Raw genomic sequence first — 115,343 nt, forward strand, 5'->3', positions numbered from 1 at the left:
CGGGTCGGCGACATCATGCGTCGAGCGCCCGGGCGCTTGGCGAGTCGTGCTATGATGGCGGCTGATGCAACCGAGGGTTTGAAGGAGGTGAGGCGATATGTCCAAGAAGCGAAAGCGCACGGGGCGCTGTGCGGCCGAGCGGGCGCGCCGGGCGGCGACGCAGCAGGCTCGGGCCGCGGGGCGCGATGGCGTTCTGTGGCGCCAGACGGCCGAGGAGGCCACGCTGGCGGCGAAGCCGCGCTACAACGGCTACGCCTGCGGCCACGGCGCCCACGGCGACGTCAAGTACAGTCGCGCGAAGGCCAAGCGAGCCTGGCGCGCGCAGATCGGACACGAAGGAGCCTCTCGGGGCTCCTTCCTCTTTTTTGGCGTATTGTGGCAAGTTTGGGGCGGTTCCCAACATGAAGGCCGCGCGAGTGCGGACTACTTCATACACTGAGAGAGAAATCCCAGTTCAAAACTGATGACATTTTCAAAGGGGATGGTTGGATGCCCCGCTGCCGCCCTTCGACTGATGGGAAGCGCTTCAAACTTGTCACTGGCGGCGGCTCAGATTGCAAGGAACGGAAAAGATCGGCTTCGCGAACGCTATAATGATCGCAGAAAGTGATGAGGCGGAGCGGGAACGAGGTCTTATGGAAGCGACGCGCATTTACACCTACGACTCGACCCTGCGCGACGGGGAGCAGTGCGAGGGCATCACGCTCTCGCTCGCCGACAAGCTCGCCATCGTGCGGCGCCTCGACGAGTTCGGCATCGACTACATCGAGGGCGGCTTTCCGGCGTCGAACCCCAAGGACGTGGCGTTCTTTCGCGAGGTGGCCGCCATGGAGCTGCGTCACGCCCAGATCGCGGCCTTCGGATCCACGTGCAAGAAGGGCGCGCCCGCGGCCGACGATGCGGGCCTGGCCGACCTTCTGGCGTGCGGGGCGCCGGTGGTCACCATTGTGGGCAAGACCTGGGATGCCCAGGTGGAGCGCGCTTTGCAGACCACCCTTGAGGAGAACCTGCGCATGATCGCCGACTCGGTGGCCTATCTGAAGGCGGCCGGCCGGCGCGTGGTGTTCGATGCCGAGCACTACTTCGACGGCTACAAGGCCAACGCCGACTACGCGCTGGCCTGCGTGGGGGCCGCCGTGGAAGCGGGGGCTGACTCGGTGGACCTCTGCGAGACCAACGGCGGCGCGCTGCCCTTCGAGGTGGAGGCCGTCGTAGCCGCCACGGCGGGCGCCTTCCCGAACGCCGCCTTCGGCATCCACTGCCATAACGACTCGGGGTGCGCGGTGGCCAACACGCTGGCGGCCGTGCGCGCCGGCGCCACGAGCGTGCAGGGCACGGTGAACGGCATCGGGGAGCGGGTGGGCAACACCGACCTGCTCACGGTCATTGCCGACCTGGAGCTGAAGATGGGCGCCCGTTGCGTGGGGGAGCACAGCTTGGCGCAGCTTACGGGCGTGGCGCAGTACGTGGCGGAGCTCTGCAACGTGTCGAAGCCGGCCCACCACCCCTACACCGGCACGAGCGCCTTCGCCCACAAGGGCGGCCTGCACGCGAGCGCCATCGCGCGCTTTCCCGAGGCCTACGAGCACGTGAGCCCGGCGGCCGTGGGCAACGCGAGCCGCACGGTGGTGAGCGAGCTGGCGGGCAAGGCGTCGCTGCTGTCGAAGGCGGCCGCCCTCGGGTTCAACCTGGAGGAGGCCGGTGTGACCACCCAGGACGTGCTCGACGACATCAAGGACCGCGAGGCGGCGGGCTTCACCTACGAGGTGGCCGACGGCTCGCTGGGACTTCTGCTCATGCGCCATCTGGGGCTGTATGCGCCCGCGTTCACGCTGGAGAGTTTTCGCGTCATCGTGGACGATCGCGAGGACACCGGCGCGCTTGCCAAAGACGCGCTGTCCGAGGCCACGGTGAAGATCCACGTGGGGGACGCGCGCTTCGTGGCCACCGGCGAGAGCACCGGCCCGGTGGGCGCCCTCGACGCCGCTCTGCGCCGCGCCATCGTGGAGTCGTATCCGCAGGTGGCGGCCATGGAGCTCATCGACTACAAAGTGCGCCTGCTCGACGAGAGCCAGGGCACCGACGCCATCACCCGCGTGACCATCACCGCTACCGACGGGGTGGATACCTGGGGCACGGTGGGCGTGTCCGAGAACGTCATCGAGGCCTCGTGGAACGCCCTCGTGGATTCCCTCGAGTACGGTCTCTTCCTTGCCCGCGCCCGCGCCTAGAGCAGCCTGCAGCGGGAAAGCTGAAGTTTTCTCTTGCGGACATCCTGAAAAGTTGCATGACCCGTACTCTGCATTGCTCTTTTCGGTTGGTGCTCACGTGCACCGACTCTTGCGATAGTTTGTTCCGACGGCTATTCGGCTAGGCGGCCGGGGCCGTGCCCTGCTCTTGCCTCGCTTCGGCCAGAAGCAGGTCCACCATGCGGCCGTAGCTCTTGGTGCCGTCTTCCTGCTTGTTGGCCTTGAGGTAGACGTTGTTGGCGGCGTTGCTCGCCTCGGCCACCGGGCCCTCGAACTGCTTGAGGTATTCCGCGCGCGCCATGCGGTCGGCGCGCACCGCGTCGGACAGCGTGCCGTTCACGGCGACGGCTGCCTCGCGGTCGGTGCGGATGAGGGCCGACAGTGCGTAGTCGTAGGCGAGCGAGTATCCGCTGTAGCGCGTGAGGGGGTCGGCGGATTGCTTGCAGGAAAGGTAGCCAATGAAGTTCGCCTCGTCCTCGCGCATAAACCCGCACTGGTGGGCCAGCTCGTGTCCCATGGTGGCGGGAATGGTGAAGAACGGGCCGTCCACGTTGATGTTCGATTCCACGGTGAAGGGGAAGTACATGCCGGCGATGTCCAGGTAGGACAGCACCTCCGAGAACAGCACGGGCTTGGGAGGGGAGTACAGCGGACGGGAGAGCACCGGGTAGATCTCCGCCAGCGATCGCATGTCTTCCACGGCCTCGCGGGCGTAGGCCTCGAAACCGCCGCGGGCCGCGGCGTAGCTGTCGGGACTGTCGTCGATGGCCGCCCGGGCGTCGTTCATCTCGTCGGCCAGGTGCTCGCAGAGGGCCGCAAGCTCGGTCGTGCTCGACGGGGCCAGGTCGAATCCGGCGTCCTCGGCGAAGGTGAGCCGGTGGTAGTTGAGGCCGCACATGAGCGCGAAGAGGCAGTAACCCACGGACACCACCGCCAACATCGTGGCCGCCGCCCGCCACAGCACGAACCGCCGCCCTCCCGCGTCCCGCATCAAGGCCACCGCGTAGAAGACGAGCCATCCGATGCAGAACGCGAGAAACGCCACCACGACCCACTGCGCCACCGACCAGGGCGCAAGCGAGGGCAGAAAGCCCCAGGCCGAGGATAGCCATGGGTACACGCCCCGCGAGAACCACATCTCGGTGAGCCCCGGATTTGTCGAGGCCGCCCACGTCAGCAGCAGCGCCGCCGCCCCGGGCAGCAAAAGCCACAGCCGCTTCAGCCGATATGTCTGCGTCTTTTCCATGACTGCATTATGCCGAAATTAGGCAAGCAGAACCAAAGAAGATAAATAGAGTAAACATTTTGTAGAACAGGTTCGCCCAAGGAAGTCAGCGAGGATCCGACAGGTGCCTGGAATTGTGCTGAACCGCGGCCGAGCGGCCTTCGGGCCGTGAGGGAAAGCGGTGAAGTGCAAGGCCGGGTGCATGCCGGAACCGCAGCATCGGCCTCGTTCGTCGTTGCGTCAGCAACGACGAAGCAAAAATGGTCGGGATGACAGGATTCGAACCTGCGACATCCTGCTCCCAAAGCAGGCGCGCTACCAGACTGCGCCACATCCCGACGCATACACAGGCTTGCTGTCGGCCGAAAAGCCGCATAGCAGCTCGATGATTATAGCAAGAATTGCTTGCTGGCAATTGAACTATTTTGTTGATGGCGCAACCGCTCTGAACCCCTAGCAAACCGCTTATCAAAAATAAAGACCTTTCAGCTCAACTTTAATTGACAGTCTGGTGTCAGATTGCTTGCGCATTGTCAAACAAAGCCATGTTTCCACAGTGTTTCGGTGACGAAATGCGAAGGTGGTCTCAGTCAAACACAACAGACCTTCACCACGGCTTGGGGCGAGGCGCTCAAGGCGCGCAAGATCATGTGTGGCTGGCGAAGTTTCTATCCGTTTCCAAGATAGGAGAGCTTTATGCAAGGAGTAAACGTCAAGAGCGAGATCGGCAACCTCAAGAAGGTTATCTTGCACCGTCCCGGCGACGAGCTGCTCAACCTCACTCCGAACACCCTGGAAGAGTTGTTGTTCGACGACATCCCGTTTTTGCCAGTGGCCCAGGAAGAGCACGACGCGTTCGCGAAGATTCTGCGGGAAGAGGGTGTGGAAGTCGTCTACCTCGAGGACCTCATGGCCGAGGTACTCGATGCGAAGCCCGAGCTGCGCCGCCAGTTCCTCGACCAGTGGATTTACGAGGCGGGCATCCGCACCGAGATGTACCACGACATCATCACCGATTACATTGAGAGCAACTACGCCGACACCAAGGCCATGGTCATGAAGACCATGGCGGGCATCAACCTCCAGGAGCTGCCGCAGCGCGACACGCACCTGTTGGTCGACATGGTATCCGATCGCTGCAAGCTCGTGTGCGCCCCCATGCCGAACCTGTACTTCACTCGCGATCCGTTCGCGATGATCGGCAACGGCGTGTCCATCAACCGCATGTACAGCCAGACCCGCAACCGTGAGACCATCTACGGCGACTATATCTTCAAGAACCATCCCGACTTCGTGGGCACTCCCGAGTACTACAGCCGCAACGACACCTTCCACATCGAGGGCGGCGACATCCTGAACATCAACGAGCACGTGCTGGCCATCGGCATCTCCCAGCGCACCGAGCCCGACGCCATCGACCACATCGCCCACAACATCTTCAACGATGAGACGAGCCCCATCGACACCATCCTGGCCTTCAACATCCCGGTGTCCCGCGCCTTCATGCACCTGGACACCGTGTTCACCCAGATCGATCGCGACAAGTTCACCATCCACCCCGGCATCATGGGACCTTTGACCGTCTTCGAGATCACCCCCGACGGCAAGGGCGGCACCAAGATCCGCGAGCGCAACGAGGACTTGGAGAGCGTGCTGTCGGAGTACGTGGGCCAGAAGGTCACGCTCATCCCCTGCGGCGGCGGCGACCGCATCGCCGCGGAGCGCGAGCAGTGGAACGACGGCTCCAACACGCTGTGCGTCCGCCCCGGCACCGTGGTGGTGTACCAGCGCAACAACGTCACCAACGACGTGCTGTACAAGAACGGCATCAACTGCCTGGTCATGCCGTCCGCGGAGCTCTCCCGCGGCCGCGGCGGCCCGCGCTGCATGTCCATGCCGGCCTGGCGCGAGGCCCTGTAGGATCCACGCGCACCGGCGTGCAACCGCGCCGACGCCCGACAACGGCGCACTCCGCGCGGCATGATCGCCGCACCCCATTGAATCGTTAGTCGGGCGGCTGCCCTAAGCGGCCGCCCACTCCCGGCGGCACCGCTTGCGCGGCATCCGCCCTCTTGAAAGGAAACACTATGCCTGTGAATCTTTCCGGCCAGTCCTATCTGCGCCTCCTCGACTTCTCCACCGATCAGATCGACTACCTGCTGAAGCTCTCCAAGAACTTCAAGGACCTCAAGCGCACCGGCACCCCGCACCGCTACCTGGAGGGCAAGAACATCGTTCTCCTGTTCCAGAAGACCTCCACGCGCACCCGCTGCGCCTTCGAGGTGGGCGCCATGGACCTCGGCATGGGCGTGACCTACCTGGATCCCGGCTCCTCCCAGATGGGCAAGAAGGAGTCCATCGAGGACACCGCCCGCGTGCTCGGCCGCTTCTACGACGGCATCGAGTTCCGCGGCTTCGATCAGGCCGACGTGGAAGAGCTGGCCGCCAAGGCCGGCGTGCCCGTGTGGAACGGGCTTACCGACATGTGGCATCCCACCCAGATGCTCGCCGACGCGCTGACCGTCCAGGAGAACTTCAACTACGACATCAAGGGTCTGAAGTTCGTGTTCTTCGGCGATCTGAAGAACAACATGGGCCGCTCGCTCATGGTGATGTGCGCCAAGCTCGGCATGAACTTCGTCGGCTGCGGCCCGAAGGACTGCTGGATGGACGACGAGCTCATCAAGACCTGCGAGCAGATCGCCGCTGAGAACGGCTGCACCGTGAAGTGCACCGAGGACGTGAAGGAAGCCGCCACCGACGCCGACGTCATCTACACCGATGTGTGGGTGTCCATGGGCGAGCCCGACGAGGTGTGGGAGCAGCGCATCAAGCAGCTGTCGCCCTACCGCGTGACCACCGAGATCATGGCCATGGCCAAGCCGACCGCCATCTTCCTGCACTGCCTGCCGGCCTTCCACGACACCAACACCACCACCGGCGCCGACATCGCGAAGCGCTTCGGTGTGACCGAGATGGAAGTGGAGGACGCGGTGTTCGAGTCGAAGCAGTCGAAGGTCTTCGACGAGGCCGAGAACCGCATGCACACCATCAAGGCCGTCATGTACGCCACCCTGCAGTAAACCTGTAGCTCTGCTGCAGCTCTACTGCAGCTGGCACATATTCGATACCTCGGGGCCGTGCGGAATCGGGAGGGATAACCGCGCGGCCCCTGGTATTCCCATAGGCAATCGATTAAGGAGGGATAACCATGGCAACGGCTGAGAAAGGCAAGAAGAAGAGGGCGCCGCTGTCCTCGTTCACGATCCTGCTCATTATCTTGGTGGTGCTGGCTGTTATCACCGTCATCATGGCCGCCAGCGGCGTGGAGGGCGTCCAGGGGGCGACTCTGTCCCAGGTGCTCACCGCGCCCGTGTTCGGCTTCCAGGACGCTATCGGCGTGTGCCTGTTCGTCATGATCCTCGGCGGCTTTTTGGGCATCATCACCGAGACCGGGGCGCTCGACGCCGGCATCGCGGCGCTGGTGCACAAGCTCAAGGGCAACGAGCTCGTGCTCATTCCCATTCTGATGTTCATCTTCTCCATCGGCGGCACCACCTACGGCATGTGCGAGGAAACGGTGCCCTTCTACCTGCTCTTAGCCGCCACCATGGTGGCCGCGGGCTTCGACAGCCTCACCGGCGCGGCCGTCGTCTTGCTCGGCGCCGGCTGCGGCGTGCTGGGCTCCACGGTGAACCCGTTCGCCGTGGGCGTGGCCGTCGACGCGCTCTCCGGCATCGGCATCGCCGTGAACCAGGCCATCATCATCGTGCTCGGCCTCATCCTCTGGCTCGTGACCCTGGCCATCTCCATCGTCTTCGTCATGCGCTACGCCAAGAAGGTGAAGGAGGACAAGGGCTCCACGTTCCTGTCGCTGCAGGAGCAGGAGGCCATGATGAACGAGTGGGGTATGAAGGAGTCCGATGAAGAGGCTGTCGACGGCCAGGCCGCCGCGACCCCGAAGATGACCGGCCGCCAGAAGTGGTCGCTCATCGTGTTCGCGCTCACCTTCGTCATCATGATCGTGTCGTTCATTCCCTGGGCTGACCTCGGCGTCACTATCTTCGACGCCGGCGCCACCACCGAGGAGGTCACCACCACGATGACCGGCGACGAGATTACCGCCTTCATCGACGACGCCAACGACGGCGCCACGGTGACCACGCTCTCCGAGCCTGTTGAGGCCACCTCCGTCTCCGAGGAAGAGGTCACCCCGGCCTGGTCGAGCTTCCTCACGGGCGTGCCGCTGGGCGGCTGGTACTTCGACGAGGCGTCCACCTGGTTCCTCTTGATGGCCCTCGTCATCGGCGTCATCGGCGGCGTGTCCGAGAGCCGCTTCGTGAAGGCCTTCATCAACGGCGCCGCCGACATGATGTCGGTCGTGCTCATCATCGCCCTGGCCCGCTCCATCACTGTGCTCATGGCCAAGACGGGCCTGGACATGTGGATCCTCAACAACGCTGCCACCGCGCTCACGGGCATGTCGGCCGTGGTGTTCGCGCCCCTGTCGTTTTTGCTCTACATCGTGCTGTCGTTCCTCATCCCGTCCTCCTCGGGCATGGCCACCGTGTCCATCCCCATTCTCGGCGGCCTGGCCCACCAGCTGAACTTCTCGGTCGAGACCATGGTCATGATCTACTCCGCCGGCAACGGCCTCGTGAACCTGTTCACGCCCACCTCCGGCGCCATCATGGGCGGCCTGGCGTTGGCCAAGGTGGAGTACTCCACCTGGCTCAAGTTCGGCGCGAAGCTGTTCGTGGTCTTGGGCATCGTCTGCATGGTTATCCTGACCGTGGCCATGGTGATTCTGTCCTAGGGCTCGCCAACCAACATTTTTGTGCGGACGCGCAGTTTTGACGACGCTTCCGCTCGCAGAAGCACCCGGGCATCGCGCCCGGGTGCTTCTGTGTTTTCCTGCGCTTTCGTGGTATTATGGCAGCTTATAGACGCGGGCAGGTACGGCACAGCCTGTCGGCGAGAAGAAGGCTGACTCACAGAAGAGGAAGAAGATCAATGGAAATTCGCGAATCTCTCGAAGCGATCATCGACGCCGCCATCGAGGCGGCCCGTGCCGACGGCTCCCTGGAGCTGACGGAAGCCCCCGAAGCCGCCTTGGAGCGACCCCGCGACGAGGCCAACGGCGACTGGGCCTCTACCGTCGCCTTGCGCTGCGCCAAGCTCGCTCGCAAGAATCCCCGCGAGGTGGCGCAGGTCATCGCGGACCACATTCCCGCTAACGACATGATCGCCGCTGTGGAGATCGCCGGCCCCGGCTTCATCAACATCCGCCTGTCGGATGCGGTGCTGCAGGGCGTGGTGCGCGAGGTGCGCGATAAGGCCGAGAACTTCGGCCGCGGCACCATCCCCGAGGGCGAGCGCTATGTGAACTTGGAATACGTGTCGGCCAATCCCACGGGCCCCTTCCACGTGGGTCATGGCCGCTGGGCCTCGCTCGGCGACGCCATGGCGCGCGTCATGCGCCACGGCGGCTACGATGTGTACGAGGAGTACTACATCAACGACCACGGCAACCAGATGGACGTGTTCGGCAACTCCGTGAGCGTGCGCTACCAGCAGCTGCTCGGCCGCGATGTCGAGATGCCCGAGGCCTGCTACGGCGGCGCCTATGTGAAGGACATCGCCCAGGAGATCATCGACCGCGACGGCGACAAGTGGTTGAACGTATCCGACGAGGAGCGCGTGGAGGCCTTCCGCGAGATGGCCTATGAGCAGACTCTCGCCAACCAGAAGGCCGTGCTCGCCGGCTTCGGCACCACCTTCGACAAGTGGTTCTCCGAGCGTTCGCTCTACGTCGAGGACGAGAACGGCCAAAGCGCCGTGTCCCGCTCGCTGAACGCCATGCGCGAGAAGGGCTACCTGTACGAGAAGGACGGCGCCCTGTGGTTCCGCTCCACCGATTTGGGCGACGACAAGGACCGCGTGCTCATCAAGGGCGACGGCGAGGCCACCTACTTCATGAGTGACGTGGCCTACCACTACGACAAGATGATGCGCGGCTTCGATCACCTCATCGATTTGTGGGGCGCCGATCACCACGGCTATATCAAGCGCTGCGAGTGCATGCTGGAGGCCTGGGGCTGGCCCGGGGCGCTGGAGGTGCAGCTTGGGCAGCTCGTGAACTTGTTCCGCGACGGCAAGGCCGTGCGCATGTCAAAGCGCACCGGCGAGATGGTCACCTTCGAGGAGCTCATCGACGAGGTGGGCGTGGACGCCACGCGCTATCTCATGCTGTCCCGCTCGGCCGACCAGCCCATCGACTTCGATATCGAGGTGGCCAAGAAGAAGGACGCCTCCAACCCGGTGTACTACGTGCAGTACGCCCACGCCCGCATCTGCTCCATTCTGCGCAAGGCGGCCGATGAGGCCGACGTGGCGGCGGTGGAAGCCGGGCAGCTGACCATGGCCGAGCTGGCCGCGAAGGTGGCCCCCGAGGGCTGCGACCTCTCGTCGCTCACCCATCCCTCCGAGCTGGCCCTCATGCGCAAGATGGCCGACTTCGGCAACCTCATCGCCCTGGCGGCCCGCGACCGCGCCCCCTTCCGCCTGACCCATTACGCCCAGGATCTGGCGGCCCTGTTCCATCAGTTCTACACCAACTGCCACGTGCTCACCGAGGACGCGGCCGTGCAGACCGCGCGCTTGGCCCTGTGCGACGCCACCCGCATCGTGCTGGCCCTCACGCTCACGCTGCTGGGCGTTTCCGCTCCCCAGAAGATGTAGGTTTGGCGAGCGCGGGAGAGTTGCGTTAGAATAGCCAGCGCACATGGGCCTGTAGCTCAACGGTGGAGCAGGGGACTCATAATCCCTTGGTTCTCGGTTCGAATCCGGGCGGGCCTACCAGCCTATGAGAAGGCCCCCGTCAGCAATGGCGGGGGCCTTTTAGTGCTCGGGGGCGGGGGCGACGGTGCCGGTTGCCGGGCGCAGCCGGCGGCGGCCGAGTGGCGGTGCCGCGGCTGGCTGGGGCCGGCCCAGTCGGCTTAGTCGCACTGCGGCGGAAGCGGGACCCTGATGGTGTTGCCGGCGGCATTGCGCCCAGCGGCCGGGCCCGCGCCGTGCCTCTAGGGGTTGCAGCGCTTGCAGGGGTCGAAGCCGCGGCCGATGATGTTCTCGCGAGTGTCGGTCACATCCTGGCGGTTCTTGACGCTCATCTGATCCACCGAAGAGCAGCTGGGAACATGGAACTTCTTCGAGTTGGTGTTCAGCACGTACTCGGTCGCGCCCTTTTCGGTGGCAGTGCCGCTATCGGAGAGGGCTGTGCCACCGTCGGCGGAGCCCTTGGTTGCCCCGTCGCCAGAGACGTCGGGCAGGGGCGTGGCGTCCTCGGCGGCCATGTTCTCTCCGGTGCGGTAGTCGATGACCACGCCGGGCTGCACATTGTAGACAAAGACGTTGAAGGCCACGCCGTCGCCGCCATCCTCTACGGATTCGGCCATCATGTGCACGCCGCGGGCCACCAAGTCGTCGCCGTCGAAGACGGGGGTCGCGCGCATGAGCACATGGTTGCCCGTGGCGTGCACATAGTCGGCCACGGCGTTCTCGAAGGGCAGCATGCCCTCTACGTTCATATACCGGGTACCGGTGATGAGGTTGCTCACGTTGGCGTTTTCGCCGGTCAGCTGGAAGCCGAGCAGATGACAGCGGTTGTAGAGGTACTTTCCGTCCACGAAGTCGTACTTGCCCATCTTCCAGCCCGTGGGCCTCACCTCGCCGATGGAGCCCCGCTCCTCGGTGGGCATGGTCTCGGCGCCCACCACGGCGAAGGTGGCGGTGCAGCGCCCGAGGGCGTCCAGCTCGCCGTAGAGCTCGGTGCCCGCGGCCGCTGCGCGCTCCTCGTCGGTGAAGGCGGGCTCCCCGCCGTTCACGTAGACGTAGGGGTTGCCGTCGTAGGCGGGCAGGTCGCGGTAGGCGGGGGTGCCGGTCGGAACCGTGCCGCTCGCGACCTGGGAGGCGGCCGCGGCTTCGGGCTCGCCGGCCTCATCGGGTGCCGGTGCTTCCGTCTCGGTCGTCGCCTCCTCGGCTGGCTCTTCCTCCCCATCAACAGCGGCGGGGCCCTCTTCTCCAGCTTCGGGAAGCTTGTCCGCGGCAGCTGCCTTTGCAGCCGGGGTCTCCTCGGCGGCCGATGTGGCGGCCGCGCAACCGCCAAGGAGGCCGGCGAGGGCGATCGCGATTGCCAGGGAGCAGAGCCGGCGGCCCAGATGATTCGAATTAAGCACGGTGTTTCCTCTTTGCTCTCAAAATGCTGCGCTAAAATGGCCAAAAGCCCGAGTTCTGCACAATTTCAGAGGCCTAATATAAGGCTCTTCTGGCATCTCTGGCCCCGATAAGCGTCTTTTTCGCGTAAAAATGCGCAATGTTCTCAATTCGCTTGTGCGCAACGCGGGCTTTTGGCCAAAATGAAGACGATCTTTTGCAAAGGGCCCTGCGGGAGCGCCTCCTAAGCGCTGCGTTGCAGGTGCGGAACGGGGGAGGCCTCACGTGGACGATAAATTTGCACGCACGCGGTTGCTGCTCGGCGATGCGGGGCTGGCGCGGTTGGGGGCGGCCCGGGTGGCGGTGTTCGGTGTTGGCGGCGTCGGCGGCTATGCCGTGGAGGCCTTGGCCCGCAGCGGCGTGGGGGCGCTCGATCTGATCGACAGCGATGCGGTGGACGTCACGAACCTCAACCGCCAGATCATCGCCACTGAGGCCACGGTCGGCCTCCCGAAGGTCGAGGTGGCCGCCGAGCGCGTTGCTTCCATCAACCCCGCGTGCGAAGTGCGGGCGCACCGATGCTTCTTCCTGCCTGAGACGGCCGCCGACTTCGACTTCGCGACCTACGACTATATCATCGATGCCGTGGACACGGTCAGCGCGAAGCTGGCGCTCGTGGAAGCTGCGCGCGCGGCCGGCACTCCCATCGTGTCCAGCATGGGCGCGGGCAACAAGTTGGACCCGACGGCCTTCCGCGTGGCCGACATCTACGATACCTCGGTCGATCCGCTCGCACGGGTCATGCGTCGCGAGTTGCGCCGTCGCGGCATTCTCGCGCTTAAGGTGGTCTATTCCACCGAGCCGCCCCGCAAGTCGGTGTCGCATGGAGAGACGGTGAAGGAGGGCAGCCGCCCGGCTCCCGGATCAGTTGCCTTCGTGCCCGCTGTGGCGGGGCTCATTCTCGGGGGAGAGGTGGTACGAGATCTGGCGGGAGCGGTTGCTGGGGGAGCGGGAGCGGTTGTTGGAAAATAGTTCTTGCGCAGACGCCCAACGAGTCCTATAATTCATCCTTGCGCGAAATGGTGGGTGTGGCCTAGTTGGCTAAGGCGCCAGATTGTGGCTCTGGAGATCGTGGGTTCGAGTCCCATCATCCACCCCAGCGCGCTTGAAAAATTAGGGCTTGCGCAACGATGCGCGATGGTCTAGAATGTTCAAGCGCTTTTGCGCAGCACCGATGTGCTCCGTTAGCTTAGTTGGTAGAGCAGGGGACTCTTAATCCCAAGGTCGAAGGTTCGAGTCCTTCACGGAGCACCACGAAACATCAGGCCAGCGGCTTATCGTCGCTGGCCTTTTTGCATGCCAGGGAGTTCCTAGCGCATCCGGGCCGCCTTCTTTGCGAGCCGGTCGGCCTCATGACTCAGGGCGCGGGCCAAAAGCCCGCAGAGCTCTTCCTCGGCGGCGGTGCCCTCCATGAGCGTCAAGGCCTGCGATGCGGCGCGCATAGTGTCGGTCGCCTCGTCGACGGCTTCCTGCAGTTGCATGGTCCGATGATTCATGTTCCAGCCTTTCTCTTGGGATATACCAGCGAAAAGAAAATACTCTTTGCTCACAGCCGAGGCGGCCTCGAGGGGCGTTGCGTGGGATATGGTATATACTGGAGTCGCCGATGCGCCCGACCGCGGGGGCATATCGGCGCAATCGACAACGCGGGGCCTTCGGGCCGACAGCATCCCCTCAGCCCGCGCTCGTGCAACGGCGCGCGGTACCCAAGGAAACGTACATGGATCTGAAACCCCTTAGCGAAACCTCGGACAAGCGTTTCGCGCTGCTCATCGACGCCGACAACGTGTCGGCTCGCTATCTCAAGCCCATTTTGAACGAGCTGTCGAAGTACGGCACGGTCACCATCAAGCGCATCTACGGCGACTGGACGCTCACCCTGCACGCCAAGTGGAAGGACGCCCTGCTGGAGAACTCCATCACGCCCATCCAGCAGTTCGGCTACACCCAGGGCAAGAACGCCACCGACTCTGCCATGATCATCGATGCCATGGACATCCTCTACACCGACAACGTGGACGGCTTCTGCCTGGTGTCGAGCGACTCGGACTTCACGCGCCTGGCAAGCCGCCTGCGCGAGAGCGGGCGCACGGTCGTCGGCATGGGGGAGAAGAAGACCCCCGTGCCCTTCCGACGTGCATGCGACGTGTTCACCACCTTGGAGCTGCTCGTGCAGAACAAGCGCGAGCGCTCCGGTTCCAGCTCTGGCGGCACGAACAGCAGCGCCGTGCCGAAAGATGCGGTGGAGCAGGCTGTGGTGGACATTATCACCGACAACCAGAACAACGGGAAGGCCACCGGCCTCGGCGAGATCGGCAGCCGTCTGCAGAAGCGCTATCCGGATTTCGACGTGCGCAGCTACGGCACCAATTTGCTCTCGAAGCTGCTGGAGGAGTTCACCCGCGTGACCATCACCAAGGACCACAGTTCGGTGACGGTGGAGCTGGCCGATGGCGCCGAGGAGCGGACCGACAAGGCCGACAAGCCCGAGAAGAAGGTGCGTGGCGAGAGGGGGGTCAAGGCCGACAAGGCTGACCAGGCCGCCGGGAAGGCCGAGAAGGCCGCTTCCACCGAGCAGGGCGAGGAGCCGTCTTCGGCTGAGGATTCCGAAGCGGCTGGGAAGGCATCGCGTCGTGGCCGCAGCCACCGGGGGACCCGTCGGGTTACGCCGAAGGTGGCGGGGCATTTGCCCGAGGGCGACGGGCAGGCCCCGGCGGCCCTGCCCGAGTCGGCTCCCGAGCCGGCAGATGCTGTCGGAGCCGAGCCCGCCCCTGCGGCGTTGGAGGAGCCGTCGACCGATGCCGCTCACGATGTGAGGCCCGGCCGCAAGGCGCGGGCGGCTCGCAAGGCGCGGGTTGTCGAGACGGCTGCGGGGCAGCAGGAGGCTCCCGCGGCGATCGCCTCCGAGGAGGGCGGCTCCCCGGAGGCAGCCGAGCCTGCCAAGCCCAAGCGCACCCGCAAGAAGGCTGCCCCGGCCGAAGCCGCGGTTCCCGCGCCCGACAAGCCCCGCCGCACGCGCAAGAAGGCCGCTCCCGCCGCATCTGCTGCGGCCGACACGCCGCAGGCCTATATTCGCCAGATGGTGCAGGAGGCCGGTGCCGACGGCATCATGCTCTCCACCATCACCGATCGACTGCGGGCGCGCTTCAAGGATTTCAAGGTGCGTGATCTTGGCTACGCGCAGATGCGTCAGTACATGGCCTCCACGGGCACGTACGACTTGGAGAAGAGCGGGCGCAACTTCCGGGTGTACTTGGCGTAAAGTGCCCGTGTCCCGTTGATTTTCTGAAGACGGGCGACCGCGAAGGCGGCGGTCGCCCGCACTCCCGTACAATAAACCTCTTGCTCAATGGAATATCAGCCGGAGGTGCCGTATAGATGGAAGCTTTGACCCTCAGTTTGCTCTTGCTCGCTGCGGTGCTCGTGTCTTCCCTCATCGACCAGATCATTCCGCGGGTGTCGCTTCCCCTCATCCAGATCGCACTCGGGCTCGTTATCGCCGTCGTCGCGGGCGGCGAGGTTCGCGTGACGCTGGATCCGGAGCTGTTCCTCGTGCTGTTCATCGCGCCGCTGCTCTACGACGAGGCGAAGCGGGCCGACAAGGTGGCGCTGTGGCGAGAGCGCAAGCCGGTGCTGTCGCTGGCTATCGGGCTGGTGGTGGCCACGGCTCTGGTGATCGGGTTCGCGGTCAATGCCATCGTGCCGTCCATTCCGCTAGCCGCAGCCTTCGCTTTGGGCGCGGCGCTCGGGCCCACCGACGCCGTGGCCGTCTCGTCGCTGTCGAAGCAGGTGGATATCCCCTCGCGTCAGGCGTCGCTGCTGAAAGGCGAGCTTCTGCTGAACGACGCGTCCGGCATCGTGTCGTTCCAGTTCGCCTTGGGGGCTGTGGTGACCGGCACGTTCTCCCTTATGGGCGCCGGCACCGATTTCCTCATCGAGTTCATCGGCGGCCTTCTGTTCGGCGCTGTGCTCGGGCTGCTCGGCAACTGGGTCGTGAAGACGGCGCGCTCCATCGGCGTGGAGAACACGAACTTCCACGTGCTGTTCGAGGTGCTCATCCCCTTCCTCATCTACCTGGTGTCCGATGCCTGCCATGTGAGCGGGGTCATCGCCGTGGTGGTGGCCGGCCTTATCAACGTCACGTCGCCGCGCGGAGTCATCGGGCCTTCGGTGTCGCGCATGAACATCGTGTCCGGAAGCGTATGGCACGTGCTCACCTACGCCCTCAACGGCATCGTCTTCGTGCTGCTGGGCACCCAGCTTCCTCAGGCCATGCGCGAGACGTGGGACGATACCACCATCACGAACACCACGCTCATCGCGCTCGTGTTCGGGGTTACCTTCCTGCTTCTGGCTACGCGCTTTCTCTGGGTGCTCGTCATGGACTGGGCGCATGTGCGCCGCGCCGAGAAGCGGCGGTTCTCCGGCCGCGACGTGCGCAGCGCGCTTATCACCACGTTCGCGGGGGCAAAGGGCGCCATCACGCTGTCCATCATGTTCACCATCCCCGTGCACCTGGTGTATCCCGATCTGGCCTACAAGGTGCTGTTTCCCCAGCGCGACCTGTTGATCTTCCTCGCCTGCGGTGTGATCGTGTGCACGCTGCTTCTCGCCACGTTCGTGGTGCCGCTGCTCGCGCCCGCGCGCAATGAGGCGGAAGAGGAGCTGCGGCGCATCGACCGCGACACCGCGACGACGCTCGACATCATGCGCGATGTCATCGAGATGCTCGCGGCCCGGCAAACGCCGGACAACCGCGTGGAGACCCAGGCGGTCATCAGCTCGTACAACGATCGCCTCGCGCGCATCAAGGAGTCGAACGGCATCGAGGACGAGCCCAACGTCTCGCTGCGCCTGCGGGCCCTGCGGTGGGAATACGACCGGGCGGTGGAGCTGCTGGAGAACGAGGAGGTGTCCAGCGTGGTGGGCTACCAGTACCTCACGCGCCTCGAGCGCACCATGGACCTCCTCGAGCACGGCCGGGTCGCGGGCCGTGCCCGGCGCTTCGGCATCCGCGCCCGCGCGCTTCTGCACCGCGGCGTGAACGCCATCCTGCGCGAGCTGCCGGGAGACACGATGGCCAGCCGCACCGAGGAGATGCGCCAGCTCCAGGTGGCGACGCGCGCCTATGCCGTGGAGCACTTGGAAGAGGCCGTCGCCTCCAGCCAGGTGCCCACCGAGGACGCAGCCGAGCTGCTCATGGAATACCAGCGCGCCGCAGCCGCCCTGCGCAGCGGCCGGCCTACGGTGACGGCGGTCATCAGAGTGGGGGATCGTGCCGAGGAAGTGAAGCGGGCCGCCTATTACTACGAGCTGGAGCAGATTCAGGAAGCCTACGAGGCCGATCTGCTCTCACGTAGTGCTGCCAAGCGCCTGCGCGAAAACGTGCAGCTCATGCAGATGGATCTGGACGACACGGTGTAGGGCGCCCGGCTTCTCTCTTTCACGCAAAAAAGCCCGCGAGGCATCTCGCGGGCTTTCGTCGTGCAAGGGGCGGTGCGGCGGACTTTCGCGTCTTTGCGGCTAGTACACCATGCCCATGGCCTCGCGCACCTCGTCCAGGGTGGCATTCGCCATCTCGTTGGCGCGGCGGTTGCCCTCGTGCAGGATCTCGCGCACCAGCTCCGGCTTGCCCTCCAGCTCACGGCGGCGCTCGCGGATGGGGGCCAGGTAGCTGTTCACCGACTCGGTCACGTAGCGCTTGAGCGCCCCTGCGCCGTCGCCCGCGATCTCAGCGGCGATATCCTCCTCGGTACGGCCCGTGGTGAGCGCGGCAGTGGTAAGCAGGGCCGACACGCCGGGGCGGTTCTCCTTGTCGAAGGTGATCATGCGCTCGGAGTCGGTCTGGCTCTTCTTGATGAGCTTGGCCGTCTCCTCCTCGGTGGCCGACAGGGCGATGGCATTGCCGTAGCTCTTCGACATCTTGCGGCCGTCAAGGCCGGGAATCTCCACGGCCTCGGTCAGAAGACCGTGGGGCTCGGGGAAGATGCGGCCGTAGCGCTCGTTGAAGCGGCGGGCGATGAGGCGCGTCTGCTCGATGTGGGGCAGCTGGTCTTTGCCCACGGGCACGATGTTGCCCTTGCAGAACAGGATGTCGCAGGCCTGGTGCACCGGATAGCTGAGCAGAAGGCCGGTGAGCGCGTGGCCCGAGGCCTCCTGCTCGGCTTTCACCGTGGGGTTGCGCATCAGCTCGGCCTCGGTCACCAGCGACAGGAAGGGGAGCATGAGCTGGTTGAGGGCCGGCACGGCGGAATGGGTGAAGATGACGGTCTTCTCCGGATCCACTCCGCAGGCCAAATAGTCGATGACCATGTTGTGCACGTTGTCGGCGATGTTGGCCGTGGTATCGCGGTCGGTGATGACCTGGTAGTCGGCGATGATGATGTTCGTGCGAATGCCCATGTTCTGGTGGGCCACGCGCTCCTTGATAGTGCCGAAGTAGTGGCCCATGTGCAAGCGGCCCGTGGGACGGTCGCCCGACAGCATGGTGTACTTCTCGGGATGCAGGGGCAAATCGGCGTTGATCTCGTCGCTGATCTTCTTGGAAGCGAGGAAGGTCTCGCTGGTCATATCGCTCGCCATCGGTGCTTTCTTCTCCTTTGCGATGGAATTGTGAATATGTTGAGACAGTATACAAGATTACCTCTTGCGCATTGGCTGAAACCTGTGTATTATATTTAGCCGTCGCAAGTCACTCAGTGAGTTGCACATGATCCGGTCGCTTGGCTCAGCGGGAGAGCATCGCCTTCACACGGCGGGGGTCACAGGTTCAAATCCTGTAGCGACCACCATAACTGACAGGCCCCTCTGCGGAGGGGCCTTTTTCATGTCCGCGCGTCGAAGGAAGGGGCCGCCGCTATGACCGACCTTGCGCCCTGGGCCTTCGAGCTGGAGGCCTACATCCGCGAAGGCGAGCCCAACGCCTCATCGGCGGCGGTCCCAAAGTGCAATACTTGGGGGGCTGGTTGCACTTTAGATTGCACTTTGGACGAGCTGGCTGTATTGAGGCTGCTTGCGGCCGACGGCTCGCTCACGCAGAAAGCTCTGGCGTCCCAACTCGGCATTTCGGAGCGCACCGTGAAGACGCGCACCGTCCGGCTTCAAGAGAAGGGCCTGCTGAGGCGCGACGGCGGTAAGCGCAGCGGTTGTTGGATAGTGTCGGACGAGGTAGAGGCGGCCCTGCAAATCAAAGAAAAGGTATCGGTATCCAACGATATTTCCAAGAAAGATTCCCATCATGATTCTGCAAACTGAACATCTTTCCAAATCCTACGGCGGGCGCACGTTGTTCCACGACGTGACGTTTCGGCTGGAGGAATACGACCGGCTGGCGCTCGTGGGTCCCAACGGCGCGGGCAAGACCACGCTTTTGAACATAATCTCCGGCGAGGACGACCCGGATGAGGGCCGCGTGCTGTTCGCCAAGGGGGCCCGGGTGGGCTATCTGGAGCAGGAGGCCATCGAGATGGGCGATCTGCCCGTGTTCGAGGAGGTCATCTCGTCACAGACCGAGGTGCTTGCAGCCGAGCAGCGCTTGCATAAGCTGGAGGCCGAGCTGGGCGCGAATCCCACCGAGGCGCAGCTGGCGGCTGTGGGTCGGGCGCGCGATGCCTACGAGATGCTCGGCGGCTACTCCCTGGAATCGAAGGTGCGCAGCGTGCTGTTCGGCCTTGGCTTCACCGAGGGCGACATGGCCCGCTTTACCACCGAGTTCTCCGGCGGTTGGCAGATGCGCATCGCGCTGGCGAAGCTGCTCATCCGCAATCCCGAGGTGCTGCTGCTCGACGAGCCCACCAACCACCTGGATTTGGAGTCGGTGAAGTGGCTCGAGGGCTTTCTGCGCGGCTATGCGGGCACCGTCATCGTGGTGTCCCACGACCGCGCCTTCATGGACAACATGGTGGACCGCGTGGCCGAGATCGACAACGGCCAGGTGAACCTGTACAAGGGCAACTACTCGAAGTACCTCGTGGCCCGCGAGGAGCGCCTGGAGCGCTTGCGGGCCGAGCGCGCCAAGTCGTTGGAGGAGATCGCGCACCTCCAGGCCTTCGTCGACCGCTTCCGCTACAAGGCCACCAAGGCCAAGCAGGCCCAGGAGCGCGAGCGGCGCATCGAGAAGATCAAGGAGACGCTGCCCGTTATCCCCGAGGAGAAGAAGACCGTGCACTTCAACTTCGTGCAGCCGCCGCGCACCGGCGACGAGGTGGTGCGCGCCCGCGGCCTGGTGAAGCGCTATGGCGACCACACGGTCTACGACGGGGTGGACTTCACCATGTACCGCGGTGACAAGGTGGCGCTTGTGGGCCCCAACGGCGCGGGTAAGTCCACGCTGCTGAAGATGATCGCAGGGGTGGAGAAGCCCGACGGGGGCACCATCGACTACGGCGTGAATGTGGACTTGACCTACTACGCCCAGCACCAGCTGGAAGAGTTGCACGCGGGCAACACCGTCTTCGAGGAGCTCGACCACGCCGCACCGGGCTGGTCTATCTCCCAGGTGCGCAGCCTGCTCGGTGCCTTCCTGTTCACGGGCGATGCCGTGGAGAAGAAGGTGGGCGTGCTCTCGGGCGGCGAGAAGGGCCGGCTCGCCCTGGCGAAGATGCTCGTGGCGCCGAAGCCCTTGCTCTGCCTCGACGAGCCGACGAACCACCTGGACATCTCGTCAGCCGATATTCTGGAGCAGGCCCTGCGCCACTTCGAGGGCACCATTCTCTTCATCACCCACGACCGCCACCTCATCCGCGGGGTGGCCAACCGCATCGTGGAGGTGAAGGACGGCAAGATCACCAACTACGACGGCGACTACGACTACTACCTGTACAAGTCGGGCCAGCTGGAAGGCGACGCGAGCGCCGCGTCGGCGGCTGAGGAGGCGCTCGCCGACGGGGGCATCCACGGGAAGGGGAGCGCCGCGGCTCCCGAGAAGCGGAAGGCTGGGGCGGCCGCGCCCACGAAGATCACCGTGAACCGACGCCGTGACCGCGACGGGGGCAACGCGGATGCTGCGGCTGCTGCACCGACCCGTGGCGGGGCTGCGTCGGCTGCGGCCGCCGCGCAGGCCCGCGGCGGCGCTGCGGGAGCGGCGAGCTCGCCTGCGCCCGGCGGCGAGGTGCAGCTGACGGCACCCAAGGGCAGCGCCCCCAAAACCAAGGAGCAGAAGCGCCGCGAGGCCGAGGCACGCAACCGCGCCTACGCCGCGCTCAAGAACCACCGCAAGCGCATCGCCCAGCTCGACGAGCAGATGGAGCGCGACAACGCCCGCATGGAGGAGCTGCTGGCAATGATGGCCGACCCGGACTTCTACGTGAACGAGGACGCCTCATCCGACGCCATCGCCGAGCACGCCAAGCTGAAGCAGCGTCTGACTGCCGCCGAGGAGGAGTGGTTCACGCTCACCGAGGAGCTGGAGGCGGAAATGGCGCGTCAGCAGGAGCAAGCGTGATTTGCAGCTCCTCGAGGTCGGGCTACGGGGTAATGCTCAGTCGCTCAGACAGTCCTCGCTCGGCGAAACAGTCCACTGGACTGTTTCGTTCGCTGCGGAACTCGCTTGGTGAGCACCACCCCGTATCCCTCTGCACGTTGACTAGGTTGAGGTAGAGAGATGCTGAACATCGTGTTGGTTGAGCCGGAGATTCCCCAGAATGCGGGGAATATCGCTCGCACGTGCGCGTGCACGGGGAGCCGGCTGCACCTCATCGAGCCCATGGGGTTTCGCCCTACCGAGAAGAACCTGAAGCGGGCCGGGTGCAACTACTGGAACGATGTGGACATCGTGCGGTGGCCCTATCTCGGGGCGTTTCTGGAGGCCCACGGGGAAGACGAGCTGCACCTGTTCACCGGCGCCGCATCGCGCACCTATGCGGAGGTGGCCTATGGGCCCGATGCGTTTCTGCTGTTCGGACGCGAGAGCCGCGGGCTGGATGCCGACCTCATCGAGCGCTTCGCCGATGAGTGCGTGCGCATTCCCATGGGCGCCGGGCTCGACTCGCTCAACGTTTCGAACGCGGTGGCCATCGCCGCCTACGAGGCCCTGCGTCAGCAGGATTTCCCCGGCCTTTCCTGAGATGCCCCGCTCCCGAGCGACGAGGTGCGCTCGCAGAAGCGCCCCGGCGGCTTCCGGGCTTATTCGCTAAGGTATTCCGAAACTTTTCCGTCGCATAAGGAGCTGGTACGCGTTGCAGACCTTCGAGCTGATTTTGTTTCTGTTGGCGGCGGTCATCGCCTCCAGCATCCTGGACAAGTTCCTGCCGCGGGTGTCGCTGCCGCTCGTTCAAGTGGCCCTGGGCGCCGTTATCGCGGCGGCTGTGGCCACGCCGCTGGAGTGGGGGATCGATCCGGAGCTTCTGCTCATCCTGTTCATCGCACCGCTGCACTTCAACGAGACGCGCCATGTGGATTCCGGGGCGCTGTGGAAGAACCGCTGGGGTATCGCGTCGCTGTCGGTGGGGCTCGTCTTCGCCATCGTCGTCGCCTGCGGGGCGACGCTGCACGCCCTGGTGCCGGCGATTCCGCTTGCGGCAGCCTGCGCGCTCGGCGCGGCCATGGGCTCCACCGATGCCGTGGCGGTGACGGCGCTCACCCACGACCGCCGCTTCGGGAGCCGCCACGAGGCGTTGCTCAAGGGCGAGGCCCTGTTCAACGATGTGACCGGCACGGTGATCTTCCAGTGCTGCGTGACGCTTCTGGCCACCGGCGCGTTCTCGCTTGTGCATGCGGGCGAGGAATTCGCGCTTGATCTGTTCGGCGGGTTCGCCGGCGGCCTGGTCATGGGCGTGCTCGCCTGGGGGCTTCTGGAGCTCATCCGCCGCACCGGGCTCGATACCCCCACGCTTCACGTGATGCTGGAGCTGCTCCTGCCCTTCGTCATCTATCTGACGGCGAAATCGCTGCATATCGGAGCGGTCATCGCCGTGGTGGCCGCGGGGCTCGTCATGTCGCTTTTGCCGCAGCGCCACACCGTGGCCACCGCGCGCACGAAGCTTCAGGCCGCTGGCGTGTGGCAGACCTTGGAGTTCGTGCTCAACGGCATCATCTTCGTCATCCTCGGCATGCAGCTGCCGCGCCTGCTCGCGCCGGCGGCCGAGGGGAGCCTGGGCGATCCGGCGGCGCTGCTCGGTGCGGTGGCAGTGCTCACGGTAGTGCTGGAGGGCGTGCGCTTTCTGTGGCTGCTCGCCATGGACGCCCTGGCCGCGGCGAGGGCCGGGCGCGCTGCGGCGTCCTGCTTGACGCCGCAAGCCCTGCGCGGCACACTCGCTGTGGCCTTTGCGGGCGCCAAGGGCGGCATTACCCTCTCGCTCATGCTGACGCTTACGGCGGCCGGGGCGCTTTCCGCCGCCGACCGCTCGATGCTCGTCTCCGTGGCCTCGGGCATGATCGTGCTCACCCTCGTCCTGGCCGACTTCGCCGTACCCGCCCTCGTTCCCTCGAAGCGCTCGGCGGCTCGCTCGCGCGATCGGGTGGATGCCGAGGTCTCCCTGATCTTGGAAGTGATCGCCTCCATTCGGGCCGACGCTCCTTTCACGGGTGCCGTGCGCACGGGCGAAGAGGCTTCCGCGGGTGCGCCTGCGACCATCGACGAGCCGGCCACGGTCATCGTCATGCACCGCTACGCCGAGATATTGGAGGACCTCGTTCCCGCGGCATCGGCCGCCGCAGCCGCCCGCGCCCGCGCCGAGATCGCCCGGGTGGGGGATTTGTACGACCGTATGGACGCCCTCAGCCGGGCTGCCGCCCAGTGGGATGGCGAGACCGAGGACGACGAGGCAGGGGAGGGTCCGGTTGGAGCGGGGCCGTCCGACGCGGATGCCGATGCCGTTGGCGGCCTTACGGGCTACTTCCAGGCCCTGCGCGCTACCTACGAGGCCGTGGAGGACGTGCAGTCCCAGGCTCTTGCCCGCGAGCTGCAGCTCATCAAGCAGATGCGCGAGGCGGGTGTGATCGACGCGGCCCACGCCAAGGAGCTCCGCAACGACGTGTACATCCAGCAGCTGACGCTCGACTAGCGCTCCGCGAGGTTGCCCGCCCGGTATCGGGCTGTCCAGCTACGCTCGCTCGTCGGCGGTTTCTGTGGGTTCGCCATGGCAGCGGGGCGGCAGCGGACGCGGTGCGCTACACTGTCGGGCTATGGTTAACATCGCATACATCATCTGCTCGGTTCTGAGCTTCGTGCCCGCCCTCGTGCTGCACGAGGTGGCTCACGGTTTCGCCGCCTATAAGTTGGGCGACCCCACGGCCAAGGCTTCGGGCCGCCTGTCGCTGAACCCGCTCAAGCACATCGACCCCTTCGGCACGGTCATCCTGCCGGCCATGCTCATGTTCATGGGCTGGCCGGTGTTCGGTTACGCCAAGCCCGTGCCCTACAACCCGCGCTACTTCAAGGATCCGCGTCGCGACGACGTCATCGTGGGCCTTGCCGGGCCGGCGGCCAATCTGGCTATGGCGGCCATCGCGGCGGCGGTGGCCTGGGGCTGCTCGGGTCTTGTGGCCAACCCCGCCTTCGCCAACAGCGAGCTGTTCGCCTATTTCTACGTGATGTTCTTGCCCACGTTCGCGCTTATCAACCTGTACCTCATGTTCTTCAACCTGCTGCCCATCCCGCCGCTGGACGGCTCCTCCATCTTCGCCATCCTCCTGCCGGCGAAGTACCTGCCGAAGTACTACCAGATCCAGCAGTACGCCTTCCCGATCTTCATGATCGCGGTTGTGGTGCTTCCCTACGTGTTCCATTTCAACCCGTTCTCGTGGTATCTGGGCGTGACAGCCGGCAACCTGTTCGACCTCATGTTCCCGCCGTTCTTCTCCTGAGGGCTTCCCGTGTCCTACAAGGTTCGCATCGACAGTTTCGAGGGCCCCTTCGACCTGCTTTTGTACCTGGTCAGCCGCCAGAAGGTGGATATCGGGGCTATTTCCATCACCGAGATCGCCGACCAGTACCTCGAAGAGGTGTCCCGCATGGACAGCCTCGATCTGGACGTGGCGAGCGACTTTCTCCTGGTGGCCTCCACGCTGCTGGAGATCAAGGCCCAAAGCCTCATCCCCCGCGAGCGCACCGAGCTGGACGAGGAGTTCGCCGAGCTGGCTCCTTCCGAGGCTCGAGACATCCTGGTCGAGCGGCTCATGGAGTACAAGAAGTACAAGAACGCCGCCGCCGTGCTGCACAACCGCTTCATCGCCGAGGGCCGCATGCACACGCGCCCCTTCGGGCCCGACGCGTGCTTCCTGGGCCTCATGCCCGACTTTCTGGCCGGTGTCACCGTGGACGCGCTGGCCTACCAGGCGGCCGCGGCGCTGGCCCGGCGCGAGGTGTTCCTGCTGGAAAGCGAGCATATCGCCGCCAAGCCCATCCCCGTGGAGGTGCACGTGCGGGCCATTCACCAGCGCATCCGCAACCGCAAGAAGATGCGGTTCTCGGAGCTGGTGGGGCCCGAGACGCCCAAGGAGGTGCTGGTCGTCACGTTTCTGGCCATTCTCGAGTTGTACAAGCGGGTGATGGTGAACCTCGTGCAGGACGAGGCCTTCGGCGACATTGCCATCGACTACATCGAGGGCTCCGGCGAGCTGAACCTGGAGGGCGACGACGCGCTGACGTCGGTGGGAGAGCAAGAGTAGCCGCGCCTGCGTGCAGCGGCGCGAGCGCCCTGGCGGGGCCATGTGAGCTGTGGCGCGGGGTGCGATACGACGAAGGGATAGACGATGTTTCAGGGATTGCAGGAGCACCAGCTGGCGGGGGCTCTGGAGGCCATGCTGTTCGTGACCGACGAGCCGGTGGGCACCATCGCCCTGGCCGAGATGCTGGAATGCGAGCCGGGCCAGGTGGAGGCGGCCCTCGTGGCTCTGCGTGAGAAGCTGGAGCGAGACGGGTCGGGCATCCAGCTGCGGGAGGTGGCTGGCGGCTGGCGGCTGTTCACGCACCCGGCCTACCATGAGCTCATCGAGAAGTACGTGCTGTCGTGGGACACCCGCAAGCTGTCGGCGGCGGCCATGGAGACCTTGGCCATCGTGGCCTACACCCAGCCAGTGACCCGCGCCGGGGTGGCCAGCGTGCGCGGCGTGAACTCCGACAGCCCCATCAACTCCCTGGTGGAGAAGGGGCTCGTGCGCGAGGTGGGCACGGCCGACACCCCGGGCAACCCCACCCTGTACGGCACCACCTGCGGCTTCCTGGAGAAGTTCGGCCTGCGCAGCCCGGCCGATTTGCCCGATCTGGCTGATTTCGCCCCCGACGAGGAGACGCGCCGGCTCATCACCGAGCGTCTGAGCGCCACCCGCGAGGATGTGGCCGTAAGCGATGAGCAGGCCCGCGGCATGGCCCGGGCCCTCATGGGGGAGGACGCGGCCGAGGGCGACGGCGAGGCGCTGCTCTTCGATGAGGAGATGTACGCCGGCCTGGATGCCGCCGCCGCGTCGCTGACCGAGGCGCTGGATGTCGAGCGCGCCGGGACGGCCGAGCGCGCGGGGGCTGGCGAGGAGGGGCCTGAAGGCGAGAGCGCGTTCGGGGCGGCTGCGGATGTCGCGGGCGGCGAAGGCCTTGGGACGGTGGCCGCGACCATCGGAGGGGCCGCCGGCGAATTGCGAGCTGTCAGCGCCGGGGAAGCCGCTGGCGAATTGCGGGCTGTTCGCGCCGGGGAAGCCGCTGGCGAATTGCGGGCCGCCCGTCCCGGTGAGAAGTCCGCCGAGGCGATGTTCGCCGAAGCCATCGCCTCGACCCTCGGGGTGGTGGATAAGATCGATTTCGATTCCCTCACCTTCGAGACCGACGATGAGTAGCGAGTTTTGTTCCTCTTGCCCGCGAAATTGTGCAGCAAACTCCGCGAAGTAGATAGGGTGCAACGGTGTTGTCTCTGACAAGTAGCAAACGGCTAACCGCTATCTGGGGAAATGATCTTCCTCGGAGCTCTTTTTTGGGCTTCGTGGCGCGAGAAGATTGCGGCGGTGTCTATCTCGCGGAGTTTGCTGCGCAAAAAGGGCCGTTTCAGATACAGGAGCGGGGTGCTTCCCGCAAAAGGCGAATACTCCAGCAGATTTTGAATACGACCGGAAAACGAGAATCGGGGAGGCGTCAGAATGGCTGAGATGCGCCTGCAGAAGTTTCTGGCACGGGCTGGGGTGGCCTCGCGTCGTCATGCCGAGGCTCTGATCGCCGCGGGGCATGTGACGGTCAACGGTGCGGTGGTAACCGAGATGGGCACCACGGTGGATCCCTCCGCCGATGCGGTGGCCGTGGATGGCGTGCCGGTGGCGCTTCCCGAGGAAGGGGCCACCTTCATGCTGCACAAACCGGCCGGCTTCGTGACCACTATGAGCGATCCCCAGGGTCGGCCCACGGTGGCCGCGCTCATGGCCGACCCGCTGGCCGCGTACCCGGCGCTCTTTCCGGTGGGAAGGCTCGACGCCGACACCACGGGGCTGCTCCTGTTCACCACCGACGGCGAGCTGGGCCATGGGCTTCTGCATCCGCGCCGCCATGTGGACAAGACCTATCTGGCGCTTGTGGAGGGCCGTCTGACCGACTACGATTTGCGTCGTCTGCGCGAGGGCCTCATGCTGGACGACGGGCCCACGCTGCCGGCTGGGGCCCGTTCGCTCGTCGGCGACGAGGCGCGGCGGGCCGAGCGGCTCATCGGGTCGGATGCGGCCGCGAGCGGTCGGCGCCAACGCCATGGCGGCAAGCGCAGCCGCGCCGCTCTGGCGGGGAAGAGCTCTTATGTGGAGGTGCGCCTGCGCGAGGGCCGCAAACGCCAGGTGCGCCGTATGCTGGAGGCGGTGGGGCATCCGGTCATCGCGCTGCACCGCGAGGCGTTCGGCCCGCTCGAGTTGGGAGACGTGCCCCGAGGAGAGGCGCGCCAGCTGACCGATGCCGAGGTGGCGGCCTTGAAGGAGCTTGCTTCCTAGCAGACGTGCTTTCGCCGGATTGGCCCTCGATGCCGATTCAACTGGTCGTTTCCTGTTCGGGGCGCTCCGGGCCCGGCTGTCCGCGGCCGTCCGCCCGTGCCGCGGCGCTCGCCCACGCGCATCCATGCTGAGGAGGCCTCACTCCATAGGCGGCGTCCATGGCGGCATCGGCAAATCTGATCGAAACGCTCGTTATTTCCCCTTGTGCCGCCCTCTGCGGCGGCTATAATACGCGCCAGAGAAGGATACCGCTGCACTTGGGATAGGGCCCAAGGCGGCAGGATCGCAAAGGAGGCGCTCATGAGCGTTACAGTTTCCACATTCCAAACCATGAAGCAAAAAGGCGAGAAGATCTCGATGATCACCGCCTACGACTACACCACGGCGCGCCTGGTGGACGAGGCCGGCATCGACTCCATCCTCGTCGGCGATTCCCTCGGCAACGTGATGCTGGGCCTGGGCGACACGGTGTCGGTGACCATGGAGGACATGATCCACCACGGCGCGGCGGTGGCCCGCGGCACGAAGAGGGCGCTCGTCGTCGTGGACATGCCGTTCATGTCCTACCAGGCAAGCGTATACGACGCGGTGGTGAACGCCGGCCGCCTTATGAAGGAGGCCCGTGCCAACGCTGTGAAGCTGGAGGGCGGCGTGGAGGTGGCCGACCGCATCCGCGCCATCGTGGCCGCCCAGATTCCCGTCTGCGCCCACATCGGGCTCACGCCCCAGGGCGTGAACGCCTTCGGCGGCTTCAAGGTACAGGGCAAAACGGCCGATTCCGCCCGCAAGCTGCTCGAAGACGCCCATGCCGTGGAAGAGGCCGGCGCCTTCGCCGTGGTGCTGGAGGCCATTCCCGCCGAGCTGGCCGCGCGCGTGTCGGCCGAGCTGACCATCCCCACCATCGGCATCGGGGCCGGGGCCGGCTGCGACGGCCAGGTGCTCGTGAACCAGGACATGCTCGGCATGTTCCACGATTTCACGCCGAAGTTCGTGCGGCGCTTCGCCGAGGTGGGCGAGGTCATGAGGGGCGCCTACGCCGAGTACGACCGCTGCGTGAAGGACGGCTCCTTCCCGGCAGCCGAGCACTGCTACCAGGCGCCCGATGGCGTGCTCGAGAACCTGTAGGAGGCCGTCATGGAGATCATCGAAACCGTTGGGTCCATGAAGGCCCGAATCGCCGCTTGGAAGGCCGAGGGGCTCACCGTGGGGCTCGTTCCCACCATGGGGTCGCTCCACGCCGGCCACGAGAGCCTGATGGATGCGGCCCGCGCTGCCTGCGACCGCGTGGTGGTGTCGGTGTTCGTGAACCCGCTGCAGTTCGGGCCCGACGAGGACTTCGACGCCTATCCCCGCGACATCGATCGCGACGGCGCCATCTGCGATGCCCATGGGGTGGATGCGGTGTTCCATCCCACGGCCGAGGAGATGTATCTGCCGGCCCATAACACCTACGTGGTCATGGAAACGCTGACCGACGCCCTGTGCGGCGCCTCGCGCCCGGGGCACTTCCGGGGCGTGTGCACCGTGGTGACGAAGCTGTTCAACATCGTCCAGCCCGACCGGGCCTTCTTCGGTCAGAAGGACGCCCAGCAGCTGGCCATCATCAAGCGCATGGTGGCCGACCTGAACATGAACGTGGCCGTGGTGGGTTGCCCCATCGTGCGCGAAGAGGACGGTCTGGCCAAAAGCTCGCGCAACGCCTACCTGTCGCCCGAGGAGCGCCAGGCGGCCCTCGTGCTGTCCCGGGCCATCCGCGCCGGCGAGGCAGCCGTGGCCGCCGGCGAGCGCGACGGGGCGGCTCTGCGCGCCCTTATGGCGGCCATTGTGGAAGCCGAACCGCTCGCCCGCATCGACTACATCGAGGTGGTGGACGGCGCCACCATGCAGCCGACCGACCGCATCGGTGCCTCGGCCCTGATCGCCATGGCCGTCTATATCGGCTCCACGCGCCTCATCGATAATTTCCTGTACGAGGAAGAGGAGTAACCCGTGCTGCTGAATGTGCTGAAGGGCAAGATCCACCGCGCCACCGTCGTGCAGGCCGAGCTGGATTACGTGGGCTCCATCACCATCGATACGGCGCTCGCCGAGGCGGCCGGCATCATGGAGTACGAGCGTGTGCAGGTGGTGGACATCGACAACGGCAACCGCTTCGAGACCTATGTGATCGCCGGCGAGCCCGGCAGCGGCATGATCTGCGTGAACGGCGCCGCAGCCCACTGCGTGGAACCGGGCCATAAGGTGATCATCATGGCCTACGCGAGCATGACCCCCGAGGAGTTCGCCGACCCCGCCAACGCTCCGCGCGTGGTGTTCGTGGACGACGAGAACCGCGTCGCCCGCATCACCCGCTACGAGAGGCACGGGCGTTTGGAAGATATGTAGAAGACGGACGATCGGGCTTCCGGCCACCCGCGCTCGTCGTCCGCTTCGCGCTGATCCTGCTGCGAACGCAGCTCAAGGAAGCAGAGGAGATGACGCACGCTCATCGGCACCTTCCCGGTATCGCTGCTGCTGAAGTGGAATCTGCTTCTTTCGCCGCTGCGTTCTTCGCAGGGCGCTCAGAGGCCGACGAGCGCGGGCAACCGGAAGCCCGGCGCTTTGGTGAAGTTGCCATTCTTAAATAACGAGGAGGCTCTTATGAAGCCTATTGAAACAGTTGCCATTGTGGGGTTCGGGTCGCTCGGGGCGATGTATGCCGGGTGCTTCGGACGCGCCATGGGGGCCGACGGCGTGTTCGTCGTGGCCGATGAGGCGCGCACCGAGCGCTACCGGGCCGAGCCCACCGTGTTCAACGGCGAGCCCATCGCCGCCACCTACCTCACCTATGCCGAGGCGGCAGCGCGGGCGGCGACAACGCCCTTCGACGTGGTGCTCTACGCGGTGAAGTACGGCGCCCTGGCCGAGGCCATGGAACAGTCGGCGCCGCTCGTGGGGCCCGACACCGCCATCATCTCGGTTCTCAACGGGGTGACGAGCGAGGAGGTGCTCGCCGAGCGGTTCGGGTGGGACCGGGTGCTTCTGTGCGTGGCCCAGCAGATGGACTCCCGCAAGGTGGGACCGGTGGTCACCGCCGGCTGCGTGGGGGTGCTCGCCCTGGGCGTGCGCGACGGCGAAAGCCCGGTGCAGCAGGCGAACCTCGCGCGGGTCACCGCCTGGCTCTCCGCCATTGACCAGCCGTTCATCTGCCCTAAGGATATCCGCCACCAGCTGTGGGGCAAGCTCATCTGCAACGTGGGGGTGAACCAGGCCTGTGCGGTGTACGACTGCTGCTTTGACGGCATCCACGCCCCCGGCGAGGCCCGCGAGGCCATGATCGGGGCCATGGGGGAGGTGGCCGCGGTGGGCCGGGCCGAGGGCGTGGACCTCACCGATGCGGACGTGGCCTATTGGCTCGGCATCATCGACCACCTGAACCCTGCGGGCATGCCCTCCCTGCGCCAGGATGTGCTGGCCCGCCGACCCACTGAGGTGGAGCTGTTCAGCGGCACCATCAACCGCCTCGGCGCCGCCCACGGCATCCCCACGCCGGTGAACGAGCGCTTCTACGCTGCCATCAAGGCGCTGGAAGCGAGCTGGTAGAGAAGCGCCCGCATCTTCTCAACGGGGCCGCTCCGCCGAGGGACGGCCCCGTTGCCTTCCTCTCTCACCTGGCCGTCCTTTGAGCCCGCGGCCGTTCAGTGTTACACTGTCGTTGGGAAAACGTCATCAGCCGGACAAGAGGATGCCCGTGAACCGAGGAAAGTACATCGCCATCGTGGCCGTAACGGTGCTGCTGATCACGGGGGCCGCCTGCGTGTATCTGGCGCAGCTGTCGGCCACGGTGAGCAACAACCTCATGACCTCGGTGGACGAGATTTCCCGCCATGACGTGGAGACCATCGAGGGTGCCTTGGATGACGCCTACGGGCGGTTGGACGCGGTGGTCAAGCGCATGGGGGTCTACGAGGTGCGCGACGTGCACGAGGCCCAGGAGCAGCTGAATTTGGAAGCCGCCTCGTCCAATTTGTTCAACGCCCTGTACCTCATCGACGACCAGGGCGTTCTCTACAGCAGCTCCTATCTCGTGCTGGATGCCGACGAGCACAGCTACGACGAGCTGTTCAGGGGAGAGCGCGGTCATTTCGCCACGCTGTACGACGACGAGATGGGGCGCTTGGAAACCACCAAGGAGTCGCTCATCTTCGGCGTCGATCTGGACAACCTGCGCATCGGCGAGCATACCTTCGTGGGACTGCTCGGCCGCAGCGACCTGTCGGCCATTTCCAACCAGCTCGTCATCGAGAGCTTCGGCGACCAGGGCGTTTCCAGCGTGGTGGACGCCGAGGGGTACTACATCGTCAGCGCCAGCCCCGCCACCGACCTGGCCGGCCGTGACAACTTCTATGCCATGCTGGAATCCGGCTCCATCGAGGGCGGCGTCACCATCGAGGACGTGCGCCGCAACATCGCCGAGGGGGCCAGCTTCGTCATCAACTGCACGACCGGGGAAGGGGAGCGGCTCGTCATGTCCTTCGCGCCGGTGGAGGGCACTGCCTGGTCGTTCATCATGGCCGTGCCCACCGAGGTGTTCGCCCAGCGCTTCGCCCCGTTCATGGCCCTTACGGTGGGCATGATCACGGCCACCCTCGTGGTGGTGGGCATCATGATGGCCCTCATCCTGCGCTTCGTGCGCCAATCGGCGCGCGCCCGGGCCGAAGTGGCCGCCCGCACCGAGTTCCTCTCCAACATGAGCCACGAGATCCGCACGCCCTTAAACGGCATCATCGGCCTGAACCACCTGATGGAACGCCATATCGACGACAGGGAGGCCATGGCCGGCTACGTGAGCCGGCTCGGCAAGGCGGCCCAGTACCTGCTCTCGCTCGTGAACGACATCTTGGACGTGTCGAAGCTGCAGGCGGGGAAGGTGACGCTCGTCCACGAGCCCTTCGACGCGATCGGGATGATCGAGAACGTGTGCGCCATGCAGCGCGAGCCCGTGGAGGTGCGAGGCATTCGCTTCGAGCGGAATTGCGACGGGGTGAGCCGCCCTCATCTGGTGGGCGACGAGGTGCGCATCAGCCAGGTGCTCATGAACATCCTGTCCAACGCCGTGAAGTTCACCCCCGAGGGCGGCACCATCACGCTGACGGCGAGCGAGTTCGTGGCCGCGTCGGGGCGCGAGGCCCAGCTGACCATTGCCGTTGCCGATACCGGCTGTGGCATGACGCCGGAATTCCAGCGGCAGATCTTCGACGTGTTCACCCAGGAGCGCAACAGTAACAGCGAGTCCCAGAAGGGCACCGGGCTCGGCATGTCCATCAGCTACCTGCTGGTGCAGCAGATGGGCGGCACCCTGACGGTGGAGAGCACGCTGGGCGAGGGATCCTGTTTCACGGTGAAGCTGCCCCTGCCCCTGGATCCGGCCCGCTGCGACGACACAGCGGCTGAGGGGGCTGCGGGGCAGGCGGCCGAGGAGCCTTCTGCGGAGGAAGCGGCCCGCGCGGAGGCGACGGGCGCGGCGGTCGCGGTTAGGAAAGCTACCGCTGGGGGAGCGGATGCCGATTCTGCGAACGTGGAGGCTGTCGCAGCCGAGGGTGCGGATGCAACGACAGGCGAGCTGGCGGCCGCCGAGGCGCCTGAGCCGGTCGCGAGCGCGCCGGTGGAGATTCTCGTGGCCGAGGACAACGAGCTGAACGCCGACATCATCGCGAGCATCCTCACCGAAGAGGGCTTCTCGGTCACGGTGGCCTGCAACGGCGCCGAGGCTGTGGCCGTCTTCGAGGCGTCGGCGGCGGGACACTTCGCCGCCATCTTCATGGATGCCCAGATGCCGGTTATGGACGGCTACGCGGCGGCCCGGGCCATCCGCGATCTGCCCCGCGACGATGCGGGCACGGTGCTCATCTTCGCCTGTACCGCCTCCACGTTCGAGGAGGACCGCCGCCGGGCCTTAGATGCGGGCATGGACGATTTCCTGCCCAAGCCCCTGAACGTGGGGCTCATGCTGCAGAAGTTGGAAGCCGTGCGAAAGGGGCTGTCATGAGCGAGACGGGCCGCCGAGTCTACTGGACGGATCGTCTCCTGACCCGGCGCGGTTTCGTGGCCGCAACGGCGCTGGGGGCCTGCGCCGCGGCGGGGCTGCATGCCTGCGCACCATCGAGGGAAGAGCCCGTGCACCTCGTGGTGAAGGTGCCGCGCACTGGTCACAGCGTGGTGTTCGACGAGAGCATCACCCAGGTTGAGACCGTCATCGAGGCCATGGCCGACGACTTCGCCGCCACCTACGAGGCCCGGCCCGTGGAGGTGGAAGTCATCGTATTCGAGCAGAACCAGTACGACGAGGCTGTGACCGACTCCTTCGATACCGACAAGGCGCCCGACGTGCTCTACGGCGACTACTTCAACACGTCCACCTATGTTCACACCGGGCGCGTGGTGCCGCTGGACGACATCATCGCGCCCGACCTGCGTGCCGATGTGTCCGATTACCTGTGGGACGCCAGCACCGTGGAGGGCCGCGTGTACCTGATGCCCTACCTGGCGCGGCAGAACGTGCTCGGCTACAGCAAGGAGCTGTTTCGCCGGGCGGGGCTGGACCGCTTCATCGCCGAGGGGAGCATTACCTCGTGGTCGCTGGACGAGTGGACCTCCATTCTGGACACGCTGGCCGCCGAGCTGCCCCGGGGCACCTTCCCGCTCATGATGTACGCGGCCTCGTCCCAGGGCGACACCCACATCATGACGCTGCTGCGCTCGGCCGGCTCGCCCTTCTACGACGAGACGGGGCACTTCGCCCTCTCGCGACCCGAGGGCGTGGCGGCGCTGCGCTGGATTCAGGAGGGGGTGGGCCGCGGGTGGTTCCCGCCCCACGCCGAGAACCTGGAGATAGAGGACTGCTCCAGCTTGTTCCGCGCCGGCCAGCTGGCCATCTACATGGTGAACAACGCCTCTATCACCCGCTACGGCGACACGGTGGGGCTCGTGAACTTTCCCGGCCCCGACGAGGACGGCTGCGCCACCACCTTCGTCTCGGGCTTCCAGGTGTTCGACAACGGCGACGAGGCGTCCGTGCAGGTGGCGAAGGACTTCATCTCCTTCGTCTACGGCAGCGATCACTGGCTCGACTTCGCCGCCGGTGCCATGCCGGCGTCGAGCCGCGTGGCCGAGCGCTACGGTGATGCCATTCCCGCCTACGACCTGTTCGTCGACAACATCGGCAACGTGGTGGACTTCACCGGCGAAACCCCCGACACCCTGGCGGTGCGCGAGGCCTTCCACCCCTGCATCCGCGACCTGCTCATGGGCAAGGTAACGCCCGAGGAGTGCGCCGCGACCCTGGACGAGCACTGCAACGCCGCCATCGACGAGGGCTGGGCCCAAAGCCGGTTGCACGAGTAGGGGAGCGGGGCGCGGCCCGGGCGCGGGCCCCGCTCGTCCTCCGTCGTTCGCGGGGATTGGGCGAATCGCGGGGTGGGGGTGGCCTCGTTCGTATACAATGGGAGGCGACTGGTACCTGATCGAGTAGGACTCTCATTTTCATGACTGATTCTGATGCATTGAACGACGCCGCACCCGAGGCGGCGTGCGCGGCCGATGCCCCTGCGGCCGCCGCGGCCCCCTTCGCCTCCGTGGCCGTTATCGGCCTGGGACTCATCGGGGCCTCGCTGGCGGCCACGTTGGCGGCCAAGATGCCGGGCGTGCGCGTCTTCGGCGTGGACACCGACGCGGCCACCTGCGCCACGGCGGTGGAGCGCGGCTGGTGCGCCGAGGCGGCCGGCCCCGATGACGCGGCCTTCCGCGCCTTCGTCGAAGGCCCCTGCGAGCTTGTGGTCATCGCCACGCCCGTGGCGGCGGTGGACGACTACCTCACCCGCCTGCGCGACTGGGGCTATACGGGGCTTGTCACCGACACCATCTCCACCAAGGGCCACATCCTGGCCGCTGCCGAAGAGCTTCTGCCCGCGCCTGCGCGCTACGTACCGGGACATCCCATGGCCGGCTCCGAGCAGAGCGGCATCGCCGGGGCCCGCGCCGATCTGTTCGAGGGCGCGAACTGGATCCTCTGCCCCGACGAGCGCACCGCCCCCGAGGACTTCCAGCACCTCCACGAGTTCGTGTGCGGTCTGGAGGCCCGCGTGGTGTCGCTGCGCCGCGAGGAGCACGACGCCGCCGTGGCCATCGTGAGCCACGTGCCCCACATGGTGGCCTCCTCGCTCATGCAGCTGGCCAGCGCGCATGCCGACGACACCGGTTCCATCATGCGCCTGGCCGCCGGCGGCTTCAAGGACACCACGCGCATCGCCGCCGGATCCCCGAAGCTGTGGTGCGGCATCGCCTTCGACAACGCCGAGGCGCTGCGCGACGGCCTGGCCGAGATGGCCGCCATCATCGGCTCGTTCGCCGACGCCCTGGCCGCGGGCGACCGCGACACCTTCACGCGCCTGCTCGCCGAGGCCGCCGACGCCCGCCGGGCGCTGCCGGCCGCCTGGGTGCCCTCCACCGAGAAGCTTCTGGAGGTGCGCATCCCCATGGTGAACCGCACCGGCGTGGTGGCCGAGGTGTGCACCATCGCCTCGTCGGTGGGCTGCAATATACAATCCATCGACATCGACCACATCAGCGAGGGCAACGCCGTGCTCTCCCTCATCCTTACCGACGAGGGCGACGTGGGCGCGCTGTCGCTGCAGCTGATCAACGCCGGTTTCTCCGTATCGTTCAGTCCGATTATGCCGAAGGAGTACGCCCATGTCGACTGAGAACCTGCCTCCCTACACCACCATCGAGCCTCTGGGCGGCGCGCTCTCGGGCGCCTGCCGAGTGCCCGGCGACAAGTCCATCTCGCACCGCGCGGTGCTCTTCGCCGCCATGGCCGAGGGCACCTCGCATCTTGAGGGCGTGCTCGATTCCGAGGACGTGCGCGCCTCCATCCGCGCCGTGGAGGCCTTGGGCGCCACGGTGGATCTGCGCGCCCAAGCCGACGGCACGCTGGCCGGCACGGTGACCGGCTGGGGCGCGGAAGGCCCGAGCCAGCCTGCGGCCCCCATCGACTGCGGCAACTCCGGTACCACCGCCCGCCTGCTCATGGGCATCGTGGCGCCGTGGGACATCGCCGTCACCATCACCGGCGACGCCAGCCTGCAGAAGCGCCCCATGCGCCGCATCGTGGCCCCGCTCGCGAAGATGGGCGCCACCTTCGAGCCGGAATCCCCCGAGCACCTGCCCATCACGGTGCACGGCACCCGCCGCCTGCGGGCCATCGAGTACGCGAGCCCCATGGCCTCGGCCCAGCTGAAGACCGCCGTGCTTCTGGCCGGCACCTTCGCCGAGGGCATCACCACGGTGACCGAGCCCGCGCCCTCGCGCAACCACACCGAGCTCATGCTGCCCGAGTTCAACGTGCCCACCACGGCCAGCACCCGCGTGGCCGGCGTGGAGGGCCCCGCCGAGATGCTCGCCTCCGACGTGGTGGTGCCGGGCGACCCCTCTTCGGCCGCCTTCATCGCCGCGGCGGCCCTGCTCACGCCCGGCAGCTCCGTCGCCATCGAGAACGTGTCGTTGAACCCGGCCCGCATCGGGTTCGTGCGCACGTTGGAGCGCATGGGCGCCTCCATCGAGGAGTCCTACCGCGGCGCCGAGGGCAAGGAGCCCCGCGGCACCCTGAGCGTGCAGTTCACGCCGGTTCTGCGCGGCTGCGAGGTACCCTCCCAGCACATCGCGTCGGTCATCGACGAGATTCCGGTGCTGGCGCTCGTGGCGGCCCATGCCCGCGGCATCACGGTGTTCCACGAGGTGGGCGAGCTGCGCGTGAAGGAGTCCGACCGCCTGGTCGCCATCATCGAGGGCCTGGCCCAGCTGGGGGTGGACGCCTGGGAGGAGGGCGACGACCTGTTCATCGAGGGCAACCCCGACCTTGCCGTACCCGAGGGCCTCGTGTTCAACTCCCATGGCGATCACCGCCTGGCCATGACCTGGGCGCTCGTGGGCGCCTGCGGGCGCGTGCCGGTGTCGGTGACCGACTTTACCTGCGTGGCCGTGAGCTACCCCGATTTCCTCGCCGACCTGAAGGAGCTGGTGCGTTAATGATCGTCGCCATCGATGGGCCCTCCGGGGCCGGCAAGTCCACCGTGGCCAAGGCCGTGGCCAAAGAGCTCGGCTTCTCCTGTCTGGACACGGGCGCGATGTACCGCGCCATCGCCTGGCAGGCGCTGCATAACGGCGTCTCCCTCGACGATGAGGCGGCTCTGGGCGAGATCGCCCGCACCTACGATATCGCTTTCGGCCACGTGGAGGGCGACCCGGTGCCCAAGCGCGTGTTCATTGGGGATGCGGAGGTGACCGATGCCATCCGCACGGCCGAGATCGATCGCGCCGTGAGCCCCACCTCGGCTGCCCCCTCGGTGCGCGCCGCCCTGCTCGAACAGCAGCGCAGAATCGGCAATGCCGGCAACTACGTGGTGGAGGGCCGCGACATCGGCACCGTGGTGTTCCCCGATGCGGCCGTGAAGGTGTTCCTCACCGCATCGGACGAGGAGCGGGCCCATCGCCGCGTGCGCCAGAACGTGGACCGCGGCATCGGCTCCATCGACTACGAGGAGGTGCTGGCCGACCTGCGCCGCCGTGATGCGGCCGACTCCTCCCGGGCTACCGCGCCCCTGCGCGCTGCTGAAGACGCTGTGCAGATCGACTCCACGAGCCACTACATCGAGGAGGTCATCGACCAGATCTGCGCCCTGGCACGGGAGAAGATGTAGGAGCGGCTCGACGAAGGAAGTGCGTAGAGGGATGCGGGGCTGTGCTCACCAAGCGAGTTCCGCAGCGACGAGAACAGGACTTAACGTCCTGTTCTCCAAAGCGAGGACTGTCTGAGCGACTGAGCATTGCCCCGCAGCCCGACTTTGGGGGAGTCGCTCTTTTGGAAACCGACGGAATGGAATCCTATGAGTCTCTTTCTGAAATACTCCGACATGTGGGACATGGACCTGGGCGGCCGCGACCGTTCCCGCGAGATTCCCCATTGGTTCGGCAACCTGGCCTGGATCGTCATCGGTGGGCTGTGCAAGCTGCTGTTCCGCTACCGCGTGGACAACCGCCAAAAGCTGCGGGCGTTCCAAGGGGCCGAAGGCGCGCTTGTCATCTGCAACCACACCTCGTTCTTCGATGTGGTGTTCATGTACCTGGCCGCCCGCCCGAAGCAGTGGGTGCGCCTCATGGGCCGCGATACGCTGTTCGGCAACGCCGGCGGTCTGCTCGGCCAGATTCTCTCGCGGGTGGGCGCCTTCCCCGTGAAGCGCGACACGGCTGACATGACTTCCATCAAGCGGGCCGTGCGCATGCTGAAGAACGACGAACTCGTGGGCATTCTGCCCGAGGGCACCCGTCGCGGCAAGACCGACCGGGTGGCCTCCATCCACGCCGGCGTCTCGGTCATCGCCCGCATGGCGAAGGTGCCCATCCTGCCCATGACCGTGCGCGGCGTGGAGAAGATCAAGAACAAGGGCGAGCGCGTGCGCTTCCCGAAGGTGACCGTGGACTACGGCGACCCCATCCTGGTGTCGGACTTCGACTTCCTGCCCAAGGAGGAGCGCGTGGAGGCCTGCACCTGGTACGCCATGCGCGAGAGCTTCGCCCTGTTCTACCGCGTGCCTGCCGAAGACGTGGACATGGTGGCCCTGTTCCCCGAGACCCGCGACTACGCGCCGGTGTTCGCCGAGCACCCCATCCCGCGCCACACAAGCGACGAGCTGGCCTGCGCCGCCCGCACCGTGCGGGCCGAGAAAGAGGCCAAGGCCGTGGGGGCCGCCGCTAAGGCCGAGGGTGCCGAGAAAGGCGAGGGGGAGTAGCCATGGAAGTGATTCGCGCGAAACGGGCTGGGGCCTGCTACGGCGTGCAGCGGGCCCTGGACATGGCCGCCGAGGTGATCGAGGCGGGCGGTCGCGCCTACACCTTGGGGCCGCTCATCCACAATCCTCAGGTGGTGGACGAGCTGGCGGCCCGGGGCGCTGCGGCCGTGGCGTCGGTGGAGGACATTCCCGCCGCGGCCAGAACCGACGCAGCGGCCGCTGACGGGGCACCGGCCGTGGTCATTCGCTCCCACGGGGTGACGCCCGAGGTGCTTGCGGCGGTGGAAGAGCGCGGCTTTTCCGTGGTGGACGCCACCTGCCCCCATGTGTCCCGCGCCCAGGCCGCCGCGGCCGAGCTGGCCCGGGAGGGCTGCCGCGTGGTGGTGCTCGGCGAGGCGGGGCACCCCGAGGTGGAGGGGCTCACCGCCTGGGCCCGTCAGGCCGGCGGCAAGGTGGATGTGGTGGCCGGCCCCGGCGAGATTCCCGCGGGGCTCTACGATCCGGTGGGCGTGGTGGCCCAGACCACCCAGCGCAAGGAGAACCTGGAAGCGGTGGTGGCCGCCCTGCGCGAGCAGGGGCTCGATCCCATCGTGAAGAACACCATCTGCTCGGCCACGCGCCAGCGCCAGGAGGCCGCCGCCGATCTGGCTGCGGCCGTGGACGCCATGGTGGTCATCGGCGGCCGCAACTCGTCGAATACCACGCGCCTGGCCGAGGTCTGCGCCCTTACCTGTCCGCGCACCTTCCATATCGAGTCGGTCGACGAGCTGAACGCGACGGCCTTCGCCGGCTGCCGCCGCATCGGCGTCACGGCCGGCGCCTCCACGCCCGAGAACCAGATCGCCTCCGTGGAGGCCTTCTTGAAGACTCTGTAGGCAGCCAATGGCCACCTATCCCGGCAAGGACATCGAGCGGGCGGCGCAGGCTGCTTGCGGCTCTGCCTCCGACGCAGGTGCCGGCGCCTCCGGTCCCAGCGCGCCCTGCGCCGGTTGCGGCGCTGCCGCCTTGACCCCTGCCCAGGCGGCGGCCGCAGCCTGGGACGGTCCCGTGGCGCCCATCGCCGCCGTGGAGCCGGAGAGCCCCGCCGACGACGCGGGCTTCACGGCCGGCTGCTACCTCACGACCGTGGACGGCCAGCCTGTGCGCGACATCATCGATTGGCGGTGGCTCGCGGCCGAGGATGCCATAGCGGTTGGCTACATCGACCAAGATGGCGAAGCGGGCGAAGTGGAACTGGAGCGCGAGCCGGGGGAGCGCTGGGGCTTCGAGTTCGACGGCGTGCTCTTCGATAAGGTGAAGCTCTGCCGCAACGCCTGCGTGTTCTGCTTCATGCGCCAGCTGCCCGAGGGCGTGCGCTCCTCGCTCGTGCTGCGCGACGACGACTTCCGCCTGAGCTTTTTGTCGGGCACCTTCGTCACGCTCACGAACCTGAGGCCCGAAGACGAGGCCCGCATCATCGAGCAGCACATCAGCCCCTTGCGGGTGAGCCTGCACGCGAGCAATCCCGACCTGCGCCGCTCCATGATCGGCCGGCACGCCCAGCATGGCCTGAATGCCCTCGATCGCCTGCTCGCCGCTGGCATCCAGACCCACGCGCAGATCGTGCTCATGCCGGGGGTGAACGATGGCGATGCCCTGCGCGAGACTTTGGAATGGGCCTGGGCGCGGCCGAACATCCAGAACGTGGGCATCGTGCCTTTGGGCTTCACCAAGCACCAGACCGCGCTGCACGAGAGCTTCACGACCCCCGAGGCGGCCCGCGGCGTTATCGAGGTGATCGCCCCCTTTCAGGAGCGCGCCCGCGCCGAGCGGGGAGGGCCGTGGGTATTCGCCGCCGACGAGTTCTACGTGAACGCCTACGGCGCGGACACTCCCGCCCATATCCCGCCGGCGAGCGATTACGGCGACTACGACATGTTCGAGGACGGCATCGGCATCGTGCGCTCCTATGTGGACGAGTTCGACGAGGCCGTAGCATCGGGCTTGGCCGCCCGCGCCGCCGACGCCTTGGCGAGTCGCAACCTCCAGGCCCGCTACATTATCGGCGAGGCCATGCAGCCCTTCCTCGACGCGATGATCGAGCGCAGCCCCCTCGCCGACCGTCTCGTTCCCCTCACCGTGGGAAACGACTATTTCGGCGGCAACGTGAACGTAACCGGCCTCCTCTGCGGCTGCGACATAGCCGCCGCAATCAAGACCGAGATAGGGATGGAAAAAGCCCCCAGCGAGGAAGAGGGCAGCTTACCCAAGGTTGAGCAGGGAGGCGACGGCGGGTGTTCCAACCGAGCGAGTTCCGCAGCGAACGGAAATGCCCAGTGGGCATTTCCGCAGAGCGAGGACTGTCTGAGCGAATTGGAATACCCGCCGTCGCCTTCCGGACAAGCCCCCGCAGGCGAGCTGTTCCTCATTCCGAGCGTCATCTTCAACGACGACGGCATCACGCTCGATGACATGACCGTGCAGGATATCGAAAACGCGGCCGGAGCGCCCGTGTCCGTGGTATCCTGTAACCCGCTCGACTACCTGCCCGAGATCATCGCGCTTATCGAGCCCGAGAACGTCGCATAGGCTCTCGCGAGCCCCGTACCGCGGCCGCCCCGCCGCGCGAATAGAAGAGGAACCTGCCATGGCATTGCCAATCGTCGCCATCGTCGGCCGCCCGAACGTGGGCAAGTCGACGCTGGTCAACCGCATCGCCCAAACGAGCGAGGCCATCGTCCACGAGATGCGCGGCGTCACGCGCGACCGCAGCTACCACAAGGCCGACTGGAACGGCGTGGAGTTCATGCTCATCGACACCGGCGGCATCGAGATGGGCGGCGACGACGCCTTCCAAGGCTCCATCCGCTCCCAGGCCTTCGAGGGCGCCCGCGAGGCCGATGTCATCATCTTCCTCGTGGACGGCAAGACCGGTATCAACACCGACGACGAGGAGGTGGCCCGCATCCTGCAGAAGGCCAAAAAGTCCGTGTTCCTCGCCGTGAACAAGATGGACAACCCCGCCCGCATGGACGAGGTGTGGGAGTTCTACGCGCTCGGCCTGGGCGACCCGTGGCCCGTGAGCGCCCAGCACGGCAACGGCACCGGCGACTTGCTCGACGAGGTGGTGGCCGAGCTGCGCAAATGCGACCTCACCCCCGAGGAAGAGGTGGAGGCCATCAACGTGGCCATCATCGGGCGCCCGAACGCGGGGAAGAGCTCGCTGACCAACAAGCTCACCAACAACGATCGCTCTATCGTGAGCGACGTGGCCGGCACCACCCGCGATGCCATCGACACGCTGGTGGAGCACGACGGCCAGATGTACCGCATCGTGGACACGGCGGGCCTGCGCCGCAAGAGCCAGATCGACGAGGACGTGGAGTACTACGGCTTCGTGCGGGCCATGCGCGCCATCGACCGGGCCGACGTGGCCCTGCTCGTCATCGACGGCACCCTGGGGCTTACCAACGAGGACCAACGCGTGGCGGGCTATGCCGCCGAGCGCGGCTGCGCCATGGTGATCGTGCTGAACAAGTGGGACATCGTAGAGGGCCCCGAGGCCAAGGAGAAGATTCGCGAGCGCATCGAGGACCGCATGACGTTCGTCGGCTACGCGCCCGTGGTGGCCATCTCGGCGCTCACGGGCAAGCGCGTCGACCGCATCTGGAGCGCCATCGACACCGTGTACGCGAACTTCAGCCGCATCATTCCGACAGCGCGCCTGAACACATGGCTTGCCGGCATCCGCGAGACGGGCCACACCGTGTCGAAGGGCAAGGCCGTGCTGCGCATGAAGTACCTCACCCAGACCGGCACCTGCCCGCCCTACTTCACGTTCTTCGTGAACCGCCCCGATGTGGTGGACGACAACTACGAGCGGTACCTGGAGAACCGCATGCGCGAGGCCTTCGACCTCACCGGCACCCCCATCCGCTTCAAGTTCAAGAAGAAGGACTAGGCCGTGGACACCGTTGTCACCTACTTGATTCTGTCGTTCATCGTCTCGTTCCTGCTGGGGTCTATCCCCTGGGGCGTCATCGTCTCGAAGCTGGCCTTCAAGAAGGACCTGCGCGACGAGGGAAGCGGCAACATCGGCACCACCAACGCCATGCGCACGCTGGGGAAAGCCGGGGGCGCTGCGGTGTTCGCGCTCGACTTCGGGAAGGGGCTCTTGTCGGGATGGCTGGCGGCTTACGTGTTCGCGCCGGCGGTGGCCGGGGTGCCCATGGATATTGCCGCCGCCGATGGGGAGCTGCTCCTGGGCATCTCCTCCAATCCGACTTTGAACCCCGTAGCTCTCTGCATGGCCCTCGCCTTTGCCGGCTGCGCGTTGGGCCACATCTTCAGCCCCTGGTTGAAGTTCCACGGCGGCAAGGGCATTGCCGTGGCCGCCGCGTGCCTGCTGTTCGTCTACGGGCCCGTGGGCTTCCTCATCGAGGTGGCCGTGTTCGCTGCGGGCGTGCTGGCCACGCGCTACGTGTCTGTCGGCTCCATCGCCGCCGCGGTGGTATGCCCGCTTCTGGGCCTCTACTTCTACTGGGGCAATTGGGTGGCGTGGGTCATTATCTTGGCCACGGCGTTGGTGGTCATCTGGGCTCACCGCGCTAACATCGGCCGCCTGCGCGCCGGCACCGAGAACCGCATCGGCAGCAAGAAGAAGGTCGCACAATAAAATTTTCAACCATGGTCGGCGTAGAGGGAACACAGGGTGTTCTGACCGAGCGAGTTCCGCAGCGACTGAAACAGGACTAAACGTCCTGTTTCACAAAGCGAGGACTGTTTGAGCGAATCAGAATACCGCGTGGTCCCGACGGGCGGGGATTTACGAGGAAGGAACTGATCATGAAAGTAGCCGTTATCGGAGCCGGCAGTTGGGGGACGGCACTGGCGTTGGTGCTGGCCGAGGCCGGGCACGACGTGATGCTCTGGGCCCGCACGGCCGAGGTGGCCCGGGCGATCAACGCCGAGCATCGCAACCCGCGCTATCTGTCCGACTACCGCCTGCCCGACGCCATCCGCGCCACCTCAGACTACGCCGAGGCGTGCGAGGGCGCCGAGGCCGTGGTCGTCGTGACCCCGTCGGCGGCCCTGCGCTCTGTGGCCCGCGATCTGGCTGCGCTGATCGCACCCGATACGCCTATCGTCATCTGCTCCAAGGGCGTGGAAGAGGCAACGGGTCTTCTGCCCATCGACACCTTCGCCGCCGAGCTGGGAGCGCCCGAGCGCCTGGCGGTGCTGTCGGGCCCCACCCATGCCGAGGAGGTCATCTGCCGCAAGCCCTCGGCCGCCGTGGTGGCCAGCGTTTCGGAGGCGACGGCGCTGTTCTTCCGCGATCTGTTCGCCACCCGTTTCTTCCGCACCTACACCTCCGACGATCCCGTGGGCGTGGAGCTGTGCGCCGCCTTCAAGAACGTCATCGCCATCGCCGTGGGCATCAGCTACGGCATGGGATTTGGCGACAACACGGCGGCCCTGCTCATCACCCGCGGTCTGGCCGAGATGAGCCGCATGGTAGTGGCTGCCGGCGGCGAGGCCCTCACCTGCATGGGTTTGGGGGGTGCCGGCGACATGGTGGTCACCTGCATGTCCCAGCACTCGCGCAACCGCCGCTTCGGCGAGCAGTACGTGGCCCGGGGCCTTACCCTGGACGACTTCACGGCCCAGACCCACATGGTGGTGGAAGGGGCCATCGCCTGCAAGACCCTGCGCACCTTGGAGGAGCGCTACGGGGTGGAGCTGCCCCTGACCGACACGGTACGCAGCGTGGTGTGGGAGGCCGTGAGCCCCCGCGAGGCCGCCGCCGCCCTCATCGACCGGCCCCTCAAGTCCGAGTTCTACTAGGCTGATTGCGGGTCGTCCGGCGCGAGATGCGGGGTGGGGGCGCCGTGCTCAAACAGTCCTCGCTCGGCGGAAATGCCCACTGGGCATTTCCGTTCGCTGCGGAACTGCGCGCGGACCCCCGCCCCGCATCTCGCGCCTGCTTCTCCAATACTGAATTGTTCACCTGCATTATCAGGTTTCGCCTGGTAAACGATGCGCATACGTCGGCGCAACCGACGGGCCTTCTCGCTATTGGGGAAGCGAGAAGGCCTTATTGTTGTCATCAGCCGAGCGGGGAGGGCGCGAAAGCGAATCCGATCCGCGCGGATCTTGACAACATACCCAGAGCTTCCGTCGCACCGTCTCCTGCGTGAACCCTCCTCTCTCCTCTCTCTCAAAACCCTCGCGGCGGAAACCAAGTCCATGCGCACGTTTCCCCTTCTCCTCCGTGCGTACTGCGTTGCGGCCCTCCGGTTCCCCTGCCGGAGGGTCGCTTTTTTTATGGGAGAAATTGCCTGTCACCAGGGGAGCGGCGGTTTTGCTCTTGCAGTTTTCCCTCTGATACCGTACCGTTATCAAATGCTCGAATGAGGAGGAGGCTGTGGTGGAAAGCGAAGCGAAGAACGGCCATAAGAGGGCCTTTGGCCGTTGGGTCATCGTCGTCCTTGCGATCTTCGTCGCCATGGGCGCCTCCATTTACGGGGTGGCGCGGCAGACTTACGACGATATGTCCGAAGCCGCTATTCAGAACCTCAACGAGAATCTGAACCTCATCGAGAACACCGTCGAGGCCATTATGCGCAGCGAGGCGGAGTTCCAGGAGCTCATCGCCGAGGAGATCGCCGCGGCACCCGATCCCGAGGCCTACATCCTCAACCTGCGCAACAACGATACCACGGCCAAGCTGTCGGTGGTGCCCGCAGGCGCGAGCGAGGGGATCTCCAACGACGGCGAGCCGTTCAGTCCCGCCGATCTCGATTTCTCCGCCGGCGGCACGGTTATGGGGCTGCCTATCTCCCAGTCCTATGTCAACCATCTGGGCACCTGGGCCTACACCATCGCCTGCCCCATCGAGCGCGATGGCGAGACGGTGGGCACTCTGTACGCCGAGTACGTCTACGACGCCATCGAGCGATCCTTGCCCGAGGGCTTCTACGACAAGCAGGCGGTTCTGTACCTGATGGATGCCACGAGCGAGCGTTTCGTGCTGAAGCCTGCGGGCATGGGGGAGCGCGATGCGGGGCATTTGAACTTGGAGGACTTCTACCGGGCCAACAACGTGCTGGACGAGGAGACGCTGGCCCTCGTGGAGGGCGGCATCGCCGACAAGTCCTCCGTCATGTTCGCCCACCAGGTGAAGGACCGCGATTCGCTGTGCTACCTGTGGTCCATCAACGGGGGCACCACCTATCTGGTAGGCTACGTGCCCATGACTGCCATTCAGAAGGAAGCCGACGCGGTCAACACCGCCATCGCCCTCGTCATCGCCATTGCAGTGGCGGCCTTCGTGCTGTGCGTCGTCATCTACGCCTACAATCGCCGCCGGCAGCTCCAGCTGCAGAAGGCCCAGGAGGCGGAGCGGGCCCTTCACAACGAGCAGCTGACTCGGGCCCTCCAGGCGGCCGAGGTGGCCAACGAGTCGAAGTCGGCCTTCCTCGCCAATATGTCCCACGACATCCGCACGCCTATGAACGCGGTGCTCGGCTTCACCACCATCATCGCCAAGGAGGCCGATGACCCGGCTAAGGTACGGGACTGCGCCAGCAAGATCATGGCCTCGGGGCGCCACCTGCTCGACCTCATCAACGATGTGCTCGACATCTCCAAGATCGAGAGCGGCAAGGCCACCATGACCCTGACCGAGTTCAACTTGGGCGACTCCCTCGTGGCCGTGGAGTCCATCATCGGTCCCATGGCCCGCGACAAGCACCAGACCTTCCGCACCGAGATCGCGGGCGTGAACCACGAGCGCGTGATCGGGGATGAGACCCACCTGAACCAGATCCTCATCAACCTCTTGTCCAATGCCGTGAAGTACACCCCGGAAGGGGGGCATATCTGCCTGCGCTTCATCGGCCTGGCGCAGCACTCCAGCCAGTTCGAGCGCATCCGCATCGAGGTGGAGGACGACGGCTACGGCATGACCCCGGAGTTTCTGGCCACTATCTTCGATTCCTTCACGCGGGCCGAGAACAGCACCACCAACAAGGTGCAGGGCACGGGTCTGGGCATGTCCATCACCAAGAGTCTCGTGGAGCTCATGGGCGGCACCATCGAGGCCGAGAGCACCGAAGGGGTCGGCTCGCTGTTCCGAGTCGATCTGGAGCTGCGCATTCCCGACGAGCAGGCCCAGGGCTTCTTCTGGCGTTCGCAGGACATCGACGCCATGCTCGTGGTGGATCCCACGGCCGCCGGCCGCGAGACCGCGCAGCGCCAGATGGAGGGCACCGGCGTGCGGGTGGATGCGGTGCCGTCGGTGGAGGAGGCCCTCGCCCGAGCCGAGGCGGCCGCGCCGACGGGCGGCTACCAGATCGTCCTCATCTGCTGCGACGTGCTCGGCTCCGCTTGCCTGGAGGCGGCCGGTGCCCTGCGCTCGGCGGCAGGGGCGGCCGACGATCGGTCGGTGCCCCTCGTGTTCGTGCTGGATCACAACTTCGATGTGGAGGAGGGCCTGACCCTGCCGCCGTGGGCCGGCGTGCTCACGCGCCCCTTCTTCCTCTCCACCTTAAGGCGCAAGGTGGAGGACATCATCGGAGCGGGGCAAGCCGACGCGGCCGCGGCCTACGACGCAGTCCTTCAGGGTAAGCACTTCCTGGCCGCCGAGGACAACTTCCTGAATGCCGGCATCCTGAGCGAGCTGCTGGAGCTGGAGGGCGCCACGGTGGAAATCGTGGAGAACGGCCGGCTCGCCGTGGAGCGCTTCGAGACCTGCGAGCCCGGGGAGTTCGACGCCATCCTCATGGACGTGCAGATGCCCGTGATGAACGGCCACGCCGCGACCCGCGCCATACGCGCTCTGGAGCGCCCCGATGCCCGCACCATCCCCATCATTGCCATGACGGCCGATGCCTTCGTCGAGGACGAGAAGGCGGCCCTTGCCGCCGGCATGAGCGCCCATGTGGCGAAGCCTTTGGAGATCGGCGACTTGAAGCGGGTCGTCGATCTCCTTGTCGAGAAAGGACGGTCATGATCCAGCAGCGTGGGAGCCTGCGCCGCCGCATCGTCAGCGGTGCCGTGGCGGTCTTCGCGGCCCTGACCCTGGTTGCCTGTGGGAGCGGCGAGGGGACGCGGAATCTGGCCGTGCACGATGAGGGCGACGACGGCCCGGTGGTGAACTTCTTCAGCCCTATGGAGAAGGTCAGCCCCGATGCCGAGAACACAGCCCGCACCGCCAGCGACCAGACCATCGCCATGGCCGAGCAGGCCCTGGGCCTGACCGTGGCCTACCGCACCTACACCGCCGAGGACTACCAGGATAAGACCTATGATGAAGTGTGCCTCGATCGGGTGCGCAGCGCCAGGGACGATCTGTACCTGCTGAACTCCGACGTCATTGTGGCCCTGGGCTCCGAGGGCAAGCTTGCCGACTTGTCGGGGCTCTCCTCTGCCCAGAACCTGCGCGAGGAGGTGCGCGTGTCCAACACCGTGGACGGCAAGCTGGTGGCCATACCCCAGGAGGTGGTGGCCTACGGCCTGTTCGTGAACAAGGACATCTTCAAGGAATGCGGGCTTGCCCTGCCGAGCACCCCGGATGAGTTTCTCGCGGCCTGCCGCGTTCTGAAGGAGAAGGGCTATGACGTGCCCTTAGGGGCCAACCGCTGGTGGCTTGAGACCTTCGTCTTCGCCCAGGCCTACGCCGATTTGTACAACGGCGGCGACATCGAGGCCGAGGTGGCCGCCTTGAACGCTGGCGAGGCCCGCTACAGCGACTACATGCGCCCGGGCTTCGAGTTTCTGAAGAAGCTGGTGGATGCCGGCTACATCGATGCGGGCAACGCACTTAGGAGCGAGGCCTTCGAGGGGGCCGGCGAGGGAGCTGACTTCATGGCGGGGAAGAGCCCCATGGTGGTGGCCTACTGGGGCGCGGCGAATACCGATACCGCCTACGGCAACCCCTCTTTCGCTATGGAGGTGATCGGCTTCCCGAGCGAGCGCGGTCCCATGCCCGTGCTGTCCATGACCGGCTACGGGGTGGCCTCCGATGCCGAGCACGGCGAGGAGGCCCTGGCGGCTATGGATGTGATGCTCTCCGACGAGGCCCTGCGGCTGTACGCCGAGACGAACCGCGTTATCTCGCCCTCCAAGAACGTGGTCGTGGATTGCGCAGAGCCGCTACGGCCCCTGAACGATCTGGTGCAGGCCGATACCTACGTGCTGGCTTCCAACGCCGCCATGGACGTGGAGCAATGGGGCAACGTGTGCCTTATCGTGCGCGACCTTTTGGCCGGCGCATCGGTGGACGAGTGTATGGCGAAGCTGGACGCGCTGCAGGACGCGGCGCTCGCGGCATAGGCTGTAGGTCGGCACCGTCGATTCTGGTGCAAAAGTTCGGTTCTGGTGCAGAACGCCGTGCCAGCAGCCCGCTTCTCGCCGTTTATGATGCGAAAATGATGCATATCGACGGAAAAAAATCGGATAGGTGCTGCTTCGTGCACCGAAAACGAACTTTCGTGCCAAAAAAGAGAGGCGCTATCCGCTACCGAGCGTTTTGCCGTTCGAGGTTCAGAAGGGCGGTTGCTACGGGGCTGACGGGTTTGCCGGCTGCCGTGACGATGCGGTGCGTGGGGATGATCAGCGCCAGGGGGCTCTTCCTCACGGCCGCGCCCACGGTGCGGAAGGACTCGGGCGCGCCGAGGGCACCGGCCAGCTCGCGGGTGGTGCGCACCTGACCGTAGGGGATGCGCGCCACGGCTTCCCACGCCTCTTTCTGGAAGGGGGTGCCCGCGGCTGCCCACGGCACGGTGAAGGCCGTCCGCTTGCCGGAAAGGTATTCCATGATCTCGGTGGCGCATCGATTGGACACCGCGCTCGGGCGGCGCTTGCCGGGAAGGGCCGCCTCGCCGAGGACGATGGCGGTGACCGACGTCCCGTCGGCGCCGATGGTCACCGGGCCGAAGGCGGTGGGGTAGGTGAAGAAGGTGCGTGCGTCGCAGGCCACGGGCGCTCCTCGCTCTTGGGATGCAGGTTTGCCGCTGTCGCCCATTATACGCCGCCGCTTGCGACTGGTGCGCTAGAATAGCGTCACTGGAACTTCGCGAGATGAGGATGCGCCATGTACCAACCAGTGAGAATCGCCCCCTCTATTCTGTCCGCCGACTTCATGAACCTCGGGGCCGACATTGCCATGATCGAGGCCGCGGGGGCCGGCTTCGTGCACATCGACGTGATGGATGGCCACTTCGTGCCGAACCTCACCATGGGCGTGCCGCTTTTGAAGCAGCTGAAAGCCGCCACCTCGCTCGTCTGCGATGTGCACCTCATGATCGACAACCCCCTCACCGAGATCCCCTGGTTCATCGACGCCGGGGCCGATTTGGTGAACGTGCATGCGGAGGCGCTCACCGCCGACGAGCTCGTCTGCGCCGTGGCGATGATCCACGAGGCGGGGTGCAAGGCCGCCGCGGCCCTGAAGCCCAAGACCCCCGTATCTGCCTTGGATCCGGTCATCGACCGGCTGGACATGGCGCTCGTCATGTCGGTGGAGCCGGGCTTCTCGGGTCAAAGCTACATCGCCGGCAGCGATCGGAGGGTGGCCGAGGTGGCGGCCCGTGCCCGGGCGGCGGGCAACGAGTCCATGCTCATCCAGGTGGACGGCGGTATCGGCGAGGTTACCGCCCCGCTTGTGGCCGCGGCCGGCGCCGACGTGCTCGTGTGCGGCAACGCCGTGTTCAAGGCCGCCGACCCGGCGCTCGCCTTGCAGACGGTGCAGGCGGTAGCCGACGTGGCGCGCCTGACCGCCCTGGCCGGCGGGGAGGCGTAGGCCCTATGGATGCGCAGCTTCCCGTCTACCTGGATTACGCCGCCACCGCTCCTTTGTGCGAGGAGGCGGCCCGAGCCATGGAGCCCTTCCAGGTGCCCGGCCCGGAGAACTTGGCCGTGAACGCCAACGCCAACGGGCTTTACGGTCTGGGCCGGGCGGCCTTCGACCTGCTCGAGGATGCCCGACGCCGCGTGGCCCGCGCCCTGGGGGCCCGCCGTCCCGACGAGATCGTGTTCACCTCCGGGGCCACCGAGGCCGACGACGCGGCCATCGCGGGGCTCGTGGCTGCCGCCCGCGACCAGCGGCGCCTGGCCGGTCGGGGCAATCGTCCCGTTCATGTGATCACCTCGGCCATCGAGCACGACGCGGTGCTCGCCCCCTGCCGCCGCCTGGAGGCCGAGGGCGTGCGCGTCACCTACCTGCGCCCCGACCGCCAGGGCTTCATCGAGGCCCGCGTCCTGGAAGAGGCCCTCACCCCCGACACGGTGCTCGTGTCGGTGCAGGCCGCCAACTCGGAGGTGGGCTCCATCCAGCCCATCGCCGAGCTGGCGGCTCTGGCCCACAGGACCGGGGCGCTCTTCCACACCGATGCCGTGCAGGCCCTGGGGAAGATGCCCCTGAACATGGAGGCGCTCGGTGTGGACGCCGCCTCCTTCTCGGCCCACAAGATCGGCGGCCCGAAGGGGGTGGGCGCCCTGTACCTCAAGGCCCGCACTCCCTTTGCCCCGTTCCTGCTCGGCGGGGGCCAGGAGGGCGGTCGGCGCAGCGGCACCCAGAACGTGGTCGGCATCGTCGGTTTCGCCGCGGCCTGCGAGGCGGCTGCGGCCCGCGAGGAGGACGAATCGGCGCGCCTGCGGGCTCTGCGCGACAAGCTGTACGGGGCCCTCGGGGGCTTGGACGGCTTCCAGGCCACGGTGGAGGTGGATCCGGGCAGCCGCGACTTCCTCCCCAACATCGTGCACGTGCTGGCCGACGAGTGGGAGAGCGAGACTATGGTGCTGCGCTTCGATCAGCTCGGCTTCTGCGTGGCCGGGGGCAGTGCCTGCTCGTCCCATTCCCTGGAACCGAGCCATGTGCTCAAGGCCATGGGCATCAGCGGGGATATCGCCTTCAACGCCCTGCGCATCTCCATGGGCCGCTATACCACCGAGGCGGACATCGACGCCTTGGCGAGGGCCGCCCGAAAAGTTCTGAACTGGTAAGGAGAGCTATGGAACTCGTCAACACCCACTGCCACTGCGTGTACTCCGGCCACGGCGTCGGCTCTGTGGCGGAATATGCCGACGCCGCAGCTGCCGCCGGCCTGACCACGCTTGCCTTCACCGAGCACTTCCCGCTGTCGGCAGCCTTCGACCCGGATCGCTATCTCTCCATGACCGAGGAGAACCTGCCGCGCTACTTGGCCGAGATCGAGCAGGCTCGCGCCGCCCATCCCTCGGTGGAGTTCATCGTGGGCACCGAGATGGACTATCTGGGCGACTTGGAGGACCGCGCCTTGGACGAGGCTGCTCTGGCCCCCTTCGCCTTCAAGCTCGGCAGCGTGCACTTCATCGACGGCTGGGCCTTCGACGACCCGGCCCAGCGCGGCCGCTGGGAGGAACCCGGCGCCCCCGATGCCATCTGGCGGCGCTACGGCGAGCTGTGGTGCGAGGCCGCAGCGAATCGAACGAACCCCTATGACGCCATGAGCCATCCCGATCTGGCGAAGAAGTTCGGCTTCTACCCGACCTTCGATCTGGGGCCCTTTTACGAGGCCATGGCCGAGGCGGCTCGGGCCGGCGAGCGCATGGTGGAGGTGAACACGTCGGGGGCCTACTACGCCTGCGCCGAGATGTTCCCGGCCCCGGCCCTGCTGGCGGCGTTTCGCCGAGCCGGCGTGCCCTGCACCGTGGGCTGTGACTCCCACGATCCGGCCAACGTGGCCCGCGACATCCGCCGTGCCTACGACCTCATGTACGAGGCGGGCTATAGAAGCGTTACCGTCCCGACAGCCACGGGGGACCGCCGAAGTATTACCATCGAGTGAGGTGCGCGTCGCCCGCTCTGCCTCCGAGCAGTTCGGCAATGCGCCTGTGAAACGAAAGTCGAGGGCCGGTGCATGCGCATGGGCCTGAGCGTCGAAGGAAGCTGATCGCTATGGGTCTGTTCAGTAAAGGGGGGCGCGGCGGCGCTCCGACGAAGAAGGATGCGCTTTCGAAGCGCGGCACGAGCGAGCTGGCGAGAAAGTCGTTTTCCATGACCGTGGGCGCGCTCGAGGCTGCCTTGCTCAAGGAGTTTCCCGCCGAGGATGCAGAAGGCTGGGATCGCACGGGGCTTCTGGTGGGGGAGCGGTCGCTGCCGGTGACCCGCGTGGCCGTGGCCCTCGATCCCACGGTAGCCGCTATCGCCGAGGCCGCCGCTGCCGGCGCCAACGTGCTGCTCACCCACCATCCCGCCTACTTGGCCGCACCCGACGCCTTCGCCCCTGAGGCGAGTACGGCGGTCTGCGCTGGAGCCGGGGTGTGGGCGGCTATCCGCCATCAGGTGGCCCTCATGGATTTCCATACGGCACTTGATGTGAGTCCTGCGGCCGCCCGGGTGTTGCCCGGCATGCTCGGTCTGAAGTTCACGGGCAAGCTCGCCGAGCCGCTCTCCTCGTCGCGTCGCAAGGGCTACGGCCAGGTGTGCGAGGTGCCCGCCAACGGCGATGCGCCCGAGACCCTCGGACGTTTGGCCGCACGCTGCACGGCGGTGTTCGGCCGTGCCCCGCGGGTGTGGGGAGATCCGGAGGCGGCGGTGCGCCGAGCGGTCACCTGCACCGGTTCGGCGGGCGATACCGGCGCGGCGGCCCTGGCGGCCGGCGCCGACGTCATCGTGTGCGGCGAGATGAAGTACCACAGCGCGCTTGAGCTCTCCCAGGCAGGGCTGGCGGTCATCGAGCTCGGTCACGATGCGAGCGAGCTGCCGCTGACCGCCGTGCTGGCCGAGGCGCTCGACCGCGTCGGTGTGCCGCCCGAGGCCATCGTGCTCGTCGACCAGAGCGACAACTGGTGGTATCCCGAGGCCGTTCGCGTGTAGCGCGAAATAGATTTTTTCGGTCTCGTCCCTCAACGACGGTGTTTTCGCCTATCATTGTCGGGTATTCATCCGATCTGAAGGAGAGACGCCCATGGAAGCGACGCGCGAGGACATCGAAGGCCTGTTTGAGCTGCAGCGCATCGATCTGGAGGTCAAGCGCCTGACCAAGGAGCTCGACGACTTGCCCCAGCGTTCCATTATCGTGGCGGCCCGCGAGAAGACGACGGAGATCGAGGCGAAGGCCGAGAAGGTGGCCGAGCTGAAGCGCGTCACGGCGAGGAAGATCACGCGCATTGACGACGAGGATGCCTCCCTGGCCAAGAAGGAGGCCGGCGTGCAGGCGGCCATCGACGCCGCCCATGGCGATTTCCGCAACGTGGAGGCCCGTACCAAAGAGCTCGCCGGCATCGTGCGCCGCCGCGGCACCATCGCCGAGGAGCGCATCGGCGTGCAGGCCGAGCTTGATAAGATCACAGCCATGGAGGCTCAGATCGTGCTCGCGCTGGAGGAGCTGGCGGCCAAGGAGCAGCAGGCCATCGACTCCTTTCAGAAGCAGGGCGGCGATTTGAAGCTGGCCATCGCCAAGCTGGAGGCCGGCCGCGGCCAGGTGGAGGCGAAGGTTGATGCCGAGCTTGTGCGCAGCTACGACCGCATCGCGGCCCGCTCGGGCGGCGTGTCCGTCGGCGTGCTCGACGGCTCCCGCTGCGGCGTGTGCCGCATGCCCATCGAAGGCGGCCGGCTCATCGACCTGCGCGGCCAGGCCCCCCTGGGCATTTGTCCGTCCTGCAAACGTCTCTTAGTGATCGCGTAAAATTTTTCTTGTAACAGCCTGTGGGGCTGTGGTATATTAACAAGGCTGTGTCTTAAACAAGTAATTTGGTTTAACGGAGTTGATAGCAATGTCGAAGGTTTGCGAAGTTTGCGGTAAGCACCCCGTCGCTGGTCGTAGCATCAGCCACTCCCATCGTGTGAGCAACCGCATGTTCCGTCCGAACATCCAGAAGATCACCATTCGCGATGCGAAGGGCCATGTCCGTCGCGCGAACGTGTGCACCTCCTGCATGAAGGCCGGAAAGGTGGAGCGCGCCTAGCAGCTCGCTTCCCTGAAGTGCTCGAACCCCGAAAGCCCGCCCTTGCGGGCTTTTCGTGTTTGTGCAATGGTCGCCTATGGAAAGGGAAGCGTCCCGCCCGAGCGTTTTCCAGAGCGACGGGAAGCGTCCGGCGGCTGCGCCCGCCCTGCGAAGGGCGTGCAGGCGAAGTGCGGCAAGCCGCCCCTTAGGGCCTGCGGGAGTCGCGGGTGATTGTGGAATATGCCCGACGGTCAACCGCGGGTAACCGCGCCGCTATCTTCCTTGCGCTATACTCTTTGCACGAACGTATGTGAAAACTCAGAGGAAAGGATACCTCCCATGAGTTCTGCGATTTCCGGCAACTTGCACGTCGCCAACGACGTGCTGGCCGATTTGGTCGGCAATGCCGCCATGGAGTGCTACGGCGTGGTGGGCGTGTGCGCGCCGAACGCCGCCGACGGCATCGCGAAGATTCTCCCCGCCAGCCGCCTGCGCCGCGGCGTGGTGGTCAACAGCCTCGACGAGGGCGTGCACGTGGATCTCTATATTATCGTGGAGTACGGCACCAACATCGCCACGGTGTCGCGCAATCTTATCGATCAGGTCAGCTTTGCGTTGAAGGAATACGCGCGCGTGCCGCTGGCCGGTGTCGACGTGCACGTGATGGACGTCAAGGTGCGTCGCTAGCCCCCACTTGAGCCGGGTGCCGGCGGGGCCGCGAGGAGGCGGCTCGCATCGCGTCGCCCTTGAAGGAGCATCAAACGCTTATGTCTACTTACACTTCCAACAATATCCTGAATGCCGTGGCCGCCGCCGCCAAGACACTCGACGAGCGCAAGGAGGAGGTCAACCGCCTGAACGTGTTCCCCGTGCCCGACGGCGACACGGGCACGAACATGTCGCTGACCATCCAGAGCGTGGTGGGCAACGTGGCCAACCTCGCCATCGGCGCCAGCGCGCACGAGGTGCGCAAAGCCATTACCACCGGCGCGCTCATGGGCGCTCGCGGCAACTCCGGCGTCATCACCTCCCAGATCCTGCGCGGCCTGTGCGAGGGCAGCCAAGGCTACGACGTCTTCGACACCGCATCGGTTTCCGCCGCCTTCGCCAAGGCCGTGGAAGTGGCCTTCCAGGCCGTGCGCAAGCCCGTGGAGGGCACTATCCTCACGGTGCTGCGCGATGCGGCCGCAGCGGCGAGGAACGCCGAGGAGGAGGGGCTTTCCACCGAGGAGGCCCTCGATGCCATCGTGGCCGAGGCGTACGCATCGGTGCAGCGCACCCCCGATCTGCTGCCCGTGCTCAAGGAGCACGGCGTGGTGGACGCCGGCGGCTTCGGTCTCGCCATCATCTTCGATGCCTTCACCGCAGCGCTTTTGGGTCGGGCGGGCACCATGGTCGATGAGCTGTCCTTTGGCCGCGCGTCGCATCCGAAGGTGGAGATCGAGCAGGTGAACGACTGGGAGGGCTCGCAGTACCGTTACTGCAACGAGTTCCTCGTCGATTCCGACACGCTCGACCGCGAGGAGGCGCTGAATTTCCTGTCCACCATGGGCGATTGCGAGTTGTGCGTGGGCGACGTGCCGAAGTTCAAGGTGCACGTGCACTCCGATCATCCCGATCAGGTGCTGGCCTACTTCCTCGAGCGCGGCCAGGTGTCCGAGGTGTTCATCCACAATATGCAGATGCAGTCGGTCGAGCGCACCGAGAAGCTCGCCGCCGAAGAGGAGGCGCAGCGCAAGCCCCTCGGATTCGTGGCCGTGGCCGCCGGCGAGGGCAACGCCGCCATCTTGAAGAGCCTCGGAGTCGATGTGGTCGTCTCGGGCGGCCAGACCATGAATCCCTCCACGAAGGACTTGCTCGATGCCATTGGCTCGGTGAACGCCGATGCCGTCATCGTCCTGCCGAACAACTCGAACATCATCATGGCGGCCAACTCCGCCGCCGAGCTCGCCGAGGTTTCCTGCGCTGTGGTGCCCACCAAGTCGGTGCCCCAGGCCTTCTCGGCTCTGTTCTCGGTGGATCAGGACGCTTCCTTGGAGACCAATGTGGAGGAGATGGCCGAGGCCGCTGCCGCGGTGAAGACCGGCGAGGTCACTTGGGCCACCCGCGACTCGAAGGACGCCGAGGGCAATCCCATCGTTGAAGGCGACGTCATCGGCATTGCCGACGGCTCTATCGAGGCGGTGGACGATTCCATCGACGGCGCGGTGCTCAAGCTGCTCGCGAAGATGGATGCCGAAGGCGCCGACACGTGCACGCTTTTGGCTGGCGAGGGCTACGGCGATGAGGATCTGGAGGCGCTCGTGACCGAGATCGAGGCGGTTTACGAAGACTTGGAAGTTGACGCCCAGCGCGGCGAGCAGCCTCTGTACCCCATTGTTTTCTCAGTTGAGTAACATGCTCGAAATCCCTCGGGGGCGCAGAACGGGCGGCATACCCAGTCGCTCGGACAGTCCTCGCTCGGCGGGACAGTCCACTGGACTGTCCCGTTCGCTGCGGAACTCGCTTGGTGGGCACACCGCCCGTTCCGCTTTCGACATTACCATAGCTGGGATAGGGGACATTCGTGCCCATTGATCGGGAAAAAGCTACGTTGGCATTGGACGGGCCCGTCAATCGGGTCCGTTTGGTCAGTCCTGCGCGAGCGAAGGCCCTAGAGAAGCTGGGCATCCGCACGCTGCGCGAACTGCTGACGCACTTCCCCCGCTCGTACGTGGATCTTTCCTCGGTGGAAACCTGCGCCTCGGCGCGCATCGGGGAGACGTGCACCGTGCGAGGCACTGTGCACGAGATCAAGCTGAAGAAGCCCCGCTACAACCTGAAGCTCGTGGAAATCGCCGTTACCGACGGCACGGGCATTCTCGTTGTGACGGCCTTCCGCCAACCCTGGCTCATGGATCAGATAAAGGCGGGGGATGCGGTGGCCGTGGCCGGGAAGGTGATCTTCGACTACGGCTACAAGCGCATGACCAACCCCTTCATCGAGGTGATCGGAGAGGGCGAGGGCATCACCGGGGCGGTCGTTCCTGTGCACCCGGCCACCGAGAAGCTCTCGGCCGCCTGGGTGCGTCGCATTGTGGCCAACGGATTGGAAGAGGCCGAGGGCGCTTTCGATCCGCTGCCCCTGGGTCTGCGCCTGCGCTACCGGCTCATGAGCCGCGCTGCTGCGCTGCGCGCCATCCACTTCCCGCAGAGCATGGCCGAGGTGGCCGAGGCGCGACGGCGGCTCGTCTATGAGGAAGTGCTCTATTTGGAGCTCTTCCTCATGCAGGAGGGCGCCGAGCGCTCCCGCGACGCGCACCCCACCGCCCATACGGTGAATGGACCGTGCGTGGCCGCCTTCGCCGCGCAGCTGCCCTTCGCGCTCACCGGCGAGCAGGAGCGCGCCCGCGACGAGATACTGGAGGGCATGGCCGCCCCCTCGGCGATGAACCACATGCTTTTGGGCGATGTGGGCACCGGCAAGACCGTCGTGGCCGGATTCGCCCTGGCCGCAGCCGCCGACACGGGTGGCCAGGCCATGCTGCTCGCACCTACCGAGGTGCTCGCCCGCCAGCATGCGGAGGGCTTGGGCGGGCTGCTCGCCCAAGCGGGCGTCACCTGCGCGCTGCTCACCGGCTCCACGCCGGTCGCCGAGCGCGCCTCCATCACCGAGCGCTTCGCCGCGGGCGACGTGGACGTGCTCATCGGCACCCACGCCCTCCTCTCCGACGACGTGGCGCCGGCGCGCCTCACCCTCGCCGTTATCGACGAGCAGCAGCGTTTCGGCGTGGATCAGCGCACGCGCCTGCTGGCCAAGGGGGAGGCGCCCGATGCGCTCTATCTCACGGCTACGCCCATCCCGCGCACCCTCGCCCTCGCGCTCTACGGCAACCTCACCTTGTCCTATATCAAGCACCGCCCTCACGACGCCGTCTCGCGCACCACGCGCGTGCTGCGCCGCGAGCAGGCCGGCGAGGCTTTCGACGCTGCGAGCGCGGCTCTGTCCCGCGGCGAGCAGGTGTACGTGGTGTGCCCGCTGGTGGGCAAGGGTGCCGAGGAGCGCGACGAGAAGGCGGCCGGCAAGCAGTCCGATGCCGATGCGGCGGGGGAGGAGTACCACCCGGCCGTGGCCATCGAGGACGCGGACGACTTCGACGATGATGTGACCGCGGCTACCCGCGAGGCCGAGATGCTGCAGAGAAACACCTTCCCCGATTACGTGGTTGAGCTGCTCCACGGCGGCATGGGCACCGAGGCGAAACGCGAGGTGATGGAGCGCTTCCGTGCTGGCGAGGTGCAGGTGCTCGTGGCCACTACCGTCATCGAGGTGGGCGTGGACGTGCCCAACGCCACGGTGATGATCGTCGAGGACGCCGACCGATTCGGCCTGGCCCAGCTCCACCAGCTGCGCGGGCGTGTGGGCCGCGGCACCAAGGCCGCCGAGGTGTACCTGCTATCCGCCTCCACCCGGGAGGAATCCCTCGCGCGCCTGGCGGCCATGGAGACCACCGATGACGGCTTCGAGCTGGCCGCCTTCGACTTGTCCCTGCGGCGGGAAGGCGATATCCTCGGCAACCGCCAGCATGGGGCCAGCGGGCTGAAGCTCGTGAACATCATGCGGGACGGGGCGGTCATCGAGGCGGCCCACGCCGACGCCGCCGCCCTTCTGGATGTGGACCCCGACCTGGAAGAGCCCGACCACCGCGCCATGGCCCGGGAAGTGCGCCTGGCCTTCGTCGGCGAGGCCGTGGGCGGGTAGACTCGAGGGGCTCATCGCCCGTCGGAGACGCGGGATACTCCAATTCGCTCGGACAGTCCTCGCTCGGCGGAACAGTCCACTGGACTGTTCCGAACGCTTGCGGAACTCGCTCGGCTGGAGCATCCCGCGCCTCCTCTACGCACTGCCACGATTGAGATGAGAGTGAAAGGAGCGCGGCTATGCGCATCATTGCCGGAGAGTTCCGCGGACGGAGGCTCGACGCCCCGAAGGGCGACGGCACCCGCCCCACCACCGATCGGGTGCGGGAGTCGCTCATGAGCGCCATCCATTCGGCGCGCGGAGGTTTCGCCGGCGCCCGGGTGCTCGACGCCTTCGCGGGCTCGGGGACGCTTGGCATGGAGGCGCTCTCGCGCGGGGCCGTCTCGGCGGTGTTCTGCGAGCGAGACCGCGGTGCCGCGGACGTTATCGAGCGGAATATGCGCACGTTGGGCCTCAACCGCGACACAGCCCGGCTTATGCGGGGCGACGTGCTCAAGCGGTTGCCGGCGCCGATGGCAGGGGCCCCCTTCGATCTGGTGTTCCTCGACCCGCCCTACGCCCTTGGGGCCGCCGAGGTGTTCGGCCTTCTCGGGCGGCTCGATGCAGCGGGCTCGCTTGCGGGGGACGTGCTGGCAAGCTACGAGCACGACGGCGCCCATGACGCGGCCGTGGAGGCGCTGGCCGTCGAGTGGGGCTGGGATATCGTCTCGCACCGCCGTTTCGGCGACACGGCCGTCGACTTTCTGGAGCGCAGCGTCCAAGATGACGGCTAGGTTTCACCTCATGGAGCGTTTGTGCACGGTGTAGCCGTTGTATTACATAGCTTTTCCATCATGATAGAATAGAAAAACTCATCATGGATAGATTGCGTGCTGAGGCCCGCGGCCGGAAGGGCCCGGGCGGCGCGGTGCGATAGTCAGGAAGGAACAGCAATGGACGAAACCGGAGTGTTGGGGCTGCTCGAGGAGCTCTCGATTCTTCTCGAGGACTCGAAGCCCGTCTTCGGCAAGAGTAACCTGCGCCAGGTGGACATCGCCGCTGCGTTCGACATCATGGACGAGATTCGCGACCTGTTCCCCGCCGAGTTCTCTCAGGCTCGCCAAATTGTGCGCGAGCGCCAGAGCCTTCTGGACGATGCCGAGGTGGAGGCCAATCGTATGATCGAGGACGCCCGTAGCCAGGCCATCACGATCGCCAGCGAGCAGGAGATCGTGCGCATCTCCCAGCAGCAGGCCGATACCATCCTGGCCGACGCCCGCGAGTTGGAGCGCCAGACGCGTGCCGGCGCCGAGGACTACGCCGACGAGGTGTTCGGGCACATCGAGCAGAGTCTCGACACGCTGCTGAACAACACGCGCCGCTGCCGCGACCGCCTGAACGCCACCTCGCTGAACGCGCGATAGGGCGAATCGGCACGAAGCTTCCGGGCGCGCCTTCGCAGGTGCGCCCTTTTTGTTGGAATCGCCGGCATTCCTTAGATCCTGCGTGCCGGCGGACGATTTCCGAGACCGCCGGAAAGAGAAAGAAGGTGCCGTCATGACGAGAGAGAATATGACGACCGTAGCCGTTCCCGAGGAGCTGCTCGAGACCGCCGAGAGTCGGCATTTCGAGGGCGAGGCCGCCCTCGACGAGCTTGCGGCCGGCGCCGATGCCTACCGCTTCGCCGGGCCGGTGACCTGGTCGGTGGATGTGACGAATACCGGAGGCGCCCTGTTGGTGATGGGCGACGCGAGGGCGGCCGCTCTTACGGCCTGCGCCCGCTGTCTGGAGGACGTGACCTACGAGCTGGAGGGCGATATCGAGGGCTACTTCATCATCGGCGGCGAGGAGGGGACGGCTCCGGACGATCTGGAGGGCGACGAGTTCGAGTACCTGCCCGAGAACCGCGTCATCGATATGACGCCCCTCATCGAGCAGGCGCTGCTGCTGGAGTTGCCCCTCGTGCCCCTGTGCGCCGACGACTGCAGAGGCATCTGCCCGCGCTGCGGAGCGAATCTGAACGAGGGCCCCTGCTCCTGCGCCGAGGCGGCTCCTGCCGAGGACGGGCCCTTTGCCGCCCTGCGGAATTTGAAGCTGGAAGATTAGGCCGCGCTGCAGCTGGGGCAACGGATCGGTAACGAAGGTCGGCGGGGCGGAAACGCTTCACCGGCCTTTTTCGTGAGCGGGCCTTCCTTGCCCTACAGTGGATACGAGGAAGCGACGCGGAGCGGAGGTGAGCGATGGGCGTGTTGAACGGGCGGCAGGTGCTGCGCCACGGGATCTTCGCCGTGGCTATGGGCGCGGTGGGCGCTGCGGCGTCTATCGTGCTGTGCCTGGTCGCAGATGCTGCGTTCGGTCTGACCGAGCGCGCTCCCTGGCTGCTGTTCTGCTTGCCTTTGCTCGCTGCGGCAAGCCTCGCCCTGTACCGATGGCACGGCGTCGCCTTGAACACCACCACGCGCCTGGTGGCCCGATGCATTCGCAGCGACGAGCACCTCTCTGCTTGGCTCGCCCCCGATATCCTCGCCGGCACTGCGCTGTCCCTGCTCGGCGGCGCCTCGGTGGGCAAGGAGGCGGGCGCGCTGCAGATGGGGGCCTCCTTGGGGCAGCTTGTGGGGCGTCCCTTCCGTCTGCGCTCGGTGTATCGTGCCGACGATGAGCGCGGGCGGGGGAGCGTCGGCATGAACGCCTACGCCGCGTCCATGGGCATGGCCTGCGCTTTCTCGGCGCTGTTCTTCGCGCCTTTGGGCTCGGCGGCCTTCGTGGTGGAGCTGACGGGGTATCGTCGAGAGGTGGTGCGGCACCTGCCGACGATCCTTTTGGGATGTGCCGTGGCCTGGGCGGTCGCGAGTGCGGTGGGCATCGGGGATGTGATTCCCCCCGTGGCGCTTCCCGGTCTTAGTTGGCCCGTCGTGGGCGACTGCGTGCTGGTGGGGGCGGTGGCCGGCCTGGCCGGCGGTCTCTTCGGCGGCGCGATCGACCACGTGCAGCGCGTTACCGAGCACTTCCGCCGCAACTACTATTTATGGGCTATCCTCGGTGCGGCCCTGTTTGTCGGGCTTGTGGTCCTTTGCGGCTGGCAGGCCTTCGAGGGCGCGGGGGGATCTCTACTCGCCGCCGCCCTGGATGGGAGGGCCGGTTCGTGGGACTTCGCCGTGAAGGCGCTGCTCACCGTCATCTGCCTGGGCTTCTGGCTGCGCGGTGGCGAGATCATGCCCACGTTCACCATAGGGGCGCTTCTCGGGGCGAGCTGCACGGTCATGACAGGTGGAGATGCGGCCCTCTCGGCGGCGGCGGGGCTGGCGGCCTTCTTCTGTACTATGAGCCGCTGCCCGCTGGCCGCCTTCCTCATGGCCTGCGAGATCTTCGGGTTCGCCGGCGCGCCCCTGTTCGCCTTGGCCGTGGGGACGGCCTACCTCGTCGGCCGCGGCGAGGGCTACTACGCCCTGGGGGCCACTTCCTTCGTGCGCGATCTGGCCCACCGGCACCGTGGCTCGCGTTCGGGGCATCCCGGCTCCGCCGCGCCCGTCGCCGTTACGTCCGACCGCGGGTCGCAGCCGACGGGGGAGGGCTGTGCCCGCGACATCGTCGACAAGATCGTGGACGCGAGCCGCTCCGATGCGGCCGCGGTGGAGGACGAATTGGAAATGCGGAGCGATAAGGCGGCGAAGTAAGGGTACAATGACTCCGTCATTTCTCGCTGAATAGGAGGCCCCATGGAGCAGTTCTTCGAGCGCACCTTCAAGCTGAGGGAGCACGGCACCACGGTGAGAACGGAAGTGATGGCCGGCACCATCACCTTCCTGGCCATGGTGTACATCCTCGCCGTCAACCCCTCCATTCTGGCTGCATCGGGCATGGAGCCCGGGGCAGTGTTCACGGCCACGGCCATCTCGGCGGCCTTCGGCACGCTGTTCATGGCCTTCTACGCCAACTACCCCATCGCCCTTGCCAGCGGCATGGGCCTGAATGCCTACTTTGCCTACTCGGTGTGCGTGCCCATGGCCGAGCAGGGCATCCAGGATCCCTGGACCATCGCGCTTACCGCCGTGCTCGTCGAGGGCGTCATCTTCATCCTGCTCACCCTGTGCAAGTTCCGCGAGGCGCTCGTGAACGACGTGCCGAAGAACCTGAAGACGGGCATTGCCGTGGGCATCGGCCTGTTCATTGCGCTGGTGGGCTTGGAGAACGCCGGTGTCGTGGTGGGCAATCCCTCCACGCTGATCGACCTGGGCTCGTTCGCCACCCCGCAGGTGGCGCTTTCCGTCATCGGCCTGGTGGGCGTGGCCGTCATGTACCACTACCGCGTGCCCGGCTATATCCTGTGGGGCATCCTGGGCACCTGGGTGCTCGGCATCCTGGCGCAGCTGGCCGGATGGTACACGGTGGATGCCGCCGCCGGCGCCACCTCGCTCATTCCCGATTTCGCCAACGGCATCAATTTGCAGGCCCCCTATCTGTTCGCCTTCAACTTCGACTTCGCCTTGAGCCATCTGGTCGACTTCGCCGTCATCGTGTTCGCTTTCCTGTTCGTCGATTTGTTCGATACGGCCGGCACGCTCATCGGCGTGGCGAGCAAGGGCGGCCTGCTCGATAAGGAGGGCCGTCTGCCCCGGGCCAAGGAGGCGCTTATGGCCGACGCCGTAGGCACCGTGGTAGGCGCCTGCATGGGCACCTCCACCACCACGAGCTACGTGGAGAGCAGCGCCGGCGTGGCGGCGGGCGGCCGCACGGGCCTCACGGCCCTCGTGACCGGCATGCTGTTCATCGTGGCCCTCGTGTTCTCGCCGATCTTTTTGGCCATCCCGAGCTTTGCCACCATGCCCGCGCTCGTGTGGGTGGGCCTGCTCATGATGTCCTCGGTCACCGAGATGGACTTCACGAAGGACGCGGCCGGCGCCGTCGGCGGCTTTTTGGCCATCATCATGATGCCGTTCACCTACTCTATCGCCAACGGCATCATGTTCGGCATCTTGGCCTTCGTCATCGTGCGCATCGCCCAGGGTCGTGCCAAGGACGTCCACTGGGTCATGTGGGTGGCCGCCGCCCTGTTCCTGTTGCGCATCGTGACGCTGGTGATTTAGGGAATTTGGAAAACCCGTGCCGTTGGCGAAATCGGGATAGTTTCCCCCTTGCGACGGCGCTACGGGTTTGGTAGCATATCAGATCGTGCGTTTACACAAGAAGTTGTTGGCTGGCCTCTCTGTCGGCCAACTCTAGAAGGAGTAACGAGATGGCAGTACCTAAGCGCAAAATGGGCCGTGCCCGCACCCATGCCCGTCGCAGCACCAACGACAAGATTTCGGCGCCCGCCCGTTCCGTGTGCCCGCAGTGCGGCGAAGTGAAGCTTCCCCACCGTGTATGCGGCAACTGCGGCTTCTATCGCGACCGCGAGGTCATCGAAGTCGATTAGTTCCAGCTGTTGACGGTCACGGAAGGCGCGCTCAACTCCTTCCGTGATGTCGGCAAAGCCTCCTCGCATGCCAAGCTTCGCAAGCCTGGTTTGCCAGGGGGCTTTTTGGCTATAGGCAGCGTGTCTCCGACCGTGTCCGCGTATGGCGCGGATAGGGCCGGAAACACCTTCTCACGGGCAAGGAGTAGTTTTCGTGGCTGAACCAGTAACTATCGCCGTCGACGCCATGGGCGGGGACTTCGGCCCCGATGTGGTGCTCGCCGGCGCGGCGCGGGCCCTTGCGGCCGATCCCGATCTGCATCTGGTGGTCGTAGGGCCGTCTGCGGTGGTGGAGCCCTTCGCCGCCGGCCATGACCGCGCGCGGGCCCAGGCGGCCAGCGAGGTCATCGAGATGGGCGAGCATCCGGCGGCGGCGGTGCGTGCTAAGAAGGACTCGTCCATCGTGGTGGGCTGCCGCCTCGTGAAGGAGGGCGCGGCCGATGGCTTCTTCTCGGCCGGTTCCACCGGCGCCTGCCTGGCCGCCGCCACGCTCGTAGTGGGTCGGGTGAAGGGCGTGAAGCGTCCGGCCTTGGGCCAGGTGCTCCCGGCCTACGCGCGCCCCTGCCTGCTCATCGATGTGGGGGCCAACGCCGACTGCAAGCCTGAGTATCTGGTGCAGTTCGCGCAGATGGGCATCGTGTACATGGAGGCCATCATGGGGGTGGAAAACCCGCGGGTGGGACTTTTGAACATCGGCGCGGAAGACACCAAGGGCGACGAGTTCGCCCAGAAGGCCCACGGGCTTCTGGCAGCCTCGGTGCCGCAGTTTTCGGGCAACTGCGAGGGCGGCAACCTCATGGCGGGCGATTTCGACGTGGTGGTCTGCGACGGGTTCACCGGCAACGTGTGCCTGAAGACCATCGAGGGTACCGCCAAGACCCTGTTCAAGTACGTGAAGGACGCGCTCATGTCCTCGCTGCCCTCGAAGCTGGGGGCCCTGCTCGTGAAGGGCGATCTGGCGCGCCTGAAGGGGAAGCTCTCGCCGGAGGCCTACGGCGGCACCCCGCTCCTGGGCGTGAAGGGCGCGGTTATCGTGGGCCACGGCTCCTCGAGTGAGACGGCCGTCGCCAACGGCATTGCCGTGGCGGCCACCACCGTACGGGCGAATGTGGCCGGCGTCATCGCCGATACCGTGGCACGCACGGCCAAGACGACCGGCGCCGCGCAGGCCCGGGAAGGGGAGGCCGCGGCCTCGGATGCCCGATGAGCCTGACCGATGAACAGCGCGTGAAGCTCGACCGCGCTCAGGAGATTTTGGACTGGCGCTTCGAGAATACCCAGTACCTGCTTTCCGCCATCACGCATCCTTCGGCTACCGAGGGTCGTGCCGTGAAGTTTTCCTATGAGCGCCTCGAGTTCCTCGGAGACTCCATTTTGGGGGCGCTTGTGGCCAACGAGGCCTTCCACCGCTTCCCCGATTTGGACGAGGGCGGTCTCACGCGCATCAAGGTGGCCCTCGTGTCGGGCGCCAGCTTGTCGGAGGTAGCCGAGAAGCTCGGGTTCGCCGACATCATCGTGTTCGGATCCTCCGAGACCGGCACCGGTCGACGTGGGCTGCATTCGGCGCTCGAGAACGTTTACGAGGCCGTGGTGGCCGCCCTGTACCTGGATGGCGGCGTGGAGGTGGCCGCCTCCTTCGTGGAGCGCACCCTCATCCCGAAGATGTCGCTGTCGCTGGCCCGCGAGCCCGAGAATCCCAAGAGCGCCTTGCAGGAGAAGCTGCAGGAGGGCGGCATCACGCCGACCTACAAGCTTGTAGAGACCCAGGGGCCGCCTCACGACCGCACCTTCGTCGCTCAGGTGTACGCCGGCGACAAGGGCCTTGCCCGCGGGGTGGGTCGCACGAAGAAGGAGGCCGAGAGCCAGGCGGCGAAGACCACCCTGGCGCGCCTGTCGGAGTTTTTCGGCATCGGCCTTTCCGACGAGCAGCAGGCCGAGAAGGCCGCAGAGAAGGCCGCTCGGGCCGAGGAGAAGGCGGCCACACGGGCCGCCAAGGCCGCCGAGCGCGAGGCTCAGGCCGCTGCCAAGGCCCAGGCTAAAGCCGAGCGTGCCGCCAAGAGGAAGCAGGACTAGGCGCCCATGTACCTGAAATCTCTCGTCCTGAAGGGCTTCAAGTCCTTCGCCGACCGCAGTGTGCTGTCCATGGAGCCGGGCATCACGGCCATCGTGGGCCCCAACGGCTCCGGCAAGTCGAACATCTCCGATGCCGTTCTGTGGGTGCTCGGCGAGCGCAACGCCAAGAACCTGCGCGGTCAGGCTATGGAAGACGTTATCTTCGCCGGCTCCTCGGGTCGCGGCGGGGCGGGGCTGGCCGAGGTTGACCTCGTGCTGGACAACTCCGACGGCACGCTGCCGGTGGACTACGACGAGGTGGCCATCACTCGGCGCATGTACCGCAACGGCGAGAGCGAGTACCTCATCAACGGCACCGTGGCCCGGCGCATGGACGTGCTGGACATCCTGCACGATTCGGGTCTGGGCACCGGCACCCACTCCATCATCTCCCAGGGGTCGCTCGATTCCATCCTCCAGAGCAAGCCGGAAGACCGCCGCGCGCTCATCGAGGAGGCCGCCGGCGTGCTCAAGCACAAGCAGCGCAAGGCCAAAAGCGAGCGCAAGCTGGCCAATATGGACCAGCACCTGCTGCGGGCCCGCGATGTGGTGGGGGAGGTGGCCCGTCAGCTGGGGCCTCTGGAGCGCAAGGCGAAGAAGGCCCGCACCTACCAGGAGCTGGCGGTGCAGCAGGCCGATCTGTCGCTGCGCATCGCCGTGGACGACCTGCGGCAGCTCCAGGGCCAGTGGGATGCCGCCCAGGCTCGCGAGGCGGAGCTGGCGGCGCAGATGGAAGAGCGCCGAGGAGCCATCGAGGCGGCTGAGGCCGAGGTGGAGGCGCTGCAGGAGCGCATGCGCCAGGAGACCTTGGACGCCGGGGATCTGTCGCGGCGCCACCGGGCGGCGGCTGCGGCTGTGGAGCGCTTCGATTCCACTACCATGATGCTGCGCGAACGGCGCCGCGCGGCGCTGGCCCGCGCCGCCGAGCTGGAGCTTTCCCAAGAGGCGAACCGCGTGAAGGCCGACGAGGCCGCCGCCGAGCTGGCCCGCGCCACGGCGCTGTTCGACGAGGCCGCCGGCGAGCGCGAGGCGGCCGAGAAGAAGGTGTCGGACCTGGACTGCGTCTACCGTGATCTGGGCAGCCGCCGCGGGACGCTCGAGCGGGAGCTGTCGGCCATCGCGAAGGACAACGAGAAGATGTCCGGGGCCATCGAGGTGGCCCGGCGTAAGCACGCCGAGAACACCGAGGCCCTCACCCACGGTTTGGCCCACGTGCAGGTGATCGAGAGCCACGCCGCCGAACTTTCCCTGGAGCTTTCCCGCGTGCAGGCCGAGGCTGAGGAGGCCGCCGCCGTCGCAACCGAGGCCGACGGGGCGCTCTCCGCGCTCGTGGCCGACGAATCGGCGGCTCGTCAGGCTGTCGGCGCCGCCGTGCAGTCGCGCGACGCGGCCCGGGCCGCCCTCGACGAGGCGCGGGACACCCACCGCGCGCTCACGGTGGAGATCTCCACGCTCGAGGAGGTGGAGCGCACGAGTGCCGCCTCGGCCGGCGAGGCTCGGGTGTGGCTTGTGGAGCACGGCCACGAGGTGGCGGGTATCGGCGAGCCGCTCTCCCACGTCGTCCAGGCAGCACCGGGCTTCGAGGGGCTTGTGGAGACGCTGCTCGGCGCCGATGTGACCACGCTGCTCGTTGAGGACGCGGCCGTGGTGGAGGCCGTGGCGGCCCGGTTGGCCGAGGCCGGCGCCGAGGGCGAGGTGGCCTTCCTGCTGCGCGACGATGCCCAGCGTCCGGGTGCCCGGGCCGAGGGCTGGCGCGCCCCGGCTGGCACCGAGGGCACCCCGCTTGTCACCAAGCTCTCCTTTCCCGAGGCAGACCGGGCGGCGGTGGAGGCGCTTCTGGGCGATGTGGTGGTGTGCCCGAGCCTGGATACGGCGCTTGCGGCCCACACCTCCGACACGCTGGCCCTGCGCTTCGTGACCGGCGACGGATCGGTGGTCTGGCCCTCCGGCAAGGTGTCGGTGGGCGGCTCGGTGGTGGACGAGGGCACGGGCGCTTTGGCCCGGCACCGCCGCCTGGAGAGCCTGCGCGTCCAGCTTAAGACCGCCGAGGAGGCCGTGGCCAAGGCCGAGGAAGCCCACCGTCTGGCTGAGGAGGCCCTGCGCCATGCCCAGGCTACCAGCTTGGAGCTCTCTCAGTCGCTCGCGGCTCTGCGCGGCCGTGCCGAGGCCGCCCGCGCCGCTGCCGATGCGGCGGCCGAGAAGCTGACGGCCTGCCGGCGCGAGCTGGAAGGCGTGGAGCGCCAGCGCGCCGAGGCCGAGGCGGTCATCTCCAAGGCCCGGCCCAACGTGGAATCCTTCGAGGCCCAGATTGCCGAGCTGGAGGGGAAGATGGCTGCGGCCAAGGAGCGCACAGCGGCGCTCCAGGAGGAGCTTGCGCCTCTGCGGCGCGAGGCCCACCGCACCTCCGACGCCCTTTCCGAGGCGAAGCTCGCCGCCGCCACGCTCGTGGAGCGGGTGACCTACGCCGAGCGCGTGCGCGACGCCCGCGCCCGCGACCTGGAATCTCTTGCCGCCGCCTCGGCCGAGGCGGCATCCCTTCTGCAGGTGAAGACGGTGTCCGCCGCGCGCCTGGAGCCGCTGCTCGCCTTGTTCGACGAGCTGGTGGCCGCCGCGCAGCGCTGGACGCGCACCCTGGAGGAGCAGACCGCCGCAGCCCAGGATTCCTCTACGGGCCTGCACGCGTCGGTGACCGAGGCGCGAGGGCGCGCCCACGAGGCCCACGCGGCCTTCGACGCCGTGACCGAGCGCTTGAGCGAGGCCCGGGTGCAGAAGGGCCGCTTGGAGCTGCAGGTGGAGGCGGCGGTGAACCACATCGCCCAGGACTGCAAGACGCCGCTGGAGACGGCGCTGGCGCTGCCGCCCTTGGAGGGGCGCACCGAGGTGGAGGACGAGCTGTTCAAGATCAACCGCCGCATCGCCAACTTGGGCACCATCAACCCGGACGCGGCTGAGGAGTACGATGCGCTGAAGGTGCGCTACGACTACCTGGCCGGCCAGCTGGACGACCTCGATCAGGCCCGCAAGTCCCTCGCGAAGATCAACCGCGTCATCGACCAGCGCATGAAGGACGACTTCATCCGCACCTACGAGACGGTGGACGCGAGCTTCCAGGAAATCTTCGCCACGCTGTTTCCCGGCGGCAAGGCGAACCTGTCGCTCGTGGACCCGGACGATCTGGAGAACACCGGCGTGGAGGTGAACGCCCAGCCCAAGGGCAAGCGCATCGCGAAGATGATGCTGCTCTCCGGCGGCGAGAAGTCGCTCACAGCGCTGGCGCTCCTGTTCGCGGTGTACCGCACGCGCTCCACTCCGTTCTACATCTTAGACGAGGTGGAGGCGGCCCTCGACGACACGAACCTGCGCCGCCTGGCCGCCTACATCAACAGCCTGCGCGAGGACACCCAGCTCATCATGATCACCCACCAGCGCCGCACCATGGAGATGGCCGACACCCTGTTCGGCGTGTCAATGCAGGGCGACGGCGTGACCAAGGTCATCAGCCAGAAGCTCGACCAGGCCTTGAAGCTCGCGGAATAGGGGAGGGGCCTGCGCCGGCCGATTCGGCGGCGTGTCTGCCCCCAACGTACAATCCGAGCGCCTCGGTTGTCCGGGGCGCTTTTTCGCGCACGATGGCTCCCTAGCCGGCCAGATCCGGTACGATCTCCTCGAAGAGAGCCACAGCCTCGGGGCACTCGTACACCTTGTTGCGGCGCCCCCGGCTCATCTGTCGCACGATGTCGCAGGCCTCCAGAACGCCGATGATCTTGGTGGCGGTGGTGAAGGTGGTGCCGATGGCCTCGGCGGCGGAGGAGGCCGAGAACACCGGGGAGCCGACGACGGTCACGAGGAGCCGCTCCATGGTGTCGGTGAGGCGCGTGCCTCGCGCCGCGACGATGCTGCGCCACCGATCGAGGGTCTGGTGGGCGATCGTGTAGCCGTACTGGGCCACCTCGAAGGCGTTCTGGGACGCGCAGGCGGTGTGGTACACCCAGTTGTCGATCATCTGCATTTCGGAAAGGCCCGGGGCGAACTGGTAGGGGCGCAGCACCTCGTCGTGGTTGCGCCGGGCCAGAGCCGGGGTGATAGCTATGGGCGGCATCAGGTACTTGATGAGCCCCGTATTGCGCCAAATGCCCACGAGCAGGGCGCGGGCCAACTGGTCGGTGTCTGACGAGAACATCTTGGTGGCCTCTAGTTGGTAGTGCATGAGGGCCACCTTGGCCGAGGGCCCGAGCGGGGACTCGTTCAGGAACGTGACGAGATCCTGGAGAAATTCGGGCAGCTCCAAGGGGGAGGGAGGGCGATAGGCGTCGGCGTCCGGCTCGTCGCTTTCTCCGGGGAGATCCCACGTGCGAAGGCCGGATGAGACCTTAGGGTGGAACGTGCGCCCGATGGCTTGCTGGAGCGCCAGCACATGGCCGGGCGTGATGAGGGCCGGGGCAGCCCCGCACAGGGAGTTGAGCTCGATGGTCTCCATTTGATGGGCGCACTTCGAGGCGCTCAAGACGGAAGCGGGGGTGAGGTCGAGGCCCAGGGCCGAAAGCCTCGCCTCGTCGGAGCCTCCCTTGGCGGTACCCGATTCCTTGAAGAAGTCGAGGCAGCAGCAGAGGCGGTAATCGGCGCGCCGTCCGTTGAGCTGTGCGACGAACATGCCGTCCATGCGGGCCATAATGCGGGCGAGCGCCGTCCCGAGAGGCGAGGTGCCGATGAGGGTATCGCAGCGGGAGGCGAGCATCTCGAATTGGGAAATGGCGCCGAGGGTCTCGTCGCTGAGAATGATCTTTCGATCCATGAGCCGGAACGGCTCGTAGGTGTCTCCGGCGGCCTGGCCGAAGTCGTCGGCGGTCCCGTGGGCGCCGATTGCGGTCAGGGCGCGGGCGAGGTGGGTCAAATCGTTCGGCACGGCATCCCGCTTGAATGATGTTCTCAATTTCACGGCCCCTCCTTTCGAAACGCCTATGGTATCGCGTCGCTTTCCCCGGGGAGACGAGGACGTGCGTCTATGAGACTTTTCTTTAATAAGGGCCCGCTCCATATTTTAAAAGGAGCACGGGGCTTCCACAGCGGCAAAACGCGGATCGAATGTGGGGAATTCCCGCCGATAATGACTCGCCGTCAGGAGCGATCGCGCCTGCGATCGCGAACCTGGGAGGACGAATCGAGAGGAGAAGGTGATTATGGAGGACGTGAAAACGCCCCAGCTGTCCCCGGCGACGCCCATCACGCGCCGCAGCTTGCTGAAGTGGACGGGCCTGGCCGCCGTGGGCACCGCCGCGCTCGGAACCACGGGCTGTGCCGGCTTCAACGAGAAGGAGCCGCTGAGCGAGACGGGCGAAGAAGCGAAGCTGGAAGGGGAGTGGATCCCCTGCAGCTGCTGGGCCGACTGCGGTTCCAAGGGCTTCAACAAGGCCCTGGTGAAGGACGGAGAGGTGGTGCGCCTCGGCACCGACCAGACCCATGACGACTCGCCCGATTGCCCCCAGCTGCGCGCCTGCGCCCGCGGCCGCGCTCTGCGCGGCATGATCTTCGGTGCCGACCGCATCAAGTACCCCATGAAGCGCAAGCATTGGCAGCCCGGCGGCGGTGATGCCGCCAACGGCCATCTGCGCGGCGTCGACGAGTGGGAGCGCATCAGCTGGGAGGAGGCCCTCGACCTCATTGCCGGCGAGATTCTGCGCGTGATCGACACCTACGGCAACGAGGGCATCCTTCTGCCCGGCGGCGTGCCCCAGCGCCTGGGCGACTACGACATCGGCCGCATGATGTACATTAAGGGCGGCTGTCTGGAGCAGACCGGCGCCGTGTCCTCGGGTGCCTGGACTGAGATGGCGAAGCTCATCGGCCTGCCGGAGGAGACCAACGACCGTATCGACCTGCGCTCGAGCGAGGTCATCGTGCTGTGGGGCTCCAACCCGGCCTGGAGCCGCGCGGGCCTGCCCACCTACGACTACCTCCAGTGCAAGGAGGCGGGCACGAAGTTCGTGTGCGTGGACCCCTTCTACACCCCCACGGCCAAGGTGCTCACCGACGACTACATTCCCATTCGCCCCGGCACCGACTCCGCCGCGTTTCTGGCCATGGCCTACGTGCTGCTCACCCAGGACGACCCGGAGGCCAACCCGCTCATCGACTGGGACTTCCTCGACCGCTGCTGCATCGGCTTCGATGCCGAGCACTTGCCGGAGGGCGCCGACCCGAAGATGAACTACAAGGACTACGTGCTCGGCACCTACGACGGCGTGCCGAAGACGCCGGAATGGGCCGCCGAGATCTGCGGCTCGCCGGCCGAGGACCTGGAGCGCCTCGCCCTCATGCTCGGCGGCGCCGAGCGTGCGGCGGTCATCACGGCCCCGGCCCTCGCCCGCACCGGCAGCGGCGCCCAGCTCTGCCAGAACCTCATGGCCTTCGGCGCCATGGCGGGCCTTATCGGCAAGCCCGGCTGCTGCTGCGCCTCCGACTGCGGCCATTCCTGGATGCAGGGCGGTTACGAGACGCTCCTGAAGGGCGGCATGAACCATGCCAACCCGCGCAATTCAACGCTGGGCAATATGGAGCGCATCCCGAATCCGCTCGAGTACCGCAAGGTGAACGTGAACGAGATGTGGACCTCCATCGTGGACGAGCGGAAGTACATCGGCCTGGACGGCAACGTGTACGACAACAATGTGCACATGATCTACGACCGCCAGGAGAACTTCCTCAACCAGGGGCCGGCCACCATGAAGGGCATCGAGGCCTACCGCATGATGGACACGGTGGTGGCCCAGAACTTGGTGATGACCACCAACTGCAAGTACGCCGACATCGTGCTGCCCGTGGCGAGCCCCTGGGAGCGCTACGGAGACCTGAGTCCCTCCTATCGCGAGTCCATCGTGTGGTTCAGCCAGGTGGTCGAGCCCCTGTTCGAGTGCAAGAGCGACGCCGACATCGCCCTGGAGCTGGCCGACCGCATCGGCGTCGACCGCTCGGTGCTGCGGCCGGTGAGCGAAAAGCAGCTCATCATCAACATGGTGGCCGCCTCCCAGGTGTCGCCCAACTGCGACGACAACTGGCAGAACCTCGTGTCCATTACCGAGGAGGATCTGGCCGAGCTCGGCGTCGAGGGCGAGCCCCAGGACGGCCTTGTGCCCATCCTCGACTTCAAGCGCGACGGCATCTTCACCATCGAGCGCTCCGAGGGCGATGGCCTCGACTTCATCGCCCTGAAACCCTTCCGCGACGACCCCGAGGCCAATCCGCGTCCCACGGCCTCCGGCAAGCTGGAGATCTACTGCCAGGCCGCCGTGGACAAGGTGCAGGCCTTCGGCTTCAAGGAGATCTCTCCCATTCCCGAGTACGTGCCCCCAGTGGAGGGCTACGAGGAGACGTTCGCCAATTGGGAGACCAAGGAGAAGGGCGAGTTCCCCTTCCAGATCTACAGCCTGCATATCCTGCGGCACTCCCATTCCACCTTCGCCAATGTGCCGAATTTGCGCGAGGCCTTCGACCACCCGCTGTACATGAACTCCCTCGACGCCGAGCGATTGGGCATGGAAACCGGCGAGACGGTGCTCATCACCTCGAAGTGGGGCAAATGCCTGCGTCCCCTGCAGGTGACCGAGATGATGACGCCGGGCGTGCTGGCCATGGGCCAGGGGGCCTGGGTGGAAATTGACGAGGAGACGGGCATCGATAAGGCCGGCTGCATGAACGTGCTGTGCGGGCCGAACGTCACCACCACCGGCTACCAGGCGTGGAACACCTGCATCTGCAATGTGGAGAAGTGGGACGGCGAGCCGCTCGTTCCCGACTACCTGTGGGATTCGCGCGAAGTTTTCAAGGAGGACTAGAACATGGCACAGTTGGGATTTTTGATCAACAGCGCCCAGTGCAGCGGCTGCAAGGCGTGCGAGCTGGCCTGCAAGGACGTGCACAACTTCGAGATCGGCCCTCGCGCTCGCCGCGTGCGGGAGGTGTGCGGGGGCGGCTGGTCCATCGATGAGAAGACCGGCGTCGCCAAGCCCCAGGGGGTGTTCACCTATTCGGTGAGCTTCTCCTGCGGCCACTGCATGAACCCCGCCTGCGTGGAGGCGTGCCCCACCGGGGCGCACCACAAGGACGAAGAAACCGGACTCGTGCTCATCGACCAGGACCAGTGCATCGCCTGCGGCTCCTGCGTGGAGGCCTGCCCCTACGGCGCCCCGCAGCTGGTGGAGGCCAAGAGCGTGACCGAGAAATGCGATATGTGCGCCGAGCTGCGGTCTTGGGGCGAAGAGCCGGCCTGCGTGGCCATCTGCCCCCAGCGCGCGCTGAAGATCGGCGATATCGTGGAGCTGCGGGCCGAGTTCGGCGACTGCGCCGACGTCGCGCCCTTGCCCTCCTCGGCCGAGACGGCGCCGAACGTGGTCATCGTGGCCCATCGCAATGCGAAAACGAACGAGGGCGATGTGCGCATCCTCTCGTTGGGGCAGTAGAGAGGACGTGAGGTTGATGGGCGAGACTGCACGGGGCAACGGGCTGCCCGGGGCCGAGCGCCTGGAGGAGGCCGCGGCGCTGTTCACGCTTCTGGGCCGCATCTTCCACGGCGTGCCCGACCGGGAGTTGCTGGCCGCCGCCGTGGACGGGCGCGCCTTCGACGAGGTGCCCTTCGCCGAAGGGGACGAGGCCGAAGAGGGCCGCCGGCTGCTGGCGGCGTGGGGCGACGCGTGCGGCTCGCCCTTCTCCGAAGACGATTTCCACCGCCTGTCGGCGGAATACACCCGCCTTTTCGTGGGCACGCGGAAGGTGGCGGCCCCCATGTGGGAATCGGTGTACTTCAACAAGGACCGCATGGTGTTCCAGAGCCAGACCTTCGAGGTGCGCCGGGCCTACGCCCGCTACGGCCTGGAGGTGGACGCGCTGTCCCACGAGCCTGACGATCATCTGGCCTATGAGCTCTTGTTCATCGGGCGCCTGTGCCACATGGGCGCTGAAGCGGCTCGGCGCGGGGATACATCTGAGACCGACCGTGTCGTGGCCGATGCGGTGTCGTTCGCCGTATGCCACCCCATGACGTGGGTGCCGCAATGGCGCGAGTCGGTGGAGCGTCATGCGCGCTGCGATTTCTACCGGGGCTATGCGGCCCTTGTGGACGCCGCCCTGCGCCAGCTCGAGGGTGAGCTGGGCAGTGCGTGCGCCCGCGTGGCGGCCGCCTAGCCGCTTCTCGTACGGCCCGGAAGCGCTCCCTCCCTGCTTCCGGGCTTTTTCTTGAGAGGGGAGGGGAGACAAGCTATGATGCTCGCAATGCCGAGGGATGAGGAGGGGCTATGGCGGCGCTTGGGGGACGCGCGCTGGTCGCGGGAATCGCCGGATTTTCCATCAATATGCTTTTGGGCGTCGTTTACAGCTGGTCGGTTTTCGTCGGCCCTCTGGAGGCGCAGTTTGCATGGGTGCGTACCGACACCTCGATGGTGTTCAGCATATCCATGGTCATGCTGTGCGCAGGCCAACTCGTCTCGGGGTGGCTCATCGCCCGAACATCGCCGCGCTTTGTGATGGGGCTCTCGGCCGCCCTGGCGGCTCTCGGCTTCGTTTCCACCGCTGCCGCCAATGGCCTGGTATGGGTCTGCGTCTCCTACGGAGTTGTGTGCGGCCTGTCCGTGGGGCTGGGCGCCAACTGCGTGCTCGCCACGGTGCTGCCGTGGTTTCCCGGGTGTCGAGGCACTGTCTCGGGGCTGCTGCTGGCGGGAGTGGGGTTGGGAACTTTCGCGCTCGCCCCGGCCGTTGCGGCTGTTCTGGCAACTTGGGGTTGGCGGACGGCCTTTGTCGCGCTGGGGGTTGCCTTTGGGATCCTTCTTGGCTCGGGGGCTGCGGTTCTGCGCCTCCCGCGTCCGGGGGAGCTCTCCGAGGATCGCGTCGCTCCGCAGGAGATCGGCGCAGAAGCGCCGTCGGCACCGTCTGGCGGCATGACACCGCGGGCTATGGTCGCAACCCCTGTCTTCTGGATGTTCTTCACCTGGATGGTGCTCATCAGCACGGGCGGCATGGCCCTGGTCAGCAATGCCGTGCCGGCGGCTCTCGAGGTGCTTAAAGACGAGGGATCTGCGGCTTACCTGCTTGCCTCGGCGGCTATGGGCTCTATTGGGGCCTTTAACGCCGCCGGCCGTCTGGGGGCTGGATGGCTTTGGGATCGCGCCGGGGCGCGGTGCGCTATGACGATCGTCTCCTCCATCTACGGGTGCGCGCTCTTGGCCTGTGTCGCCGCTGTCGAGCTTGCCCTGTTCCCTCTTATCGTTGCGGGATTCATGCTGCTCGGTGCCGCCTATGGCGGCTCGGTGTCGGTGGCTTCGGCTTTCACGGGAGAGCGCTTCGGGATGGCCCACTACGCTATGAACTACGCCCTCGTCAACGCCAATCTCATGTTGGCCTCGGTGGTCGGTCCCGGCTTAGCGGGCGCTGCTCAGGTGGGCGCGCATACCTACCTGCCTGCCTACGGCGTGCTCGTCCTCGCCGCCTTCGCTGCTATCCTGATCGCCCGTCTCTTGCCAGCCGGGCACCGCTAATCTTCTCTTCCTTGGAAGGCATGAGAAACTAAATGCTATAACTAGAACTATCTTGCATCATAGAGCCTAGAATGCTATATAATGTGCAATATGGTTCCTTTTATAGAAGCGGAGTGGCGATGGTTATCGACGACTTTATCTCGAATCAGACGGTGGGGGTCGAGCTCGGCCGACGACTGCGCGCGTCGCGGATAGCCTATCCGCTTACCCAGGCCCAGCTGGCCGAGAGGGCCGGGGTGTCCCAGCGCACCGTCGCGAACTTGGAGAAGGGGGCGGACGTCACCGTGGCGAGCCTCGTCAGCGTGCTGCGCGCCCTCGGTCTGCTCTCCCGCATGGATCTTCTCGTTCCGGCCCCCGAGACGCGGCCCTCCGACCTTCTGCACGAGCGCGCCCCCAGGCAGAGGGTGCGCCCCTCGCGCAAGGTGATTTCCGGCGGCGACTGGAAATGGGGGGATGAACAATGACGACGGCGGCGGAAGTGCGCCTCTGGGGAACGGCCATCGGCTCGGTGGCCGTAGAAGAGAGAAGCCCCTTCGCGCGATTCGAGTACGACGAGGCCTTCTCGCGAAGCGGCATTCAGCTCGCCCCTCTTGTGATGCCGCTTTCCCAGCAGGTATATTCCTTTCCCCAGCTTTCCGTCGAATCGTTTCACGGATTGCCCGGGCTTCTCTCCGATTCGCTGCCCGACAAGTTCGGAAACGCCGTCATCGATAGCTGGCTCGAGTCCCAGGGTCGACCGCGGGACTCCTTGAACGCCGTGGAGCGGCTCTGCTACACCGGATCCCGCGGCATGGGTGCCCTCGAGTATGTTCCCACTATCGGGCCGGCCTCCGATCCTTCGGAGATCCTGCGCGTCGATGCCCTGGTCGACCTCGCGTCTCGGATCCTCTCTCAGCGCGAGTCGATGCGGGTCTCTGCCGCCGATCACGCCATGGAGCAGATTATCAGGGTCGGCACTTCGGCCGGCGGGGCGCGCGCCAAGGCCGTGGTGGCGTGGAACGAGAAAACGGGGGAGATGCGCTCCGGGCAGGTGGATGCGGGCCAGGGTTTCGGGCATTGGCTCATCAAGTTCGATGGCGTTGCGGGGAACCGCGACAAGGAGGCCGAGGACGGCCCGCGCTACACGGTGATCGAGTATGCCTACTACCTCATGGCGCGTGCCGCGGGCATAGCGATGACCGAATGCCGCCTTTTCGAAGAGAGCGGTCGGAGACACTTCATGACGCGACGGTTCGACCGATCGGATGTCGACGGGTCGAAGCTCCATATGCAGACTCTGGGTGGCTTGGCCCATTTCGACTTCAACGTGCCCGGTGCCCATAGCTACGAGCAGGCTGTCCTTGTGGCCCGGCGCATCGGATTGGGTCAGGCGGAAGCCGAGGAGCTGTTCCGACGCATGGTGTTCAACGTGGCCGCGCGCAACCAGGACGATCATGTCAAGAACATCTCCTTCCTGATGGACAGAAGGGGTGCTTGGAGTCTGGCACCCGCCTACGATGTCACCTATGCGTACAATCCTGCGGGCGCCTGGACGGGCAGCCATCAGATGGCCGTCAATGGCAAGCGCGACGGCATCGGGCGGGAAGACTGCCTCGCCGCCGCGGCGGCCATGAGCATCAAGGCGCCGCGGGCGAAAGAGATACTGGCCGACGTGAGTGAGGCGGTGGGCCGCTGGGCCTCCTTCGCTGAGGAGGCCGCTCTGCCCGAGCCGATCGCGGCCGCGCTCGCCGCACAGTTCGTGTCCCTGGAGTAAGCGGACTGTTCGAACGCATCGAAATACCGATGCGCCTATCGCTTTTGGAGAATGCGGGGTACGTGAACTCCTCGCGGATGACTCTCTACGCCGCTTCCACGGTGACGGCGGTGCCCGAGGCGGTGACCATGAGCATATTGCCCTGGCCCAGGACCTCGTAGTCCATATCCACGCCGACGATGGCATGGGCGCCCAGGGCCGCTGCCCGCTGCTGGAGCTCCTCGAGGGCCTGGTTGCGGGCCTGCATGAGCTCCTCCTCGTAGCCGGCCGAGCGGCCGCCCACCAGGTTGCGAATGCCCGCGCCGAAGTCCCTCAAAAAGTTGATGCCGGTGATGACCTCGCCGAACACGATGCCGTAGTAGCCGGTGATGCGGTATCCCTCGACGGTGGGGGTGGTGGTGACGATCATGGCGCTCCCTTTCTCGAAGAAAATGTATGCGTGCGAGTATAATAACCCGAAATCGAGAAAGCGAGGCTGGCATGGCGGACGACGCATTGCGACGACACTACGACGGGCTTCCCCGGGAAGGGGGTTTTCCGGCTCGCTGTCATATGGAGTTGCCGCGGCGTACGCTTTCCGGCGCTCGCGTTGTTAACGTGGGCTGTCGCCGCGGCAAGGGCTGCTATAAGCTCAGCGAGCTTGTGGGCCCGACGGGCCGCGTCACAGGCATCGACTGGCGACCGCCGCTCATCGACGAGGCCCGCGCCGGGGTGTCGGCGGCCCTGGAGCGCAGCCGAATGCCGCGCAGCAACATGACGTTCGCCGTGGCCTATCCCGAGCAGCTGAGGAGCGCAGTGGCGCCGGAGTCGGCGGACTACGTGTACCTGAACAGCTCCCTGGCGTTGTTCGCCGATCCGCTCCGGGCGCTGAGGGAGTGCTGGGCGGTGCTCGCTCCCGCAGGCACGCTCCTCCTCGAATGCGCCGTGGCCGAGAGCGAGGGGCCCTCGGCGGCCCGCGCGCTTACCGTCGAGGCGGCCCGGCATCTCGGCAACGCCGTGCAGGCGGCTCCCTCGCGGGCGCAGCTGATGGGCTGGCTCGCCGAAGCGGGTTTCATGGCGCCTGTGCTGCGCGAAGAGCATGAGGTTGCCGCCGATCGGGGAAGTGTCTTCGACCATCGGGTGCCCACGGTGCCCGGCGATGATGCGACCTACCGCCTCGTGGCCCTGGAGGCGCGCAAGCCCCGCTAGCAGCCCGCGCCTACGATAAGGGGCGCCCCGTGAGGGAGCGCCCCGATTCATGTGATCTGTCCCGCGGGCCTAGAAGTTCCAGCTGTTCATGTAGGCGATCTGCTCCTCGGTGAGGGTGTCGATCTCGATGCCCAACGTCTCCAGCTTCACGCGGGCCACGTCATCATCGATGGCAGCGGGCACGTTGTATACCTTGTTCTCCAGCTCATCGGCATGCTTGAACAGGTACTCGGCGGCCAGGGCCTGGTTGGCGAAGCTCATGTCCATCACGCTGGCCGGGTGCCCCTCGGCGCAGGCCAGGTTCACGAGGCGCCCCTCGGCGAGCACGGTGACGGTGCGGCCGTCGGGCAGGGTGTACTCCTCCACGAGCGGTTTGAGCTCCTCCACCTTCACGGCGTGCTCGCGCAGCCACTTCATGTTGATCTCGGAGTCGAAGTGCCCCGAGTTGCAGATGATGGCGCCGTCTTTCATGGCCTCGAACGCCGGGGCGTCGATGACGTTGCAGTCGCCGGTGACGGTGACCCACACGTCGGCGAAGCGGGCGGCCTCGGCGGCCTTCATCACGCGGTAGCCCTCCATATGGGCCTCCAGGGCCTTCAGGGGATCCACCTCGCAGACGATGACGTCCATGCCCATGCCGCGGGCGCGCTGGGCCAGGCCGCTGCCGCAGTAGCCGAAGCCGGACACCACCATGGTGCGTCCGCACAGAAGGCGGTTCGTGGCGCGGACGATGCCGTCCAAGGTGGACTGGCCCGTGCCGTAGTGGTTGTCGAAGCAGTGCTTGGTGTTGGCGTCGTTGATGTTGAACACCGGATAGCGCAGGGCACCCTCGGCGGCCATGGCCATAAGGCGCACCACGCCGGTGGTGGTCTCCTCGGTGCCCCCGATGACATCGGCCAGCTTGTCGGTGAACTTGGTGTGCAGGGCCGTATCCAGATCGGCGCCGTCGTCCATGATGATCTGCGGGTTGGTGGCCACGATCTCGGCGATGTGGCGCTCGTAGGTCTCGCCGTCCTCGCCGGCGATGGCATACACGGACACGCCGTAGTCGCGCACGAGGGAAGCGGCGGTGTCGTCCTGGGTGGAAAGCGGGTTCGAGGCGCACAGCGCCACCTCGGCGCCGGAGGCCACCAGCGTGCGCATGAGGTTCGCCGTCTCGGTGGTCACGTGCATACAGGCGCCGATGCGCACGCCCTCAAGCGGGCGCTCTTCGGCGAAGCGCTCGCGGATGCGGGCGAGCACTGGCATGTCGCGGTCGGCCCAGAGAATGCGGGCCTGGCCCTCGTCGGCCAGGTTGATGTCCTTGATGTCGCAGGCTTTGCTCACGGATTGCTTCCTTTCCTGAAGGCGGCCGCGGTTCCGGCGCGGGCGTCGGCACGCGGTATCGCCAGGGTGCGATTGCATGCGAAACAGGGTAGCACAGCGGCGCGGCGGCGTGGGGGAGTGTCCCGGTCGTCGGAAAAACCTTACGCTTCCCTTACATATATGGAGGGGGTGTGGGGCAAATGCGGAGAGGCAGGGCCGCTTTGTGGGCAAATGGCATCAAATGGCCCTCTCGGACGCAAACGTCGTGCGCAGGGCGATATTGGCAGCTATAATTCAGGCGTTTGTGCATACGCGCCGGCCTCGGCGCACGTCCAAGGAGTACATTGGTGTTCGATACCGTAGCTTCGCAAGTGTCGGCGTTGTCCTTCGTTGACATCTTCAACTTCTGCGTGTTCCTGACCTTTACCCTGTGCTACACCTATCAGCTCTACTACGTGCTGGTCGTTCTCACCCGTCGTGCCCCCAAGCGCACGGCTGCGCGCAACCACCGCTACGCTGTCATGGTGGCTGCCCGCAACGAGGAGGCGGTCATCGCCGATCTCATCCATTCCATCAAGGTGCAGAACTACCCCGCCGAGCTCATCGATGTGTTCGTCATCGCCGATAACTGCACCGACCGTACGGCCGAGGTGGCCCGCGAGGCCGGCGCCATTGTGTTTCCGCGCCACAACGACAAGCAGGTGGGGAAGGGCTACGCCCTCGACTGGGGCCTGAAGGCCATCTGGGAGCAGTATGCCGACAAGGACTACGAGGCCTACTTCGTCTTCGACGCCGACAACGTGCTGGACGTGAACTACTTCCGCGAGATGAACGCCACCTTTGATTCGGGTGCCAAGGCCTCCACCTCCTATCGCAACTCCAAAAACTTCGGGAGCAACTGGATCTCGGCCGGCTACGGCGTGTGGTTCTTGCGCGAGGCCAAGTTCCTCAACCAGGCGCGCCTGACCTTGAACACCTCCTGCGCCGTGTCGGGCACCGGGTTCTTCATCGCGACCGACATCCTGAAGAAGGCCGGCGGCTGGAAGTGGCACCTGCTCACCGAGGACATCGAGTTCTCTGCCTCCTCCATCATCGACGGGGTGCGCATCTCCTACTGCCCCACGGCGGTGCTCTACGACGAGCAGCCCATCACCTTCCGCGACTCGTGGAACCAGCGCTTCCGTTGGGCCAAGGGCTTCTACCAGGTGTTCGCCCACTACGCCGGCGGTCTGGTGAAGGGCGCGGTCACCAACCCCCGCGGCTACCGCTTCGCTTGCTACGATATGCTCATGACCATTGCCCCGGGCATGCTGTTGTCCATCATCTCCATTCTGTTCAACTCCATCATTATCGTATTGGCCGCTACCGGCATCATGTCCACCGGCGTTGCCATTGCCAGCTCGGTTACCTCGGTGGTGTTCTGCCTGTGCAACTACCTTGTGTTCATGTTTGTGTTCGGTGTGCTCACCACCTTCGTCGAATGGGACTCCATTCGCACCACGACGGCGAAGAAGATCCGCTACATGTTCACTTTCCCCGTCTTCATGCTCACCTATATTCCCATCGCGCTTATCGCCCTCGTGAAGAAAGCGGCTTGGAAGCCCATCAAGCACTCCATCTCGGTGGACGTGGCCGAGTTCTCCGAGGCCGAGGGGGCTCGTCTTTCCTCGAAGTAGGCTTTGCGCCTGAGGGCTGATCGTCTGTCAGGCGCGGGCGAAGGTGAGGGCGTATATCGTCTCGGCCCCTCCTTTCCTCAGAGCTTCCGTTGCCGCGAACAGGGTGGAGCCGGTGGTGCACACGTCGTCGACTACGATGACTGTTCTCGGCGCGGTGGCTCCGGGCAGCACGGAAAACGATTCCCTCATGTTCTGTATGCGTGCCGTGCGCGAGAGTTTACGCTGGTCGAGCCGGCGTGGAGGAGATAGGAGAGGCGCCAGCTCGGCTTCCATCGCCCAGGATAGCTCGCGGGCCAGCAGCTCTGCATGGTCGAATCCGCGCCGCCTTCGGGCCGCCACGGTAGCCGGCACGAAGGCGATGGCCGGCCTGGCTGCCAGCCACGAGGGCGGGGCGAGCCGTGTCATGATGGCGGCTATGGGCCGGGCCAGCGCCCGTTCTCCCTGGTCTTTGTAGGTGGTTACGACCCGCCGCGCCTCATCGGTGAGGATGACGGCGCTCGCCGCCTCGTCCCAAGGCGGTTCCTGGTAGCCGAAAGGTGCCAGAAGCACGCTGTTGCACTCGGTGCACTGGATCCGGCCGAAGGGGGCGCCGCAGCGCGGGCAGGCCAGCAGCGTATCGATGTAGGGTAGGCGGCGCGTGCATTCCGGGCACAGAGGCGTGCCCGGTGCGTCGCAGATGGCGCAGCGGGTGGGGAACAGCGTCTCGGCGAACACCTCGAAGGCCCGCTCGCGCAAGGGGCTTTTTCGCTGCCGGCGCCTTCTCGACGAAAGCCCGCGACCTTCGTGGCTACGGGGCGAGGGCGCGCTTCCCGGACGCTTCTTACTCGCCTCCGCTGTGCTCGGGGGAATATCGAAGAGAGCCATCTGTCCGTCTGCCATCGTCATGGGCAAAGGATAGCTCCGCATAACCGTCGAATGGACGCGGCGCAGTACCCCGCGACACCGTCGGCGAGCCGTCCCCGAACCGCTCGGATGCCGCTTGTGCGCCGTTCGCGCACCGTCCCCGAACCGCAGGGGAGTCGCCCGAGTGCCGTCCCCGAACCGCGTATCGCCGAGTCGGCATATGCCGACGAGCCGCTCTCGTGCCGCAGTGTTGCCGAGCGCCTCCTCTCGCTCCCGAAAGTCTGAACGTCACCCGATGGTTCTCTGCGGTTTTCCTGGATGCAGGCACGATCTGCTACACTAAGCGCAGCTTCTTTCGGGTCTGTAGTTGCGGAAGCCCAAGGCTTCCAAGTCCATGGCAGATGCGGTCGAAAGGATCCACGTAAGCGGCTGGCATGCCAGACGTGAGCATGGCGTATCCTAGAGGTAAGACGCACCGTCCGCACCCATTTCGCAGATCAGACTCTGCGACGGACGAGAGGGCGTGTAGCGCAAGCGAAAACCCCGGTGCGCGAGTGTGGGGTCAAAGACTAGGTCAGTCGAAAGAGGCGGCTTTGCAGACGTTTAGACGGAGGACGAAGTGATAAGACGCCGGTTCGTTATGGCCGCCCTCGGGGCGGCGCTCGCATGCATGACCCTCATGCTCGCAGGTTGCAGCGGTTCGGGTTCCTACCAGCCCGAGCTGAAATCCGCAGAAGTGGCGCCCCCGGTGATCGGCGAGGAAGGCACGTTGCGCGTGGGCGTCAACACCGAGAACCCGCCTTTGGCCGGCATGGGCAGCGGCAAGATCATCGGCATCGATGTGGACATTGCCTCGGCCATCGCCGACCAGCTGGGTTTGAAGATCTCCATCGTGGATGTGGGGTCCGACCCGGCCGCCGCCATTGCCGACGGCAAGGTGGATGTGGTCATGGGCATCGACGCGGCCAACGCCGACAGCAGCTACTGGGTTTCCCCGTCCTATCTTCCGACGGGCATCGCAGTGTTCGCCCTCAATGCAGATGCGGGCATTCCCACGGCGGATTCGGACGCAACGTTTGCCGCCCAGGTGTCCTCGAAGAGCGCATGGGCCGTGAGCAACGAGTTCGGCGAGAGCGCGCTGACGCCCACCGATACCCTGAAGGATGCCTTTGTGGCTCTTCGTGACGGCACAGTGAAGTACGTGGCCGCCGATGCCATTATCGGCCTGTATGCCGCCCACGGCCTCGATGGCGGTCTCGATGTGTCCATCGTCTCCATGCTCATGAAGCCGAGCGGCTATTGCATGGCCGTGGCAACCGACAACGCCGATCTGCAGAAAGCGGCCGGCGACGTGCTGGCCAGCCTGGCAGGCAACGGTACGATTGACGTGATCGAGCGCAAGTGGCTCGGCACGAGCGTCGCGCTGGATTCGCTGCCCGTCATCGGCGACAGCTCTTCGTCCGAGGGCGGCGATGACGGCGACTCGTCCGATGGCGATGGCGCAACCGCCAATGAGGACGCCTCCGATGGCACGGGCGACGAAGGCGATACCGGCAGCGGCGACGGCACTGAAGATACGGGCGACGAGGGCACCTCCGGTGCTGACGGGGAGGGCGACGGCACTTCCGGCGACGAGGGCGACGGCACCGAGTAGGATCCCGGCGGCGCCCTTCATCCCCCGATAGCAAAAAGCCCCGCAGCTTCCACGATGCTGCGGGGCTCTTTTTCGCCGGTGTGCCGTTTAGGCTGCTGAGGGATCCTCGCTGCCCTCGACGTCCTCGAGCGCGAGATCCTCCGCGTCGGCGCCCTCCATGTCAAGGCCCTCGAGATCGGACAGGTCGATCTCCTCGCCCTCCTCGAAGCTCAGCTCGTCCTCGCCAGTCGCTTCCTGAGCGGGAACCTTGGCGGCCGCCTCCTCCATCAGCTGCTGCGGCGTCTGGGACAGATCCTCGTTCTTCTCCGCATAGTCGAACACCTGGCAGCCGACGAGGTGATCGCCCCCGTCTTGCGGCTGCACGTACACGATGGACTTCAGGCGCCCGGTGCTGTCGTAGGTGTAGAACTCGTAGGTCATGCCGAAGAACGGATCGAAGGCCGCCTTCTCGGTGGCCTGGCCGGCCTCATTGTAGGTCCACTCCGTCGGGGTCTCCTGAGCCTCGCCCTCTTCGCCCTCCATGGCCACGGTGGTCATGGTCTCATGGCCCTTGTCGTCGTAGGTGGACGTCCAGACGATCTTCTCGGTTCCCTCGCCGTCATCGTAGGACGAGACGAGCTTGGTCACATCGCCGGCCTCGTTGTAGGTGTACTCGCTGCTCTCCAGCACCGCACCCTCCTGGTCCACCATCTGCTCGGTGATCGGCTTCCAGGGGTCGATGACCGCGCCCAGCTCCTCGGGCTTCACGGACACGGCGGGGGAAAGGCCCTCGGCGCTCTCGGCGAAGGTGTAGACGGTCGCGCCGGTCCACTGGCCGTCGGCGTTGGTAACCGTGACGGTCATCTTCTTGCCGCCGTCCTCGTAGGCGTAGGTGTGCTTGTAGTCGTCCAGCACCGCGCCGGTGTCGGGGTCGGTCATGGGCTCGCCGGTCTCGTAGTCCAGGTTCTCGCCCGTGGTGTCCTCGAAGATGCGCTCCACCAGCGTGCCTTTGTCGTCGTAGGTGTAGGTGGTGGTCTGCTGGCCGCCCTTGCTCTCCTCGTCGGCCGCGTACGCGATCTCTTCCTTCACGAGGCGGCCGCCATCGTCGTAGGCCCACTTCTGGGTTACGGCGCTGTCCTCCGCCGCCGTCAGACGCCCGGCCTCATTGTAGGTGTAGGTGGTCTTCACCGGCTCGGTGGATTCGCCGTCGTAGTAGGCGACGCTCGCCACCTGCTGATCGGCTTGGACTTTCGCATCGCTTTCGGGGGCATCCGCCTCGGCCACGTCCGCATCGGTGGCAGCCGATGCATCGTTGGCGGTCGTGGCGGCCGGTGCCGTGCCAGTGTCGTTTTGGGGCGCCGCGCAGCCTGCCATCCCCAGGGGAAGGGCTAAGGCCAGGGCCAGGCAACCGGCGGCCCTTGCGTTCTTCTTCATGGGAAATGCCATGTATCCTCCTGTTATGATCGGGTTTCCTTCGCTTAAAACGATAGTGAAAGTGAACAGAATAAGGGAAGCGGCACGCCCTTTGCGCTGCCGGCCCGCAAAAGAAAAGGGAATCTCCCGATTCCTGGAGATTCCCTGAAAAGCCCCGAGCCGAAGCAGGCTCGGCCAGAAAGGGGCCGGAACCCCGTCGGGGGACGTCTCTTGCAGCGTTTTGGGGCCATGACGCACGCGATGCGAAAGCGTTGTGGCCCCAAAACGCGTCTCGTGGCGTTTCATGGGCTATTTTGGGGCCATAAGGGAGGAAGACCGCTCCGCTGAGGCCCCGAATCGTGACATGTGTCGCCACAAGGCGCGATTCGGGGCCTCTTTGCCGCGGCTAGCTCAAAAAGTCGTCCAAGATCTCGGCCTCGGCCTCTTCCTCGGTCAGCCCCAACGTCATGAGCTTCACGATCTGGTCGCCGGCGATCTTGCCGATGGCAGCCTCGTGCACGAGCATGGCGTCCTCGCTGGCCGCCTCGATGCCGGGGATGGCCTTCACCTTGGCGTTGCCCATGATGATGGCGTCGCACTGCACGTGCCCGCGGCAGGCGCACTCGCCGATGACGAGCGGATTGAACACCTGCACGGAATCGTCCTGGGCCACCGAGCGGGAGATCACCTGCACGGAAGACCCCTCGCCCTTCAATTCCACCTTCATGTTGGAGATGGCGGTCTGGTTGCCGTGGGTGAGCAGCTTCTCGGTGAGCACCAGCTTCGCGCCCGCGCCCAGCTCGGCGTTGGTGTCGCGCTCGGTGCTGGTCACGCCGCGCAGCTGCACCATCTCCATCTCGCAGGACGAGCCCTCCTCCATATACACGTTGGTGGTGGGGTTCAAAATGCGCTCGCCTGAGCCCTCGCCCTCGCCGTAGTGCTTCTCGACGTAGCGGATGCGGGCGTTCTTGCCGATATAGAAGCTGTGGATGCCGTCGTGCTCGGAGGCATCGTGGGAGTCGTTGTGGATGCCGCAGCCGGCGATGATGGTCACATCGCAATCGTCGCCCACGTAGAAGGTGTTGTACACCACGTCCTTCAGGCCCGACTTCGTCACGATGACGGGGATGTACACCGTCTCGCCTTTGGTGCCCGGCGCGATGCGGATGTCGATGCCGGGGTTGTCGGTCTTGGTCTCGATGTCGATGTAGGCGGAAGAATGGCGCTCCACAAGCTCGCCGTCCTTGCGCACGTTGAAGGCGCCTTTCGGCATGCCGTGCATGTTGGCGATCTCGGCGAGCAGGTTCTCGTCGATGGGGGAAAGGTCAACGGCCATGTTCGTTCTCCTTAGAAGTAGGTAAACCGTGCGGCGGGCGGGGATGGCGGGTGTTTCGACCGAGCGAGTTCCGCAGCGAACGAAACAGTCCGGTGGACTGTTTCGCAGAGCGAGGACTGTCTGAGCGAATCGGAATACCCGGCAGTCCCGCCCGCACCGGAGGAGCTAGCAGGTGGTGGGGATCTCGGTCAGGTGCAGCTCGGTGGGCACCGACAGGGGGCAGCCGTGGTCGTCCAGGCTGCGGGCGGCGAATCCCAGCTGCGGCATGAGCTCGGCCGGGCTGCCCGTGGCGGCCACGGAGCCGGCTTGCAGAAGCACGATCTCGTCGGCGAGCGAGATGATGCGCTCCTGGTGCGAGATGATAACGATGGAGCGGCCGTCGCGGGCCTCGTGGATGTCGCGGAAGGTCTCCGTGAGGCGATCGAAGCTCCACAGATCGATGCCGGCCTCGGGCTCGTCGTAGATGGCCAGCTTCGGGTCGCGGGCCAGAATGGTGGCGATCTCGATGCGCTTCACCTCGCCGCCCGACAGCGACTTGTCCACCTCGCGGGTGAGATAGCTCGCCGAGCACAGGCCCACCTTCGAGAGGTACTCGTTGCAGGCCAGCATCGGCAGCTTCTTGCCGGCGGCGATGTCCAGAAGCTTCTTCACCTTCATGCCGCGAAAGCGCGCCGGCTGCTGGAAGCCGTAGCCGATGCCCAGTTTGGCACGGTCGGTGATGGCCATGCCCGTGATGTCGGTGCCGTCGAAGAGGATGGCGCCGCTCGTGGGCTCCTCGATGCCCATGATGAGCTTGGCCAGGGTGGACTTGCCGCCGCCGTTGGGGCCGGTGATGACCGTGAAGCGGTCGTCGGGAATGGTCAGCGACAGATCGTCGATAATACGCTTGGTGCCGCCGTCGTCGGCCGGCACCTCGAACACGAGGTTCTTCAGCTCAAGCATGCAGTGCTCCTTGGTCTCGTCTCGAGAGTCTGTTTTGGTCTGGGCCGATTATAGCGAATGATTCCCTCCTCGCGGAGAAATAATAACGACACCATGAAGGAAGGCGCGCCGGGTGCGCTCCTTGGGTAGAATACGAAAAAACACGCAGTCCCCGGTGCCCGTGCGCGCCGGGGCTCTCAGGAAGGGGAATGCCATGACTGATGTGAGCGCGATCGCCGCGGCCCACGGCTTTGAGCTTACGGGCTCGCGGGAGATGCCCGATATCGAGGGCGCGGCCCACGTGATGACGCACGCGGCCTCCGGCGCGCGCCTGCTGTACCTGGCCAACGACGATGCCAACAAGGCCTTCTCCATCACCTTCAAGACCCCGGCCGCCGATGACACGGGCGTCTTCCACATCCTGGAGCACTCGGTGCTGTGCGGGTCGGAGAAGTTCCCCGTGAAGGAGCCCTTCGTCAACCTGCTGAAGACCTCCATGCAGACCTTCTTGAACGCCATGACCTTCCCGGACAAGACCATGTACCCGGTGGCCTCCACCAACGAGCGCGATCTTTTGAACCTCATGGACGTGTACCTGGACGCGGTCTTTCGCCCCAACATATATAGCCGCCCGGCCATCTTCGAGCAGGAGGGCTGGCACTGGGAGCTGGAGGGGGAGGGCGGCAATCGCGCGCTCGTTTACAACGGCGTGGTGTACAACGAGATGAAAGGCGCGCTGTCCGATCCGGACTCGGTGCTCTTCGACGCGCTTTCGGCGGCGCTGTTTCCCGACACCACCTACCGCTTCGAATCGGGCGGCACGCCGGCGGCCATCCCCACGCTGACCTACGAGGGGTTCCTGGAGAGCCACCGTCGCCACTACCGGCCCGACAACAGCTACATCGTGCTGTACGGCAACCTCGATCTGGACCGCTTCCTCGCCTTCATCGACGAGGGCTACCTGGCGCCGCTTTCCGCCGATGAGCGCGGGCCCCTCGCGCCGAACCCGCTTGACCTGCAGCCCCCCGTGGCGCCCGCACCCCGCGCGGTGGCTATGCGCACGGCTCCCGAGAACGCCTGCGCGGCTCTGGGGTTCGTGGCGGGTACGGCCGCCGATCGCGAGCGCGTGGTGGCCGCCGACATCCTCATGGATGCCATCATGGGGTCCAACGAGGCGCCGCTCAAGCGGGCGCTTCTGGACGCGGGTATCGCTGACGACGCGAGCGGATACGTGGTTGACGGGCTCGCCCAGCCCTTCGTCATGGTGTCGTTGCGCGGCGCACGTCCGGAGGCCCTTGCGCGCCTGCAGGAAATCGTGGCCGCCGAGGGCGCGCGCCTGGCCGATGGCGGCCTTGACCGCGAGCTGGTGCGCGCGGCGCTCTCCCATGCCGAGTTCGTGTTTCGCGAGCGCAACTTCGGCTACCCCGACGGGGTGGTGCTTGCCATGTCGGCCATGAACAGCTGGCTCTACGGCGATGAGGATCCGACCGCCTACGTGCGGCTCGGCGAGGTGTTCGCCGCTTTGCGTCCGAAGGTGGAGGAAGGCTATTTCGAGGATCTGCTGCGCGAGCTGCTCCTGCAAAACGACCATCGTGCGGCTGTGGAGGTTGTGCCCGAGGGCGGCTCGGACCTCGATGAGGAAAAGGCCGAGGCGCGCACGGTGGCCGCGGCCCTGGGGCCCGAGGCCATCGAGAAGATCGAGGCGGACGTGGCGGCTCTGCGCGCGGCCCAGGAAGCGCCCGACGACCCGGCCGCGGTGGCGAAGCTGCCCCAGCTCACCCGCTCCGACATCGGCCCGGCGCCGGCTGAAGAGCCCTGGGAGGTGACCGAGGCGGCCGGCATGACCTGCATCCGTCACCGGGTGGCCGCCCATGGCATCACCTATGCCTACCGCTACTTCGATCTGGCCGGCGTCTCCTTCGACGAGCTGCCCTACGTGACGGTGCTCGCCGGGGTGCTTGGGCGCCTGGACACGGCTCGGAACACTGCCGCCGAGCTTGATACCCTCGTCCAAGGCCGGCTGGGCTCGCTGCGCTTCTTCACCGAGGTGCACGAGAACGTGGACGACCCGGCGCAGCTGCGTCCGACGCTCGTGGCCGGTGCCTCGGCGCTGTCCGAGAACGTGGTATGGATGGCCGAGCTGGCCCGCGAGGTGCTCGCCGAGACCGACTTCTCCGACATCGACCGCATCCGCGACATATTGGGCCAGCAGCGCATCGGCTTGGAGCAGTCCTTCTCCGCCAACGGCCACAGCTTCGCTATGGCCCGCGCCTCATCCTACTGCCTGCCGGCCGGCGTGGTGCGCGAGTCCCTCGGCGGCGTGGACTATTACCGCTTCCTGAGGGATCTTCTGGAGCACTTCGACGAGCGTGCCGAAGGTCTTGCCGCCAAGCTGGAGGCGTTGGCGCGCCGCCTGTTCGCGGATGCCTCCTGCACGCTGTCGTTCACCGGCTCCGACGACGATCTCGCCCGTTACACGGCAGCGCTCGAGCCGCTCTCGGGTCCCGCGGCGCCAGCTGTCCTCGTGGTGCCCGAGCCCGTGTGCCGTCGGGAGGCGTTCGTCGTGCCCACCGACGTCACCTACACGGCCATGGCCTGGGACCGCCGCCGACTCGGGCTGCCCTATTCGGGGGTGTGGCTTCTGGCCGCCCGCATTTTGTCCTACGACTACCTCTGGAGCGAGGTGCGCGTGAAGGGCGGTGCCTACGGGGCCGGCTTTCAGACCACTCGCGCCGGGGCCTGCCGCTTCTACTCCTACCGCGATCCGCGTATCGACGAGACGTGCGCGCGTTTTGGCGAGGCGGGCTCCTGGCTTGCCGGGGCGTTCGATCCCACCGAGACCGAGATGGACGGCTACGTGGTGTCGGCGGCGGCCTCGATGGACGCCCCGGCGAAGGCCCGCGAGCTCATCCGCCGCCAGGACGGCATGTACTTTGCCGGCTACGACCTGGCTGCCCGCGCCCGGGTGCGCGACGAGGTGGCGGCAGCCACGGTGGACGAGGTGCGCGCCTTGGGGCCTGCGGTCGATGCCGTGGCGGGTGCCGGCTGCACCTGCGTGTTCGGCAACGGCGAGGTGATCGAGGCCGCCCAGAGTGGACTTACCGTGATCGACCTACTCAGCCATGAGGGCAATCCGCTATAATCTGGCATCTGAACGGAAAGGACGGTCATGGCCGATACGAAGGGATTCTCCCATATCACGGTTGGCACCGACGATGACGACGATGTGGTCATCCAGGCGGGCATAGCCGAGGCAGCTCCCGAGCCTGCCGCCGCAGAGGCGGGGAAGGCGGGGGAGGCGCCCCTCGAGTTCGAGCCCGAGCCCGAGCCGGCCGACGAGCCCGATTCGACGGCCGCCGCGGAGCCGGAGACGCCTCGGAAGCGCCCCGCCCGCGACGACGGCTACCGCGAGACCACCTTGTCCGACATCGAGGGCCTGAAGATGTCGACGACCCAAAAAGCGGTCATCGTCGTCGCCCTGGTCGGTATCGCCGCCTTTGTGGCCTGGTACCTTTTCGCCCGCTAGAGCCTTTCGCCCCGAACGCAGCCCCAACGAACAAGAAGGAACCCAACATGGCGAAGAAACGCATCCTTGGAAAACGCGCCGGCGCTCCGAGCGCCCCCGACGGCAATGCCATGGGCCTCACCGAGGCCTTCCACCCCATCGCCCCCGACGGTTTCACCTCGTCGTTCTCCCCGGTGGAGGGCGAGGGCTCCTCGGTGGCCGACGACGAGCTCGTCGTCGGTCGCGCGGGCGCGTTCGAAGAGGTGGATCTGGCCGACAGCGCCCCCGTGAACGACGAGGGTCTGGCCGCGGGCGAGTCCTTCGCCGACGAGGGCGCCTTCGAGGACTTCTACGCCGGGCGTCCCGTTCCCGACGCGAAAGACGCACGTTCCATTCCCGATGCGAAGCCGCTTGCCGTCATCTCCGAGACGGCAGTGGCCGCCCCCGCAACCATGGGGAAGGCGTCCGGCCCGCGCCACGGCCGCCATGCGGCGGTGCCCGTCGAGAAGGACGGCAAGCCGGCCGTGCCCGAGTACATGCGCAAGTCGCGCCGCATGCGCCGCATTCTCATCGTGGTCATCGTGCTGCTCATCGCCTTGCTGGGGGCCACGGTCTACTTCGGCTACCAAATGCTGAAGACCTCCGACTCCACGGCGGTGCAGCAGGCCCAGAACGCCGAGCAGCAGACCGAGGCCATCGGCACCGACGAGGCCGACGATGCGGCCAACGAGGCGGTGAAGACCACCACGGTGCCCGATCTGGTGAGCCTGCTGGGCCTCACCCAGGACGAGGCCGTGGAGCTGCTGCAGCACGGCGCCCAGGTGACCGGCGAGCCGCGGGCCGTGAACGAGGAGGGCAACCCCATCAAGACCGAGCTGCGCGTGGCCCTCACCGCCGAGCCGGCCGACAGTCGCACGGGCACGCCTACGGTGTTTCTGGGCCTGAACAAGAAGGGCAAGATCATCCAGGCGGGCTATTCCACCTCCACCGCGTCCCTGGGCTACGGGGCCTTGAGCTTCGCCGATGCCGTGCGCACCGAGAACGTGATCGAGAAGACCCTGGCCGAGGCCGGCGTCACCGTGAGCGCCGATGATGTGGTGCTGCCGGAGGACTCGGCGGCCTACACCACCTACGATACCGACGGGAAGACCATCACCAAGGAGTACTGCTCCTTCTCCGGCGCCTCCGATATCGGCGGCACGCCCCACACCTGGTCGGCCGTGCTGTCCTACGACTACTCCATGGCCAACGCCTCGGGCAACCTGGCCGATACGGTGCGCACCATCTTCATTTACGTGAACGCCTAAATTGCCCCTTGCGCGGGAGGCTCGCTGACGCTATACTAGGCAAGCTGTTAATCAAGCGAGGGCGCAAGCTCTCCACCTGGTTCGGCGCCTTCGGGTTGCTGATGGGTCTTCCGCAGAGCAACACTTGCGAATGAAACCCGCCGCGCCCGCAGAGCCGGCGGGTTTTTATGTGTGAGAACACGAAAAGGAGGTGAGCGCGATAGCTGCTCAAGAGCCGCGGCTCAACGACGAGATCACCACGCGTGAGTGCCGTCTGATCGATTTCGACGGGAACCAGATGGGCGTGTATCCCACCGCCCAGGCCCAGCGCATCGCTGACGACATGAATCTCGATCTGGTGGAGATCGCCCCGAACGCCGATCCGCCCGTATGCCGCATCATGGACTACGGGAAGTTCAAGTACGACCAGGCCATCAAGGCCAAGCAGGCGCGCAAGAATCAGAACAAGATCGAAGTCAAGGAGATGAAGTTCCGCCCGAAGATCGACGTGGGGGACTACACCACCAAGAAGAAGCACGTGCTGCGCTTTTTGGACGCCGGCAATAAGGTGAAGATCACCATTATGTTCCGCGGTCGCGAGATGGCCCATCCCGAGCAGGGACTTTCCATTCTGGAGCGCTTGGCCGACGACCTGAAGGACGTAGCGGTCATCGAGAACCAGCCGAAGATGGAGGGCCGCAACATGCACATGCTCATCGCTCCTCTGCCTGCAACGGCCAAGAAGAAAAAGGAAGCTAAGACTGACGAAGGAAAGGACAACTAATGCCCAAGATGAAGACCCACCGCGGCACCGCCAAGCGCGTCCGCGTGACCGGTTCCGGCAAGCTCATGCGCGCCAAGGCTTTCAAGAGCCACATTCTCACCAAGAAGAGCCAGAAGCGCAAGCGCAACTTCCGCCACGAGACCGAGGTTGCCCCGGCCGATGCCAAGGTCGTCAAGCGCCAGCTCGGCCTCCGCTAGTTTCCGCTCGTGTCTTTGTTTTCTAGGAGTGATTAAGATATGCCTCGTGTAAAGCGTTCCGTTCATGCCCGCAAGAAGCGTCGTACCGTCCTCAATCGTGCGAAGGGCTACTATGGCGCGAAATCCCGTTCCTATCGTGCCGCGAAGGAGCAGGTGCAGCACTCGCTGCAGTACATGTACCGCGACCGCCGCAACAAGAAGCGCGAGATCCGTCGTCTGTGGATCACCCGCATCAACGCCGCGGCCCGCATCAACGGCCTGTCCTACTCGGTGTTCATGAACGGCTTGAAGAAGGCCGGCGTGGTGCTGGACCGCAAGGTGCTGTCCGACATGGCCGTGAACGACCCGACCGCCTTCGCCGCTCTGGCCGAGATCGCGAAGAAGGCCGTCGCCTAGATTCGCCGATCTGAAGCGCACAATGAGAAAGGAGCCCGTTTGGGCTCCTTTCTTTTGCTTCGATGTTCGTCGGTGCTCGGCGGCGTTCTAGGCGCTTTGGGCGACGAGCTTGTACTCGATGCGGGCGAAGGCGTCGTCCAGCTCGTCGAGGGGCTCGCTCGAGGCGCAGGCGGCCACGAGATCCGTCTCGCCCATGAGCGTGGCGTGCAGGTAGGCCTCGGCCACTTCCTTGGGCGAGGGCAGGCCGAGCGCCACTGGCTCGATGCCGGCGGCGGCCAACACGGCGATAAGCTCGTCGTCGAAAGACCCGGCGATAAGCACGTCGGTGTCCATTTGCTTGAGGGTCTCGACGCTCTCGAAGATGGTGATGCCCATGTTGGGCACATTGCAGCACCCGGAGATGATTCCGTGGTTTACCGAGTAGCACGTAAAGCTCGCGCATCCGGCCGCGTGAGGCGCCACGCTCAGGCCATCGCATGCAACAGCGATTCTCATGCAGTATTCCCTTCCCCGTTTAACCGTGATAACAATACCCGAACTTGTCGCAGCTCGGTGTGGAGTTGGGGCAAGCGGAGCGAATTGGGCAGGAGAGGGAAGCGGGACGGCGCTACCGGGCAAGGCTGTCCCGCTGACGGGCGAGTAGCGGGGGCCGGCCCTAGCCGCGTCGCTTGCCTCCGGAGCGCTTGGCGGCCACGGCGGCGCGGTGGGCGCGGCCCGGACGCAGGTCGGTGCCGCCCTTGCGGGGCGAGGAGGGCTTCGCCGCGCGCCCACCCGCCGAGGCGGCGCTTCGGCTCGCGCGCTGCGGCGAGGAGCCGCCCTTCTTGGCTCCGGTGCTCTTGGAGGCCTGCTTCTTGCGGGTGCCGCGCTGGCGCGACTCGGCGGCCTTCTCCTCGCTCCGCTCCTTCTCCTTGGCCTTGCGTTTCTCCTTCTTCGAATGCTCGCGGGCGGCTTGGGCCAGCTCCGGGTCGTGCTTGGCGTTGGCGCGGGTGGCGCGGGCCGCGGCGGCTTCGGCGGCCTCCTCTACGTTGAAGCCGGCCACTTCGATCTCGGGAATGGGCCGGCGGATGAGTTTCTCGATGGCCGCCAGCTCGTCTTTGTTCTCGGGGGAGACGAAGGTGACGGCGAAGCCCTCGGCGCCGGCGCGGCCCGTACGCCCGATGCGGTGCACGTAGTCCTCGGCTTGGGTGGGCACGTCGTAGTTCACCACGTAGGACACCTCGTCCACGTCGATGCCGCGGGCGAGCACGTCGGTGGCCACGAGGATGTCCGTCTCACCCGAGGCGAAGTTGTCCAGGGCCCGCTTGCGCTGGTTCTGGGAGCGATCGGAATGGATGGCCTCGGCATGGTAGCCGGCGCGCTTGAGCTTGCGGCAGGCCGCATCGGCGCGGTGGCGTGTGCGGGCGAACACGATGACGCGGCGGTGCCCCCGCTCCTTCAGCAGCGCGGCCAGCATATCGGGCTTCAAAGTGTGGGGCACCCGCGCGATGTACTGCTCCACGGTGTCGGCCGTCTCGCCCTTTGCGGCAATCTGCACGATAGCCGGGTCGTTGAGCATGGCGTCCACCTGGTCGAGCACGCCCTTGTCGATGGTAGCCGAGAACAGCAGGGTCTGGCGCGTGGACGGGGTGGCCTCTACAATGCGGCGCACGCTCGGCAGAAAGCCCATGTCGAGCATGCGGTCGGCCTCGTCCAGCACCAGAACCTGCACGTCGCCGAGGTTCACCGCCTTCTGGTTCATGAGGTCGATGAGGCGGCCCGGCGTGGCGATGAGCACGTCCACGCCCCGGGCCAAGCGATCGATCTGGGGCTCGATCTTCACGCCGCCCACCACGTTGGCCACACGCAGTCCGCGCAGCTTCGCGATGGTGCCGCATACCTCCTGAATCTGCATGGCCAGCTCGCGGGTAGGGGTAATGACGAGGATCGCCGGGCTCTTCTTGGCGTCCGTCCGCTCGATGCGGTCGAGGGAGGGCAACGAGAACGCGGCGGTCTTGCCCGTGCCCGTCTTGGCTGCCGCGATCATGTCGCGGCCCTTAAGGGCGAGCGGGATGGACTGCTCCTGGACAGGGGTGGGCTCGGTGTAGCCGAGTGCCTCCACGGCGGCGAGAGCAGCGTCGGACAGGCCGAGATCGGCGAAAGTGGTCATAGGGTCGTTCCTTTCAGGCTTTTGCTTGCAGCGCGGCTCGTCCGCGCAGATGTGCGTGTCGTGGGGTTAGCGGGTGTGGGCCGGCTTGCGCCCCCAATAGAAGTGGAGGAAGTGCTTCCCCCGCAGCCGCGCATCGTGCACCGGCTCTTTGGCGATGAGGGAAAACGTCGCCTTCGCGATGGCCTCGGCGGCCCGAGGACGACGCAGAAGCGATGCGTTGATGAGCATCGCGTCGGCCGAGGCGGGCTGTTCGCTGATGTGGCGCAGCGTGTCCAAAAGCTCGCGAGGGGTGGTGGCGGCCATGGCGGCGCCGGCTCCGGTGAGCATGCGCACGTTCGCCTTCTCCTGCCCGTAGGCGCGCCCGAGCAGGATCATGGGGGCGCGGGCGCACAGGCATTCGGTCACCGTGAGGCCGCCCGGCTTGCAGATGACCACATCGGCCGCCTCCATGAGCTCGGCCATCGCGTTTACATAGCCGAGCACGGTGACGTTGCCCAAGCCGAAGTCCGCGACCTCGCGCCGCACGCGGCGCTCGTACTCCTCGTCGGCTCCGGCCACGATGACCAGCTGCATGTTCGGCAGCCGGTGCATGAAGGGGAGAAGCTCGTCTAAGGCCTCGCGGAAGTGCACGTAGGGTCGCGGCAGTTTCGCGCCTGCCAGGGCGAGCACCACGATCTTGTCCTCGGGCAGGTCGAAACTCGCCCGGGCAGTGGCCTTGTCGTAGTCGCGGGAGAAGGCGGGGCTGGCGGGGATGCCGGTAATGAGGATGCGGTCCTCGGGCACGCGCCGCGGTCGCAGCGTCTCGGCCATGGCCTCGTTGGCCACGCAGAACAGATCCGTGTGCAGATGCGGCCACAGCCCCTCGGCCTCGTAGTCGGTGGGCACGCAGAGGATGGGGAAGGGCAGTCCCGTGAGCATGCGCGCGCTCACGGCTACGTTGGCGGCGGTGATGTGGGTGGCCACGATGGCCGCCGGTCGCACGCGGCGCACGAATTCCACAAAACGGGGGTACATGATGTGGGCCCAGATGGTTCCCCCGCCCCATAGAAGGCGTCCGGTGAGGGTGTAGCGCCAGGTGAGATCGTAGAAGGGGCGCGTCCAGCCTGTGAACATCGAGGCTGTGGCGTCGCCGTCGAAGACGATGCGCCCGAAATCGAGGATGTCCAGCACCTCGACGCGCGCCCGTGCGGCGGGCGCGTCGTCGTTGCCGGCGGCCCGGGCTGCGTCCCCGGCCTCCTCGAGGGCCTCGGCGATGGCGTAGGCGGCGCTGCGGTGCCCGCTGCCCACCGAGGCGTGCACGACGAGAACGACCGGGTCGCCCGCGTCGCTGGCCTGGGCCAAGGCGGCCTCGGCGGCATCGAGGGGGGCGATAGGGCCGTCGTCGGTCGGGACGGCCAGGGCCGCATCGGCGGCTTCGGGGGCATCGGGGCGGGACGGCGCGTCCGGCTCGATGCCGACTTGGGATGATTCAGATAACTTCATAGCGCCCATCATAGCGCATTTGGGCCGCAGTTTACGACGGGGTAGCGTTTTACCTTGAAACCAGTGGCCTCGGCGGTGCTTTTGCGGTAGGATAAAACTTCCGATCAAGAAGACCGAGGAGATCACTTCCATGACCGCCATTGCCACGACGTCGAACCCCGAGGCCACGGCTGCCTCGGTCGCCGCCGCCCGCCGCGGGCGCGGCGTGGCCGTGCTCGTCCCCTGCTACAACGAGGCCGTCACCATCGAGAAGGTGGTGCGCGACTTCCGCGCCGCCCTGCCCGAGGCGGTCGTCTACGTCTACGACAACAACTCCACGGACGGCACGGCGGAGCTGGCCGCGGCCGCGGGCGCCGTGGTGCGCCGCGAGTCGCGCCAGGGCAAGGGCAACGTCACCCGCTCCATGTTCCGCGACATCGAGGCCGACATCTACCTCATGGTGGACGGCGACGACACCTACCCGGCCGAGGCGGCCGGCGACCTTGTGGCCCCCATCGCCGCCAACGAGGCGGACATGACCGTGGGCGACCGGCTGTCCAACGGCTCCTACGGCGACGAGAACGACCGGCCCTTCCACGGCTTCGGCAACAACCTTGTGCGCCGGCTCATCCGCCTGCTCTACGGCTTCTCCTTCGAGGACGTCATGACCGGCTACCGCGCCTTCTCCCGCGCCTTCGTGAAGACCATGCCGGTCATGAGCGGGGGCTTCCAGATCGAGACCGAGATGTCCATCTGGGCGGTGGACCGCCGCTGGCGGGTGGCCGACGTGCCCATCGACTACCGCGACCGCCCCGAGGGCTCCGAGAGCAAGCTGTCCACCTTCGGCGACGGGCTTCTGGTGCTGCGCGCCATCGCGAGCCTGTTCCGCGACTACCGCCCCATGGCCTTCTTCGGCTGGCTGGCCCTCGTGCTCGCCCTGTGCGGCCTGGCGGCCGGCGTGCCGGTGGTGGGGGAGTACCTGCGCTCCGGCTTCGTGACGAAGCTGCCCTCGGCGGTGCTCGCCGTGGCCTTCGAGCTCACCGCCGCGCTCTCGCTCACCGCTGGGCTCATCCTGGACACGGTGGCCAAGTCCCACCGCCGCCAGTGGGAGCTGGAGGTGTACCGGGTGATGGACGAGCAGGTCCGCCGCTGACCTTCTCGGTTAGCGGCGCATCGTGAGAAAGAAAAAAGCCGAGCGTGCTGCTCGGCTTTGCTTTTGGTGGTGCCCTCGACAGGATTCGAACCTGCGGCACCTTGCTCCGGAGGCAAGTGCTCTATCCCCTGAGCTACGAGGGCGGCTCACGGTGCCCCGATAAGGGGCGCAGGCTATTATAGGGCAAATTCCCGGTGCCTGGCCGAAAACTCCAAAATACCCCACGGATGGCAGGGGCCTAGCGAGGCTTATCGGCCGCGAATGACCGTGAGGGCGTCGGGGATGCACGATATCTCGAAATGCGTCCCCTCGATCTTCTCGCCGTCGACCTGCGCCGGCGGCTCGTCGGAGAAATCGAGGACGAGCGCGGGTGCTTGGGCCAGGTGAATATGGGAATTGCCCGTATGATGGCCGCCTTTGGCCGCAAGGAGCACCGCGAGCGCCTTCCAGGGGCCCAAGTGCGGCGTGGCCCAGCATAAATCGAGGAGCCCGTCATCGATGACCGCCTGGGGGGCGATGCGGAAATGGCCGCCGTAGGTGGGGCCGATCTGCACGGCGAAGAGATAGGCCTCGCCTTCGACGACGGAGGGGCCGGATGCGCCGTCGGCGCCGCTTTCCCGCGGAGCCGGCTTTGGGGTCTCTCGCTGGATGGCAGCGCGAAAACGATAGGTGCTCAAGTGATGGAAGAGCTGGTCAATCGCCGCCTCCAGGTACAGCCGCGTGCCTGCGCCCCCGGTGCGCACGCGCCGCTCTACCGTATCGAGGGCGATGGCGGCATCCAGGCCGAAGGAGAGCGTCTCCACGAAATATCGGTCGTTGACCTGGCCGATATCGGCTGGACCCGTGCGGAATTCCAGTATCTGGTCGATGGCCCGGGGCAGGCTCGCAGCCATGCCGAGTGTTGCGGCGTAGTCGTTGCCCGAGCCCGCGGGGATAACGGCGAGCGGAGGGCGGTCGGCTCTCCCGCGTTTCATCAGACCGCAGGCCACCTCGTTGACCAGGCCGTCGCCGCCGAGGGCGATCACAGCCGCCGTTTCGGGGGGCAGCTCGGCCGCAAGCTCGGTGGCATGGCCCGGCCTCTCGGTCAGCAGCAGGTAAAACCCCTGGTCGCCGACGCGTGCGCTCAGGCGGCTCGCCGCCTCCACAGCCGTCCAGGCCCCGCGGCCGTTCTGGGCGGCGGGGTTGGCGATCAGGGCGATCGGGCCGGAAAGACGAGGTGATAGCGCGGCCATGGGCTATCCGCGCAGAGCGATCGGCTCGACGTCGCCGGCGTCATCGGCGGTGCGCTCGTCGGGAGCGCCCGCCCCCGCGTCGAGGAACTTCTTGCGGGTGACGAAGTTGTACACCATGACGACGGCCGTCGCGCCGATCTTCGTGATCAGATAGCTGATGCCGAGCAGCGAGGTGCCCAGCCACATCAGCGCATCGTTGATTCCCAGGCCGATAACGGAGAGCACCACGAAGATAACGAACTCGCGATGGCGGGAAAGCCCTTCTTTGTGGGTGAACACGTAGCGCATGGAGGCCAGGTAGTTGAATATCACCGACACGGTAAACGAGATGGACGCCGACAGGAGGTACTCCACGCCGGCCAGCTCGGTCAAGGCCACCATCAGGCCGTAGTCGATCGCGAATGCGATTACGCCTACGATGCCGAACTTCATAAACTGCTGTATGAGATGCCTCATGATTCCTTCTGACGCTTCACCGGGTTGCCCGGGATTTTCACGGTACCCGGCCATTGTGCGCCCGCGGAGCGCCGTTTCGCAAGACACGTTGGCAAGTTGATAAAAAATTCCCAGATGAAATCTTGCCAAAGCGCGACTGGTCTGTCATACTATTCAAGCTATTTTGCACGTCCCCATAGTCTAGAGGTCAGGACGCGGCCCTTTCAAGGCTGAGACACGGGTTCGATTCCCGTTGGGGGCACCATGATAGATCGGGGCGAACCGCGCAGGTTCGCCTTTTCTTTTTGGCTCCGGTGCGCTCGGGGCCGGTAGTCGCTGCCAGAAGGAGATGCTATGACCGAGACCGTTCGCATCGACCGTATGAGCTACGGAAGCGCCGCGGTGGGGCGCCTTGCCGATGGGAAGACGGTGTTCGTGGAGGGCGCGGCTCCCGGCGATGTCGTCGAGGTCGACCTCGTCGAGGTCAAGCCCCGCTTTGCCCGCGGTCGCGTCGCGACGGTGGTCGAGCCGTCGCCGGCGCGCGTGGACGCCCCTTGCGCGGCCGGCTGCGGGGGGTGTCCCTGGGCCCATCTGTCCTATGCGGCCCAGCTTGACGCCAAGCGCGCCAACGTGGTGGACGCGCTCGTGCGCACGGGCCGTCTCGAGCGCGAGCGCGCCGAGGGCCTCGTGGCGCCATGCGTGCCCTCGAAGCGCGAGTGGGGTTACCGCAACAAGTTGGAGCTGGCCTGCGGCGCCGATGCAGCCGGGCGGCTCGTGCTGGGCATGCGGCCCGAGGGGGGAGAGGCGGTGGTGCCGCTGGATACGTGCCCGCTGGCCAACCGCCTCATCGCCGGCGCTCCCAAGGCCCTGCGCGGGGCGTTGCGCTTTCTGGCGGGCAACGAGGACTTGGGCATCTTCCGTGTGGGCGTGCGCGGCAGCCTGCGCACGAAGGATGTGGAGATCGCCCTGTGGACGCCCCCGTCGGCCTTTCCCCGCGCCCAGGCCGCGAAGCTGCTGGCGAGCGCCTGCAAGAACACGTCGCTTGTGCGCGTGCTGGCCGAGCCGGGCCGCGCGCGCAAGGTGAAGAAGGTCGAGGCGCTCTCGGGCAAGGGCTGCTGGGAGGAGGAGCTCGCCGGCGAGCGCTTCCTCACGAGCGCGCCCTCGTTCTTCCAGGTCAATACCGCTCAAGCCGAGAAGCTGATCACCTTGGTGCAGGAGGGGCTCGGCATCGCCTGCGGCGATTACGTGGCCGACCTGTACGCGGGCGGCGGCACGTTCTCGGTGCCCCTTGCCGCCGCCGGCGCCGATGTGGTGGCCGTGGAGGCGGCCGCCAGTTCCGTGCGCGATCTGCGCCGCAACGCCGAGCGGGCCGGGGTCGAAATCGAGGTGGTGGGGGGAGATGCGGCCCGCGAGCTGCCCGAGCTCGGCGAGCTGGACGCGCTCGTGGTGGATCCGCCCCGCGCCGGCCTGGCCGACGGCGTGGTGGAGTCCATCGCCGAGGCCGGCCCGCGTCAAGTGGCCTACGTGAGCTGCGACCCCCAGACCTGGGCGCGCGACGTCGCCCGTTTCGAGGGCGCCGGCTACCGATTGGCTGCCGCAACGCCCGTCGACCTGTTCCCCCAGACCTACCATGTGGAAGTGGTTAGCATTTTTGAGCGGCGCGCCCGTTAACCTGTTAGAATCAGTCACCGTATGTGAAGAAACGAGCCGTAGGGCGCCACGGGCGCGATGCGGCGATGCGTCACCGACGAAAAGGAGGAGCCCATGGCTCTCTACACTCCCGAGTATCAGCCCACCGGCGAGGAGATCGCCGTCATCAACACCTCCAAGGGCGCTATCCGCGTGCAGCTGGCCGGCGCCGACGCCCCCATCCACGTGGGCAACTTCGTCGAGCTCGCCCAGAAGGGCTTCTACGACGGCCTGAAGTTCCACCGCTATGTGCCGGGCTTCGTCATCCAGGGCGGCTGCCCCAACACCCGCGAGGCCACGCCCGAGCAGGTGGCCGCCGGCCGCGCCGCCGGTTTCGCCCCCTTCGGCACCGGCAACCCCGGCTACTCCATCAAGGAGGAGTACACCACCAACCCCAACAACAAGCATGAGGACGGTGCCCTGGCCATGGCCCGCTCCATGGACCCAAACTCCGCCGGCTCCCAGTTCTACCTGTGCCTGGGCCCCCAGCACAACCTGGACTCCGGCTACACGGTGTTCGGCCAGACCATCGAGGGCAAGGACGTCATCGGCCAGCTCCGTGCCGGCGACGTCATCGAATCGGTGACCATCGAGAACGCCGCCGCCTAAGCAGGGCGCTGACCACCTACTATGGTTCCGGGCGCATCCCGGGCACGGGACGCGCGGCTTGCATGCCGCGTGTCCGCAAGATGAGCGAAGCGAAGGAAGTCTATGAACAACGAGTTATTCGATCGTGCCAACGAGCGCTACCGCTTGCGTGACTACCGCGGCGCGTTGATGACGTTCACGGAATGCTTGCAGGACACCACCGCTCCCTTGGCCCCGGGCGAGATGGGCCTTCTGTACCATCAGATCGGCAACTGCCTCGTCAAGCTGAAGAACCCGGGGGAGGCCATCCAGGCTTACAGCCAGGCCACGGCCGACACGGCCTACGGCGCCATGGGCACGGTGGAGTGCAACCTCGGCATGGCCTACGCCTCGCTGCGCGACTACCAGAACGCCATCCGCTACTTCGAGCAGTCGGTGGCCGACGAGGCCAACCCCACGCCCTACAAGTCCTACATGGGCATGGGCAATGCGCTCATGAAGCTCGGCAAATCCGCTGAAGCCGGCGTGGCCTTCCGCGAGGCCGCCCTCGACGAGGCCAACCCCGATCCCACCAAGGCGCTTTTGAACCTCGGCGTGTGCTTCATGGCCCTGAACCGCCCAGCCGATGCGGTGGCCTCCTACGAGAGCGCCATGCAGTTCGACATGCTCTCGTCCACGCGCAACAAGCTGCAGGCCTCGCTCGGCCAGGCCTATGTGGCCTGCGGCCAGATGGAGAAGGCAGTGCACGCCTTCGAGGAGGCTATCGCCGACAAGACCTACTTCCTGTCCGACTCCGCGAGCGTCGACTACCAGCGCGCCGTGGCCGCCGTGGCCCAGGGCACGTCCGAGCAGAACCAGGCTACCCAGGTCCTCCAGTTGGCCGATATGTCCGGCCTCGACGTGGCCGCCGACGGCACGAGCGTCTACGACATGGAGGTCTACGAGGGCGAGGCGGCCGAGCCGTTCTACTACGACGAGCCCTACGAGGCCGATCCTGCAAACTTTCCGGGTTACGTGGGCGCCTACGAGAACGTCGACAACGACCGCTTCTTCACGGCTACCGACGCCGAGCTTGAGCAGTGGTCGCGCGGTCTGGCCAAGCAGGACCGCAAGCGACGCAACGTGGGGCTGAAGATCCTACTGTTCTTCGTGGTCGTCATTGTGCTGGCCGCTGCCGGCGGCGTGTTCGCCTACATCCAGGGCTATGGTTGGCCCACCCAGCAGGATGTGGTGAAGTCGATGTTCGCCGATCCGTCCGCCGCCAAGGAATCGGCGTTCGCCCCCGATGTGGATGCGAGCAAGATCGACGGCATGATCGATCCGGTTGTGGCCGACCCGAACGTGAAGATCGACGGCGTCAACCGCTCCATGGCCGATTCCACCGTCTACGCGACGGCGACCACCGAGGGCGGCGGTTCGGTGCAGTACCAGATCTCGATGGTGCGCGACGGCATCGGCTGGAAGGTCTCGAACGTCGAGCTGTACTTCCCGAGCCAGAGCTAAAGGCGCGGGCTTTCTCCCGGCATCCTCGGCTCGCGCCCAGTGCGCGGGCCGTTTGCATGAACGATCCCGTATCTTGAAAGGACACCCATGGCAATCCAGCAGACTTACTCCATGATCAAGCCCGACGGCGTGCGCAACGGCCATATCGGCGAGATCATCAACCGCTTCGAGCGCGCCGGTCTTACCATCGAGCGCATGGAGCTCGGCATGGTCACTCCCGAGCAGGCGGCCGCCAACTACGCCGAGCACGAGGGCAAGCCCTTCTACGACGGCCTCATCGCCTACATCACCTCCGGCCCGGTGGTGAAGATGGTCGTCTCCGGTGAGGGCGCGGTGGCCAAGTGCCGCTCGCTCATGGGCGCCACCAACCCGGCCGAGGCCGCCCCGGGCACCATCCGCGGCGATTTCGGCCTCATTATGGACGAGAACGTCATCCACGGCTCCGACAGCCCCGAGTCCGCCGAGCGCGAGATCGGCATCTTCTTCGCCTAGGGCCATCGGCTCCAACTTGTCCGCCCCGGCGCGAAGTCGTCCAGGCTTAGGTGCAGCAGCGGGAAACCCGTTCCGGTTTCCCGCTGTTTCTCTATTCCCCGGTTTTGCGCAGTAAACTCCGCGAAGTAGATGCGAAGGGGGCTGATGGGCCGATCTGACAGCTCTTTTCCCACGAGAATGGCCGAATTTTCGCCTTGCAGGGGGCTCGCATATCTACTTCGCGGCGTTTACTGCGCAAATTCTCTTCCTTGGGAAACAAAAACGCGGGATCGGCTTTGCCTGCGGGGAGGGGATTCTTCTGCTTGAAGGGTGCGGATGGACGGTCCTCCCATCCCGGGGCGAGGTAGGCTTCATCTGGTTTTTCGGCCGTCAGGCGACCCGTCGGCGCACAAGCGCTTCGGAGCGGTTACCATAGGGCCAAGGAGAAGACCCAGGAAACCGAAGGAATTCGATCGCCTATGCTGTACCGTGTCATCGACCGCGCGGACGTGCCCTCGCTCGTGGCGGCCCTCATGGAGCGCTACGAGGTGGTGGCGCCCGTCAGGCGCGGCGAGAAATACGTGTTCGCCGCCGTTTCCGACTTCGACGAGATCGAGCTGGACTATCCCTCCACCGTAGCGTCGCCCAAGAAGTACCTCATGCCGGCCATCCAGACTCTCTTCGAGTTCGACACGGCTGCCAACGACGTGACCGACTACGTCGACGAGGTGCGCCTGCGGGTGCTGTTCGGCGTGCATGCGTGCGACATCAACGGTATCATGAACCTCAACAGCGTGTTCAACGACGCGCGTTATCCGGATCCGTACTACGCGGCCCATCGGGCGGCAACTCTCATCGTGGGTGTGAGCTGCATGCCCTCCGAGCACTGCTTCTGCAACCTCATGGACTCCGAGGAGGCACGCCCGGGCTACGATCTGTTCCTGAACGCCATCGGCGACAAGTTCCTCGTGTCCATTGGCTCGGTCACTGCGGCCAACATCTTAGAGGCGGCCTGCGATGTGCGCGAGGCCACCGACGCCGACCGCATCGCGTTTCGCGCCGCCACCCGCGCCCGGCAGGAGGCGTTCAACCCCGCCATTCCCGACATCCAGGAAATTCCCATGCTCATGGACGCCTTCCACGAGGACGGCTTTTGGGACGAGCTCGGCGGCCGGTGCCTGTCGTGCAACGCCTGCGCGAACGTGTGTCCCACCTGCTACTGCTTCGATATCCGCGACACGCTCGACCCCGGCGCGAAAACCGGGCGGCGCGAGCGGGTGTGGGACGCCTGCACCTCGCCCCAGTTCGCCATGGTGGCCGGCGGCCACAATTTCCGCTCTGCTCCCGCCCAACGTGTGCGTCATCGCATGTACCACAAGCTGAACGGATTTCTGGCCACCCACGACCGCAGCCTGTGCGTGGGCTGCGGGCGGTGCGCCGTGGCCTGCAAGGTGGACATCAGCCCCATCGAGGTGCTGCGTTTCTTCGAGAGGAAGGGGGCCGAGGATGCCGAATAGCGCGACTACGGTGGCCGTTCATCCCTACCACGACGCCGGGCCCGAGTTGACCGGCGCCGAGCTCATGCGCGCCAACCCGTACCGTCCGTGGCCTGCGCGCATCACCTCCATCACCGAGCTCACAGCCACCGAGAAGCTCTTCGAGTTCCGGCTCGTGGACGACAAGGTGCGCGAGGCCTTCTGCCATGCGCCCGGGCAGTTCGTGGAGTTGTCCATCTTCGGGGTGGGGGAGGCGCCCATCTCCATCTCGTCGTCGCCCACCAAGCGCGGCTTCATCGAGCTGTGCGTGCGGCGCGCCGGCCGCTTCACCGAGCGGCTCCACCAGATGCAGTGCGGCGAGATCGTGGGCATCCGCGGGCCCTTCGGCCGCGGCTTTCCCATCGACGATATGCGCGGCCACGACGTGCTGCTCGTCGCAGGCGGCCTGGGCATCGCGCCTTTGCGCTCGCTCATCAACAACATCCACGACGAGCGCAGCGAGTTCGGGAAGGTGACCATCATCTACGGCTCGCGCAACCCCGCCGAGGTCATGTTTCGCCACCAGTTCGAGATGTGGCGCCACCGTAGGGACTTCGACCTGTATCTGACCGTCGACCACGCCGACGAAACGTGGGATGGCGAGGAGGGCCTGGTCACCAAGCCCTTCGAACATCTTGAGATCAACGCCGAGAACACCTTCGGTGCCCTGTGCGGGCCGCCGGTAATGTATCGGTTCGTGGTGGCCGAGATGCGGAAGAAGAACATCAGCTACGACCGCATCTACATGAGCTTCGAGCGCCATATGAAGTGCGGCGTGGGGAAGTGCGGCCACTGCCAGATCGGGCACCAGTACTGCTGCATTGACGGACCGGTCTTCAACTACTGGGAGGCCAAGAACATTCAGGGGTCGATGTAAATGAGCGAGAGGGAATCCGTGACCGATGCGCCCCGCGCCCCGCGCGTGGTGTTCGCCGGCCTGGCCAGCTGCTTCGGCTGCCAGATCAACATCACCAACATCGAGGAGCATCTGCTGGCGGTGCTCGGCCAGATCGATCTGGCCTACTGGCAGCTCACCTCCTCGGCCCCCATGCCCGATGAGTTCGACGTGGCAGTTGTCGAGGGCGCGGTGACCACCGAGGAGGCCGCCCGGACGGTGCGCCGGCTGCGCGAGCGGGCCCGTACGGTTATCGCCATAGGCGCCTGCGCGGCCACCGGCGGCATTCCCGGTATGGCCGCAGGCGACATCGCGGGCCATGCGGCGGCCGTCTACGGGGAGTCGACCCCGGCCGCCTGCGGCTCGTTGCGCGCGCCGGCACCGGTGTCGGCGGTCATCGACGTCGACTTCACGGTACCGTGCTGCCCGGTGGACCCCTTCGACTTCGTGCGCGTGCTGGATGCGGCGCTTTACGGCAGCAACCGCCTTGCTGCCACCTCGGCGCTGTGCGGCGAGTGCTCGCGCAACGAGGGCGGCTGCCTCTACGCGCGCGGTCAGATGTGCCTGGGGTTGGTGACCCGCGCCGGCTGCGGTGCCCGCTGCCCGGCCCTTGGGCGTGCCTGCAACGGCTGCGCCGGCCTCTCGCCCGATGCGAACGTGGGCGCCGCCCGCGCCTTTGCGGCCTCGCGGGGGCACGTACCGGAGCGCTTCGACGAGGCTTTGCAGATGTTCAACGCCGTGGCGCTGGCTGCGGCGGGGAAGGAGTAGCCCATGGCTTCCACATCCATCACCGTCGAGCACATGGCCCGCGTTGAGGGCCACGGCGATATTCGGCTCGTCATCGAGGGCGGGCAGGTGACTACCTGCGAGATGGCCGTCGTGGAGCCTGCACGCTTGTTCGAGTCCATGGTGCGGCGCCGCAGCTACGAAGAGGTGCCCTACATCGCCTCGCGAGTGTGCGGCATCTGCTCGTCGAGCCATGTGGTGACCGACCTGCGAGCCATCGAGGCGGTCTTCGGCGTAGAGGTGTCCGATCGCACCGAGGCTTTGCGCGAGCTTTTGGTGTACGGGTCGTTTCTGCAGAACCACGCCACGCACCTGTTCGTGTTCGCCGCTCCCGACTTCCTCGGGCACAAGTCGGTGTTTCCCCTGGCCGATGTCAATCCCGAGCTGCTGCAGAAGGCGCTCGGGTTGAAGGCCCTCGGCAACGAGCTGTGCACGCTGGTGGGCGGCCGCTCCATCCATCCCATCACGGCGGTGGTGGGCGGCTTCACCCACGAGATAGAGCCGGCGGAGTATTTGCGGCTCGCCGATGCCATGGATCGGGCGCGACCCTTCGCCCTGGAATGCGTCGATCTGTTCCGCGACTTCGATACCCTGGACGTGCAGACTGAAGGAGACCTGCTCGCCATGGTGGCGCCGGGCGCCTATCCGGTGTGCACCTCCGATACTGCCCGCTTCGTGCGCGCGGGCTATGATTTTGCCGTCGATGCCGTGGAAGAGGAGATCGAGGAATACCCCCAGCACTCCTCGGCCGCCTTCCTCGCCCGGGCCCGGCGCACCGGACGCCCCTACCTGACCGCGGCGTTGGCCCGTGTGAACGCCAGCTGGGACGCGCTGTGCAAAGACGCCCGCTATGCGGCGGCCAAGGCGGGCCTGCGCCCACCGGAGTACAACCCGTTTGCCAACAATATCGCCCAGGCGGTGGAGCTGGTGGATGTGCTCGATCGCTGCGCCGCCCTCTGCCGGCGCCTGGCGGCCGACGATTTCGCGGGGCCGAGTGCGCCGGTGCCCTTTACCGTGTGCGCCGGACGCGGCGTGGGCTTCACCGAGGCCCCGCGCGGGGCCCTGTTCCACATCCTCGATCTGGATGGGGAGGGCCGGGTTGAGCGGGCGAGTATCCTCACCCCCACGGCCCAGAATATTGCGAATCTCGAGGCCGACATGGCCCAGCTGGCCGAGAAGATGGTCGATGCCGACTACGACGAGGCCATGATCCGTCTGGAAATCGAGAAGCTCGTGCGGGCCTACGATCCGTGCCTGTCCTGCAGTGTTCACTAGGAAGACAATCGCCGAAAACACAGAGGGTGTATAGTGCGGATACCATGACCGCGCTGTACACGGAAAAAAATTGGGCGACCGCGGAATGCGCGGTCGCCCAATTTTTTTTCAAATACCCCCTTGCGCATATCGCGATGACGTGTATTATAGGCAAGCTGCCTTTTCGGGAACGAGAAGAGCAGCGCGGAGAACATCTCCGCCCGCTGTCAAGGCCTTCAAACAGTTTGTAAGGATTCTGTGAACGCCTTGACGAAAGGAACAAGGTTGCGTAATCTTATTCCTTGCGCCGCTCGCGAGAGACGGCGGCGGGGAGAGGCCCCGCGGCACCTTCACAACCGGATACTGAGGATGGAAGCCCGAGATTCATCTCGGGCGTCAGACGGACATTCGAAGCGAAAAGCTTTACCAATTTCCCTGTCAGGGGCCGCGTGCCCCGACGGAGAGTTTTCAAACAGAATCGAGACTCACACGATCTGTGGCGCCCGGAAGGACGCTGTTTGAACGGAGAGTTTGATCCTGGCTCAGGATGAACGCTGGCGGCGTGCCTAACACATGCAAGTCGAACGGTTAAACCGCCCTCGGGCGGACATACAGTGGCGAACGGGTGAGTAACACGTGACCAACCTGCCCCGCGCTCCGGGACAACCGCTGGAAACGGCGGCTAATACCGGATACTCCGCGGCCCCCGCATGGGGGCGGCGGGAAAGCCCCGACGGCGCGGGATGGGGTCGCGGCCCATTAGGTAGTAGGCGGGGTAGAGGCCCACCTAGCCGACGATGGGTAGCCGGACTGAGAGGTCGATCGGCCACATTGGGACTGAGATACGGCCCAGACTCCTACGGGAGGCAGCAGTGGGGAATTTTGCGCAATGGGGGGAACCCTGACGCAGCAACGCCGCGTGCGGGACGAAGGCCCTCGGGTCGTAAACCGCTTTCAGCAGGGAAGACCTTACGACGGTACCTGCAGAAGAAGCTCCGGCTAACTACGTGCCAGCAGCCGCGGTAATACGTAGGGGGCGAGCGTTATCCGGATTCATTGGGCGTAAAGCGCGCGTAGGCGGCCGCCTAAGCGGAACCTCTAACCCCGGGGCTCAACCTCGGGCCGGGTTCCGGACTGGGCGGCTCGAGTGCGGTAGAGGAGAGCGGAATTCCCGGTGTAGCGGTGGAATGCGCAGATATCGGGAAGAACACCGATGGCGAAGGCAGCTCTCTGGGCCGTCACTGACGCTGAGGCGCGAAAGCTGGGGGAGCGAACAGGATTAGATACCCTGGTAGTCCCAGCCGTAAACGATGGATACTAGGTGTGGGGGGATCCTCCCTCCGTGCCGCAGCCAACGCATTAAGTATCCCGCCTGGGGAGTACGGCCGCAAGGCTAAAACTCAAAGGAATTGACGGGGGCCCGCACAAGCAGCGGAGCATGTGGCTTAATTCGAAGCAACGCGAAGAACCTTACCAGGGCTTGACATGCGCCTGAAGCCGCGGAGACGCGGTGGCCGAGAGGAGGGCGCGCAGGTGGTGCATGGCTGTCGTCAGCTCGTGTCGTGAGATGTTGGGTTAAGTCCCGCAACGAGCGCAACCCCCGTCCCGTGTTGCCAGCATTAGGTTGGGGACTCGCGGGAGACTGCCGGCGTCAAGCCGGAGGAAGGTGGGGACGACGTCAAGTCATCATGCCCCTTATGCCCTGGGCTGCACACGTGCTACAATGGCCGGTACAGAGGGTTGCCACCCCGCGAGGGGGAGCGGATCCCGGAAAGCCGGCCCCAGTTCGGATCGCAGGCTGCAACCCGCCTGCGTGAAGCCGGAGTTGCTAGTAATCGCGGATCAGCACGCCGCGGTGAATACGTTCCCGGGCCTTGTACACACCGCCCGTCACACCACCCGAGTCGTCTGCACCCGAAGCCGCCGGCCGAACCCCCCCCTGGGGGCGGAGGCGTCGAAGGTGTGGAGGGTAAGGGGGGTGAAGTCGTAACAAGGTAGCCGTACCGGAAGGTGCGGCTGGATCACCTCCTTTCTAGGGAGAACCTAGGCCGTCTTCTCCATTCCCCAGCATCCGGCTGCGAGGGCCCCCGAGGGCCCCCGGCACCTTGACAGCTGCATAGCGCGTGACATGAAAATGTCGCACATGATCAACACCTACATCAATTCCCTAAGCTGAGGCTTTAGGTTCGATGGGTGTTCGCATCATGGACACGACGATTCATCACGATCGCGAACGTATGTTTTTATCTTACGACGGATTTTTAATTCTCATAGATCTAAACCAGAGGACGAAGCCGGGGCCTTGTCGGCCCCGGCGCCTAGGGTATCTGAGGAAAGCGAAGATACCGAGGGCGCACGGCGGATGCCTTGGCACAGGAAGTCGACGAAGGACGCGGCAAGCTGCGATAAGCTGCGGGGAGTGGCAAACACACCTTGATCCGCAGGTCTCCGAATGGGGGAACCCAGCAGGGGTCATGCCCTGCTATCCCCGCCTGAATCAAATAGGGCGGGCGAAGGCAACCGGGGGAACTGAAACATCTAAGTACCCCGAGGAAGAGAAATCAACCGAGATTGCGCGAGTAGCGGCGAGCGAAAGCGCACCAGCCCAAACCCGGGCGCGTGTAAGCGGCAGGCGTTGCCGCCCGGGGGTTGCGGGACGCCCGTGCAGGAGCTGCCCTCCTGCGTGGGGTTACAAATCCGGCAGGTAGCGGAACGGCATGGAAGGGCCGGCCGCAGCGGGTGAGAGCCCCGTACGCGAAACCTGTCGGACCTCAGCGGCGTATCCCGAGTAGGGCCGGGCACGTGAAACCCGGTCCGAAGCCGGGGGGACCACCCTCCAAGGCTGAACACTCTCCTGTGACCGATAGCGAACCAGTACCGTGAGGGAAAGGTGAAAAGCACCCCGGGAGGGGAGTGAAACAGTACCTGAAACCGTGCGCCCACAAGCAGTCGGAGCAATCTTGCATTGTGACGGCGTGCCTTTTGTAGAATGAGCCAGCGAGTTGCGGTGTGCGGCGAGGTTAAGTTTGTAAACGAGCCGCAGCGAAAGCGAGCCTTTAAGATGGCGAGTGAGTCGCACGCTGCAGACGCGAAGCCGGGTGAGCTATCCATGGGCAGGCTGAAGCGGGGGTAAGACCCCGTGGAGGGCCGAACCCACTTCGGTTGAAAACGGAGGGGATGACCCGTGGATAGGGGTGAAAGGCCAATCAAACCCGGAGATATCTCGTTCTCCCCGAAATAGCTTTAGGGCTAGCCTCGGCCGTTCACCCGCGGTGGTAGAGCCACCGGATCGACGAGGGGGCTTCACCGCCTACCGACTCGAGCCGAACTCCGAATGCCGCGGGTACACAGGCCGGGAGTCAGAGGGCGTGGGCTAAGCTGCGCGCTCGAGAGGGAAACAGCCCAGACCGCCCGCTAAGGCCCCCAAGTCATCGCTGAGTGGCAAAGGATGTGCGTCTGCCCAGACAACCAGGATGTTGGCTTAGAAGCAGCCATGCATTTAAAGAGTGCGTAACAGCTCACTGGTCGAGTGGACATGCGCCGACAATTCACGGGGCTAAGCGATGCGCCGAAGCGGCGGACTGAAGATTCAGTGGTAGGGGAGCTCTCCGCAGGGGGAGAAGCCGGGGGGCGACCCCCGGTGGACCGTGCGGAGGTGAGAATGCTGGCATGAGTAACGAGAGCGGCGCGAGAAACGCCGCCGCCGTGAGCCTAAGGGTTCCTGGGCGAGGCTAATCCCCCCAGGGTCAGTCGGGAGCTAAGGCGAGGCCGGGAGGCGTAGCCGA

At 66.0% G+C, this 115,343-nt stretch carries 94 protein-coding genes, 7 tRNA genes and 2 rRNA genes (1 of these 103 running past the window's edge); 84 read left to right on the forward strand and 19 right to left on the reverse strand.

The genetic code is table 11. The features are described from left to right. The first annotated feature begins 97 nt into the window (after nucleotides 1-97). Nucleotides 98-439, forward strand: a complete 342-nt coding sequence (locus tag C811_RS05510; RefSeq protein WP_016308518.1) for a hypothetical protein — start codon at nucleotides 98-100, stop codon at nucleotides 437-439. Between the two features lie 196 nt (nucleotides 440-635). Then, nucleotides 636-2,231, forward strand: coding sequence for a citramalate synthase (gene cimA / locus C811_RS05515; RefSeq protein WP_016308519.1), 1,596 nt, complete (start codon nucleotides 636-638; stop codon nucleotides 2,229-2,231). A gap of 139 nt (nucleotides 2,232-2,370) precedes the next feature. On the opposite strand, the gene C811_RS05520 is transcribed toward cimA, so the two are convergent. Together C811_RS05520 and C811_RS05525 are read right to left on the reverse strand one after the other, a co-directional pair. Then, the gene (locus C811_RS05520) at nucleotides 2,371-3,495 is read right to left on the reverse strand and encodes a DUF3810 domain-containing protein (protein ID WP_016308520.1); all 1,125 of its coding nucleotides are present in this window, start codon (nucleotides 3,493-3,495) and stop codon (nucleotides 2,371-2,373) included. A gap of 240 nt (nucleotides 3,496-3,735) precedes the next feature. After that, nucleotides 3,736-3,812: transfer RNA gene (locus C811_RS05525), tRNA-Pro, on the reverse strand. Between the two features lie 358 nt (nucleotides 3,813-4,170). On the opposite strand from C811_RS05525, the gene arcA reads away from it, so the two are divergent. The 5 genes from arcA (at nucleotide 4,171) to C811_RS05550 (ending at nucleotide 10,335) form a co-directional block, all read left to right on the forward strand. After that, nucleotides 4,171-5,394, forward strand: a complete 1,224-nt coding sequence (arcA, locus tag C811_RS05530) for an arginine deiminase (RefSeq protein WP_016308521.1) — start codon at nucleotides 4,171-4,173, stop codon at nucleotides 5,392-5,394. Nucleotides 5,395-5,561: 167 nt separating this feature from the next. Next, nucleotides 5,562-6,557 carry an ornithine carbamoyltransferase gene (gene argF / locus C811_RS05535; RefSeq protein ID WP_016308522.1) on the forward strand — a complete coding sequence of 332 codons (996 nt, stop codon included), beginning with the start codon at nucleotides 5,562-5,564 and terminating at the stop codon, nucleotides 6,555-6,557. 128 nt (nucleotides 6,558-6,685) lie between these two features. Beyond that, a complete protein-coding gene (locus C811_RS05540) occupies nucleotides 6,686-8,290 on the forward strand; it encodes a YfcC family protein (protein WP_016308523.1) in 1,605 nt (534 codons plus the stop codon). 197 nt (nucleotides 8,291-8,487) lie between these two features. Beyond that, a complete protein-coding gene (argS, locus tag C811_RS05545) occupies nucleotides 8,488-10,215 on the forward strand; it encodes an arginine--tRNA ligase (RefSeq protein WP_016308524.1) in 1,728 nt (575 codons plus the stop codon). A 45-nt stretch (nucleotides 10,216-10,260) separates the two neighbouring features. Further along, nucleotides 10,261-10,335: transfer RNA gene (locus C811_RS05550), tRNA-Ile, on the forward strand. Between the two features lie 218 nt (nucleotides 10,336-10,553). Here C811_RS05550 and C811_RS05555 read toward each other — a convergent pair. Beyond that, nucleotides 10,554-11,708: a DNA/RNA non-specific endonuclease gene (locus C811_RS05555; RefSeq protein ID WP_016308525.1), complete on the reverse strand. Its 1,155-nt coding sequence runs from the start codon at nucleotides 11,706-11,708 to the stop codon at nucleotides 10,554-10,556. Nucleotides 11,709-11,970: 262 nt separating this feature from the next. Between C811_RS05555 and C811_RS05560 the strand changes: the two genes are divergently transcribed. The 3 genes from C811_RS05560 (at nucleotide 11,971) to C811_RS05570 (ending at nucleotide 12,999) form a co-directional block, all read left to right on the forward strand. Further along, complete coding sequence (locus C811_RS05560; protein ID WP_016308526.1) at nucleotides 11,971-12,717, forward strand: tRNA threonylcarbamoyladenosine dehydratase; 747 nt, start codon at nucleotides 11,971-11,973, stop codon at nucleotides 12,715-12,717. A gap of 50 nt (nucleotides 12,718-12,767) precedes the next feature. After that, a tRNA-His gene (locus C811_RS05565) sits at nucleotides 12,768-12,844 on the forward strand. A 79-nt stretch (nucleotides 12,845-12,923) separates the two neighbouring features. Then, nucleotides 12,924-12,999 (forward strand) — tRNA-Lys (locus C811_RS05570). A gap of 56 nt (nucleotides 13,000-13,055) precedes the next feature. Here C811_RS05570 and C811_RS05575 read toward each other — a convergent pair. Beyond that, nucleotides 13,056-13,241 carry a hypothetical protein gene (locus tag C811_RS05575; protein WP_016308527.1) on the reverse strand — a complete coding sequence of 62 codons (186 nt, stop codon included), beginning with the start codon at nucleotides 13,239-13,241 and terminating at the stop codon, nucleotides 13,056-13,058. Between the two features lie 224 nt (nucleotides 13,242-13,465). Here C811_RS05575 and C811_RS05580 point away from each other — a divergent pair, with 224 nt between their 5' ends. Further along, a complete protein-coding gene (locus tag C811_RS05580; protein ID WP_016308528.1) occupies nucleotides 13,466-15,007 on the forward strand; it encodes an NYN domain-containing protein in 1,542 nt (513 codons plus the stop codon). Between the two features lie 116 nt (nucleotides 15,008-15,123). Then, entirely contained in the window at nucleotides 15,124-17,169 is a 2,046-nt protein-coding gene (locus tag C811_RS05585) for a cation:proton antiporter (RefSeq protein ID WP_016308529.1), read from the forward strand. Between the two features lie 99 nt (nucleotides 17,170-17,268). Here C811_RS05585 and trpS read toward each other — a convergent pair whose 3' ends face one another. Next, nucleotides 17,269-18,327: a tryptophan--tRNA ligase gene (gene trpS / locus C811_RS05590; protein ID WP_016308530.1), complete on the reverse strand. Its 1,059-nt coding sequence runs from the start codon at nucleotides 18,325-18,327 to the stop codon at nucleotides 17,269-17,271. Nucleotides 18,328-18,461: 134 nt separating this feature from the next. Here trpS and C811_RS05595 point away from each other — a divergent pair. The 27 genes from C811_RS05595 (at nucleotide 18,462) to C811_RS05710 (ending at nucleotide 49,775) form a co-directional block, all read left to right on the forward strand. After that, nucleotides 18,462-18,536 (forward strand) — tRNA-Val (locus C811_RS05595). Between the two features lie 67 nt (nucleotides 18,537-18,603). Then, nucleotides 18,604-18,999, forward strand: coding sequence for a winged helix-turn-helix transcriptional regulator (locus C811_RS05600; RefSeq protein WP_016308531.1), 396 nt, complete (start codon nucleotides 18,604-18,606; stop codon nucleotides 18,997-18,999). After that, nucleotides 18,983-21,187 carry a ribosomal protection-like ABC-F family protein gene (gene abc-f / locus C811_RS05605; RefSeq protein ID WP_016308532.1) on the forward strand — a complete coding sequence of 735 codons (2,205 nt, stop codon included), beginning with the start codon at nucleotides 18,983-18,985 and terminating at the stop codon, nucleotides 21,185-21,187. The genes C811_RS05600 and abc-f overlap by 17 nt, the downstream gene beginning before the upstream one ends. Before the next feature lie 159 nt (nucleotides 21,188-21,346). After that, complete coding sequence (locus C811_RS05610) at nucleotides 21,347-21,808, forward strand: tRNA (cytidine(34)-2'-O)-methyltransferase (RefSeq protein ID WP_016308533.1); 462 nt, start codon at nucleotides 21,347-21,349, stop codon at nucleotides 21,806-21,808. Nucleotides 21,809-21,920: 112 nt separating this feature from the next. Then, entirely contained in the window at nucleotides 21,921-23,747 is a 1,827-nt protein-coding gene (locus tag C811_RS0102790; protein ID WP_016308534.1) for a cation:proton antiporter, read from the forward strand. A gap of 121 nt (nucleotides 23,748-23,868) precedes the next feature. Continuing rightward, complete coding sequence (locus C811_RS05615; RefSeq protein WP_016308535.1) at nucleotides 23,869-24,549, forward strand: site-2 protease family protein; 681 nt, start codon at nucleotides 23,869-23,871, stop codon at nucleotides 24,547-24,549. 9 nt (nucleotides 24,550-24,558) lie between these two features. Then, complete coding sequence (locus tag C811_RS05620; protein ID WP_016308536.1) at nucleotides 24,559-25,353, forward strand: segregation and condensation protein A; 795 nt, start codon at nucleotides 24,559-24,561, stop codon at nucleotides 25,351-25,353. Between the two features lie 84 nt (nucleotides 25,354-25,437). Further along, nucleotides 25,438-26,511 carry an SMC-Scp complex subunit ScpB gene (scpB, locus tag C811_RS16165; protein WP_016308537.1) on the forward strand — a complete coding sequence of 358 codons (1,074 nt, stop codon included), beginning with the start codon at nucleotides 25,438-25,440 and terminating at the stop codon, nucleotides 26,509-26,511. A 297-nt stretch (nucleotides 26,512-26,808) separates the two neighbouring features. Then, complete coding sequence (locus tag C811_RS05625; protein WP_016308538.1) at nucleotides 26,809-27,636, forward strand: pseudouridine synthase; 828 nt, start codon at nucleotides 26,809-26,811, stop codon at nucleotides 27,634-27,636. 300 nt (nucleotides 27,637-27,936) lie between these two features. Next, nucleotides 27,937-28,761 carry a 3-methyl-2-oxobutanoate hydroxymethyltransferase gene (panB, locus tag C811_RS05630; protein WP_016308539.1) on the forward strand — a complete coding sequence of 275 codons (825 nt, stop codon included), beginning with the start codon at nucleotides 27,937-27,939 and terminating at the stop codon, nucleotides 28,759-28,761. A 9-nt stretch (nucleotides 28,762-28,770) separates the two neighbouring features. Further along, nucleotides 28,771-29,622, forward strand: a complete 852-nt coding sequence (gene panC, locus C811_RS05635; RefSeq protein WP_016308540.1) for a pantoate--beta-alanine ligase — start codon at nucleotides 28,771-28,773, stop codon at nucleotides 29,620-29,622. Nucleotides 29,623-29,625: 3 nt separating this feature from the next. Further along, the gene (gene panD, locus C811_RS05640) at nucleotides 29,626-30,021 is read left to right on the forward strand and encodes an aspartate 1-decarboxylase (RefSeq protein WP_016308541.1); all 396 of its coding nucleotides are present in this window, start codon (nucleotides 29,626-29,628) and stop codon (nucleotides 30,019-30,021) included. Between the two features lie 89 nt (nucleotides 30,022-30,110). Continuing rightward, entirely contained in the window at nucleotides 30,111-30,263 is a 153-nt protein-coding gene (locus tag C811_RS16450; RefSeq protein ID WP_022926385.1) for a hypothetical protein, read from the forward strand. A 13-nt stretch (nucleotides 30,264-30,276) separates the two neighbouring features. Further along, nucleotides 30,277-31,218 (forward strand): ketopantoate reductase family protein, encoded by a 942-nt coding sequence (locus C811_RS05645; protein ID WP_016308542.1) that lies wholly within the window; start codon nucleotides 30,277-30,279, stop codon nucleotides 31,216-31,218. Between the two features lie 148 nt (nucleotides 31,219-31,366). Continuing rightward, on the forward strand, nucleotides 31,367-33,664 hold the full coding sequence (locus C811_RS05650; protein WP_022926386.1) for a hybrid sensor histidine kinase/response regulator: 2,298 nt from the start codon (nucleotides 31,367-31,369) through the stop codon (nucleotides 33,662-33,664). After that, nucleotides 33,661-35,019 carry an ABC transporter substrate-binding protein gene (locus C811_RS05655; RefSeq protein ID WP_016308544.1) on the forward strand — a complete coding sequence of 453 codons (1,359 nt, stop codon included), beginning with the start codon at nucleotides 33,661-33,663 and terminating at the stop codon, nucleotides 35,017-35,019. Before C811_RS05650 ends, C811_RS05655 begins: the two co-directional genes overlap by 4 nt. A 140-nt stretch (nucleotides 35,020-35,159) precedes the next feature. Next, nucleotides 35,160-36,377, forward strand: coding sequence for a prephenate dehydrogenase (locus tag C811_RS05660; RefSeq protein ID WP_016308545.1), 1,218 nt, complete (start codon nucleotides 35,160-35,162; stop codon nucleotides 36,375-36,377). Beyond that, nucleotides 36,367-37,701, forward strand: coding sequence for a 3-phosphoshikimate 1-carboxyvinyltransferase (gene aroA / locus C811_RS05665; protein ID WP_016308546.1), 1,335 nt, complete (start codon nucleotides 36,367-36,369; stop codon nucleotides 37,699-37,701). The genes C811_RS05660 and aroA overlap by 11 nt, the downstream gene beginning before the upstream one ends. Beyond that, nucleotides 37,701-38,372 (forward strand): (d)CMP kinase, encoded by a 672-nt coding sequence (gene cmk / locus C811_RS05670; protein ID WP_016308547.1) that lies wholly within the window; start codon nucleotides 37,701-37,703, stop codon nucleotides 38,370-38,372. Before aroA ends, cmk begins: the two co-directional genes overlap by 1 nt. 186 nt (nucleotides 38,373-38,558) lie before the next feature. Further along, nucleotides 38,559-39,461, forward strand: a complete 903-nt coding sequence (locus C811_RS05675) for a lysophospholipid acyltransferase family protein (protein WP_016308548.1) — start codon at nucleotides 38,559-38,561, stop codon at nucleotides 39,459-39,461. Nucleotides 39,462-39,463: 2 nt separating this feature from the next. Then, nucleotides 39,464-40,336 (forward strand): 4-hydroxy-3-methylbut-2-enyl diphosphate reductase, encoded by an 873-nt coding sequence (ispH, locus tag C811_RS05680; protein ID WP_016308549.1) that lies wholly within the window; start codon nucleotides 39,464-39,466, stop codon nucleotides 40,334-40,336. A gap of 7 nt (nucleotides 40,337-40,343) precedes the next feature. Continuing rightward, nucleotides 40,344-42,029 (forward strand): DUF512 domain-containing protein, encoded by a 1,686-nt coding sequence (locus C811_RS05685; RefSeq protein ID WP_016308550.1) that lies wholly within the window; start codon nucleotides 40,344-40,346, stop codon nucleotides 42,027-42,029. A 58-nt stretch (nucleotides 42,030-42,087) separates the two neighbouring features. Next, the gene (der, locus tag C811_RS05690; RefSeq protein WP_016308551.1) at nucleotides 42,088-43,401 is read left to right on the forward strand and encodes a ribosome biogenesis GTPase Der; all 1,314 of its coding nucleotides are present in this window, start codon (nucleotides 42,088-42,090) and stop codon (nucleotides 43,399-43,401) included. A 3-nt stretch (nucleotides 43,402-43,404) separates the two neighbouring features. Next, nucleotides 43,405-44,115 carry a glycerol-3-phosphate acyltransferase gene (locus tag C811_RS05695; protein WP_016308552.1) on the forward strand — a complete coding sequence of 237 codons (711 nt, stop codon included), beginning with the start codon at nucleotides 43,405-43,407 and terminating at the stop codon, nucleotides 44,113-44,115. Between the two features lie 170 nt (nucleotides 44,116-44,285). Next, nucleotides 44,286-45,284, forward strand: a complete 999-nt coding sequence (locus C811_RS05700) for an NAD(P)H-dependent glycerol-3-phosphate dehydrogenase (RefSeq protein ID WP_016308553.1) — start codon at nucleotides 44,286-44,288, stop codon at nucleotides 45,282-45,284. Nucleotides 45,285-45,864: 580 nt separating this feature from the next. Beyond that, the gene (locus tag C811_RS05705) at nucleotides 45,865-48,453 is read left to right on the forward strand and encodes a hybrid sensor histidine kinase/response regulator (protein ID WP_016308554.1); all 2,589 of its coding nucleotides are present in this window, start codon (nucleotides 45,865-45,867) and stop codon (nucleotides 48,451-48,453) included. Then, complete coding sequence (locus C811_RS05710; protein WP_016308555.1) at nucleotides 48,450-49,775, forward strand: ABC transporter substrate-binding protein; 1,326 nt, start codon at nucleotides 48,450-48,452, stop codon at nucleotides 49,773-49,775. The genes C811_RS05705 and C811_RS05710 overlap by 4 nt, the downstream gene beginning before the upstream one ends. A 184-nt stretch (nucleotides 49,776-49,959) precedes the next feature. Here the strand turns inward: C811_RS05710 and C811_RS05715 are convergent, their stop codons facing one another. Further along, nucleotides 49,960-50,421, reverse strand: a complete 462-nt coding sequence (locus C811_RS05715) for a methylated-DNA--[protein]-cysteine S-methyltransferase (protein WP_016308556.1) — start codon at nucleotides 50,419-50,421, stop codon at nucleotides 49,960-49,962. 114 nt (nucleotides 50,422-50,535) lie between these two features. Between C811_RS05715 and rpe the strand changes: the two genes are divergently transcribed. From rpe to smc, 18 genes are all read left to right on the forward strand, one after another. After that, nucleotides 50,536-51,243: a ribulose-phosphate 3-epimerase gene (gene rpe, locus C811_RS05720; RefSeq protein ID WP_016308557.1), complete on the forward strand. Its 708-nt coding sequence runs from the start codon at nucleotides 50,536-50,538 to the stop codon at nucleotides 51,241-51,243. 5 nt (nucleotides 51,244-51,248) lie between these two features. Beyond that, nucleotides 51,249-52,445: a cysteine desulfurase family protein gene (locus C811_RS05725; RefSeq protein ID WP_016308558.1), complete on the forward strand. Its 1,197-nt coding sequence runs from the start codon at nucleotides 51,249-51,251 to the stop codon at nucleotides 52,443-52,445. A gap of 8 nt (nucleotides 52,446-52,453) precedes the next feature. Beyond that, nucleotides 52,454-53,269: a histidinol-phosphatase HisJ family protein gene (locus C811_RS05730; RefSeq protein ID WP_016308559.1), complete on the forward strand. Its 816-nt coding sequence runs from the start codon at nucleotides 52,454-52,456 to the stop codon at nucleotides 53,267-53,269. 110 nt (nucleotides 53,270-53,379) lie between these two features. Further along, nucleotides 53,380-54,300: a Nif3-like dinuclear metal center hexameric protein gene (locus C811_RS05735; RefSeq protein WP_016308560.1), complete on the forward strand. Its 921-nt coding sequence runs from the start codon at nucleotides 53,380-53,382 to the stop codon at nucleotides 54,298-54,300. Between the two features lie 91 nt (nucleotides 54,301-54,391). Then, nucleotides 54,392-55,111: a zinc ribbon domain-containing protein gene (locus C811_RS05740; protein ID WP_016308561.1), complete on the forward strand. Its 720-nt coding sequence runs from the start codon at nucleotides 54,392-54,394 to the stop codon at nucleotides 55,109-55,111. An 88-nt stretch (nucleotides 55,112-55,199) separates the two neighbouring features. Continuing rightward, the gene (rpmB, locus tag C811_RS05745) at nucleotides 55,200-55,391 is read left to right on the forward strand and encodes a 50S ribosomal protein L28 (RefSeq protein WP_016308562.1); all 192 of its coding nucleotides are present in this window, start codon (nucleotides 55,200-55,202) and stop codon (nucleotides 55,389-55,391) included. 318 nt (nucleotides 55,392-55,709) lie between these two features. After that, nucleotides 55,710-56,057: an Asp23/Gls24 family envelope stress response protein gene (locus C811_RS05750; RefSeq protein ID WP_016308563.1), complete on the forward strand. Its 348-nt coding sequence runs from the start codon at nucleotides 55,710-55,712 to the stop codon at nucleotides 56,055-56,057. 80 nt (nucleotides 56,058-56,137) lie between these two features. Then, nucleotides 56,138-57,766 (forward strand): DAK2 domain-containing protein, encoded by a 1,629-nt coding sequence (locus C811_RS05755; protein WP_016308564.1) that lies wholly within the window; start codon nucleotides 56,138-56,140, stop codon nucleotides 57,764-57,766. 170 nt (nucleotides 57,767-57,936) lie between these two features. After that, a complete protein-coding gene (locus C811_RS05760; protein WP_016308565.1) occupies nucleotides 57,937-60,111 on the forward strand; it encodes an ATP-dependent DNA helicase RecG in 2,175 nt (724 codons plus the stop codon). Nucleotides 60,112-60,290: 179 nt separating this feature from the next. After that, entirely contained in the window at nucleotides 60,291-60,884 is a 594-nt protein-coding gene (gene rsmD / locus C811_RS05765; RefSeq protein ID WP_016308566.1) for a 16S rRNA (guanine(966)-N(2))-methyltransferase RsmD, read from the forward strand. Between the two features lie 159 nt (nucleotides 60,885-61,043). Further along, nucleotides 61,044-61,514: an ATP synthase subunit B family protein gene (locus tag C811_RS05770; protein ID WP_016308567.1), complete on the forward strand. Its 471-nt coding sequence runs from the start codon at nucleotides 61,044-61,046 to the stop codon at nucleotides 61,512-61,514. A gap of 133 nt (nucleotides 61,515-61,647) precedes the next feature. Further along, nucleotides 61,648-62,196 (forward strand): YceD family protein, encoded by a 549-nt coding sequence (locus C811_RS05775; protein WP_016308568.1) that lies wholly within the window; start codon nucleotides 61,648-61,650, stop codon nucleotides 62,194-62,196. A gap of 134 nt (nucleotides 62,197-62,330) precedes the next feature. Continuing rightward, nucleotides 62,331-63,764 carry a chloride channel protein gene (locus C811_RS05780; protein WP_016308569.1) on the forward strand — a complete coding sequence of 478 codons (1,434 nt, stop codon included), beginning with the start codon at nucleotides 62,331-62,333 and terminating at the stop codon, nucleotides 63,762-63,764. A 42-nt stretch (nucleotides 63,765-63,806) separates the two neighbouring features. Next, nucleotides 63,807-65,174, forward strand: a complete 1,368-nt coding sequence (locus C811_RS05785) for an NCS2 family permease (RefSeq protein WP_016308570.1) — start codon at nucleotides 63,807-63,809, stop codon at nucleotides 65,172-65,174. 149 nt (nucleotides 65,175-65,323) lie between these two features. Beyond that, nucleotides 65,324-65,503, forward strand: a complete 180-nt coding sequence (rpmF, locus tag C811_RS05790) for a 50S ribosomal protein L32 (RefSeq protein ID WP_016308571.1) — start codon at nucleotides 65,324-65,326, stop codon at nucleotides 65,501-65,503. A 193-nt stretch (nucleotides 65,504-65,696) separates the two neighbouring features. Continuing rightward, nucleotides 65,697-66,749, forward strand: coding sequence for a phosphate acyltransferase PlsX (gene plsX, locus C811_RS05795; RefSeq protein WP_016308572.1), 1,053 nt, complete (start codon nucleotides 65,697-65,699; stop codon nucleotides 66,747-66,749). Further along, nucleotides 66,746-67,615, forward strand: a complete 870-nt coding sequence (gene rnc, locus C811_RS05800) for a ribonuclease III (protein ID WP_016308573.1) — start codon at nucleotides 66,746-66,748, stop codon at nucleotides 67,613-67,615. Before plsX ends, rnc begins: the two co-directional genes overlap by 4 nt. A 6-nt stretch (nucleotides 67,616-67,621) precedes the next feature. Next, the gene (smc, locus tag C811_RS05805; RefSeq protein ID WP_016308574.1) at nucleotides 67,622-71,191 is read left to right on the forward strand and encodes a chromosome segregation protein SMC; all 3,570 of its coding nucleotides are present in this window, start codon (nucleotides 67,622-67,624) and stop codon (nucleotides 71,189-71,191) included. Between the two features lie 100 nt (nucleotides 71,192-71,291). On the opposite strand, the gene C811_RS05810 is transcribed toward smc, so the two are convergent. Beyond that, nucleotides 71,292-72,590 (reverse strand): Fic family protein, encoded by a 1,299-nt coding sequence (locus C811_RS05810; RefSeq protein ID WP_016308575.1) that lies wholly within the window; start codon nucleotides 72,588-72,590, stop codon nucleotides 71,292-71,294. A 241-nt stretch (nucleotides 72,591-72,831) separates the two neighbouring features. Here C811_RS05810 and C811_RS05815 point away from each other — a divergent pair, with 241 nt between their 5' ends. From C811_RS05815 to C811_RS05840, 6 genes are all read left to right on the forward strand, one after another. Further along, the gene (locus tag C811_RS05815) at nucleotides 72,832-75,483 is read left to right on the forward strand and encodes a molybdopterin-dependent oxidoreductase (RefSeq protein ID WP_016308576.1); all 2,652 of its coding nucleotides are present in this window, start codon (nucleotides 72,832-72,834) and stop codon (nucleotides 75,481-75,483) included. Nucleotides 75,484-75,486: 3 nt separating this feature from the next. Further along, nucleotides 75,487-76,107 carry a 4Fe-4S dicluster domain-containing protein gene (locus tag C811_RS05820; protein WP_016308577.1) on the forward strand — a complete coding sequence of 207 codons (621 nt, stop codon included), beginning with the start codon at nucleotides 75,487-75,489 and terminating at the stop codon, nucleotides 76,105-76,107. Between the two features lie 16 nt (nucleotides 76,108-76,123). Further along, on the forward strand, nucleotides 76,124-76,828 hold the full coding sequence (locus tag C811_RS05825; RefSeq protein WP_016308578.1) for a TorD/DmsD family molecular chaperone: 705 nt from the start codon (nucleotides 76,124-76,126) through the stop codon (nucleotides 76,826-76,828). A 110-nt stretch (nucleotides 76,829-76,938) separates the two neighbouring features. After that, on the forward strand, nucleotides 76,939-78,174 hold the full coding sequence (locus C811_RS05830) for an MFS transporter (protein ID WP_016308579.1): 1,236 nt from the start codon (nucleotides 76,939-76,941) through the stop codon (nucleotides 78,172-78,174). 119 nt (nucleotides 78,175-78,293) lie between these two features. Beyond that, nucleotides 78,294-78,638, forward strand: a complete 345-nt coding sequence (locus C811_RS05835) for a helix-turn-helix domain-containing protein (RefSeq protein ID WP_016308580.1) — start codon at nucleotides 78,294-78,296, stop codon at nucleotides 78,636-78,638. Continuing rightward, nucleotides 78,635-79,927 (forward strand): type II toxin-antitoxin system HipA family toxin, encoded by a 1,293-nt coding sequence (locus C811_RS05840; protein ID WP_016308581.1) that lies wholly within the window; start codon nucleotides 78,635-78,637, stop codon nucleotides 79,925-79,927. The genes C811_RS05835 and C811_RS05840 overlap by 4 nt, the downstream gene beginning before the upstream one ends. A gap of 85 nt (nucleotides 79,928-80,012) precedes the next feature. Here the strand turns inward: C811_RS05840 and C811_RS05845 are convergent, their stop codons facing one another. Further along, nucleotides 80,013-80,336, reverse strand: coding sequence for a heavy metal-binding domain-containing protein (locus tag C811_RS05845; protein WP_016308582.1), 324 nt, complete (start codon nucleotides 80,334-80,336; stop codon nucleotides 80,013-80,015). A gap of 71 nt (nucleotides 80,337-80,407) precedes the next feature. On the opposite strand from C811_RS05845, the gene C811_RS15680 reads away from it, so the two are divergent. Beyond that, the gene (locus C811_RS15680; RefSeq protein WP_016308583.1) at nucleotides 80,408-81,115 is read left to right on the forward strand and encodes a methyltransferase domain-containing protein; all 708 of its coding nucleotides are present in this window, start codon (nucleotides 80,408-80,410) and stop codon (nucleotides 81,113-81,115) included. Between the two features lie 69 nt (nucleotides 81,116-81,184). Here the strand turns inward: C811_RS15680 and ahcY are convergent, their stop codons facing one another. Continuing rightward, nucleotides 81,185-82,441 carry an adenosylhomocysteinase gene (ahcY, locus tag C811_RS05850; RefSeq protein WP_016308584.1) on the reverse strand — a complete coding sequence of 419 codons (1,257 nt, stop codon included), beginning with the start codon at nucleotides 82,439-82,441 and terminating at the stop codon, nucleotides 81,185-81,187. 326 nt (nucleotides 82,442-82,767) lie between these two features. Between ahcY and C811_RS05855 the strand changes: the two genes are divergently transcribed. After that, the gene (locus C811_RS05855; protein ID WP_016308585.1) at nucleotides 82,768-84,096 is read left to right on the forward strand and encodes a glycosyltransferase family 2 protein; all 1,329 of its coding nucleotides are present in this window, start codon (nucleotides 82,768-82,770) and stop codon (nucleotides 84,094-84,096) included. Nucleotides 84,097-84,123: 27 nt separating this feature from the next. Here the strand turns inward: C811_RS05855 and C811_RS0102815 are convergent, their stop codons facing one another. Then, nucleotides 84,124-84,831, reverse strand: a complete 708-nt coding sequence (locus C811_RS0102815) for a ComF family protein (RefSeq protein WP_051127425.1) — start codon at nucleotides 84,829-84,831, stop codon at nucleotides 84,124-84,126. A gap of 727 nt (nucleotides 84,832-85,558) precedes the next feature. On the opposite strand from C811_RS0102815, the gene C811_RS0102820 reads away from it, so the two are divergent. Beyond that, nucleotides 85,559-86,593 carry a substrate-binding periplasmic protein gene (locus C811_RS0102820; protein ID WP_016308587.1) on the forward strand — a complete coding sequence of 345 codons (1,035 nt, stop codon included), beginning with the start codon at nucleotides 85,559-85,561 and terminating at the stop codon, nucleotides 86,591-86,593. An 87-nt stretch (nucleotides 86,594-86,680) separates the two neighbouring features. Here C811_RS0102820 and C811_RS05860 read toward each other — a convergent pair whose 3' ends face one another. The 3 genes from C811_RS05860 to C811_RS05870 all read right to left on the reverse strand — a co-directional run bounded on the left by C811_RS05860 (nucleotide 86,681) and on the right by C811_RS05870 (nucleotide 90,263). Continuing rightward, nucleotides 86,681-88,018: an RHS repeat domain-containing protein gene (locus C811_RS05860; RefSeq protein ID WP_016308588.1), complete on the reverse strand. Its 1,338-nt coding sequence runs from the start codon at nucleotides 88,016-88,018 to the stop codon at nucleotides 86,681-86,683. A 373-nt stretch (nucleotides 88,019-88,391) separates the two neighbouring features. After that, a complete protein-coding gene (locus C811_RS05865; RefSeq protein WP_016308589.1) occupies nucleotides 88,392-89,321 on the reverse strand; it encodes a SufB/SufD family protein in 930 nt (309 codons plus the stop codon). Nucleotides 89,322-89,486: 165 nt separating this feature from the next. Beyond that, nucleotides 89,487-90,263, reverse strand: coding sequence for an ABC transporter ATP-binding protein (locus C811_RS05870; RefSeq protein ID WP_016308590.1), 777 nt, complete (start codon nucleotides 90,261-90,263; stop codon nucleotides 89,487-89,489). Nucleotides 90,264-90,456: 193 nt separating this feature from the next. Between C811_RS05870 and C811_RS05875 the strand changes: the two genes are divergently transcribed. The 6 genes from C811_RS05875 to rplT all read left to right on the forward strand — a co-directional run bounded on the left by C811_RS05875 (nucleotide 90,457) and on the right by rplT (nucleotide 96,410). Then, on the forward strand, nucleotides 90,457-93,384 hold the full coding sequence (locus C811_RS05875; protein WP_016308591.1) for an insulinase family protein: 2,928 nt from the start codon (nucleotides 90,457-90,459) through the stop codon (nucleotides 93,382-93,384). A gap of 27 nt (nucleotides 93,385-93,411) precedes the next feature. Next, nucleotides 93,412-93,768 (forward strand): hypothetical protein, encoded by a 357-nt coding sequence (locus C811_RS05880; RefSeq protein ID WP_016308592.1) that lies wholly within the window; start codon nucleotides 93,412-93,414, stop codon nucleotides 93,766-93,768. A 47-nt stretch (nucleotides 93,769-93,815) separates the two neighbouring features. Further along, nucleotides 93,816-95,054 carry a hypothetical protein gene (locus tag C811_RS05885; RefSeq protein ID WP_016308593.1) on the forward strand — a complete coding sequence of 413 codons (1,239 nt, stop codon included), beginning with the start codon at nucleotides 93,816-93,818 and terminating at the stop codon, nucleotides 95,052-95,054. A 190-nt stretch (nucleotides 95,055-95,244) separates the two neighbouring features. After that, nucleotides 95,245-95,817 carry a translation initiation factor IF-3 gene (gene infC, locus C811_RS05890; RefSeq protein WP_016308594.1) on the forward strand — a complete coding sequence of 191 codons (573 nt, stop codon included), beginning with the start codon at nucleotides 95,245-95,247 and terminating at the stop codon, nucleotides 95,815-95,817. Continuing rightward, a complete protein-coding gene (gene rpmI / locus C811_RS05895; RefSeq protein WP_016308595.1) occupies nucleotides 95,817-96,014 on the forward strand; it encodes a 50S ribosomal protein L35 in 198 nt (65 codons plus the stop codon). Before infC ends, rpmI begins: the two co-directional genes overlap by 1 nt. A gap of 39 nt (nucleotides 96,015-96,053) precedes the next feature. After that, on the forward strand, nucleotides 96,054-96,410 hold the full coding sequence (gene rplT, locus C811_RS05900) for a 50S ribosomal protein L20 (RefSeq protein WP_016308596.1): 357 nt from the start codon (nucleotides 96,054-96,056) through the stop codon (nucleotides 96,408-96,410). 87 nt (nucleotides 96,411-96,497) lie between these two features. On the opposite strand, the gene C811_RS05905 is transcribed toward rplT, so the two are convergent. The 3 genes from C811_RS05905 to C811_RS05915 all read right to left on the reverse strand — a co-directional run bounded on the left by C811_RS05905 (nucleotide 96,498) and on the right by C811_RS05915 (nucleotide 100,038). Further along, nucleotides 96,498-96,905, reverse strand: coding sequence for a NifB/NifX family molybdenum-iron cluster-binding protein (locus C811_RS05905; protein WP_016308597.1), 408 nt, complete (start codon nucleotides 96,903-96,905; stop codon nucleotides 96,498-96,500). A 160-nt stretch (nucleotides 96,906-97,065) separates the two neighbouring features. After that, the gene (locus tag C811_RS05910) at nucleotides 97,066-98,556 is read right to left on the reverse strand and encodes a DEAD/DEAH box helicase (protein WP_016308598.1); all 1,491 of its coding nucleotides are present in this window, start codon (nucleotides 98,554-98,556) and stop codon (nucleotides 97,066-97,068) included. 66 nt (nucleotides 98,557-98,622) lie between these two features. Continuing rightward, complete coding sequence (locus C811_RS05915; RefSeq protein WP_084811571.1) at nucleotides 98,623-100,038, reverse strand: glycosyltransferase; 1,416 nt, start codon at nucleotides 100,036-100,038, stop codon at nucleotides 98,623-98,625. Between the two features lie 130 nt (nucleotides 100,039-100,168). On the opposite strand from C811_RS05915, the gene C811_RS05920 reads away from it, so the two are divergent. Beyond that, nucleotides 100,169-101,170 (forward strand): glycosyltransferase family 2 protein, encoded by a 1,002-nt coding sequence (locus C811_RS05920; protein WP_016308600.1) that lies wholly within the window; start codon nucleotides 100,169-100,171, stop codon nucleotides 101,168-101,170. Nucleotides 101,171-101,237: 67 nt separating this feature from the next. On the opposite strand, the gene C811_RS05925 is transcribed toward C811_RS05920, so the two are convergent. The 3 genes from C811_RS05925 to C811_RS05935 all read right to left on the reverse strand — a co-directional run bounded on the left by C811_RS05925 (nucleotide 101,238) and on the right by C811_RS05935 (nucleotide 102,858). Continuing rightward, nucleotides 101,238-101,313, reverse strand: a tRNA-Arg gene (locus C811_RS05925). A 105-nt stretch (nucleotides 101,314-101,418) separates the two neighbouring features. Beyond that, nucleotides 101,419-102,402 carry a diacylglycerol/lipid kinase family protein gene (locus C811_RS05930; protein WP_016308601.1) on the reverse strand — a complete coding sequence of 328 codons (984 nt, stop codon included), beginning with the start codon at nucleotides 102,400-102,402 and terminating at the stop codon, nucleotides 101,419-101,421. Nucleotides 102,403-102,405: 3 nt separating this feature from the next. Continuing rightward, nucleotides 102,406-102,858, reverse strand: a complete 453-nt coding sequence (locus tag C811_RS05935; RefSeq protein ID WP_016308602.1) for a GtrA family protein — start codon at nucleotides 102,856-102,858, stop codon at nucleotides 102,406-102,408. A 169-nt stretch (nucleotides 102,859-103,027) separates the two neighbouring features. On the opposite strand from C811_RS05935, the gene C811_RS05940 reads away from it, so the two are divergent. From C811_RS05940 to C811_RS05990, 11 genes are all read left to right on the forward strand, one after another. Next, nucleotides 103,028-103,102: transfer RNA gene (locus C811_RS05940), tRNA-Glu, on the forward strand. An 89-nt stretch (nucleotides 103,103-103,191) separates the two neighbouring features. Continuing rightward, complete coding sequence (gene rlmD, locus C811_RS05945; RefSeq protein ID WP_016308603.1) at nucleotides 103,192-104,508, forward strand: 23S rRNA (uracil(1939)-C(5))-methyltransferase RlmD; 1,317 nt, start codon at nucleotides 103,192-103,194, stop codon at nucleotides 104,506-104,508. 93 nt (nucleotides 104,509-104,601) lie between these two features. Further along, nucleotides 104,602-105,135, forward strand: coding sequence for a peptidylprolyl isomerase (locus C811_RS05950; protein WP_016308604.1), 534 nt, complete (start codon nucleotides 104,602-104,604; stop codon nucleotides 105,133-105,135). A gap of 102 nt (nucleotides 105,136-105,237) precedes the next feature. Then, a complete protein-coding gene (locus C811_RS05955; protein ID WP_016308605.1) occupies nucleotides 105,238-106,617 on the forward strand; it encodes a tetratricopeptide repeat protein in 1,380 nt (459 codons plus the stop codon). An 87-nt stretch (nucleotides 106,618-106,704) separates the two neighbouring features. After that, nucleotides 106,705-107,109 carry a nucleoside-diphosphate kinase gene (gene ndk, locus C811_RS05960; protein WP_016308606.1) on the forward strand — a complete coding sequence of 135 codons (405 nt, stop codon included), beginning with the start codon at nucleotides 106,705-106,707 and terminating at the stop codon, nucleotides 107,107-107,109. 458 nt (nucleotides 107,110-107,567) lie between these two features. After that, a complete protein-coding gene (locus tag C811_RS05965; protein ID WP_016308607.1) occupies nucleotides 107,568-108,605 on the forward strand; it encodes a 4Fe-4S dicluster domain-containing protein in 1,038 nt (345 codons plus the stop codon). Continuing rightward, nucleotides 108,595-109,500, forward strand: a complete 906-nt coding sequence (locus C811_RS05970) for an FAD/NAD(P)-binding protein (protein WP_016308608.1) — start codon at nucleotides 108,595-108,597, stop codon at nucleotides 109,498-109,500. The genes C811_RS05965 and C811_RS05970 overlap by 11 nt, the downstream gene beginning before the upstream one ends. Beyond that, a complete protein-coding gene (locus tag C811_RS05975) occupies nucleotides 109,501-110,286 on the forward strand; it encodes an NADH-quinone oxidoreductase subunit B family protein (RefSeq protein ID WP_022926390.1) in 786 nt (261 codons plus the stop codon). Between the two features lie 3 nt (nucleotides 110,287-110,289). Then, nucleotides 110,290-111,579: a Ni/Fe hydrogenase subunit alpha gene (locus C811_RS05980; protein WP_016308610.1), complete on the forward strand. Its 1,290-nt coding sequence runs from the start codon at nucleotides 110,290-110,292 to the stop codon at nucleotides 111,577-111,579. Between the two features lie 498 nt (nucleotides 111,580-112,077). After that, nucleotides 112,078-113,590: ribosomal RNA gene (locus C811_RS05985) — 16S ribosomal RNA — on the forward strand. 303 nt (nucleotides 113,591-113,893) lie between these two features. After that, a 23S ribosomal RNA gene (locus tag C811_RS05990) occupies nucleotides 113,894-115,343 on the forward strand (it continues 1,513 nt past the right edge of the window). The 16S and 23S rRNA genes sit together here, the layout of an rRNA operon.

It is taken from the genome of Adlercreutzia caecimuris B7 (assembly GCF_000403355.2).
Lineage (GTDB): Bacteria > Actinomycetota > Coriobacteriia > Coriobacteriales > Eggerthellaceae > Adlercreutzia > Adlercreutzia caecimuris.

Excerpts from the sequence above, each read along its gene's own strand:
- C811_RS05510 (WP_016308518.1), top strand. The coding sequence starts at position 98 with ATGTCCAAGAAGCGAAAGCGCACGGGGCGCTGTGCGGCCGAGCGGGCG.
- cimA (WP_016308519.1), top strand. The coding sequence starts at position 636 with ATGGAAGCGACGCGCATTTACACCTACGACTCGACCCTGCGCGACGGG.
- C811_RS05520 (WP_016308520.1), bottom strand. The coding sequence starts at position 3,495 with ATGGAAAAGACGCAGACATATCGGCTGAAGCGGCTGTGGCTTTTGCTG.
- arcA (WP_016308521.1), top strand. The coding sequence starts at position 4,171 with ATGCAAGGAGTAAACGTCAAGAGCGAGATCGGCAACCTCAAGAAGGTT.
- argF (WP_016308522.1), top strand. The coding sequence starts at position 5,562 with ATGCCTGTGAATCTTTCCGGCCAGTCCTATCTGCGCCTCCTCGACTTC.
- C811_RS05540 (WP_016308523.1), top strand. The coding sequence starts at position 6,686 with ATGGCAACGGCTGAGAAAGGCAAGAAGAAGAGGGCGCCGCTGTCCTCG.
- argS (WP_016308524.1), top strand. The coding sequence starts at position 8,488 with ATGGAAATTCGCGAATCTCTCGAAGCGATCATCGACGCCGCCATCGAG.
- C811_RS05575 (WP_016308527.1), bottom strand. The coding sequence starts at position 13,241 with ATGAATCATCGGACCATGCAACTGCAGGAAGCCGTCGACGAGGCGACC.
- C811_RS05580 (WP_016308528.1), top strand. The coding sequence starts at position 13,466 with ATGGATCTGAAACCCCTTAGCGAAACCTCGGACAAGCGTTTCGCGCTG.
- C811_RS05585 (WP_016308529.1), top strand. The coding sequence starts at position 15,124 with ATGGAAGCTTTGACCCTCAGTTTGCTCTTGCTCGCTGCGGTGCTCGTG.
- trpS (WP_016308530.1), bottom strand. The coding sequence starts at position 18,327 with ATGGCGAGCGATATGACCAGCGAGACCTTCCTCGCTTCCAAGAAGATC.
- C811_RS05600 (WP_016308531.1), top strand. The coding sequence starts at position 18,604 with ATGACCGACCTTGCGCCCTGGGCCTTCGAGCTGGAGGCCTACATCCGC.
- abc-f (WP_016308532.1), top strand. The coding sequence starts at position 18,983 with ATGATTCTGCAAACTGAACATCTTTCCAAATCCTACGGCGGGCGCACG.
- C811_RS05610 (WP_016308533.1), top strand. The coding sequence starts at position 21,347 with ATGCTGAACATCGTGTTGGTTGAGCCGGAGATTCCCCAGAATGCGGGG.
- C811_RS05615 (WP_016308535.1), top strand. The coding sequence starts at position 23,869 with ATGGTTAACATCGCATACATCATCTGCTCGGTTCTGAGCTTCGTGCCC.
- scpB (WP_016308537.1), top strand. The coding sequence starts at position 25,438 with ATGTTTCAGGGATTGCAGGAGCACCAGCTGGCGGGGGCTCTGGAGGCC.
- C811_RS05625 (WP_016308538.1), top strand. The coding sequence starts at position 26,809 with ATGGCTGAGATGCGCCTGCAGAAGTTTCTGGCACGGGCTGGGGTGGCC.
- panB (WP_016308539.1), top strand. The coding sequence starts at position 27,937 with ATGAGCGTTACAGTTTCCACATTCCAAACCATGAAGCAAAAAGGCGAG.
- panC (WP_016308540.1), top strand. The coding sequence starts at position 28,771 with ATGGAGATCATCGAAACCGTTGGGTCCATGAAGGCCCGAATCGCCGCT.
- C811_RS16450 (WP_022926385.1), top strand. The coding sequence starts at position 30,111 with ATGACGCACGCTCATCGGCACCTTCCCGGTATCGCTGCTGCTGAAGTG.
- C811_RS05645 (WP_016308542.1), top strand. The coding sequence starts at position 30,277 with ATGAAGCCTATTGAAACAGTTGCCATTGTGGGGTTCGGGTCGCTCGGG.
- C811_RS05655 (WP_016308544.1), top strand. The coding sequence starts at position 33,661 with ATGAGCGAGACGGGCCGCCGAGTCTACTGGACGGATCGTCTCCTGACC.
- C811_RS05660 (WP_016308545.1), top strand. The coding sequence starts at position 35,160 with ATGACTGATTCTGATGCATTGAACGACGCCGCACCCGAGGCGGCGTGC.
- aroA (WP_016308546.1), top strand. The coding sequence starts at position 36,367 with ATGTCGACTGAGAACCTGCCTCCCTACACCACCATCGAGCCTCTGGGC.
- cmk (WP_016308547.1), top strand. The coding sequence starts at position 37,701 with ATGATCGTCGCCATCGATGGGCCCTCCGGGGCCGGCAAGTCCACCGTG.
- C811_RS05675 (WP_016308548.1), top strand. The coding sequence starts at position 38,559 with ATGAGTCTCTTTCTGAAATACTCCGACATGTGGGACATGGACCTGGGC.
- ispH (WP_016308549.1), top strand. The coding sequence starts at position 39,464 with ATGGAAGTGATTCGCGCGAAACGGGCTGGGGCCTGCTACGGCGTGCAG.
- C811_RS05685 (WP_016308550.1), top strand. The coding sequence starts at position 40,344 with ATGGCCACCTATCCCGGCAAGGACATCGAGCGGGCGGCGCAGGCTGCT.
- der (WP_016308551.1), top strand. The coding sequence starts at position 42,088 with ATGGCATTGCCAATCGTCGCCATCGTCGGCCGCCCGAACGTGGGCAAG.
- C811_RS05700 (WP_016308553.1), top strand. The coding sequence starts at position 44,286 with ATGAAAGTAGCCGTTATCGGAGCCGGCAGTTGGGGGACGGCACTGGCG.
- C811_RS05710 (WP_016308555.1), top strand. The coding sequence starts at position 48,450 with ATGATCCAGCAGCGTGGGAGCCTGCGCCGCCGCATCGTCAGCGGTGCC.
- rpe (WP_016308557.1), top strand. The coding sequence starts at position 50,536 with ATGTACCAACCAGTGAGAATCGCCCCCTCTATTCTGTCCGCCGACTTC.
- C811_RS05725 (WP_016308558.1), top strand. The coding sequence starts at position 51,249 with ATGGATGCGCAGCTTCCCGTCTACCTGGATTACGCCGCCACCGCTCCT.
- C811_RS05730 (WP_016308559.1), top strand. The coding sequence starts at position 52,454 with ATGGAACTCGTCAACACCCACTGCCACTGCGTGTACTCCGGCCACGGC.
- C811_RS05735 (WP_016308560.1), top strand. The coding sequence starts at position 53,380 with ATGGGTCTGTTCAGTAAAGGGGGGCGCGGCGGCGCTCCGACGAAGAAG.
- C811_RS05740 (WP_016308561.1), top strand. The coding sequence starts at position 54,392 with ATGGAAGCGACGCGCGAGGACATCGAAGGCCTGTTTGAGCTGCAGCGC.
- rpmB (WP_016308562.1), top strand. The coding sequence starts at position 55,200 with ATGTCGAAGGTTTGCGAAGTTTGCGGTAAGCACCCCGTCGCTGGTCGT.
- C811_RS05750 (WP_016308563.1), top strand. The coding sequence starts at position 55,710 with ATGAGTTCTGCGATTTCCGGCAACTTGCACGTCGCCAACGACGTGCTG.
- C811_RS05755 (WP_016308564.1), top strand. The coding sequence starts at position 56,138 with ATGTCTACTTACACTTCCAACAATATCCTGAATGCCGTGGCCGCCGCC.
- rsmD (WP_016308566.1), top strand. The coding sequence starts at position 60,291 with ATGCGCATCATTGCCGGAGAGTTCCGCGGACGGAGGCTCGACGCCCCG.
- C811_RS05770 (WP_016308567.1), top strand. The coding sequence starts at position 61,044 with ATGGACGAAACCGGAGTGTTGGGGCTGCTCGAGGAGCTCTCGATTCTT.
- C811_RS05775 (WP_016308568.1), top strand. The coding sequence starts at position 61,648 with ATGACGAGAGAGAATATGACGACCGTAGCCGTTCCCGAGGAGCTGCTC.
- C811_RS05780 (WP_016308569.1), top strand. The coding sequence starts at position 62,331 with ATGGGCGTGTTGAACGGGCGGCAGGTGCTGCGCCACGGGATCTTCGCC.
- C811_RS05785 (WP_016308570.1), top strand. The coding sequence starts at position 63,807 with ATGGAGCAGTTCTTCGAGCGCACCTTCAAGCTGAGGGAGCACGGCACC.
- rpmF (WP_016308571.1), top strand. The coding sequence starts at position 65,324 with ATGGCAGTACCTAAGCGCAAAATGGGCCGTGCCCGCACCCATGCCCGT.
- rnc (WP_016308573.1), top strand. The coding sequence starts at position 66,746 with ATGAGCCTGACCGATGAACAGCGCGTGAAGCTCGACCGCGCTCAGGAG.
- smc (WP_016308574.1), top strand. The coding sequence starts at position 67,622 with ATGTACCTGAAATCTCTCGTCCTGAAGGGCTTCAAGTCCTTCGCCGAC.
- C811_RS05815 (WP_016308576.1), top strand. The coding sequence starts at position 72,832 with ATGGAGGACGTGAAAACGCCCCAGCTGTCCCCGGCGACGCCCATCACG.
- C811_RS05820 (WP_016308577.1), top strand. The coding sequence starts at position 75,487 with ATGGCACAGTTGGGATTTTTGATCAACAGCGCCCAGTGCAGCGGCTGC.
- C811_RS05825 (WP_016308578.1), top strand. The coding sequence starts at position 76,124 with ATGGGCGAGACTGCACGGGGCAACGGGCTGCCCGGGGCCGAGCGCCTG.
- C811_RS05830 (WP_016308579.1), top strand. The coding sequence starts at position 76,939 with ATGGCGGCGCTTGGGGGACGCGCGCTGGTCGCGGGAATCGCCGGATTT.
- C811_RS05835 (WP_016308580.1), top strand. The coding sequence starts at position 78,294 with ATGGTTATCGACGACTTTATCTCGAATCAGACGGTGGGGGTCGAGCTC.
- C811_RS05840 (WP_016308581.1), top strand. The coding sequence starts at position 78,635 with ATGACGACGGCGGCGGAAGTGCGCCTCTGGGGAACGGCCATCGGCTCG.
- C811_RS05845 (WP_016308582.1), bottom strand. The coding sequence starts at position 80,336 with ATGATCGTCACCACCACCCCCACCGTCGAGGGATACCGCATCACCGGC.
- C811_RS15680 (WP_016308583.1), top strand. The coding sequence starts at position 80,408 with ATGGCGGACGACGCATTGCGACGACACTACGACGGGCTTCCCCGGGAA.
- C811_RS05860 (WP_016308588.1), bottom strand. The coding sequence starts at position 88,018 with ATGGCATTTCCCATGAAGAAGAACGCAAGGGCCGCCGGTTGCCTGGCC.
- C811_RS05865 (WP_016308589.1), bottom strand. The coding sequence starts at position 89,321 with ATGGCCGTTGACCTTTCCCCCATCGACGAGAACCTGCTCGCCGAGATC.
- C811_RS05870 (WP_016308590.1), bottom strand. The coding sequence starts at position 90,263 with ATGCTTGAGCTGAAGAACCTCGTGTTCGAGGTGCCGGCCGACGACGGC.
- C811_RS05875 (WP_016308591.1), top strand. The coding sequence starts at position 90,457 with ATGACTGATGTGAGCGCGATCGCCGCGGCCCACGGCTTTGAGCTTACG.
- C811_RS05880 (WP_016308592.1), top strand. The coding sequence starts at position 93,412 with ATGGCCGATACGAAGGGATTCTCCCATATCACGGTTGGCACCGACGAT.
- C811_RS05885 (WP_016308593.1), top strand. The coding sequence starts at position 93,816 with ATGGCGAAGAAACGCATCCTTGGAAAACGCGCCGGCGCTCCGAGCGCC.
- rpmI (WP_016308595.1), top strand. The coding sequence starts at position 95,817 with ATGCCCAAGATGAAGACCCACCGCGGCACCGCCAAGCGCGTCCGCGTG.
- rplT (WP_016308596.1), top strand. The coding sequence starts at position 96,054 with ATGCCTCGTGTAAAGCGTTCCGTTCATGCCCGCAAGAAGCGTCGTACC.
- C811_RS05905 (WP_016308597.1), bottom strand. The coding sequence starts at position 96,905 with ATGAGAATCGCTGTTGCATGCGATGGCCTGAGCGTGGCGCCTCACGCG.
- C811_RS05910 (WP_016308598.1), bottom strand. The coding sequence starts at position 98,556 with ATGACCACTTTCGCCGATCTCGGCCTGTCCGACGCTGCTCTCGCCGCC.
- C811_RS05915 (WP_084811571.1), bottom strand. The coding sequence starts at position 100,038 with ATGAAGTTATCTGAATCATCCCAAGTCGGCATCGAGCCGGACGCGCCG.
- C811_RS05920 (WP_016308600.1), top strand. The coding sequence starts at position 100,169 with ATGACCGCCATTGCCACGACGTCGAACCCCGAGGCCACGGCTGCCTCG.
- C811_RS05930 (WP_016308601.1), bottom strand. The coding sequence starts at position 102,402 with ATGGCCGCGCTATCACCTCGTCTTTCCGGCCCGATCGCCCTGATCGCC.
- C811_RS05935 (WP_016308602.1), bottom strand. The coding sequence starts at position 102,858 with ATGAGGCATCTCATACAGCAGTTTATGAAGTTCGGCATCGTAGGCGTA.
- rlmD (WP_016308603.1), top strand. The coding sequence starts at position 103,192 with ATGACCGAGACCGTTCGCATCGACCGTATGAGCTACGGAAGCGCCGCG.
- C811_RS05950 (WP_016308604.1), top strand. The coding sequence starts at position 104,602 with ATGGCTCTCTACACTCCCGAGTATCAGCCCACCGGCGAGGAGATCGCC.
- C811_RS05955 (WP_016308605.1), top strand. The coding sequence starts at position 105,238 with ATGAACAACGAGTTATTCGATCGTGCCAACGAGCGCTACCGCTTGCGT.
- ndk (WP_016308606.1), top strand. The coding sequence starts at position 106,705 with ATGGCAATCCAGCAGACTTACTCCATGATCAAGCCCGACGGCGTGCGC.
- C811_RS05965 (WP_016308607.1), top strand. The coding sequence starts at position 107,568 with ATGCTGTACCGTGTCATCGACCGCGCGGACGTGCCCTCGCTCGTGGCG.
- C811_RS05970 (WP_016308608.1), top strand. The coding sequence starts at position 108,595 with ATGCCGAATAGCGCGACTACGGTGGCCGTTCATCCCTACCACGACGCC.
- C811_RS05975 (WP_022926390.1), top strand. The coding sequence starts at position 109,501 with ATGAGCGAGAGGGAATCCGTGACCGATGCGCCCCGCGCCCCGCGCGTG.
- C811_RS05980 (WP_016308610.1), top strand. The coding sequence starts at position 110,290 with ATGGCTTCCACATCCATCACCGTCGAGCACATGGCCCGCGTTGAGGGC.